100 protein-coding genes, 1 tRNA gene and 2 pseudogenes are annotated in these 112,875 nt (G+C 72.9%); 40 read left to right on the top strand and 63 right to left on the bottom strand.

What is annotated here, in order from left to right:
* The first annotated feature begins 47 nt into the window (after positions 1-47).
* The 4 genes from ACF07N_RS17780 (at position 48) to cseC (ending at position 3,450) form a co-directional block, all read left to right on the top strand.
* The gene (locus tag ACF07N_RS17780) at positions 48-587 is read left to right on the top strand and encodes a SigE family RNA polymerase sigma factor (protein ID WP_311689083.1); all 540 of its coding nucleotides are present in this window, start codon (positions 48-50) and stop codon (positions 585-587) included.
* Complete coding sequence (locus ACF07N_RS17775; RefSeq protein WP_383334376.1) at positions 575-1,231, top strand: hypothetical protein; 657 nt, start codon at positions 575-577, stop codon at positions 1,229-1,231. The genes ACF07N_RS17780 and ACF07N_RS17775 overlap by 13 nt, the downstream gene beginning before the upstream one ends.
* 153 nt (positions 1,232-1,384) lie before the next feature.
* Positions 1,385-2,086 carry a two-component system response regulator CseB gene (cseB, locus tag ACF07N_RS17770; RefSeq protein ID WP_383334378.1) on the top strand — a complete coding sequence of 234 codons (702 nt, stop codon included), beginning with the start codon at positions 1,385-1,387 and terminating at the stop codon, positions 2,084-2,086.
* Positions 2,087-2,094: 8 nt separating this feature from the next.
* Positions 2,095-3,450, top strand: a complete 1,356-nt coding sequence (cseC, locus tag ACF07N_RS17765) for a two-component system sensor histidine kinase CseC (RefSeq protein ID WP_383334380.1) — start codon at positions 2,095-2,097, stop codon at positions 3,448-3,450.
* Between the two features lie 13 nt (positions 3,451-3,463).
* On the opposite strand, the gene ACF07N_RS17760 is transcribed toward cseC, so the two are convergent.
* The 3 genes and pseudogenes from ACF07N_RS17760 to ACF07N_RS17750 form a co-directional block, all read right to left on the bottom strand.
* Complete coding sequence (locus ACF07N_RS17760) at positions 3,464-3,910, bottom strand: VOC family protein (protein WP_383583635.1); 447 nt, start codon at positions 3,908-3,910, stop codon at positions 3,464-3,466.
* Positions 3,911-4,083: 173 nt separating this feature from the next.
* Positions 4,084-4,494: pseudogene (locus ACF07N_RS17755) on the bottom strand (helix-turn-helix transcriptional regulator); the annotation flags it as partial.
* A gap of 175 nt (positions 4,495-4,669) precedes the next feature.
* Positions 4,670-6,262 (bottom strand): MDR family MFS transporter, encoded by a 1,593-nt coding sequence (locus ACF07N_RS17750; RefSeq protein WP_392113564.1) that lies wholly within the window; start codon positions 6,260-6,262, stop codon positions 4,670-4,672.
* A gap of 123 nt (positions 6,263-6,385) precedes the next feature.
* Here ACF07N_RS17750 and ACF07N_RS17745 point away from each other — a divergent pair, with 123 nt between their 5' ends.
* Positions 6,386-6,982: a TetR/AcrR family transcriptional regulator gene (locus ACF07N_RS17745; RefSeq protein ID WP_383340911.1), complete on the top strand. Its 597-nt coding sequence runs from the start codon at positions 6,386-6,388 to the stop codon at positions 6,980-6,982.
* Between the two features lie 16 nt (positions 6,983-6,998).
* Here ACF07N_RS17745 and ACF07N_RS17740 read toward each other — a convergent pair whose 3' ends face one another.
* Positions 6,999-7,715 (bottom strand): M23 family metallopeptidase, encoded by a 717-nt coding sequence (locus ACF07N_RS17740; protein WP_392113561.1) that lies wholly within the window; start codon positions 7,713-7,715, stop codon positions 6,999-7,001.
* A gap of 441 nt (positions 7,716-8,156) precedes the next feature.
* On the opposite strand from ACF07N_RS17740, the gene ACF07N_RS17735 reads away from it, so the two are divergent.
* Together ACF07N_RS17735 and ACF07N_RS17730 are read left to right on the top strand one after the other, a co-directional pair.
* Positions 8,157-8,798 (top strand): HAD family acid phosphatase, encoded by a 642-nt coding sequence (locus tag ACF07N_RS17735; protein WP_383340914.1) that lies wholly within the window; start codon positions 8,157-8,159, stop codon positions 8,796-8,798.
* Positions 8,799-8,858: 60 nt separating this feature from the next.
* Positions 8,859-11,915 carry an NACHT domain-containing protein gene (locus tag ACF07N_RS17730; RefSeq protein WP_392113673.1) on the top strand — a complete coding sequence of 1,019 codons (3,057 nt, stop codon included), beginning with the start codon at positions 8,859-8,861 and terminating at the stop codon, positions 11,913-11,915.
* Positions 11,916-12,011: 96 nt separating this feature from the next.
* Here ACF07N_RS17730 and ACF07N_RS17725 read toward each other — a convergent pair whose 3' ends face one another.
* Positions 12,012-14,537 (bottom strand): ATP-dependent Clp protease ATP-binding subunit, encoded by a 2,526-nt coding sequence (locus tag ACF07N_RS17725; protein WP_114254583.1) that lies wholly within the window; start codon positions 14,535-14,537, stop codon positions 12,012-12,014.
* Between the two features lie 441 nt (positions 14,538-14,978).
* Between ACF07N_RS17725 and ACF07N_RS17720 the strand changes: the two genes are divergently transcribed.
* The gene (locus ACF07N_RS17720) at positions 14,979-15,779 is read left to right on the top strand and encodes an SCO3374 family protein (RefSeq protein WP_392113557.1); all 801 of its coding nucleotides are present in this window, start codon (positions 14,979-14,981) and stop codon (positions 15,777-15,779) included.
* Positions 15,780-15,788: 9 nt separating this feature from the next.
* Here the strand turns inward: ACF07N_RS17720 and ACF07N_RS17715 are convergent, their stop codons facing one another.
* From ACF07N_RS17715 to ACF07N_RS17670, 10 genes are all read right to left on the bottom strand, one after another.
* Entirely contained in the window at positions 15,789-16,124 is a 336-nt protein-coding gene (locus tag ACF07N_RS17715; RefSeq protein ID WP_383334396.1) for an Lsr2 family protein, read from the bottom strand.
* 271 nt (positions 16,125-16,395) lie between these two features.
* Positions 16,396-16,929: an amino-acid N-acetyltransferase gene (locus ACF07N_RS17710; protein ID WP_383334398.1), complete on the bottom strand. Its 534-nt coding sequence runs from the start codon at positions 16,927-16,929 to the stop codon at positions 16,396-16,398.
* Between the two features lie 9 nt (positions 16,930-16,938).
* Entirely contained in the window at positions 16,939-17,439 is a 501-nt protein-coding gene (locus ACF07N_RS17705) for a BlaI/MecI/CopY family transcriptional regulator (RefSeq protein ID WP_383342265.1), read from the bottom strand.
* Between the two features lie 181 nt (positions 17,440-17,620).
* Positions 17,621-17,809 carry a hypothetical protein gene (locus tag ACF07N_RS17700; protein ID WP_383334400.1) on the bottom strand — a complete coding sequence of 63 codons (189 nt, stop codon included), beginning with the start codon at positions 17,807-17,809 and terminating at the stop codon, positions 17,621-17,623.
* Between the two features lie 18 nt (positions 17,810-17,827).
* Positions 17,828-18,487 carry a hypothetical protein gene (locus tag ACF07N_RS17695; RefSeq protein ID WP_392113553.1) on the bottom strand — a complete coding sequence of 220 codons (660 nt, stop codon included), beginning with the start codon at positions 18,485-18,487 and terminating at the stop codon, positions 17,828-17,830.
* 121 nt (positions 18,488-18,608) lie between these two features.
* Positions 18,609-19,406 (bottom strand): type III pantothenate kinase, encoded by a 798-nt coding sequence (locus tag ACF07N_RS17690; RefSeq protein ID WP_094057038.1) that lies wholly within the window; start codon positions 19,404-19,406, stop codon positions 18,609-18,611.
* A gap of 16 nt (positions 19,407-19,422) precedes the next feature.
* Complete coding sequence (gene nadC, locus ACF07N_RS17685) at positions 19,423-20,397, bottom strand: carboxylating nicotinate-nucleotide diphosphorylase (protein ID WP_383334403.1); 975 nt, start codon at positions 20,395-20,397, stop codon at positions 19,423-19,425.
* 5 nt (positions 20,398-20,402) lie between these two features.
* The gene (locus tag ACF07N_RS17680; protein ID WP_392113549.1) at positions 20,403-22,112 is read right to left on the bottom strand and encodes an L-aspartate oxidase; all 1,710 of its coding nucleotides are present in this window, start codon (positions 22,110-22,112) and stop codon (positions 20,403-20,405) included.
* The gene (gene panC / locus ACF07N_RS17675) at positions 22,109-23,110 is read right to left on the bottom strand and encodes a pantoate--beta-alanine ligase (protein WP_383340926.1); all 1,002 of its coding nucleotides are present in this window, start codon (positions 23,108-23,110) and stop codon (positions 22,109-22,111) included. Before panC ends, ACF07N_RS17680 begins: the two co-directional genes overlap by 4 nt.
* Positions 23,107-24,045, bottom strand: a complete 939-nt coding sequence (locus tag ACF07N_RS17670; RefSeq protein ID WP_383340929.1) for a Rossmann-like and DUF2520 domain-containing protein — start codon at positions 24,043-24,045, stop codon at positions 23,107-23,109. The genes panC and ACF07N_RS17670 overlap by 4 nt, the downstream gene beginning before the upstream one ends.
* 198 nt (positions 24,046-24,243) lie before the next feature.
* Between ACF07N_RS17670 and ACF07N_RS17665 the strand changes: the two genes are divergently transcribed.
* Positions 24,244-25,425, top strand: a complete 1,182-nt coding sequence (locus ACF07N_RS17665) for a threonine aldolase family protein (protein ID WP_392113545.1) — start codon at positions 24,244-24,246, stop codon at positions 25,423-25,425.
* Here ACF07N_RS17665 and ACF07N_RS17660 read toward each other — a convergent pair.
* A complete protein-coding gene (locus tag ACF07N_RS17660) occupies positions 25,418-25,621 on the bottom strand; it encodes a hypothetical protein (protein ID WP_392113542.1) in 204 nt (67 codons plus the stop codon). The genes ACF07N_RS17665 and ACF07N_RS17660 overlap by 8 nt on opposite strands.
* 159 nt (positions 25,622-25,780) lie before the next feature.
* On the opposite strand from ACF07N_RS17660, the gene ACF07N_RS17655 reads away from it, so the two are divergent.
* Positions 25,781-26,887 carry a DUF5937 family protein gene (locus ACF07N_RS17655; RefSeq protein ID WP_383334415.1) on the top strand — a complete coding sequence of 369 codons (1,107 nt, stop codon included), beginning with the start codon at positions 25,781-25,783 and terminating at the stop codon, positions 26,885-26,887.
* Here the strand turns inward: ACF07N_RS17655 and ACF07N_RS17650 are convergent.
* On the bottom strand, positions 26,884-27,552 hold the full coding sequence (locus ACF07N_RS17650) for a response regulator (protein WP_383334417.1): 669 nt from the start codon (positions 27,550-27,552) through the stop codon (positions 26,884-26,886). The two genes, ACF07N_RS17655 and ACF07N_RS17650, sit on opposite strands and share 4 nt — an antisense overlap.
* A gap of 59 nt (positions 27,553-27,611) precedes the next feature.
* Entirely contained in the window at positions 27,612-28,802 is a 1,191-nt protein-coding gene (locus ACF07N_RS17645; RefSeq protein WP_392113539.1) for a histidine kinase, read from the bottom strand.
* Positions 28,803-28,919: 117 nt separating this feature from the next.
* On the opposite strand from ACF07N_RS17645, the gene ACF07N_RS17640 reads away from it, so the two are divergent.
* The gene (locus ACF07N_RS17640) at positions 28,920-29,912 is read left to right on the top strand and encodes an SAM-dependent methyltransferase (RefSeq protein ID WP_392113536.1); all 993 of its coding nucleotides are present in this window, start codon (positions 28,920-28,922) and stop codon (positions 29,910-29,912) included.
* Positions 29,913-29,938: 26 nt separating this feature from the next.
* Here ACF07N_RS17640 and ACF07N_RS17635 read toward each other — a convergent pair whose 3' ends face one another.
* Positions 29,939-31,090: an NADH-quinone oxidoreductase subunit D gene (locus ACF07N_RS17635; RefSeq protein WP_383334424.1), complete on the bottom strand. Its 1,152-nt coding sequence runs from the start codon at positions 31,088-31,090 to the stop codon at positions 29,939-29,941.
* 31 nt (positions 31,091-31,121) lie between these two features.
* On the opposite strand from ACF07N_RS17635, the gene ACF07N_RS17630 reads away from it, so the two are divergent.
* Both ACF07N_RS17630 and ACF07N_RS17625 read left to right on the top strand, forming a co-directional pair.
* Positions 31,122-31,655, top strand: a complete 534-nt coding sequence (locus tag ACF07N_RS17630; RefSeq protein ID WP_383340945.1) for a PH domain-containing protein — start codon at positions 31,122-31,124, stop codon at positions 31,653-31,655.
* Between the two features lie 158 nt (positions 31,656-31,813).
* A complete protein-coding gene (locus ACF07N_RS17625) occupies positions 31,814-33,103 on the top strand; it encodes a PH domain-containing protein (protein ID WP_392113671.1) in 1,290 nt (429 codons plus the stop codon).
* A 117-nt stretch (positions 33,104-33,220) separates the two neighbouring features.
* Here the strand turns inward: ACF07N_RS17625 and ACF07N_RS17620 are convergent, their stop codons facing one another.
* Both ACF07N_RS17620 and ACF07N_RS17615 read right to left on the bottom strand, forming a co-directional pair.
* Complete coding sequence (locus ACF07N_RS17620; protein WP_392113533.1) at positions 33,221-34,447, bottom strand: hypothetical protein; 1,227 nt, start codon at positions 34,445-34,447, stop codon at positions 33,221-33,223.
* Between the two features lie 157 nt (positions 34,448-34,604).
* Positions 34,605-35,723, bottom strand: coding sequence for an alpha/beta hydrolase (locus tag ACF07N_RS17615; RefSeq protein WP_392113530.1), 1,119 nt, complete (start codon positions 35,721-35,723; stop codon positions 34,605-34,607).
* Between the two features lie 235 nt (positions 35,724-35,958).
* On the opposite strand from ACF07N_RS17615, the gene ACF07N_RS17610 reads away from it, so the two are divergent.
* The 6 genes from ACF07N_RS17610 (at position 35,959) to ACF07N_RS17585 (ending at position 41,005) form a co-directional block, all read left to right on the top strand.
* Positions 35,959-37,794: a phosphatidylglycerol lysyltransferase domain-containing protein gene (locus ACF07N_RS17610; RefSeq protein ID WP_392113527.1), complete on the top strand. Its 1,836-nt coding sequence runs from the start codon at positions 35,959-35,961 to the stop codon at positions 37,792-37,794.
* A 74-nt stretch (positions 37,795-37,868) separates the two neighbouring features.
* Positions 37,869-38,750 (top strand): dihydropteroate synthase, encoded by an 882-nt coding sequence (gene folP / locus ACF07N_RS17605; RefSeq protein WP_383340957.1) that lies wholly within the window; start codon positions 37,869-37,871, stop codon positions 38,748-38,750.
* Positions 38,747-39,253 carry a nuclear transport factor 2 family protein gene (locus tag ACF07N_RS17600; protein ID WP_383334436.1) on the top strand — a complete coding sequence of 169 codons (507 nt, stop codon included), beginning with the start codon at positions 38,747-38,749 and terminating at the stop codon, positions 39,251-39,253. The genes folP and ACF07N_RS17600 overlap by 4 nt, the downstream gene beginning before the upstream one ends.
* 237 nt (positions 39,254-39,490) lie before the next feature.
* On the top strand, positions 39,491-39,850 hold the full coding sequence (gene folB / locus ACF07N_RS17595) for a dihydroneopterin aldolase (protein WP_383334438.1): 360 nt from the start codon (positions 39,491-39,493) through the stop codon (positions 39,848-39,850).
* Positions 39,847-40,458 carry a 2-amino-4-hydroxy-6-hydroxymethyldihydropteridine diphosphokinase gene (folK, locus tag ACF07N_RS17590; protein ID WP_392113523.1) on the top strand — a complete coding sequence of 204 codons (612 nt, stop codon included), beginning with the start codon at positions 39,847-39,849 and terminating at the stop codon, positions 40,456-40,458. Before folB ends, folK begins: the two co-directional genes overlap by 4 nt.
* A 58-nt stretch (positions 40,459-40,516) precedes the next feature.
* On the top strand, positions 40,517-41,005 hold the full coding sequence (locus tag ACF07N_RS17585; protein WP_383334442.1) for a DUF3180 domain-containing protein: 489 nt from the start codon (positions 40,517-40,519) through the stop codon (positions 41,003-41,005).
* 7 nt (positions 41,006-41,012) lie between these two features.
* On the opposite strand, the gene folE is transcribed toward ACF07N_RS17585, so the two are convergent.
* The 6 genes from folE to dacB all read right to left on the bottom strand — a co-directional run bounded on the left by folE (position 41,013) and on the right by dacB (position 48,722).
* Entirely contained in the window at positions 41,013-41,618 is a 606-nt protein-coding gene (gene folE / locus ACF07N_RS17580) for a GTP cyclohydrolase I FolE (protein WP_383340960.1), read from the bottom strand.
* Between the two features lie 128 nt (positions 41,619-41,746).
* The gene (gene ftsH / locus ACF07N_RS17575) at positions 41,747-43,786 is read right to left on the bottom strand and encodes an ATP-dependent zinc metalloprotease FtsH (protein WP_383334576.1); all 2,040 of its coding nucleotides are present in this window, start codon (positions 43,784-43,786) and stop codon (positions 41,747-41,749) included.
* A 187-nt stretch (positions 43,787-43,973) separates the two neighbouring features.
* A complete protein-coding gene (gene hpt, locus ACF07N_RS17570) occupies positions 43,974-44,534 on the bottom strand; it encodes a hypoxanthine phosphoribosyltransferase (protein ID WP_094057060.1) in 561 nt (186 codons plus the stop codon).
* Between the two features lie 60 nt (positions 44,535-44,594).
* Positions 44,595-45,626 (bottom strand): tRNA lysidine(34) synthetase TilS, encoded by a 1,032-nt coding sequence (gene tilS, locus ACF07N_RS17565; RefSeq protein ID WP_383334447.1) that lies wholly within the window; start codon positions 45,624-45,626, stop codon positions 44,595-44,597.
* A gap of 196 nt (positions 45,627-45,822) precedes the next feature.
* Positions 45,823-46,950 carry a zinc-dependent metalloprotease gene (locus tag ACF07N_RS17560; RefSeq protein WP_392113519.1) on the bottom strand — a complete coding sequence of 376 codons (1,128 nt, stop codon included), beginning with the start codon at positions 46,948-46,950 and terminating at the stop codon, positions 45,823-45,825.
* A 185-nt stretch (positions 46,951-47,135) separates the two neighbouring features.
* Complete coding sequence (dacB, locus tag ACF07N_RS17555; protein WP_392113516.1) at positions 47,136-48,722, bottom strand: D-alanyl-D-alanine carboxypeptidase/D-alanyl-D-alanine-endopeptidase; 1,587 nt, start codon at positions 48,720-48,722, stop codon at positions 47,136-47,138.
* A 79-nt stretch (positions 48,723-48,801) separates the two neighbouring features.
* Between dacB and ACF07N_RS17550 the strand changes: the two genes are divergently transcribed.
* Together ACF07N_RS17550 and ACF07N_RS17545 are read left to right on the top strand one after the other, a co-directional pair.
* On the top strand, positions 48,802-49,293 hold the full coding sequence (locus ACF07N_RS17550; protein WP_003991985.1) for an inorganic diphosphatase: 492 nt from the start codon (positions 48,802-48,804) through the stop codon (positions 49,291-49,293).
* Between the two features lie 100 nt (positions 49,294-49,393).
* Positions 49,394-51,112 (top strand): threonine/serine exporter ThrE family protein, encoded by a 1,719-nt coding sequence (locus ACF07N_RS17545; protein WP_392113513.1) that lies wholly within the window; start codon positions 49,394-49,396, stop codon positions 51,110-51,112.
* A 30-nt stretch (positions 51,113-51,142) separates the two neighbouring features.
* Here the strand turns inward: ACF07N_RS17545 and ACF07N_RS17540 are convergent, their stop codons facing one another.
* On the bottom strand, positions 51,143-52,066 hold the full coding sequence (locus ACF07N_RS17540) for a VTT domain-containing protein (RefSeq protein ID WP_392113511.1): 924 nt from the start codon (positions 52,064-52,066) through the stop codon (positions 51,143-51,145).
* A 134-nt stretch (positions 52,067-52,200) separates the two neighbouring features.
* Between ACF07N_RS17540 and ACF07N_RS17535 the strand changes: the two genes are divergently transcribed.
* Positions 52,201-52,566: a YbjQ family protein gene (locus ACF07N_RS17535; protein ID WP_383334455.1), complete on the top strand. Its 366-nt coding sequence runs from the start codon at positions 52,201-52,203 to the stop codon at positions 52,564-52,566.
* A 16-nt stretch (positions 52,567-52,582) separates the two neighbouring features.
* On the opposite strand, the gene ACF07N_RS17530 is transcribed toward ACF07N_RS17535, so the two are convergent.
* Entirely contained in the window at positions 52,583-53,344 is a 762-nt protein-coding gene (locus ACF07N_RS17530; RefSeq protein ID WP_383334457.1) for a MerR family transcriptional regulator, read from the bottom strand.
* Positions 53,345-53,446: 102 nt separating this feature from the next.
* Here ACF07N_RS17530 and ACF07N_RS17525 point away from each other — a divergent pair, with 102 nt between their 5' ends.
* Together ACF07N_RS17525 and ACF07N_RS17520 are read left to right on the top strand one after the other, a co-directional pair.
* On the top strand, positions 53,447-54,733 hold the full coding sequence (locus ACF07N_RS17525) for an ion channel protein (protein WP_392113508.1): 1,287 nt from the start codon (positions 53,447-53,449) through the stop codon (positions 54,731-54,733).
* Positions 54,734-54,769: 36 nt separating this feature from the next.
* Entirely contained in the window at positions 54,770-56,176 is a 1,407-nt protein-coding gene (locus ACF07N_RS17520; protein WP_392113506.1) for a glutamate decarboxylase, read from the top strand.
* 8 nt (positions 56,177-56,184) lie between these two features.
* On the opposite strand, the gene ACF07N_RS17515 is transcribed toward ACF07N_RS17520, so the two are convergent.
* The 6 genes from ACF07N_RS17515 to ACF07N_RS17490 all read right to left on the bottom strand — a co-directional run bounded on the left by ACF07N_RS17515 (position 56,185) and on the right by ACF07N_RS17490 (position 61,656).
* Positions 56,185-56,946, bottom strand: a complete 762-nt coding sequence (locus ACF07N_RS17515) for an ABC transporter permease (RefSeq protein WP_392113504.1) — start codon at positions 56,944-56,946, stop codon at positions 56,185-56,187.
* Complete coding sequence (locus ACF07N_RS17510) at positions 56,943-57,902, bottom strand: ATP-binding cassette domain-containing protein (protein WP_392113502.1); 960 nt, start codon at positions 57,900-57,902, stop codon at positions 56,943-56,945. The genes ACF07N_RS17515 and ACF07N_RS17510 overlap by 4 nt, the downstream gene beginning before the upstream one ends.
* 72 nt (positions 57,903-57,974) lie before the next feature.
* On the bottom strand, positions 57,975-58,616 hold the full coding sequence (locus tag ACF07N_RS17505) for a PadR family transcriptional regulator (RefSeq protein ID WP_392113500.1): 642 nt from the start codon (positions 58,614-58,616) through the stop codon (positions 57,975-57,977).
* Positions 58,617-58,626: 10 nt separating this feature from the next.
* A complete protein-coding gene (locus ACF07N_RS17500; RefSeq protein WP_392113497.1) occupies positions 58,627-59,178 on the bottom strand; it encodes a DinB family protein in 552 nt (183 codons plus the stop codon).
* Between the two features lie 115 nt (positions 59,179-59,293).
* On the bottom strand, positions 59,294-60,757 hold the full coding sequence (locus ACF07N_RS17495; RefSeq protein WP_392113494.1) for an aldehyde dehydrogenase family protein: 1,464 nt from the start codon (positions 60,755-60,757) through the stop codon (positions 59,294-59,296).
* A gap of 74 nt (positions 60,758-60,831) precedes the next feature.
* Positions 60,832-61,656 carry a helix-turn-helix domain-containing protein gene (locus tag ACF07N_RS17490; RefSeq protein WP_383334581.1) on the bottom strand — a complete coding sequence of 275 codons (825 nt, stop codon included), beginning with the start codon at positions 61,654-61,656 and terminating at the stop codon, positions 60,832-60,834.
* Between the two features lie 343 nt (positions 61,657-61,999).
* On the opposite strand from ACF07N_RS17490, the gene ACF07N_RS17485 reads away from it, so the two are divergent.
* Positions 62,000-62,515 carry an ATP-binding protein gene (locus ACF07N_RS17485; protein WP_392113491.1) on the top strand — a complete coding sequence of 172 codons (516 nt, stop codon included), beginning with the start codon at positions 62,000-62,002 and terminating at the stop codon, positions 62,513-62,515.
* Positions 62,516-62,606: 91 nt separating this feature from the next.
* Here ACF07N_RS17485 and ACF07N_RS17480 read toward each other — a convergent pair whose 3' ends face one another.
* The 5 genes from ACF07N_RS17480 to rpmG all read right to left on the bottom strand — a co-directional run bounded on the left by ACF07N_RS17480 (position 62,607) and on the right by rpmG (position 65,324).
* Positions 62,607-62,825 carry a DUF397 domain-containing protein gene (locus ACF07N_RS17480; protein WP_086847633.1) on the bottom strand — a complete coding sequence of 73 codons (219 nt, stop codon included), beginning with the start codon at positions 62,823-62,825 and terminating at the stop codon, positions 62,607-62,609.
* 634 nt (positions 62,826-63,459) lie between these two features.
* Entirely contained in the window at positions 63,460-63,693 is a 234-nt protein-coding gene (gene rpsR, locus ACF07N_RS17475) for a 30S ribosomal protein S18 (RefSeq protein WP_392113488.1), read from the bottom strand.
* 7 nt (positions 63,694-63,700) lie between these two features.
* Positions 63,701-64,903, bottom strand: coding sequence for a CobW family GTP-binding protein (locus ACF07N_RS17470; protein ID WP_392113486.1), 1,203 nt, complete (start codon positions 64,901-64,903; stop codon positions 63,701-63,703).
* 4 nt (positions 64,904-64,907) lie between these two features.
* Positions 64,908-65,156, bottom strand: a complete 249-nt coding sequence (locus ACF07N_RS17465) for a type B 50S ribosomal protein L31 (RefSeq protein WP_383334480.1) — start codon at positions 65,154-65,156, stop codon at positions 64,908-64,910.
* Positions 65,157-65,159: 3 nt separating this feature from the next.
* Entirely contained in the window at positions 65,160-65,324 is a 165-nt protein-coding gene (gene rpmG, locus ACF07N_RS17460) for a 50S ribosomal protein L33 (protein WP_030235952.1), read from the bottom strand.
* 65 nt (positions 65,325-65,389) lie between these two features.
* Here rpmG and rpmB point away from each other — a divergent pair, with 65 nt between their 5' ends.
* The 4 genes from rpmB to ACF07N_RS17440 all read left to right on the top strand — a co-directional run bounded on the left by rpmB (position 65,390) and on the right by ACF07N_RS17440 (position 67,293).
* Complete coding sequence (gene rpmB, locus ACF07N_RS17455; RefSeq protein WP_311688767.1) at positions 65,390-65,626, top strand: 50S ribosomal protein L28; 237 nt, start codon at positions 65,390-65,392, stop codon at positions 65,624-65,626.
* A complete protein-coding gene (rpsN, locus tag ACF07N_RS17450; RefSeq protein WP_383334483.1) occupies positions 65,626-65,931 on the top strand; it encodes a 30S ribosomal protein S14 in 306 nt (101 codons plus the stop codon). Before rpmB ends, rpsN begins: the two co-directional genes overlap by 1 nt.
* Before the next feature lie 123 nt (positions 65,932-66,054).
* Positions 66,055-66,588, top strand: coding sequence for a hypothetical protein (locus ACF07N_RS17445; protein ID WP_392113481.1), 534 nt, complete (start codon positions 66,055-66,057; stop codon positions 66,586-66,588).
* 156 nt (positions 66,589-66,744) lie between these two features.
* Positions 66,745-67,293 (top strand): DUF4232 domain-containing protein, encoded by a 549-nt coding sequence (locus tag ACF07N_RS17440; RefSeq protein ID WP_392113478.1) that lies wholly within the window; start codon positions 66,745-66,747, stop codon positions 67,291-67,293.
* A 7-nt stretch (positions 67,294-67,300) separates the two neighbouring features.
* Here ACF07N_RS17440 and ACF07N_RS17435 read toward each other — a convergent pair whose 3' ends face one another.
* Positions 67,301-68,401 (bottom strand): DUF2786 domain-containing protein, encoded by a 1,101-nt coding sequence (locus ACF07N_RS17435; RefSeq protein WP_392113475.1) that lies wholly within the window; start codon positions 68,399-68,401, stop codon positions 67,301-67,303.
* 109 nt (positions 68,402-68,510) lie between these two features.
* Here ACF07N_RS17435 and ACF07N_RS17430 point away from each other — a divergent pair, with 109 nt between their 5' ends.
* The 3 genes from ACF07N_RS17430 to ACF07N_RS17420 are packed head-to-tail and all read left to right on the top strand — an operon-like array spanning position 68,511 to position 71,679.
* The gene (locus ACF07N_RS17430; RefSeq protein WP_392113472.1) at positions 68,511-69,143 is read left to right on the top strand and encodes a LysE family translocator; all 633 of its coding nucleotides are present in this window, start codon (positions 68,511-68,513) and stop codon (positions 69,141-69,143) included.
* 57 nt (positions 69,144-69,200) lie between these two features.
* Positions 69,201-69,944: a Clp protease N-terminal domain-containing protein gene (locus ACF07N_RS17425; protein ID WP_392113469.1), complete on the top strand. Its 744-nt coding sequence runs from the start codon at positions 69,201-69,203 to the stop codon at positions 69,942-69,944.
* A 52-nt stretch (positions 69,945-69,996) separates the two neighbouring features.
* Positions 69,997-71,679: a bifunctional 3'-5' exonuclease/DNA polymerase gene (locus tag ACF07N_RS17420; RefSeq protein WP_392113467.1), complete on the top strand. Its 1,683-nt coding sequence runs from the start codon at positions 69,997-69,999 to the stop codon at positions 71,677-71,679.
* Positions 71,680-71,682: 3 nt separating this feature from the next.
* Here the strand turns inward: ACF07N_RS17420 and ACF07N_RS17415 are convergent.
* Together ACF07N_RS17415 and ACF07N_RS17410 are read right to left on the bottom strand one after the other, a co-directional pair.
* A pseudogene (locus tag ACF07N_RS17415) lies at positions 71,683-74,244 on the bottom strand (BTAD domain-containing putative transcriptional regulator); the annotation flags it as partial.
* 383 nt (positions 74,245-74,627) lie between these two features.
* On the bottom strand, positions 74,628-75,521 hold the full coding sequence (locus tag ACF07N_RS17410) for a glycosyltransferase family 2 protein (protein WP_392113464.1): 894 nt from the start codon (positions 75,519-75,521) through the stop codon (positions 74,628-74,630).
* 176 nt (positions 75,522-75,697) lie between these two features.
* On the opposite strand from ACF07N_RS17410, the gene ACF07N_RS17405 reads away from it, so the two are divergent.
* Positions 75,698-75,901 carry a hypothetical protein gene (locus tag ACF07N_RS17405; RefSeq protein ID WP_392113461.1) on the top strand — a complete coding sequence of 68 codons (204 nt, stop codon included), beginning with the start codon at positions 75,698-75,700 and terminating at the stop codon, positions 75,899-75,901.
* Between the two features lie 71 nt (positions 75,902-75,972).
* Here the strand turns inward: ACF07N_RS17405 and ACF07N_RS17400 are convergent.
* The 11 genes from ACF07N_RS17400 to bldG form a co-directional block, all read right to left on the bottom strand.
* Positions 75,973-76,046 (bottom strand) — tRNA-Thr (locus tag ACF07N_RS17400).
* Between the two features lie 108 nt (positions 76,047-76,154).
* Complete coding sequence (locus ACF07N_RS17395) at positions 76,155-77,825, bottom strand: alpha/beta hydrolase (RefSeq protein ID WP_392113458.1); 1,671 nt, start codon at positions 77,823-77,825, stop codon at positions 76,155-76,157.
* A 137-nt stretch (positions 77,826-77,962) separates the two neighbouring features.
* Positions 77,963-79,168, bottom strand: a complete 1,206-nt coding sequence (locus ACF07N_RS17390) for a DNA polymerase III subunit delta' (RefSeq protein ID WP_392113456.1) — start codon at positions 79,166-79,168, stop codon at positions 77,963-77,965.
* A gap of 256 nt (positions 79,169-79,424) precedes the next feature.
* The gene (gene tmk, locus ACF07N_RS17385; protein ID WP_392113453.1) at positions 79,425-82,718 is read right to left on the bottom strand and encodes a dTMP kinase; all 3,294 of its coding nucleotides are present in this window, start codon (positions 82,716-82,718) and stop codon (positions 79,425-79,427) included.
* A gap of 154 nt (positions 82,719-82,872) precedes the next feature.
* Positions 82,873-85,719, bottom strand: a complete 2,847-nt coding sequence (gene topA / locus ACF07N_RS17380; protein WP_383341021.1) for a type I DNA topoisomerase — start codon at positions 85,717-85,719, stop codon at positions 82,873-82,875.
* 246 nt (positions 85,720-85,965) lie between these two features.
* Positions 85,966-86,163, bottom strand: coding sequence for a hypothetical protein (locus ACF07N_RS17375; protein ID WP_383582354.1), 198 nt, complete (start codon positions 86,161-86,163; stop codon positions 85,966-85,968).
* A gap of 310 nt (positions 86,164-86,473) precedes the next feature.
* Positions 86,474-88,003, bottom strand: coding sequence for a methyltransferase (locus ACF07N_RS17370; protein WP_383334513.1), 1,530 nt, complete (start codon positions 88,001-88,003; stop codon positions 86,474-86,476).
* A gap of 476 nt (positions 88,004-88,479) precedes the next feature.
* Entirely contained in the window at positions 88,480-89,052 is a 573-nt protein-coding gene (locus tag ACF07N_RS17365) for a small secreted protein (protein WP_383334515.1), read from the bottom strand.
* A 211-nt stretch (positions 89,053-89,263) separates the two neighbouring features.
* A complete protein-coding gene (locus ACF07N_RS17360) occupies positions 89,264-91,669 on the bottom strand; it encodes a sodium-translocating pyrophosphatase (RefSeq protein WP_392113448.1) in 2,406 nt (801 codons plus the stop codon).
* A 275-nt stretch (positions 91,670-91,944) separates the two neighbouring features.
* Positions 91,945-92,367 (bottom strand): ATP-binding protein, encoded by a 423-nt coding sequence (locus ACF07N_RS17355; protein WP_383334519.1) that lies wholly within the window; start codon positions 92,365-92,367, stop codon positions 91,945-91,947.
* A 131-nt stretch (positions 92,368-92,498) separates the two neighbouring features.
* A complete protein-coding gene (gene bldG, locus ACF07N_RS17350; RefSeq protein ID WP_003991900.1) occupies positions 92,499-92,840 on the bottom strand; it encodes an anti-sigma factor antagonist BldG in 342 nt (113 codons plus the stop codon).
* Between the two features lie 79 nt (positions 92,841-92,919).
* On the opposite strand from bldG, the gene ACF07N_RS17345 reads away from it, so the two are divergent.
* Complete coding sequence (locus ACF07N_RS17345; protein ID WP_392113444.1) at positions 92,920-95,448, top strand: DEAD/DEAH box helicase; 2,529 nt, start codon at positions 92,920-92,922, stop codon at positions 95,446-95,448.
* On the opposite strand, the gene ACF07N_RS17340 is transcribed toward ACF07N_RS17345, so the two are convergent.
* From ACF07N_RS17340 to ssd, 7 genes are all read right to left on the bottom strand, one after another.
* On the bottom strand, positions 95,339-95,713 hold the full coding sequence (locus ACF07N_RS17340; protein ID WP_392113665.1) for an Rv3654c family TadE-like protein: 375 nt from the start codon (positions 95,711-95,713) through the stop codon (positions 95,339-95,341). The two genes, ACF07N_RS17345 and ACF07N_RS17340, sit on opposite strands and share 110 nt — an antisense overlap.
* Before the next feature lie 143 nt (positions 95,714-95,856).
* Complete coding sequence (locus tag ACF07N_RS17335) at positions 95,857-96,216, bottom strand: TadE family type IV pilus minor pilin (RefSeq protein WP_383334524.1); 360 nt, start codon at positions 96,214-96,216, stop codon at positions 95,857-95,859.
* Positions 96,203-96,412: a DUF4244 domain-containing protein gene (locus ACF07N_RS17330; protein WP_392113440.1), complete on the bottom strand. Its 210-nt coding sequence runs from the start codon at positions 96,410-96,412 to the stop codon at positions 96,203-96,205. The genes ACF07N_RS17335 and ACF07N_RS17330 overlap by 14 nt, the downstream gene beginning before the upstream one ends.
* Positions 96,413-96,614: 202 nt before the next feature.
* Complete coding sequence (locus tag ACF07N_RS17325; RefSeq protein ID WP_392113437.1) at positions 96,615-97,421, bottom strand: type II secretion system F family protein; 807 nt, start codon at positions 97,419-97,421, stop codon at positions 96,615-96,617.
* Positions 97,418-98,293, bottom strand: a complete 876-nt coding sequence (locus tag ACF07N_RS17320; protein WP_392113433.1) for a type II secretion system F family protein — start codon at positions 98,291-98,293, stop codon at positions 97,418-97,420. Before ACF07N_RS17320 ends, ACF07N_RS17325 begins: the two co-directional genes overlap by 4 nt.
* Positions 98,277-99,500, bottom strand: coding sequence for a TadA family conjugal transfer-associated ATPase (locus ACF07N_RS17315; RefSeq protein WP_392113430.1), 1,224 nt, complete (start codon positions 99,498-99,500; stop codon positions 98,277-98,279). Before ACF07N_RS17315 ends, ACF07N_RS17320 begins: the two co-directional genes overlap by 17 nt.
* On the bottom strand, positions 99,497-100,609 hold the full coding sequence (ssd, locus tag ACF07N_RS17310) for a septum site-determining protein Ssd (protein ID WP_392113427.1): 1,113 nt from the start codon (positions 100,607-100,609) through the stop codon (positions 99,497-99,499). Before ssd ends, ACF07N_RS17315 begins: the two co-directional genes overlap by 4 nt.
* A gap of 576 nt (positions 100,610-101,185) precedes the next feature.
* Here ssd and ACF07N_RS17305 point away from each other — a divergent pair.
* Complete coding sequence (locus ACF07N_RS17305) at positions 101,186-102,019, top strand: HAD family hydrolase (protein ID WP_383334536.1); 834 nt, start codon at positions 101,186-101,188, stop codon at positions 102,017-102,019.
* A 363-nt stretch (positions 102,020-102,382) separates the two neighbouring features.
* Here ACF07N_RS17305 and ACF07N_RS17300 read toward each other — a convergent pair whose 3' ends face one another.
* The gene (locus tag ACF07N_RS17300; protein ID WP_392113424.1) at positions 102,383-103,207 is read right to left on the bottom strand and encodes an oxidoreductase; all 825 of its coding nucleotides are present in this window, start codon (positions 103,205-103,207) and stop codon (positions 102,383-102,385) included.
* A 91-nt stretch (positions 103,208-103,298) separates the two neighbouring features.
* Positions 103,299-104,564 carry a hypothetical protein gene (locus tag ACF07N_RS17295; protein ID WP_392113422.1) on the bottom strand — a complete coding sequence of 422 codons (1,266 nt, stop codon included), beginning with the start codon at positions 104,562-104,564 and terminating at the stop codon, positions 103,299-103,301.
* Positions 104,565-104,855: 291 nt separating this feature from the next.
* Between ACF07N_RS17295 and ACF07N_RS17290 the strand changes: the two genes are divergently transcribed.
* The 5 genes from ACF07N_RS17290 (at position 104,856) to ACF07N_RS17270 (ending at position 112,823) form a co-directional block, all read left to right on the top strand.
* A complete protein-coding gene (locus ACF07N_RS17290; protein ID WP_392113419.1) occupies positions 104,856-107,222 on the top strand; it encodes a SulP family inorganic anion transporter in 2,367 nt (788 codons plus the stop codon).
* A 465-nt stretch (positions 107,223-107,687) separates the two neighbouring features.
* Positions 107,688-109,643, top strand: a complete 1,956-nt coding sequence (acs, locus tag ACF07N_RS17285) for an acetate--CoA ligase (RefSeq protein WP_392113417.1) — start codon at positions 107,688-107,690, stop codon at positions 109,641-109,643.
* A gap of 199 nt (positions 109,644-109,842) precedes the next feature.
* Entirely contained in the window at positions 109,843-111,279 is a 1,437-nt protein-coding gene (nhaA, locus tag ACF07N_RS17280) for a Na+/H+ antiporter NhaA (RefSeq protein WP_392113414.1), read from the top strand.
* Positions 111,280-111,399: 120 nt separating this feature from the next.
* Positions 111,400-111,888 (top strand): phage holin family protein, encoded by a 489-nt coding sequence (locus tag ACF07N_RS17275; RefSeq protein WP_383334548.1) that lies wholly within the window; start codon positions 111,400-111,402, stop codon positions 111,886-111,888.
* Positions 111,885-112,823: an alpha/beta fold hydrolase gene (locus tag ACF07N_RS17270; protein ID WP_392113411.1), complete on the top strand. Its 939-nt coding sequence runs from the start codon at positions 111,885-111,887 to the stop codon at positions 112,821-112,823. The genes ACF07N_RS17275 and ACF07N_RS17270 overlap by 4 nt, the downstream gene beginning before the upstream one ends.
* The last annotated feature ends 52 nt before the right edge of the window (positions 112,824-112,875 follow it).

Below are 112,875 nucleotides of genomic sequence, written 5' to 3'. Positions count from 1 at the left end.
GGCGGCGGGGAGCCGGCCCGGAACGGGGAAACGGGAGGCGGTTCACCATGGCGCAGGGCGAGGTGCTCGAGTTCGAGGAGTACGTCCGCACCCGGCAGGACGCGTTGCTGCGCAGCGCCCGCCGCCTGGTGCCGGACCCGACGGACGCGCAGGACCTGCTGCAGACGGCACTGGTGCGGACCTACGGCCGCTGGGAGACCATCGAGGACAAGCGGCTGGCCGACGCCTACCTGCGCCGGGTGATGATCAACACGAGGACCGAGTGGTGGCGGGCCCGCAAGCTGGAGGAGGTCCCGACCGAGCAGCTCCCGGACGCCTCGGTCGACGACTCCACGGAGCAGCACGCGGACCGCGCCCTGCTGATGGACATCCTCCGCGTGCTCGCCCCGAAGCAGCGCAGTGTCGTGGTGCTGCGACACTGGGAGCAGATGTCCACGGAGGAGACGGCCGCCGCCCTAGGCATGTCGGCCGGAACGGTCAAGAGCACGCTGCACCGGGCGCTCGCCCGGCTCCGCGAGGAGCTGGAGTCCCGCGATCTGGACGCACGCGCGCTGGAGCGTGAGGAGCGGGAGCGGTGCGCGGCCTGACCGGCGAGGGTTCCCCGGGGAACCGGGGCGGCTTGCAGGCGGTGATCACGGCACTGGCCGTGTTCGCCGCCCTCGCCCTTTTCGCGTCCTCGTGTGCCGCCGGCGGCACCGGCGCCCGGGACGAGGGCCCGGCGCACGCCGACTCGGTGGCGGGTGCCGCCGCGGCCACCCCGACCGCGGTGCCGTCGAAGACCCCCGACGCCGTGAACGCGGTCGCGCTCGTCAAGGCCGACCCGAAGGTCGCGCCGGAGGTCAAGCGGGACCTCAAGCCGTGTGTGGCCGACGAGTACCCCGTCGACGTCTCCTACGGCAAGCTGACCGGGGGCTCGGCCGACGACGTCGTCGTCAACGTGCTGACCTGCGGTGACGCGGTGGGTGTGGGCAGTTACGTGTACCGCGAGCAGGGCGGCTCGTACCAGAATGTCTTCAAGGCCGAGGAGCCGCCGGTCTACGCGGAGATCGACCGCGGCGACCTCGTGGTGACCAAGCAGGTGTACGACAAGGGCGACCCGGTGTCGAGTCCCTCCGGGGAGAACGTGATCACGTACCGGTGGTCGTCCGGCCGGTTCGACGAGGAGTACCGCACGCACAACGACTACGGGAAGGTCGTCGGCGACTCCGTGTCGCCCGCGCCCGCGAGCTGACGCCGCCGCACGGCCCGGTGAACCGTTCGGGCCCCTCACACCGATGTGTCGGTGAACGCGGCGCCCGCTCCACGCGTCCCAGCGAAGAGAACGCCCACGCGCACCACTGAAGAGCACACACCCCACGAGCCACTGAGGACAGAGAGCACCGGGATGGCAGACCAGACCCACGTCCTGTTCGTCGAGGACGACGACGTCATCCGCGAGGCCACGCAGCTCGCCCTGGAACGGGACGGCTTCGTGGTCACCGCCATGCCCGACGGGCTGTCCGGCCTGGAGGCCTTCCGGGCGGACCGGCCCGACATCGCGCTGCTGGACGTGATGGTCCCCGGACTCGACGGGGTCAGCCTGTGCCGCCGCATCCGGGACGAGTCGACCGTGCCGGTGATCATGCTGTCGGCGCGGGCCGACTCGATCGACGTGGTGCTGGGCCTGGAGGCGGGCGCCGACGACTACGTCACCAAGCCGTTCGACGGTGCCGTGCTGGTCGCCCGGATCCGGGCGGTGCTGCGGCGGTTCGGGCACGCGGGCGGGGACCGCGCCGGAGAGCAGGCGGCCCCGGCCGACGGCGGGGTGCTGGCCTTCGGGGACCTGCAGGTCGACACCGAGGGCATGGAGGTCCGCCGGGCCGGGCAGCCGGTGGCGCTGACGCCGACCGAGATGCGGCTGCTGCTGGAGTTCTCCTCCGCGCCGGGCACGGTGCTCTCCCGGGACAAGCTGCTGGAGCGGGTGTGGGACTACGGCTGGGGCGGGGACACACGGGTCGTCGACGTCCATGTGCAGCGGCTGCGGCAGAAGATCGGCCAGGACCGGATCGAGACGGTCCGCGGCTTCGGCTACAAGCTGAAGGCCTGAGCCGGGTCATGAGGGGGCAGTTCCGGCGCCTGGTCGCCACGGGTCTGGAGCGCGCGGGCATCCGCACGGGCCTGAGATGGAAGCTGAGCGCGGCCATCGCGCTGGTCGGGGCACTGGTGGCCATCGCGCTGAGCCTGGTCGTGCACAACGCCGCCCGGGTGTCGATGCTGGACAACGCGCGCGACCTCGCCGACGAGCGGATCATGATCGCCCAGCGCAACTTCGAGCTGTCCGGGCGGCTGAACTTCCCCAACACCAAGATTGACGACCCGGATCTCCCCGAGGAGCTGCGGGATCGGGTCGAGGCGGGGCAGCGGGCCACCTACGTCGCCGACCGGCCCGGCGGCGCGCCGGACATATGGGCCGCGGTGCCGCTGAAGAACGGGCACGTGATGTCGCTGCACTCGGGCTTCACGGACCGCAGCTCGGACATCCTGAAGGACCTCGACCAGGCCCTGGTGATCGGCTCGATCGCGGTGGTCCTCGGTGGCAGCGCGCTCGGGGTGCTCATCGGCGGGCACCTCTCGCGGCGGCTGCGCAAGGCGTCGATCGCGGCCAACCAGCTCGCGGGCGGCGAGACGGACGTGCGCGTGCGGGACGCCATGGGCGGGGTCGTCCGGGACGAGACCGACGACCTGGCCAGCGCGGTGGACGCCATGGCGGACGCCCTGCGGCAGCGGATCGAGGCCGAGCGGCGGGTCACCGCCGACATCGCGCATGAGCTGCGCACCCCGGTGACCGGGCTGCTGACCGCGGCGGAACTGCTGCCGCCGGGCCGCCCGACCGAGCTGGTGCTGGACCGGGCCAAGGCCATGCGCACGCTGGTGGAGGACGTGCTGGAGGTGGCCCGTCTGGACGGCGCCTCGGAGCGGGCGGAGCTGCAGGACATCATGCTGGGTGAGTTCGTCGCCCGGCGGGTGGCGGCCAAGGACCCGGACATCGAGGTGCGGATCGTGCACGAGTCGGAGGTCACGACCGACCCGCGGCGTCTGGAGCGCGTGCTGTTCAACCTGCTGGCCAACGCGGCCCGGCACGGCAAGCCGCCCGTCGAGGTCACCGTCGAGGGCCGGGTGATCCGGGTCCGCGACCACGGCCCGGGCTTCCCGGAGGACCTGCTCGCCGAGGGACCGAGCCGCTTCCGCACCGGCAGCAAGGACCGGGCCGGGCACGGGCACGGCCTGGGCCTGACCATCGCGGCCGGGCAGGCCCGGGTGCTGGGCGCCCGGCTGACCTTCCGCAACGTCCGCACGCCGGGCGCTGCCGAGGGCGTGCCGGCCGAGGGCGCGGTGGCGGTGCTGTGGCTGCCGGAGCACGCGCCGACGAACACCGGCAGCTATCCCATGCTGCCGGCGTCCGGAGCGTAGGACCGGGCGGGCCTCAGCAGGACCAGTCCCGGTCCATGTCGAGGCCGCCCTCGCGGGGCTGGGTGAAGGAGAACCAGTTGCCGGAGTCGTCGCGGAACAGTGCCTCCGTGCCGTAGGGACGCTCCTGCGGCTCCTGGAGGAACTCCACGCCGCGGTCCTTGAGCTTCTTGTAGTCGCCGTGGATGTCGTCGGTGGTCAGCACGCCCGCGCCGAGCGCGCCCTTGCTCACCAGCTTGCGGAGCATCTCGGCGGACTCGGGGTCCATCGCGGGCCCGCCGGGCACCATCAGGGTGAGCTCGACGCCGGGCTGGTGCGGCGAGCCGACCGTGAGCCAGCGCATGCCGCCCTCGCCCATGGTCATGTCCGTACGGACCTCCAGACCGAGCTTCTCCGTGTAGAACTCCTTGGCCCGGTCTTGGTCGAGGACCCAGACGGTCGAGATGGCGAGACCCTTGATCATGGCGTGCTCCTGCTGCGTCGCGGCCGGTCGGTGCGTGTCCTGCCACGGTAGGCAGCGGGGGTGTCAGCGCGCTTCTCCGGAATTGCGCTGCCCGGCGGAGGCGGAGGCGGAGGCGGAGGCGCGGGCGACGGGGCGGCGGCCGGCAGGGAGTCAGACGCGGAAGCCGGAGCGGAGCCGGACGCGGAAGCCGGGGCGGAGCGGAAGCCGCCGGCCCAGAGCATGGCGTAGCAGCCCGGGATGAGGGCGGCTCCCCGGCCGACGTGCCGCGACCGGTACTCGGTGGGGGTCAGCCCCGTCCACGCCTTGAAGCGGGCCGAGAAGGTGCCGACGCTGCTGAAGCCGACCAGGTGGCAGATCTCCGTCACCGACAGGTTCGCCGTGCGCAGCAGGTCCTCGGCCCGCTCGATCCGGCGGTGCGTGAGGTACTGGCCGGGAGTCTCGCCGTACGCCTCCTTGAAGGCGCGGATGAAGTGGTACCGCGAGTACCCCGCGTGCGCGGCGACCGTGTCCAGGTCGAGCCCGGGGTCCGCCCAGTCCCGGTCCATGGCGTCCTTGGCGAGCCGGACCTGGCGCGTCTTGTCCATACGGCCGATGGTGGCACGGGGGTCCGACAGCGGGCCGTGCCGTGGGTGGTGCCCCCGAGCGGCCGGGCACGGCGGAGCCCCCGGGGGACGCGCCCCCCGGGGGCTCGGCACGAGCCGCTTCACCGGCCGGCGTGCGGTCGCCGCCCCGAGGCGGCGGCGACGGACGCGACGCCGGTCACACCGCCTCGGCCACCGCCGTCCGGGACGCCGGTCCGCCGGCCGTGCCGTCCTCGGCCGCCTTCGGGCCCGCTCCCTTCAGCGGCACCTCCTTCACGAACACCGCCGCCGCCAGGGCGAGGACCGCGACCGCCGCTCCCAGCAGGAACGCCGAGTGCGTGCCGGCGGCGACCGCGTGCTGGTAGGCCTCCCGGGCCGCCTCCGGCAGCTTCGCCAGGCTCGCCTGGTTGAGCTGCGCGGACTGCTCGGTCACCCGGGAGCCCAGTGCCCCGGCCCGCTCGGCCATGACGTCCTGGACGCGGTGGTTGAACAGCGCGCCCATGATCGCCACGCCGAAGGAGGAACCGAGCGTGCGGAAGAGGGTCGTGGACGAGGACGCCACGCCCATGTCCTTCATCTCCACGCTGTTCTGCGCCACCAGCATGGTGATCTGCATCAGGCAGCCCATGCCGAGGCCGACCACGGCCATGAAGACGCCCGAGGTGAACCGCGAGGTGCCCGTGTCCATCGTGGACAGCAGGTACAGGCCGACGATCATCAGCGCGCTGCCGAGCACCGGGAAGACCTTGTACCTGCCGGTGTTCGTGGTCACGCGCCCGGCGACCATCGACGTGACGAGCATCGCGCCCAGCATCGGCAGGAGCAGCAGCCCGGAGTTGGTCGCGGAGGCGCCCTGCACGGCCTGCTGGTAGAAGGGCAGGAACAGCGTGGCGCCGAACATCACGAAGCCCGTGATGAAGCCGATGACCGACATCAGCGTGAAGTTGCGGCTGCGGAAGATGTGCAGCGGCAGGACCGGCTCCGCGGCCCGCGTCTGCCAGAACAGGAAGCCGACGAGCGCGGCGACGCCGATGCCGATCAGCTCCATGATCCGCGCGGAGGTCCAGGCGTACTCGGTGCCGCCCCAGGTGGTGACCAGCACGATGGCGGTGATGCCGACGGTGAGCAGCGCGGCGCCCAGCCAGTCGATCCGCGCCTGCGCCCGCTTCTTCGGCAGGTGCAGCACGGCGCTGACGGCGACCAGCGCGACCACGCCGAGCGGCAGGTTGATGTAGAACGCCCAGCGCCAGCCCCAGTTGTCGGTGATCGTGCCGCCGACCAGCGGTCCGCCGATCATCGCCAGCGCCATCACGCCGGCCATCATGCCCTGGTACTTGCCGCGCTCCCGGGGCGGGATCAGGTCACCGATGATCGCCATGACGCCGACCATGAGACCGCCGGCGCCGAGGCCCTGGATCGCGCGGAAGCCGATGAGCTGGCCCATGTCCTGGGCCATGCCGCTGAGCGCGGAGCCGGCCAGGAAGATCACGATCGACCACAGGAACGTGCCCTTGCGGCCGTACATGTCGCCGAGCTTGCCCCACAGCGGGGTGGAGGCCGCGGTGGCGAGGGTGTAGGAGGTGACCACCCACGAGAGGTGCTCGAGCCCGCCCAGCTCACCGACGATGGTCGGCATCGCCGTGCCGATGATCATGTTGTCGAGCATCGCGAGCATCATCGCGATCATCAGCGCGAGGAGGACGACCCGCACGCTCCGGGGCTGTTTCTCCCCGGCGCCGGCCGCCACCGCTCCGTCCGTCGTGTCCGCCATCGCTTCCCACTCCCCCAGCTACCGCTACTTACTTGCCGACCGGCTAGTGATTACACTCGGAAGCTAGCCGCGGAACTAGCCGGGCGTCAAGTAAGTTTTCTGGAAAGCGAGCGGCGTAGGAGGATGGGCGGCACCATGGACGGCACCAGGCAGCGGCGCCGCGGGGACACCCGCCGGCGCATCCAGGACGTGGCCCTCGAACTCTTCGCGGAGCAGGGCTACGAGAAGACGTCCCTGCGCGAGATCGCCGAGCGCCTGGACGTCACGAAGGCGGCGCTCTACTACCACTTCAAGACGAAGGAAGAGATCCTCGTCAGCATCTTCGAGGACCTCACGCAGCCGATCGAGGACCTGATCGACTGGGGCCGGAGCCGGCCGCACACGCTGGAGACCAAGCAGGAGATCATCCGCCGCTACGCCGACGCCCTCGCCCAGGCGGCGCCGCTGTTCCGGTTCATGCACGACAACCAGGCCTCGGTACGGGACCTGCGGATCGGCGAGTCCTTCAAGGCGCGCGTGCACAGCCTGCGCGACATCATCGTCGACCCGGACGCGGACCTGGTCGACCAGGTCCGCTGCGCCAGCGCGATCTTCACGCTGCACGCCGGGATGTTCCTGCTCCAGGACGTCGGAGACGACCCCGAGGAACGGCACAAGGCCGTCCTCGAGGTCGCCACGGACCTGGTGACCCAGGCCCACCGCGGAGCCGGGGGCTCCTGAGGGTCCGCCGTCCGGATCAGACCTTCACGCCCTTGGCGCGCAGGAACTTGACCGGGTCGACCGCCGAACCGTAGTTCGGGGTCGTACGGATCTCGAAGTGCAGGTGCGGACCGCTGGAGTTGCCGGTGTTGCCGGACCGGGCGATCTCCTGGCCGGTCTTCACGACCTGGCCGATGCGCACCTTGACCTTCGACAGGTGGGCGTACTGGGAGAACGTGCCGTTGCCGTGCCTGATCACCACGGCGTTGCCGTACGCGGGGCCGTCACCGGCGCCGTTGGGGCCGGCCTTCACCACGGTGCCGCCGTGGGCGGCGACGACCTGGGTGCCGCTCGGGACGGCGTAGTCCTGGCCGCTGTGGGTGGACTGCCACATGCCGCCGTTCTGGGCGAAGCTCGCGGAGAGCTTGTACTTCTTCACCGGGTCGACCCAGGACGGCTTGGCCTTCTTGGCCGCCTTCTGCACGGCGGCCTTCTTCGCGGCGGCCTTCTTGGCGGCCGCCTTCTTCGCGGCGGCGGCCTTCTCGGCCTTCAGCGCCTCGGCCTTGGCGGCCTTGGCCTGGGCGGCGGCCTGCGCCTGGACGGCACTGGCGGCACCGGACGCGGCCGTGGTGTCGGCGGCGGACGCGACCCCGGCTCCCAGTGCGACCGAGACACCGAGGCCGGCGGCCAGCACGGTCGCACGGGTGCGGAGCTGGGACGTACGGGAGGAAGGGGACGTGACGCGCTGGGACATCGAAACCTCATGGGGAAGGGGACGGAGAAAACCACCCGGCGGGCAGTCGCTCCGCCGCATGGCCATCCCTTGGTAACCCGGGTCCCGACAAACCCCCAAAAGCGTGATCTACGACAGAAGTTAGTAATTTCGTTCAGTGTTCTACGTCTCTTGACACTCCCCCCATTCGGGACGAATACGGCCATCAGCTTGCACTTCCGCCCCTTTTCAGGGGTCCGCACCGCCGCCCCTCCGGCCCGTTATCCACTATTCCGGCTAGTACCGGACATAATGCCTGTGCGGCATGTCACCGGAGCGCCGCTTCGGCCCTTTCGGAAATGTGGCGCACGCCTCTAGGCACCTACCGTCCGGTAACCCTACGGTTCCCCTCGCGCCACCCTCGCCCACGAACATGCACACGACATGTTGGCAGCGTCATTGACGTGAGAGGACCCCCACGACATGCAGACCCGAGGCCCCTGGCTGCGCCGCGCGTCCATCACCGCCGTCTCGGCGGCCGCCCTCGTGGCCATGGCCGCGCCGGCCGACGCGGCGGCCCCCGCCCGCACCTCCACGGCCGTCACCGCCGCCGCGACGTCCGCCGCGGCGGACGTCGACTACGCCACCTGGCAGAAGGACTGCCAGGCGGTGATGGACCAGGCGCTGCCCTACCTCAAGCAGCGGATCGCCGCCCCGAAGCCGGGCGAGAAGCAGGCCGTCGTGCTCGACATCGACAACACCGCGCTGGAGACCGACTTCGGCTTCAGCTACCCGCAGCCGGCCAACAAGCCGGTCCTGGAGGCCGCCAGATACGCCCAGGAGCGCGGCGTCGCCGTGTTCTTCGTGACCGCCCGCCCCGGGATCATCTACTCCTTCACCGAGTACAACCTGAAGCAGAGCGGCTACCAGGTCTCCGGGCTCTACGTCCGCGGCTTCATCGACCTCTTCAAGAACGTCGCCGACTACAAGACCGCCCAGCGCGTCGACATCGAGAAGAAGGGCTACACGATCATCGCGAACATCGGCAACAGCGCCACCGACCTCTCCGGCGGCCACGCCGAGCGGACGTTCAAGCTGCCGGACTACGACGGGCAGCTGTCCTGACCCGTCTGCTCAACCGCGGGTAGTCTCACCCCCGTTCGCATGATCACGGGGGTGAGGCGGTTGGATCCGGCGGTGCTCGGCGGCAGGCTCGCGTCCTCGCTGGTCGCGCCGCTGCTGAAAAGGCTCTTCCGTGCGGAGGGCCCGGGAGCGGGTCTGGTCGACAAGCCGGTGCGCCTGTCCGCGCTGGTCTCCTTCCGGGGCGAGCAGCGCACCCTGACCGAGCCGGACGTGCACAGGCTCGCCGGGCGGATCGTGGCCCAGGCGGTGGACTCCCCCGGTGAGCCGCCCTTCCCGGCCGACGAGCGCATCGCCGTCACCGACACCCTGGCCCGCAGGCTGCTCGCCCTCGGCGACCTCGACATGGACGACGTCCAGACGGTCCGCCTCGGCCACCGCGAGCTGGCGAAGACCCTGCACCGCGCGGCCCCGGCGCCCGACGGGCTGTCCACGGACTCCTGCCACTTCCTCGACCACGCGACCGAGTGGGCGTGCCTGAACATCCTGGAGTTCTTCACCCGCCGCTCCACCTTCGTCGCCCGCACCCTGGTCGAGCAGACCCGGGCACAGGCGGAGCTGATCGCCAAGATCGACGAACTGCTCACCCGCTCACCCCGCCCCGGCGGCCGGGACACCGCCTTCGAGCGCCGCTACCTGCCCTACGTCGCCGAGCGGCACAACCACCTCACCATCTTCGGCCTCGACCTGCGCGACTCCCCGGACCGCTGGCCGCTGGAGGTCGCCTATCTGTCGCTGGAGGCGAGCGCCGACGGGGATCCCGGCCGGGCCGCCGCCTCCGGCGAGGGTCCGCCGGCCCGCACCGGACGGATGCCCGCCGACGAGACGCTGGACAAGGACCCCAGGGTGCTGCTGCGCGGCGACGCGGGCTCCGGGAAGACGACCCTGGTGCAGTGGCTGGCGGTGACCGCGGCGCGCGAGGGCACGCACATCCCGTACGTCCTGCCGCTGCGCACCCTGGTCCGCACCGGCCCGCTGCCCGCACCGGCCGCCTTCCTGAGTGCCGTCGGCTGCCCGCTGACCCCGCCGGACGGCTGGGCGGAGCGCGTGCTGACCGCGGGCCGGGCACTGGTCCTCGTCGACGGCCTCGACGAGATCCCGAAAGCCGGCCGCCACGGCACCCGCGACTGGCTGCGCTCCCTGATCCACGCCTACCCGGGCAACCGCTGGCTGCTGACCACCCGGCCCACGGCCGTGCGCGCCGAGTGGCTCTCCCAGGAGGCATTCCGGGAGCTGTCCCTGGCACCGATGGGCCGGGGTGAGGTCGCCACCTTCGTGCACCGCTGGCACCGGGCGGCGCGCGCCCCGGAGTACGAGCAGCGGCTGCTGGACTCCCTGCGCACCAAGCGGGACCTGGCCCGGCTCGCCACCAATCCGCTGATGTGCGGACTGATCTGCGCCCTCCACCGCGAGCGCCGCGGCTACCTGCCCACCGGTCGCAAGGAGCTGTACGACGCGGCCCTGAGCATGCTGCTCTCCCGCCGTGACCGGGAGCGCGGCATGGGCGCGGCCGAAGGGCCGGAGCTGGGCGAGGCCGCCCAGGTCGAGATCCTCCAGCGGCTCGCCTACGCCCTGGTGCTGAGCGGCCGGACCGAGATGACCCTGCAGACCGCCGGGAGAATCGTGGAGAGCGCGCTGCCCACGCTGGCCCCGGCCGGGAAGTGGGACGCGCCGGACATCCTGCGGGTCCTCCTGCTGCGCAGTGGCGTGCTGCGCCGCCCGGCCGAGGACGTCATGGACTTCGTCCACCGCACCTTCCAGGACTACCTGGGCGCCCGGTACGCCGTCGAGGAGGGCCACCTCGACGTCCTCACCGGCCATGCCGACGACACCCGGTGGGAGGACGTCATCCGCATGGCCGTGGCCCACGCCAGGCCTGCCGAGCGGGTCCGGGTGCTGAGGGACCTGCTCGCCCGGGACACGCCCCGGCTCACGCTGCTGGCGCTGGCCTGCCTGGAGCACGCGACGGCGCTGCACCCCGCGGTGCGCACCGAGGTCGAGGAGCGGGCCGCCGCGCTGATCCCGCCGCGCACGACCGGGGCCGCGAGGGAGCTGGCCGAGGCCGGTCCGCTGGTGCTGGAGCTGCTGCCGGGGCCGGAAGGCCTGACGGACGAGGAGGCGCTGGGCGTCACGGTCACCGCGTCGGTCCTGGCATCGCAGGAACCCGACGGGGCCCTCGCCGTGCTGCGCCGCTTCCGGGACCACCCGGACCACGACGTCCGGCGGCAGCTGGCGGGCACCTGGCACCGGTTCGGCGCCGGCGCCTACGCGGCCGAGGTGCTGGACCACCTCGACCGCTCGGACCTCTTCCTCACCTGCGAGTCACCCGCCCAGCTCGCGGCCTTGGCCCGCATGCGCCCCTGGCCCGACCTGGCCTTCGAGGGCCCGCACAGCGCCGAGGAGATCGTGGCCGCCGTACCGGAGCCCGGGACGGTGACCACGCTCGGCATCCTGCGGAACTCACGCCTGACGGATCTGGGTGCCCTGCGGCGCTGCACCGCGCTGAACCGGCTGGTCATCTACGACTGCCCGGACGCGACGGGCCTGGAGCGGCTGCGGCCGCTGCCGCTCACCGAACTCGTCCTCGACCCCGTCGCCGACCTGACGGGACTGCGCTCCCTGCCGTCGCTGACCCTGCTCGCCGTGGCCCAGGAACTGCCCGGCGCCGACCTGGCCGACGTCCTGCCGGCCGAGGCCCCGCTGGGCGTTCTCTCCCTGGGCCGGCACAGCACCGACACGACCGGGCTGCGAGGGCTGGGTCACTGGAAGACCCTGCACACGCTCCGGCTCGGACCGCTGACGACGGAACTGACGGCGGCCGACTGGCAGGAGGTCGCCGGGCTCCCCGCGCTCACCGGCCTGTCCCTGAACGCCTCGATCATCCGGGAACTGCCCGCCTCCATCGGCTGCATGCCCGAGCTGCCGGGGATCGAGGTGCTGTGGATCCCCTCGATGGACGGCACCGAGCATCTCGCCGCACTGGCGTCCCGGCTGCCCGGGGTGCACACGGTGGTCCTCGGACACCGGCCCGGGCACTTCTTCCCGCTGTCGGAGGTCCAGCCGCTCTTCCCGGACGCCGTCCTGGCCCGGGACCGGGACTGAGGCGAGGCCGGTCCGCAGGGGCGGGCGGCGGAACACGAAGTGGGGCCACCGCCCGAAGGCAGTGGCCCCACTCATGTCAGGAGCAGCCCCGAAGGGTCACGCGTCCTTGCTCAGGTTCGGACCGGTGCCGCCGGCCGCCTGCTCGATCGGCGGGACGTCCGGCAGGGCCGACTTCTCCTCGCCGCGGAAGGTGAAGGTCTTGGCCTCGCCCTCGCCCTCCGTGTCCACGACCACGATGTGGCCGGGGCGGAGCTCGCCGAAGAGGATCTTCTCCGACAGCGAGTCCTCGATCTCGCGCTGGATGGTGCGACGCAGCGGACGCGCGCCCAGCACGGGGTCGTAGCCCTTCTTGGACAGCAGTTCCTTGGCGGACTGGGAGAGCTCGATGCCCATGTCCCGGTCCTTCAGGCGCTCGTCCACCTTGCCGATCATCAGGTCGACGATCTGGAGGATGTCGTCCTGGCTGAGCTGCGGGAAGACGACCACGTCGTCGACGCGGTTGAGGAACTCGGGCCGGAAGTGCTGCTTCAGCTCGTCCTGGACCTTGTTCTTCATACGCTCGTAGTTGGTCTTCGTGTCGCCCGAGGCCGCGAAGCCCAGGTTGAAGCCCTTGGAGATGTCCCGGGTGCCGAGGTTGGTCGTCATGATGATGACCGTGTTCTTGAAGTCCACGACCCGGCCCTGGGAGTCGGTCAGGCGACCGTCCTCCAGGATCTGCAGCAGCGAGTTGAAGATGTCCGGGTGGGCCTTCTCGACCTCGTCGAAGAGGACCACCGAGAACGGCTTGCGCCGCACCTTCTCGGTCAGCTGGCCGCCCTCTTCGTAGCCCACGTAGCCGGGGGGCGAGCCGAAGAGACGCGAGACCGTGTGCTTCTCGCTGAACTCCGACATGTCGAGGGAGATCAGCGCGTCCTCGTCGCCGAAGAGGAACTCGGCGAGCGCCTTGGACAGCTCGGTCTTACCGACACCGGACGGGCCGGCGAAGATGAACGAGCCACCGGGGCGCTTGGGGTCCTTCAGACCGGCACGCGTACGGCGGATCGCCTTCGACAGCGCCTTGACGGCGTCGTTCTGGCCGATGACCCGCTTGTGGAGCTCCTCCTCCATGCGCAGCAGGCGGGAGGACTCCTCCTCGGTGAGCTTGAAGACCGGGATGCCGGTGGCGGTCGCGAGGACCTCGGCGATCAGCTCGCCGTCGACCTCGGCGACGACGTCCATGTCGCCGGCCTTCCACTCCTTCTCCCGCTTGGCCTTGGCGGCGAGGAGCTGCTTCTCCTTGTCGCGCAGGGACGCGGCCTTCTCGAAGTCCTGCGAGTCGATCGCGGACTCCTTGTCCCGGCGGACACCGGCGATCTTCTCGTCGAACTCGCGCAGGTCCGGCGGCGCGGTCATCCGGCGGATGCGCATCCGGGAACCGGCCTCGTCGATCAGGTCGATCGCCTTGTCCGGCAGGAAGCGGTCCGAGATGTACCGGTCGGCCAGCGTGGCGGCCTGGACCAGCGCCTCGTCGGTGATGGAGACGCGGTGGTGGGCCTCGTACCGGTCACGGAGACCCTTGAGGATCTCGATCGTGTGCGGCAGGGACGGCTCCGCGACCTGGATGGGCTGGAAGCGGCGCTCCAGGGCCGCGTCCTTCTCCAGGTGCTTGCGGTACTCGTCCAGCGTGGTCGCACCGATGGTCTGCAGCTCACCGCGGGCCAGCATCGGCTTCAGGATGGAGGCCGCGTCGATGGCGCCCTCGGCGGCACCCGCACCGACCAGCGTGTGCAGCTCGTCGATGAACAGGATGATGTCGCCGCGGGTGCGGATCTCCTTGAGCACCTTCTTCAGGCGCTCCTCGAAGTCACCGCGGTAGCGGGAGCCGGCGACCAGGGCGCCGAGGTCCAGGGTGTAGAGGTGCTTGTCCTTGAGGGTCTCGGGCACCTCGCCCTTGACGATGGCCTGGGCGAGGCCCTCGACGACGGCGGTCTTGCCGACGCCGGGCTCACCGATCAGCACCGGGTTGTTCTTCGTACGGCGGGACAGCACCTGCATGACCCGCTCGATCTCCTTCTCGCGCCCGATGACCGGGTCGAGCTTGGACTCACGAGCGGCCTGGGTGAGGTTCCGGCCGAACTGGTCGAGGACCAGGGACGTGGAGGGCGTGCCCTCGGCAGGACCGCCGGCGGTGGCGGTCTCCTTGCCCTGGTAACCGGAGAGCAGCTGGATCACCTGCTGCCGCACGCGGTTCAGATCTGCGCCCAGCTTGACCAGGACCTGGGCGGCGACGCCCTCGCCCTCGCGGATCAGGCCGAGCAGGATGTGCTCCGTGCCGATGTAGTTGTGGCCCAGCTGAAGGGCCTCGCGGAGCGACAGCTCCAGGACCTTCTTGGCACGGGGGGTGAAGGGGATGTGCCCGGACGGGGCCTGCTGGCCCTGGCCGATGATCTCCTCCACCTGCTGGCGGACCGCCTCGAGCGAAATCCCGAGGCTCTCAAGGGCCTTGGCGGCGACACCTTCACCCTCGTGGATCAGGCCCAGGAGGATGTGTTCAGTGCCGATGTAGTTGTGGTTGAGCATCCGGGCTTCTTCCTGAGCCAGGACGACAACCCGCCGCGCGCGGTCGGTGAACCTCTCGAACATCGTTAATCGCTCCTCAGAGCGGTCAGGCAGTGGGGGGAACTTCCCCTCCCTGTCCTTCCGCAGCTTAGTCCCGCAAGCGGGGACCGCTCATTCCAACTGCCGACACCGTCCTTGGCCTCCTGACCCCGAACGCCGACATCTGCTCCAACCCGATGGTGCGAGACGATGTTCCCGCAGGCCAGGCAGATACCCCACTCGCCAGTACGCCGATGGCGAACGTGAGACGGCCTTTCCTGCGTGTCGCCCCCTCCCACTAGGGATGTCTTACCCGCGGCGACCGACAGTCCATGCCGAGCGCCCCCCTCCCCTCCGCTACGGGCGAACAACCTTGCGCCCTCCCGCACCCCTCGCACGCCCCCGTTCCGCCACTCTGCGCGCTCACACTCCTACGCAGAGTGACTTCAGCGTAACCCGCACGGCTTCGTGGCGGTTGCACTTGGCATGTCCGGCACCTCGCCCTCCGTGCCCGCCTCCGCACCGCACGTGACGCCCCGTCTCCACCGGGACCCGGTCCGGCGGTGGTACGAGGACGGGCTGGGCTGGCCGACGGCGCCCGGGGACCCGCTCCGGCTGGTCCTGGGGGTCCGCTTCGACGTCCTGGAGGTACCGGCCGAGGTGGCCCCGGCCGCGCTGCGGCGCCTCGCACCCGGCTCACCGGTGGCCGTGCGGGACGACCGGGTCCAGTTGCTGGTGGCGGCGGGCAGCACGGAGGAACTGCCCGCGCTGCTGGAGTGGCTGGAGTGGGGAGCGCTGCCACCGGGCCTCGTGGCCCTGGGCCCGGGCGCGTCCATGGAGGCCCCGCTGCCGCCGGAGCCGTCACCCCGCGCGCAGTCGCCGCGCTCGGGCGCCGCGAGCCCGGTGCTCGCCGCCGGCGCGGGCTCGCCCGGGCTCATGGGTGCGCCGTCGGCGGGGTCCGCCGGCCCTGGCCGGACGCGGCCTGGCGTCGTGGGCGTTCCGCCGTCCCCGGGTGCGGTCGTGCCGTCGCCGCGGGTGCCCGGTTCGGGTACCGGTCGGCCGCTTCCCCCGTGCCGGCTCGGTTCCCAGGGGGCCGCCGTGTGGCTGCGGCCCCCCGAGCCGGGGTGCGAGGTCGAGACCTCGCTGCCGACGCTGTCGGCCTTGGGGGGCGGTGCAGGCGCCCCCGATCTCGCGCGGCTGGTGGACACGGTGGCCGCGCAGTGCCACCGGGCCCGGCTGCGGCGCGCGGGCGCCCAGCTGCCGGCCTCGCGTGCGCGGGGCCGGTAGTGCCGCTGTTCAGCCGTTGGCCTTCTCGTAAGCCTCGCGGATGGTCGCGGGAACACGGCCGCGGTCGTTGACCTCGTAACCGTTCTCCTTCGCCCAGGCGCGGATCGCCGCGGTGTCCTGGCTGCCGCTCGAAGTGGCGCGCGTCTTTCCACGCCCCCCCGCAGCACGGCCTCCGGTACGACGACCGCCCTTCACGTAAGGCTCGAGAAGGCCACGGAGCTTGTCCGCATTGGCGGTGGTGAGATCGATCTCGTACGTCTTGCCGTCCAGCGCGAACGTCACGGTCTCGTCCGCCTCGCCGCCGTCGAGGTCGTCGACAAGAAGGACCTGAACCTTCTGTGCCACCGGATTTCCTTTCATCGATATCTTCAGGGCCGGGGTGTGCCGGCGTCCGCCGTATCGCCGTCCCCTGTTATATGCAGTACTGCAGTACCTCGGAAAGCAAACCGCTTTTGCCGGGAAAACACAAACCCCCGGCAGAGACCGGCAGCCCCTCCTCCGTCCGGAAACGTGCGCGTTTCGGACATAGGGCACCGGGGCAGGGGCCGCGCTGCGGAATATGTCTTGCCGAACCGGGCGGGCCCAGTTGTGGCCGGTCTGTTGTCGGCTCCGGCGATCACAGATGCAGAAGCATCCGGCTGTTGCCCAAGGTGTTCGGTTTCACTCGTTCGAGACCGAGGAACTCCGCGACGCCCTCGTCATAGGAACGCAGCAGCTCCGCGTAGACATCCGTGTCGACGGGGGTCTCGCCGATCTCCACGAAGCCGTGCTTCGCGAAGAACTCGACTTCGAAGGTCAGACAGAAAACGCGGCGCACCCCGAGCCAGCGGGCGGTCTGCAGCAGCTTCTCCAGCACCCGGTGCCCGACGCCCGCGCCCTTCAGCCCGGGCTTCACCGCGAGAGTGCGCACTTCCGCGAGGTCTTCCCACATCACGTGCAGGGCGCCGCAGCCGACGACCTCGGCGTTGTCGTCGCGTTCCGCGACCCAGAACTCCTGGATGTCCTCGTAAAGAGTCACCATGGCTTTGTCGAGCAGGATGCCGTCGCGTACGTAGGCGTCGAGGAGGCGGCGGACGGCCGGGACATCGCTGGTGCGGGCCCGTCGGACGGTGATGGCTTTTGTGGGGGTGCCAGGGGTCTTCGCGGACATGAGCGGACGCTATCGCCCGCCGGGCCCCCGGGCGGAGGCGGGGTTCTCCGGGGGCTCTTCCCCGGTCTCTTCCGCGCGCCCTTCGCCGGGGCCTTGCGCGCGGTCTTCGCCGGGGCCTTCCCCGCGGCCTTCCCCGGGTTCCGTCTCTTCCGCGGATTCCGACGCTTCGGTCGGTTCCCGGGTTTCCGGGCCCTGGACGATGCGTACGGCATCGCTGAGAGCCTGGCGCTGTTCCTCGCTCATCATCCCGAAGAAGGCGACGAGAGCGGCGGCGGGGTTGTCACTCTGCGACCAGGCGTCGTTCATCAGGGCGGCGGCGTAGGCGGCGCGGGTGGAGACCGCCTCATATCGATAGGCGCGGCCTTCCGCCTCGCGGCGCACCCAGCCCTTCTGATGGAGATTGTCCAAAACGGTCATCACCGTGGTGTAGGCGATGGACCGCTCCTTCTGAAGATCTTCCAGGACTTCTCGAACGGTCACGGGGCGGTTCCACTTCCAGACCCGCGACATGACCGCGTCTTCGAGTTCTCCCAATGGGCGAGGCACAGCTCAGAACAATAGTGGGAGATCCCGGGAATGGCGTGGCGGACGTGCGCTTCCCGGCGAACGGGAACAAAAAGGGCGTACGACTCGAATGCGCGGGCGCCGTACGGCGGCCCCGCGGAGTCGTACGCCCGGGGAGCGGGTGGGGTCAGGCGTCGGCGCCGGAGGCCGGCGCGGAGGACGCGCGGGGACCGTCCACGCGCGCGAGGGCGGCGTCGACGGCCGCGTCCTCCTTGGCCTTGTTGGCGCCGCCCTGGGTCTTCACGATCACCCGGATCACGGCGCCGAAGAACACGGCCATGACGACCGGGGGCAGGAGCGCGGAGACGTAGTCCATGGATCCAGGGTAGCCACGTCAGCCGGCGGCGAGCTGCTGGGGGCCGCCCGGGGGCGGCGTGGCGGGTTTGCGGCGCGGGAAGACCTCGCCTGGGGTGGGGATGGGCCGGGAGGGCTTCGGGGTGCCGGGGGCCGGGGCCGGGGCGGGCCGGGGAGCGGGCTTCGGGGCCGGCGGCTTGCGGTCGGGCTTCTTCTCGGGCTGTTCGGCGGCGCCGCCGGGAAGGGCCAGCAGTCGGGTGCGCGCGGCGGGGACCGTGGCGGCAGCGGTGGCGCCCGCGGGGACGGCAGGAGGGACGGCGGCCGCGGCGACGAGGGTGACCGAGCAGCGGTCCAGCAGGGCCGCGGCGGCGGGATTGCCGCGCAGGGCGCGCAGGGCGCTGAGGTCGTCGGGGCGGGGCCTGTAACCGGCGGCCAGGGCCTCGTCCAGGAGCGTGAGGTAGCCGGCGGCGGTGCCGGGGAGGGCGGCGCGGTACCGGCCCAGGTCGGCCACGAGGAAGGCGCGCAGCCTGGCCCCCTCCCGCATCGCCTCGTCGAGCGACTCTGCGAGGCGGAGGCAGTCCTGGACGTCGTCGGACGAGGCGGAGGTGGGATGGAGGGCGAGGGCGAGGGCGCGGCGGAGCACACGCAGCTCCTCCACGCCGAACGCCAAGCCGCCGCGGGATCCGTAGGGCGTGGGCATGCCGCGACGATACGCGCTAATCAGACAATTTCGACATAGCGGACGGGTGTGGCGTGGGGGACCACTCGGGTGGGCGGCGCCGCGCCCGGATCCCCTCGGCCCGGCGCGGCTCACGCGCGGCTCACATGCGCGAGACGTTCCGCTCGTACACCAGCCGCAGCCCGATCAGCGTCAGCCACGGCTCGTGCTCGTCGATGACCGAGGACTCGCCCAGGACCATGGGAGCCAGGCCGCCCGTCGCGATGACGGTGACGTCGTCGGGGTCCTCGGCCAGCTCGCGGGCCACCCGGTTGACGACGCCGTCGACCTGCCCGGCGAAGCCGTAGATGATGCCCGACTGCATCGCCTCCACCGTGTTCTTGCCGATCACGCTGCGCGGCCGGGCCACCTCGATCTTGCGGAGCTGGGCGCCGCGGACGCCCAGCGCCTCGACGGAGATCTCGATGCCGGGCGCGATGACGCCGCCGACGTACTCGCCGCGCGCGCTGACCGCGTCGAACGTCGTCGCCGTGCCGAAGTCGACGACGATCGCCGGGCCGCCGTAGAGCTCGACGGCCGCGACCGCGTTGATGATGCGGTCCGCGCCGACCTCCTTGGGGTTGTCCATGAGGATCGGCACACCGGTCTTGACGCCCGGCTCGACCAGGATGGCGGGGACGTCGCCGTAGTAGCGGCGCGTCACCTCGCGCAGCTCGTGCAGGACCGAGGGCACGGTGGCGCAGATGGCGATGCCGTCGATGCCGTCGCCCAGTTCGTCGCCGAGCAGCGGGTGCATGCCCATCAGGCCCTGGAGCAGGACCGCCAGTTCGTCGGCGGTGCGGCGCGCGTCGGTGGAGATGCGCCAGTGTTCGACGATCTCCTCGCCGTCGAACAGGCCCAGGACCGTGTGGGTGTTTCCTACGTCGATCGTCAGCAGCATGACCCGACCCGCTCCCCTACTCCGCCGGCCGCAGGTCCAGGCCGATGTCCAGGATCGGCGAGGAGTGGGTGAGGGCCCCGACGGCCAGGTAGTCGACGCCGGTGTCGGCGTACGCCTTGGCGTTGTCGAGGGTGAGGCGGCCCGAGGCCTCCAGGGCGGCCCGGCCCTCGACGATCGCGACGGCCTCCGCGCACTCGGCCGGCGTGAAGTTGTCCAGCAGGATCAGGTCGGCGCCGGCGTCCAGGACCTCGCGGAGCTGGTGCAGGGTGTCGACCTCGACCTCGATGGGGACCTCGGGGAAGCGCGCGCGGACCGCCTGGAAGGCCTGGGCGACGCCGCCCGCCGCGACCACGTGGTTGTCCTTGACCAGGGCCGCGTCCGAGAGGGACATGCGGTGGTTGACGCCGCCGCCGCAGCGGACCGCGTACTTCTCCAGGCTGCGCAGGCCGGGGGTGGTCTTGCGGGTGTCGCGGACCTTGGCGCCGGTGCCCTCCAGGACGTCCGCCCACGCGCGCGTGGCCGTCGCGATGCCCGACAGGCGGCACAGGATGTTCAGCGCGCTGCGCTCGGCGGTGAGGAGGTCGCGGGTGCGGGTGGTGACCGAGAGCAGCTTCTGGCCCGCCTCGACGCGGTCGCCGTCCTCCGCGTGGCGCTCGATCTCCAGTTCCTCCTCGCAGACGACCGAGAGGACGGCCTCGGCGACGCGCAGGCCGGCCACGACGCCCGCCTCGCGTGCGGTGAAGTCGGCCGTGGCGACCGCGTCCTCGGGGATCGTGGCGACCGTGGTCACGTCCACGCCGTGGGCCAGGTCCTCCTGGACGGCCACGTTGGCGATGTCCTCGACCTCGACGGGGTCGAGACCGGCGTCGGCGAGGAGCTGGGCGAGCGCGGGGTCGAGGCCGCACTCCAGGTACGCCTCGTCGTCCGCGCCGCAGGCGCAGCCGTCGCCGCAGCCTCCGGAGGAGGCGAGGGGAAGGTCGGGGGTGCTCACGTCGGTCACTGCTCCTGGAGGGCGGGGGGCGGGAGGGTCGCGGGGAAGTCTGTCGTGTCCGTGGTGTGCACGGCCAGGCTCCGGTCGGGGTTCAGGCGTACGACGATGTGGCGGCGCCAGGCCGTGTCGTCGCGCTCGGGGTGGTCCTCGCGCCAGTGGCAGCCCCGGGTCTCCTCGCGCAGCCGGGCGGCGGTGACCAGGACGCGGGCCACGCACAGCAGGTTGGTCGCCTCCCAGGTGTCGACGCCGGGCTCGGCCGTCTTGCCGTGCTCGGCCAGGGCCTCCCGGGCGTCGGTGTGCAGGCGCTGGAGCTGGTCGGCGGCCTTGCCGAGGGACTCCGCCGAGCGCAGGACGCCCGCCCCGCTCGTCATGATCCGCTGGATGGTGAAGCGGGCCTCGGCGGTCTGCAGCGGGTGCTCGGGGATCTCCGGGTGCGGCAGCGGCTGCGGCACGCGCGCGCTCAGGCCGGCCGCCGCGATGTCGGCCGCGATGCGCTCGGCGTAGACGAGCCCTTCGAGCAGGGAGTTGGAGGCCAGGCGGTTGGCGCCGTGCACGCCGGTGCAGGCGACCTCGCCGCACGCGTACAGGCCGGGGACGGTCGTCCGGCCGTGCGCGTCGGTGCGGACGCCGCCGGAGGCGTAGTGGGCGGCCGGGGCGACCGGGACGGGCTCGGTGACCGGGTCGATGCCGTGGGCGCGGCAGGCGGCCAGGATCGTCGGGAAGCGGTGCTCCCACATCTCGGCGCCGAAGTGCCGGGCGTCGAGGTACATGTGCTCGGCGTCCCGCTCCTGCATGCGGCGCATGATGCCCTTGGCCACGATGTCCCGGGGGGCGAGCTCGGCGAGTTCGTGCTGCCCGACCATGAAGCGCACGCCGTCGGCGTCGACGAGGTGGGCGCCCTCGCCGCGTACCGCCTCGGAGACCAGGGGCTGCTGGCCCTCGGCGTCCGGGCCGAGGAACAGCACGGTCGGGTGGAACTGGACGAACTCCAGGTCGCTGACCTCGGCGCCCGCGCGCAGGGCCAGGGCCACGCCGTCGCCGGTGGAGACCGAGGGGTTGGTGGTGGCGGAGAAGACCTGGCCCATGCCGCCGGTCGCCAGGACCACCGCCGGGGCGTGGACGGCGCCGACGCCGTCGTGCTGGCCCTCGCCCATGACGTGCAGGGTGACGCCGGCCGTGCGGCCCTCGGCGTCCGTGAGGAGGTCCAGCACGAGCGCGTTCTCGACGGTGCGCATGCCGCGCGCGCGGACCGCCTCGACCAGGGCGCGGGAGATCTCGGCGCCGGTGGCGTCGCCGCCGGCGTGGGCGATGCGACGGCGGTGGTGGCCGCCCTCGCGGGTGAGTTCGAGGCCGCCCTCGGTGGACTCGTCGAACCGGGCGCCGGTCTCGATGAGGCGGCGCACCGCCCCGGGACCCTCGGTGACGAGAAGGCGGACCGCCTCCTCGTCGCACAGGCCCGCGCCGGCGACCAGGGTGTCGTCCAGGTGCTGCTCGGGCGTGTCGCCCTCGCCGAGGGCCGCGGCGATGCCGCCCTGGGCCCAGCGGGTGGAGCCGTCGTCGAGCCGGGCCTTGGTGACGACCACGGTGCTCAGCCCCGCGGCCTCGCAGCGCAGGGCGGCCGTCAGCCCGGCGACGCCGGAGCCGACGACGACCACGTCCGCGGCGATGGACCACCCGGGGGCGGGCGCGTGCAGTCGTATGCCTGTGGAGGTCACGAGGCGGCTCCGAGGGTTCCGAAGGTGAGGGGGACGTTGTCGATCAGCCGGGTGGTCCCGACCCGGGCGGCGACGGCCAGGACCGCCTCGCCGGTGAAGTCGTCGCCGATCTCGGTGAAGTCGGACGGGTCGACCAGGGCGAGGTAGTCCAGCCTGAGCGGCGGCCGGAGGCGGGCCGCCTCGTCGAGGACCTGGCGGGCGGCGGCCCGGACGGCGGCGGGGCCGCCCGGCACGGCCGTGGCCACGGCGTGCGCGTCGGCCGCCGCGCGGGACTCGCCGAGGGCGCTGAGGGCCTCGGCACGCGCGCGTGTGGCGGGCACCTCGCGGGCCCGGGCGCGCAGCGCCTCCTGCGCGGCGTGCCGGTCCTGGCCCGCGAACAGTGCCCGGGACAGGGCGAGGGCGGTGCGTCGCTCGGCCGCCGAGAGGTAGCGGTTGCGGCTGGACAGGGCCAGGCCGTCCTCCTCGCGGACGGTGGGGACGCCGACGATCTCCACGCCGAAGTTCAGGTCCCGCACCATGCGGCGGATCAGCGCGAGCTGCTGGGCGTCCTTCTGGCCGTACAGGGCGACGTCGGGGCGGGTGAGGTGCAGCAGCTTGGCGACGACGGTGAGCATGCCGTCGAAGTGCCCCGGGCGGGAGGCGCCCTCCAGGCGCTCGCCCATGGGGCCCGCGGTGATACGGACCTGGGGCTCGCCGCCCGGGTAGACCTCGTCCACGGACGGGGCGAAGACGACGTCGGCGCCCGACCGGCCGGCCAGCTCGACGTCGGCGTCCAGGGTGCGCGGGTAGCGGTCCAGGTCCTCGCCCGCGCCGAACTGCAGCGGGTTGACGAAGACGGTGACGACGACCTCGCCCTCGGGTCCTGCGATGCCGCGGGCGGTGCGGATGAGCGTGGCGTGGCCCTCGTGCAGGGCGCCCATGGTCATCACCACGGCGCGGCGGCCCGTACGCGCGCGGGCGTGCAGGTCGGCGGCGGTGCGCAGCAGGGTGGTGGTCATCGGGCGTCCCCCTCGGTGCCTCGGGTGCCGTCGGTCCCGTCGGCGAGTACCCCGAGGAGGTCCTCGGCGAGCTCCGGCTTCAGCAGGCCGGTCGCCAGGGCCCGGTCGGCGGTGGCCCGGGCCATGGCCAGGTATCCGGCGACGGTCTGCGGGGCGTGCCGGCGCAGCTCCGTCACGTGCGCGGCGACCGTGCCCGCGTCCCCGCGCGCGACGGGCCCGGTCAGGGCCGCGTCACCGGAGCGCAGGGCGTTGTCCAGGGCCGCGCCGAGCAGCGGGCCGAGCATCCGGTCGGGGGCGGCGACCCCGGCCGCGCCCAGCAGTTCCATCGACTGGGCGACGAGCGTGACCAGGTGGTTGGCGCCCAGGGCGAGGGCGGCGTGGTAGAGCGGCCGGTTCTCCTCGGCGATCCACTCCGGCTCGCCGCCCATCTCGATGACCAGGGCCTCCGCGGCCAGCCGCAGCTCCTCGGGCGCGGTGACGCCGAAGGAGCAGCCGGCCAGCCGCTGGACGTCCACGGGCGTGCCGGTGAAGGTCATCGCCGGGTGCAGGGCCAGCGGCAGCGCGCCCGCGCGCAGGGCGGGGCCGAGCACGCCCACGCCGTACCGGCCGGAGGTGTGCACCAGCAGCTGCCCCGGCCGTACGGAACCGGTGTCGGCGAGGCCCGCGACCAGCTCCGGCAGGGCGTCGTCCGGGACGGTCAGCAGCACCAGGTCGGCCCGCTTCAGGACGTCCTCGGGCGGCATCACGGGCACGTCGGGCAGCAGCTGCGCGGCGCGGCGCCGGGAGGCGTCGGAGACCGCGGAGACGGCGACCGGGCGGTGCCCGGCGAGCTGGAGGGACGCGGCCAGTGCGGGTCCCACGCGGCCGGCGCCGACGACGCCGACGGTGAGCCGCGCGGGGCGGTCCCTGGGGTCTGGCTGTGGGGTTGTGTTCACTCGACGGCGGCCTTCCCGTTCCAGTCCGCTCCGGGTACCGGACGATTTCTCGTCATGTTAACGCGATCGGTTCCGGGGGCGTTCGGCCGTCCACAGGCCGTGCGTTCCGGTGGACGCGGCGGCGACGCACGTGCGTGGGGCCCCGGCGTACGGAAATGCGGGTGCCGGGCCGCACGCGCGCGAGGGAGGATCCGGGGCATGACTGACACGGCGGAACAGGACGAGCGGGTGCCGGACGAGGACCCGGGGGCACGACTGCGGGCACGGCGGCTGGCCGCCCATCGCGGTGCGCGGCGGGTGCTGGCGCGCTTCGGCTTCCACCAGACCCTCCGCGAGCGCCTGGCCGCGCTGGACGGGGCGCGGGACGTGTACGACCTGGACGAGCTGTCCGACGTGTACGGCGACGGTGTCGTCGAGGCCCTGGAGTCGAAGGTCGCCGCCCTGCTCGGCACCGAGGCCGCCGCCTTCTTCCCGACCGGCACGATGGCCCAGCAGGTGGCGCTGCGCTGCTGGGCGGGCCGCACCGGCGACCCGACCGTCGCCCTGCACGCGCTCGGCCACCCCGAGGTGCACGAGCGGAACGCGTTCACCGAGGTCGGCGGCCTGCGCCCGGTGCGGGTGACGAGCGAGCCGCGGCCGCCGACCGCCGCGGAGGTCCGTGACTTCGAGGAGCCGTTCGGCGCGCTGATGCTGGAACTCCCCCTGCGGGACGCTGGTTTCGTGCTGCCCACCTGGGAGGAGCTCACCGAGGTCGTCGCGGCCGCCCGGGAGCGGGACGCGGTGGTGCACTTCGACGGGGCCCGGCTGTGGGAGTCCACCGTCCACCTCGGCCGGCCCCTGGAGGAGATCGCGGGACTGGCCGACAGCGTCTACGTGTCGTTCTACAAGTCCCTGGAGGCGTTCGGCGGCGCGGCCCTGGCCGGTCCGCGGGAACTCGTCACCCAGGCCAGGGCCTGGCGGCACCGGTACGGCGGTCTGGTCTTCCAGCAGTTCCCCACCGCCCTGTCGGCGCTGCTCGGCCTGGAGCGGGAGCTGCCCCGGCTGCCGGAGTACGTCGCCCACGCGCGCGTGGTGGCCGCCGCCCTGCGCGAGGGGTTCGCGGCGGCCGGGACGCCGTGGGCGCGCGTGCACCCGGAGGTGCCGCACACCCACGACTTCCAGGTCTGGCTGCCGTACGAGCCCGGCGTGCTCGCCGAGGCGGCGGTCCTGGCCGCCGAGGAGACGGGCGTCGTCCTGTTCGGCAACGCCTGGGACCGGCGCGGCCCGGGCCTGGCGGTCACCGAGGTGCACGTGCGGTCGGCCGGCCTCGAATGGACCGCCGGGGACGTGCGGGCCGCGGTCGCGGACTTCGTGGCCCGGCTGCCGGAGCAGGTCAGGTAGGGCGCCGCCCCCGGCGGCCCGGGGCCGTCCGGGAGCCGTCGCGGAGCGGGCGGCCCGCCAGGACGGCCCGGAAGCGCCGCGCCTCCCGCCAGGCCCGCAGGAACCGCCACTCGTGGGTGCCCGGCGCGGGCGGGGCGGGCTCGCCCAGCGAGCGGGCGCGGTGGGTGTCGAGGAGGTACTGCTGCGTGATGCTCATGGTGGATCGCCTCTGCGGGACGGGGTGAGGGAGGTCCGAAGGCTCCGCGGCTGCCCCGGTGCCTCCACCCTGCGCCCGTGCCGCGGGCCGCGTCGCGTCGATTGACGGCCCCCGTCAATCGGCGGCGGCGTTGTCGGTGGCGCGGTGCACCATGAGGGCATGAGCGTGCGCATCGACATCGCCGGGCTGCGGCAGGACAGGGTCGCCGTCGTCCCGTCCCCCCTGGCCGAGCTGGGCATGGCGCTGCACGCGCTGTCCGAGCCGGCGCACCACCCGGGCCTCCAGGGCTGGGTGACGGGCGTGACGGCCCGGCTCGACCCGCATCTGGCCGACCGGATGTGCGAGGCGGACTTCCTGTGGCGGACGACGTTCTCCGACCTGTTCCTGCCGTGCGCGGGCCTGCCGGACCGCACCGCGCTGCCGGGCGGCACGCTCGCCGAGGAGCTCGACCTGCTCGACAAGCTGTCCGACGAGCAGTTCGTGGACGCGGCGCTGGAGTTCACCTGCGCCACCGGATACGGCGAGTACGGGCCCACGGCACTGACCGACCCGGAGGTGCGCCGCCGCGCCCTGGACCTGGCCGCCGCGCGCGGACCGCGGCAACTGCGGTTCAGCGAGCGGCTGCTGGCCGATCCGCCCCGGATCCGGTCCTGGCTGCGGCAGTTCCTCCGGGACTGCGACGAGGCGTTCTTCGCGGAGGCCTGGTCGCGGCTGCGCCACCAGCTCGCGGCGGACAGCCGGCACAAGACGGAGCTGCTGCGCCACAAGGGCCTGGCGGGGGCGCTGGCCGCGGTGTCCCCGGCGGTGACGCTCGACGAACCGGCCGCCCTGATCACGGTCGACAAGCTGGGCGAGGGCCGTACCACCACCGGTGACGGTGGCCTGCTGCTCGTCCCGACGAGCCTGGGCTGGCCGCACCTGATGGTCCTGCACCGGTACGGCTGGCAGCCGGTGCTGCACTACCCGGTCGGCTCCCCCGAGCTCGCCGCCCCGCCCACGCTGGAGCAGCTGGCCCTGCGCATGACCGCCCTGTCGCACCCGGTGCGCATGCGCATGTGCCGGTATCTGGCCCGCAGCGCGTACACCACCAGCGAGCTGGCGCAGGTGCACGGCATGACCGCTCCGGAGATATCCCGGCACCTGGCCGTGCTGAAGAAGGCGGGCCTGGTCACCACCCGCCGGCGGGGGCGCTACGTGCTGCACCAGCTGGACGTGACGGTGGTGGCCCGGCTGGGCAGTGACTTCCTGGAGGGCATCCTCCGCTAGCCGTGCCCGCCGGCCCGCACCAGACCGGTCTCGTACGCCAGCACCACCACCTGCACCCGGTCCCTGAGCCCCAGCTTGGTCAGGATGCGGCCCACGTGGGTCTTCACGGTCGCCTCCGACAGCACGAGCCGGGCCGCGATCTCACCGTTGGACAGGCCCTGCGCGACCAGCACCATGACCTCGCGCTCGCGGTCGGTGAGCCGCTCCAGCTCCTTGTGCTCGGGCTGCTTGGTGCCGGGCAGCATCGGCGCGAAGCGGTCGAGGAGCCGCCGGGTGGTGGAGGGCGCGACGACCGCGTCCCCGCTGTGCACGGCCCGGATGGCGGCGAGCAGCTCACCGGGCGGCACGTCCTTGAGCATGAAGCCGGAGGCACCCGCCTTCAGGCCGGAGAAGGCGTACTCGTCGAGGTCGAACGTGGTCAGGATGAGCACCTTCGGCGGGTCGGTGTCGGCGCAGATCCGGCGGGTGGTCTCCACCCCGTCGAGCTTGGGCATGCGGACGTCCATGAGCACGACGTCCACCTCGGTGGTCCGCAGCGCCTGGAGGGCCTCGACGCCGTCGCCGGCCTCCGCCACGACCTCCATGTCCGGCTGGGCGGCGAGCACCATCCGGAATCCGGTGCGCAGCAGCACCTGGTCGTCGACGAGCATCACGCGGATCGTCATCGGGGCCTCTTCCGTGGGGCGGGGGTGTGACAGGTGTCAACAGGGGGCGCGCGCCGGCGTCAGTGCGCGGGTTTGAGCGGCAGCAGGGCGCTGATGCGGAATCCTCCGCCCGGGCGCGGTCCGGCGTCCAGCGTGCCGCCGACCATACCGACCCGCTCCCGCATGCCGATCAGGCCGTGGCCCTGGCCGTCGAATCCGCCCTCCTCGTACAGCTCGTGCGGGGCGCCCTTGCCGTCGTCCTCGACGAGCAGGCCGAGGCCGTCGTCGAAGTAGACCAGCCGCACGCTGGCGCCCGCGTTGGGCCCGCCGTGCTTGCGCGTGTTGGTGAGCGCCTCCTGCACGATCCGGTAGGCGGTGAGCTCGACGCCGCTGGGCAGCGGGCGCGGGGTGCCCTCGACCTTGAAGTCGACGGGCAGCCCGGAGCCCCGGCACTGCTCGACCAGGTCCTCGATCTGCCGCACGTCGGGCTGCGGCACGTACTCGCCGGCCTCCTGGTGCTCCCCGGTGCGCAGCACGCCGAGCAGGCGGCGCATCTCGGCGAGGGCCTGGCGGCCGGTGGAGGAGATGGTCTCCAGGGCTTTCTTCGCCTGGTCGGGCGCGGCGTCCAGGACGTAGGCGGCGCCGTCGGCCTGCACCACCATCACCGAGACGTTGTGGGCGACGACGTCGTGCAGCTCGCGCGCGATGCGGGCGCGTTCGGCGGCGACGGCCACCTTGGACTGCGCCTCGCGCTCCCGTTCCAGCCGGGCGGCCCGCTCCTCCAGCTGCGCGAAGTAGGCGCGCCGGGTGCGGATGGAGTCGCCGAGCACCCAGGCCAGGGCGAACGGCACGGTCATGAACACCGTCAGGGCGATGTTGCCCGCGAGGTTCGTCTGGTCGCTCGGCCAGCGCATGTGGGCCACGGGGGCGGCGCACAGGCCGGCGCCCAGGGCGAAGCGGGAGGCCCAGCGGGCGCCTTCCGCCGCGACCGTGTAGACGATCACCAGCATGGCGAAGTCGGCCGGTCCGATCCGCACGTCGGTGATCAGCTGGGCCACACCGGCGACCGCCGTGAGCAGCAGCATCTTCTCCGGCATCCGGCGGCGCAGCGCGACGGCCAGGCACAGCATCAGGGAGATCGGCACGGCGGCGGCCGGGGAGCCGTAGCCGCCCGCCACTCCGCCCACCAGCGAGATCCCGAGGAGGACGACGGCCCAGGTGCCGTCGACCCACATCGGGTGCCTGCGGAGGAAGTCATAGAGGCGCTGCACGTAACCCAGCGTAGGGAAGCGGATAGGTGCAGGGGTCAACCGGAGGGCCGATCCCCGCCCGGCGCGCGTACTCCGCAAGGTGGAGTTGCGTGCGTTGTGTCCGCATAGCCTGGCCCGGTGACTGCGGGTGCGAGGGACGAGTGGCGTGGGTGGCGGGCCGCGACCGAGGAGGCGCTGTACGGGCCGCGCGGCTTCTACCGCCGCGCCGAGGGGCCGGGCGCCCACTTCCGTACGTCCGTGCACGCGTCGGCCCTGTTCGCGGGGGCGGTGGCCCGGCTGCTGTGCCGGGTCGACGAGGCGCTGGGCCGGCCCGCGGAGCTGGACTTCGTCGACATGGCCGCCGGGCGGGGCGAGCTGGCCGCCGGGGTGCTCGCCGCGCTGCCCGCCGAGGTGGCGGCCCGCACGCGCGTGTACGCCGTCGAGATCGCCGGGCGGCCCCCCGGGCTCGATCACCGGATCGAGTGGCGGTCCGCGCCCCCATCGGGGACGACGGGGCTGCTGTTCGCCAACGAGTGGCTGGACAACGTGCCGGTGGAGGTCGCGGAGGTGGACTCCGCGGGCCTGGCCCGGCACGTCCTGGTGCGCGCGGACGGCACCGAGCGGCTCGGGGAACCGGTGGCCGGGGCGCAGGCCCGGTGGCTGGAGCGGTGGTGGCCGCTGCCCGGCGAGGCGGGGCTGCGGGCCGAGATCGGGCTGCCCCGGGACGAGGCCTGGGCCGCGGCGGTCGCGACCGTCGGCCGCGGGCTCGCCGTCGCCGTGGACTACGCGCACACGGCGGACGCGCGACCGCCGTTCGGGACGCTCACCGGCTTCCGGGACGGCCGTGAGACCACGCCCGTGCCGGACGGCTCCCGCGACCTCACGGCTCACGTCGCCCTGGACGCGTGCGCGCTGCCCGGCGGGCACCTGCTCTCCCAGCGCGAGGCGCTGCACGCCCTCGGCGTGACCGGCGCGCGCCCCCCGATCGCCCTGGCGTCCACCGACCCGGCCGCCTATGTGCGCGCTCTCGCGGGCGCCGGGGAGGCCGCCGAGCTGACCGCTGCGGGCGGGCTCGGCGACTTCGGGTGGCTGGTGCAGCCGGTCGGGATCGAGGACCCCTTCCGGGGGTGAGCCGCTGCTTGTCCCGGGGTGAGCCGCTACTTGTCGATGTCCCCGACCACGAAGAACATCGACCCCAGGATCGCCACCATGTCCGCGACCAGCGTCCCCGGCAGCAGCTCCGTCAGCGCCTGGATGTTGTTGTACGAGGCGGAGCGCAGCTTCAGCCGGTACGGGGTCTTCTCACCCTTGCTGACCAGGTAGTAGCCGTTGATCCCGAGGGGGTTCTCGGTCCAGGCGTACGTGTGCCCCTCCGGTGCCTTGAGGACCTTCGGGAGCCTCTGGTTGACCGGCCCGGGCGGCAGCTCCGCGAGGCGGTCGAGGCAGGCGTCGGCCAGGTCGAGCGCGTTGTGCGTCTGCTCCAGGAGGCATTCGAAGCGGGCGAGGCAGTCGCCCTCCTGCCGGGTCACCACCTTCAGGGTGTCCTGGAGTTCGCCGTAGGCGAGGTAGGGCTCGTCGCGGCGCAGGTCGAAGTCGACGCCCGAGGCGCGGCCGATCGGCCCGCTGACGCCGTAGGCGTGCACGGCCCGCGGGCTGAGGACGCCGACGCCCCGGGTGCGGCCGCGGAAGATCTCGTTGCCCAGCACCAGTTCGTCGAAGCGGTCCATGCGGGAGCGCACGTCGGCGACGGCGGTGCGCGCGCGTGTGGTCCAGCCGGCCGGCAGGTCCTCCTTGAGGCCGCCGACGCGGTTGAACATGTAGTGGATCCGCCCGCCGGAGACCTCCTCCATGACGTGCTGGAGCTCCTCGCGCTCGCGGAAGGCGTAAAAGATCGGCGTGATCCCGCCGAGCTCCAGCGGGTACGAGCCGAGGAACATCAGGTGGTTGAGCACCCGGTTCAGCTCGGCGAGCAGCGTGCGCAGCCACACCGCGCGCTCGGGCACCTCCATGCCGAGCATGCGCTCCACGGCGAGGACCACGCCCAGTTCGTTGGAGAACGCCGACAGCCAGTCGTGGCGGTTGGCGAGCATGATGATCTGGCGGTAGTCGCGAGCCTCGAACAGCTTCTCCGCGCCGCGGTGCATGTATCCGATCACCGGCTCCGCGTGCGTGATGCGCTCGCCGTCCAGGACGAGCTTCAGCCGCAGCACGCCGTGCGTGGAAGGGTGCTGCGGCCCGATGTTGAGCACCATGTCGGTGCTCTCCGCGGCGCCGCCGATTCCGACCATGGTCTCCGTCGTAGGAGTCATGCACACAGTCTCCCCTACGTACCCTGACCTCATGGAGACGGGGAGCACGCACGAGGCGGGGGCGGCGGGGGCAGGCGCGGCGACCGGACCGGAGGGGGCGGCCGAACCCGCCTGGATCGCGCTGCCGCCCGGTCTGCTGAAGATGCGGCGGCTGCTGCTCGTCTTCTGGGCCGGGCTGGTCACCCTGGCCGCCGGGCTCGTGCCGGGACTGCTCGCCGGGCCCGTCTGGTCGCTGTGCGCGCTGCCACCGCTGGCGCTCGCGGTCTGGGGCTGGGTGATGATCGCACGCAACTGGCGTTCCTGGCGGTACGCCGAGCGGGCCGACGACCTGCTGATCAGCCGGGGCGTGCTGTGGCGCGAGGAGACCGTCGTGCCGTACGGGCGGATGCAGCTCGTGGAGGTCACCTCCGGGCCCGTCGAGCGGCACTTCGGGCTGGCCAGCGTGCAGTTGCACACCGCCGCCGCGGCGACCGACGCGACCATCCCCGGCCTGGATCCGGCCGAGGCGGAACGCCTGCGCGACCGGCTCACCGAGCTGGGCGAGGCCCGATCGGCGGGCCTGTGACTCCCGCCCGGGCCGCCGAGCCGGCCGAGCCCACCGGACCGGCCCACGCCGCCGGTTCCGCGGGACCGGCCCAGCCCTCCGGCCTCGCCGGACCGGCCCACGCCGGCGAATCCGCCGGGCCGGCCCGGCCCTCCGAGCACCCCGGCTCCTCCGGTGACGTGGTCGAGCGGCGGCTGCACCCCGTCACGCCGTTGCGGCGGGCCTGGGCCCCGGTCGCCGTCGTCATCGGCTGGGCCGTGCACGACCCCGACGGGGCGCAGCGCCACCTGACCCGGCTGACCACCACGACCCTGCTCATCGGTCTCGCGGTGATCGTCCCGGCAGCCGCCCTCTACGGCTTCTGCTCCTGGTGGTTCACCCACTTCGCCGTGACCGGCACCGAACTGCGCATCCGCACCGGCCTGGTCTTCCGCCGCACCGCCCACATCCGCCTGGAGCGGATCCAGGCCGTCGACGTCACCCAGCCGCTGCTCGCCCGGGTCGCGGGCGTCGCCAAGCTCCGGCTCGACGTCATAGGCGCCGACAAGAAGGACGAGCTGGCCTTCCTCGGCGCCGGCGAGGCCCGGGCCCTGCGGGCCGAACTGCTCGCCCGGGCCGCCGGTTTCGCCCCCGAGACCGCGCACGAGGTCGGCGAGGCACCCTCCCGGCGACTGCTCCGGGTGCCGCCGGGCGTGCTCGCGATGTCGCTGGTGCTGACCGGCGCGACCTGGGGCTCCCTGGCCGCGGCGCTGGTCGTGCCGCCGGTGCTGTGGCTGGCCACCCACAGCCTGTGGACGGTCCTCGCGGTCGCCCTGCCGCTGCTGGGCGCGGCCGGCGCGAGCAGCGTGGGCCGGTTCGTCACCGAGTACGACTGGACCGTCGCCGAGTCGCCCGACGGGCTGCGCATCGACCACGGCCTGCTGGACCGGGCCCACGAGACGGTGCCGCCGGGGCGCGTGCAGACCGTCCGGATCGTGGAGCCGCTGCTGTGGCGGCGGCGCGGCTGGGTGCGCGTGGAACTGGACGTGGCGGGCTCGGCCAACTCCGTGCTGCTGCCCGTCGCCCCGCGCGAGATCGCCGAGGACGTCGTCGCGCGCGTGCTGCCCGGGGTGACCGTGCCGGGCCGCGCGGCCCTGGCGCCGTCGCCGCGCCGGGCCCGCTGGTGCGTGCCGGTGTGGTGGCGGGGTTACGGACTCGCCGTCACGGACGCGGTGTTCGCGGCCCGCACGGGTCTGCTGCGGCGCCGCCTCGCGCTGGTGCCGCACGCGAAGGTGCAGAGCGTGCGGATGACGCAGGGGCCGTGGCAGCGGGCCCGGGGCCTGGCCGACGTGTCGGTGGACACCGGTGCCGGCAAGACGGTGACGGCGAGGCTGCGGGACGCCGCCGAGGCGCGTGCGCTGCTGGCGTCCCAGGCGGAACGGTCCCGCACCGGACGCCGGGACGCCCGCCCGGACCGCTGGATGGCGTAGTCCGCCCGCCGGCCGGGGGCCCGAGCCCGGACGCACGAAGGCCCCCGGTGGTCACCGGGGGCCCTTCCCCTGCGGGGCCGGGTCCTGAGACGTGGTCAGGAGGTGTCCGGCACCCCCTCACGACACCGCACTGCGCAGCCCCTGCACGTCGATCTGTTCCGTCTCGTCGTGCGCCGTCAGGTCGATGACCTGGCCGATGCCGCGCGAGTCCTCGCCGGCCGGCTTGTAGCGGGCCTCGGCCTCGGCCTTGTGCAGGGCGAGCGCCTCCTGGCCGACGACATCGGCGAGATCCTCGTTCTGCACGGCCTCCAGGGCGGCCCGCGAGGTGCCCTGCTTGGTGCCGAAGAAGTCGAACCCGCCCTCGGTCAGCGGACGTCGCACCGGCTGCTGCGGCGCGACGGCCACCGCGGTCGGCACGGTGTAGTGACCGGTCGCGCCCTGTCCGGTCCGGGCGGGCTCGGGCAGCCGCCCGGCGCCGGTCCGCGCGGCGGTGGCGTGCTCCTGCCCGCCGGCCGCCTCGGACCGCCCCCGCGCCGCGTCCTCCCGGGACGGCTCACCCCGCTGCGCGGGCTCCGGCCCGGGCTTGTTCCCGGACTCCGCGGCGTCCTCGTCCCTCGGCACGCCGTCGCCGTCGCCGCCGCCGTCGCCGTCGCCGTCACCGCCGCCGTCCGGGTCCGGGACCCGCTCCCCCTCGAACCGGGCCAGCGCGGCGGCGGCCCGCAGGAACAGCCGGGAGCCCTCGGGCGAGAACACCGCCGGGACCTCGGACCGCGCCTCGCCGGCGTCCGCACCGGCCGGCTGCTGCGGCTGCGGCTGCCGCTGCGGTTGCGCCGGGACGGTGTCCGCCGGGCCCGCGGCACCGGCCGGCAGGGCCGCCCGCACCGGAGCCGTCGCCTCGATCTCCAGGACCCGGCGCTCCTCCAGGACGCTCGCCCGCTCGGTCTCCGACGTGGCGTACCGGCGCAGCAGCGCGGCGTGTTCGTTGCGCAGCCCGGCCAGTTCGGTGCGCTTGGCGCGCAGCCGCTGTTCCAGCTTGGCGCGCAGTTCGCGGGACTCCTCGAGGTCGGCCTCCAGTTCGGCGACACGTTCCTCGAAGCGCCACTCGTCGCTCGCCCGCGCGCGCGTCAGATCGGCGACGCGTTTGCCCGCCTGGGTGTCCCAGCGGCGCAGCACGACCGCGCCGGCGACCGCCGTCGCCGCGGCGGCCGCGGCGAGAGTGCGGAGCACCGTCGGCTCCGTGAACACCCAGGGCCCCAGGGCGCAGACGAGGGAGACGCCTGCGATCGCCGACGGGGGCAGCAGCCTGTGAAGGGGCGGGGAATGGCGATGACGTCCACGTGGCATGGCCAGAAACTTACCGCGCGTAGGCGAATCATGGTGAGCCACCCCGCAAAAACAAAGCCATACCGGAAGAGTCACGGCGCATCAGAACTCGGGAAGAAGCGGAATCGCCTGTTCATCCAATTCCCAAGATCATTTCCGACGGGCCGGACCCCCGTGTTCAGCCGCGTGCGAGCCGTTCGCTCATCCACTCCAGCGTCGCCGGAATCTCGCGCCGCCAGGTGTTGAAGTTGTGCCCGCCGCTTTCCAGGACGATCGAGGAGATCCGGGTCCGCCCGGTGTCCTTCACGCGCTCTATGAACTCCAGGGTGTCCTTGTAGTTCGACTCTCCCCGCCTGCTGCTGGTGACGAGCAGGGACGTGCCGGGCGCGGGCATGTGCGCGAGGTACCACCGCAGATCGGCACGGTCGCGCAGGCCCTTGTCGCCCTGGAAGAGATCGCCCGTCGTGGCGTCGACCGGCGCCTTGTAGTACGCGGACAGACCGGCCCCGGCGGCGAACACCCCCGGATGGTGCATCGCGAGCTTCAACGCGCAGTATCCGCCCGTGGAGTTGCCGATGACGCCGAGCCGGCCGGGCTTTTCGCCGACCCGGTAGTGCGCGCGCAACGCCTCGGGCAGATCCCGCGCGAAGAACGACTCCGTCCGCGGACCTCCGGGAACGTCCACGCACTCCGTGTCCCGGGGCGGTGCCACCGTCGGCCGCAGCATGACGAGGATCATCGGCCGCATCCGGCCGGCCCGGGCCAGTTCCAGTGCCGTGCGCGGATAGTGGAGCTTTTCCACCAGCGCCGACGCCGTGCCCGGATAGCCGGTCAGCACGACCGCGGCGGGGAACCGGTGGGTGCGGTACCGCGGCTGGAAATACTCCGGCGGCAGATAGACGTACGCGGGGGTGGCGATGCGGGTCGTCCGGCCCACGATCTCCACCTCCTGGATCCGGCCGCCGGAGGCCGGCCGCACCCCGCCCGCCCCCGGCACCCGCCGCGAGCCGACCACCTCCAGCGGACCCCGGCCCGGCGTGTGGTCGACCACCACGCCCTGGCCCTTCTCCTGCCCGAACAGGTCGGCCCAGCTCGCGTAGAACCCGAAGGCCTGGTTGGCGGCCAGGCCCACCGCGGTGAACAACGCCAGCTGCGTGCCCAGCAGCAGGCCGACGCGCCCGCACACCGCCCGCCACCCCGGCCGGGCCAGCCGCGGCCACAGCCGGACCGTGCCGACGAACAGCAGCACGGCGGACGCCACCGCCGCCACCAGCACCTTGTCGCTCGTGAGACCCATGGATCGGTTACCTGCCCGCGCTCTCCACCCGGTCCCGCCCCCGCGACCACGACCTTCGCGCGGGCTTGTCCCGGACTTTCCTCCGCCTTTGAAGCGGCTTTGACGCGGGGAGTGAACCTCTCCCCGCGAGACACCGTCCTAGAGGGCGCAATGTCGCCGGATGCCCGAATCGGCACCGGATCCAAGGTCTCTCGCAGAACTACGGGATGCGATGTCTGTCAGGACAGATGAGGAAATGTCGGGCTGGGTTCCGCACCGCCGCGGCACCACGGCGCGCACGGGCCGGGTGGGCCGGCTGCTGCGCGGGCCACGGCCCGAGGCCGTGCCGCTCCTCGTCGGCAGAGCCTGCGCGCTGGTGGGCGCGCTGGACGTCGCCGCCGGTGTCTTCCCCCGCTTCCGGCACAGCCGGATGCACGCCCTCGCCGAGGTGCTGCCCGGTGCCCTCGGTCCCTTCGCGGCCGCCCTGTCGCTGAGCACCGGCGTGCTGTTGCTGCTGCTCGCGCACGGCCTCAAGCGCGGCAAGCGCCGGGCCTGGCGGGCCGCCGTCGCCCTGCTCCCGGCCGGTGCCGTCGCGCAGTTCACCTACCGCCACTCGGTCGCCGGCGTCCTCGTCTCCCTGGCTCTGCTGGCGCCCCTGCTGCGCCACCGTGACCAGTTCGACGCCCTGCCCGACCCGCGCAGCCGCTGGCGGGCGCTGGCCAACTTCGTGCTGATGAGCGCCGGTTCGCTGCTGCTGGGCCTGCTCGTCGTCAGCGTCCACGGCGACCGCATGCTCGGCGACCCGAGCCTGGCCGACCGCCTCACCCACGTCGTCTACGGTCTCTTCGGCTTCGAGGGCCCGGTCGACTACCGGGGCACCACCTCCTGGACCGTCGCCTTCTCGCTCGGCGCCCTCGGCCTGCTCACCGCCGTCACCACGATCTACCTGGCCTTCCGCCCCGAGCACCCGGCCGCCCGGCTCACCGAGGAGGACGAGGCCCGGCTGCGCGCCCTGCTGGACAAGCACGGCGGCCGCGACTCCCTCGGCCACTTCGCGCTGCGCCGCGACAAGGCCGTCGTCTTCTCCCCCAGCGGCAAGGCGGCCGTCACCTACCGTGTGGTCTCCGGCGTGATGCTCGCCAGCGGCGACCCCATCGGCGACGTCGAGGCCTGGCCCGGCGCCATCGAACGGTTCATGGACGAGGCCAGAGCCCACTCCTGGACCCCCGCCGTCATGGGCTGCTCGGAGACCGGCGGCGAGGTGTGGACCCGCGAGACCGGGCTCGACGCCCTCGAACTGGGCGACGAGGCGGTGGTGGACGTCAGGGATTTCTCGCTCGCCGGCCGCGCGATGCGCAACGTGCGCCAGATGGTCAAGCGCATCGAGCGCGCCGGTTACGAGACCCGGGTCCGACGCGTCCGTGACCTCGGCGAGGCGGAGCTGGAGCGCGTCCGGCGCGCCGCGGACGACTGGCGCGGCACGGACACCGAGCGCGGCTTCTCCATGGCCCTCGGCCGGATCGGCGACCCCTCCGACGGCGACTGCCTCATCGCCACCGCCCACAAGCAGGACGACCATCCCGGCCCCCACGGCGACCTCAAGGCCGTCCTGCACTTCGTGCCCTGGGGCACCGACGGCGTCTCCCTCGACCTGATGCGCCGCGACCGCTCCGCCGACCCCGGCATGAACGAACTGCTGATCGTGGCCGCCCTCCAGGCCGCCCCGAGGCTCGGCGTCGCGCGCGTCTCCCTCAACTTCGCGATGTTCCGCGCGGCCCTGGCACGCGGCGAGAAGATCGGCGCCGGCCCGGTGCTGCGCGCCTGGCGCGGCCTGCTGGTCTTCCTCTCCCGCTGGTTCCAGATCGAGTCCCTGTACAAGTTCAACGCCAAGTTCCAGCCGCGCTGGGAGCCCCGCTTCGTCGTCTACCGCACCTCCGCCGACCTGCCCCGCATCGGCCTCGCCGCGATGCAGGCGGAAGGTTTCCTCACCCTCGCCCCGCCCCTGCCCCGCTTCCTGCGCCGCCGCGGCGCGACGGGCCGCCGCCCCTGCGCGCACCACACGGCGGCCGAACGCCATGTCCGGGCGGCCTGACCCGCACGCCCGCCGGGGGTCCGGCGCCCGGGCCGCGGCGCCGGACGGCCCCCGCCGGGGCCTACGCTGAACATATGAGCAACCAGAGCGGACGCGGGCGCGTGGCGGGCCTACCGGAATGGGACCGCTGCGCGGTCATGGGAGTCGTGAACGTCACCCCCGACTCCTTCTCCGACGGCGGCCGCTTCTTCGACACCACGGCCGCCGTCAAGCACGGCCTCGACCTGGTCGGCCAGGGCGCGGACCTGGTCGACGTCGGCGGCGAGTCGACCCGCCCCGGCGCCACCCGCGTGGACGAGGCCGAGGAACTGCGCCGCGTCGTCCCCGTCGTCCGCGGCCTGGCCTCCGAAGGCGTCACCGTCTCCGTCGACACCATGCGCGCCTCCGTCGCCGAGCGGGCTCTCGCGGCCGGCGCCGCCCTGGTCAACGACGTCAGCGGCGGCCTGGCCGACCCGCGCATGATCCCCGCCGTCGCCGACGCCGGCGCCCCCTTCGTCGTGATGCACTGGCGCGGCTTCCTCCAGGGCGGCAACGTCAGGGGCGTCTACGCCGACGTCGTCACCGAGGTCGTGGACGAGCTGCACGCGCGCGTGGAGGCCGTCCTCGCCGGCGGGATCGCCCCCGACCGTGTCGTCGTCGACCCCGGCCTCGGCTTCTCCAAGGACGCCGAGCACGACCTGGCCCTGCTGGCGGGCCTCGACCGCGTCCTGCGCCTCGGCCACCCGGTCCTCGTCGCGGCCTCCCGCAAGCGCTTCCTCGGCCGGGTCCTCGCCGGGCCCGACGCCCCGCCCCCGCCCGCCCGCGAACGGGACGCGGCCACCGCCGCCGTCTCCGCGCTCGCGGCGCACGCCGGCGCGTGGGCCGTCCGCGTGCACGAGGTGCGCGCCACGGCGGACGCCGTACGCGTCGCCCGCGCCCTCGAAGGGGCACGCCCCGGCACGGAAGGCACCCGGTGAGCGCCCCGCACACCGACGTCGAGCAGGTCGAGGCCGCCAACACCGCCTTCTACGAGGCACTGGAGCAGGGCGACTTCGAGGAACTCGCGTCGCTCTGGCTCACCCCCGCCGACCTGGGCGTCGACGAGACGTACCACGATCCGGCCGACACCGGCGTGGTCTCCTGCGTGCACCCCGGCTGGCCCGTGCTCACCGGCCGCGGCGAGGTCCTGCGCTCCTACGCCCTGATCATGGCGAACACCGACTACATCCAGTTCTTCCTCACCGACGTGCACGTCTCCGTCACCGGCGACACGGCCCTGGTGACCTGCACCGAGAACATCCTCAGCGGCGGCCCCGCGCCGGAGGGAGAGGGCGAGGAGCTCGGCCCGCTCGTCGGACAGCTCGTGGTCGCGACGAACGTGTTCCGGCGCACGCCCCAGGGGTGGAAGATCTGGTCGCACCACGCTTCCCCCGTCCTCGCCGAAACCGACGACGAGGAGCAGGACGACACGCCCGCCTGAGTGGGTAGTCGCCGGGTAGTGGTGGGAATCACCGGGCCGCGCCGATGGGCGGCTGCCGGCCCGTGAGCCGCCGGATTCCCCAGGCCGGACGCCGGAGGGGTCCCGCCCGGGCCCGGCCGGGACCCACCCCCCGTGGCCCGGGCCCGCCCGCGCTCGCAGGTAGATTCGACCGAGGCCGGTGTGCCGCCCGCACACGGCACGGACCGGCCGTGACCGACGATTGCAGGAGTGATTCGCGTGGATCGTGTCGCGCTGCGCGGCCTGAGGGCCCGCGGGTACCACGGTGTGTTCCCGAGGGAACGCGAGGAGGGCCAGACCTTCATCGTGGACCTCGTCCTCGGCCTGGACACCCGGCCGGCCGCCGCCGACGACGACCTGGCGAAGACCGTGCACTACGGCATCGTGGCGGAGGAGGTCGTGGCCGTCGTGCAGGGTGAGCCCGTCGACCTCGTCGAGACGCTCGCCGAGCGCATCGCCCAGGTGGTCCTGAAGCACGAGGTGGTCCAGCAGGTGGAGGTCTGCGTCCACAAGCCGGACGCCCCGATCACCGTGCCCTTCGACGACGTGACCGTCACCATCACCCGGAGCCGAGTATGACCGCGCCCTTCCTCAAGGGTCCCAGCGACCCGACCGTCCAGCCGGTGCCCGCCTCCGTCGTCGACAAGGTCGACGCCGCCGACACGACGCTGTCCAACCCGAAACGGGCCGTGGTCGCCCTCGGCTCCAACCTGGGCAACCGCCTGGAGACCCTCCAGGGGGCCGTCGACGCCCTGGAGGACACGCCCGGCGTCCGCGTCAAGGCCGTCTCCCCCGTCTACGAGACCGAGCCCTGGGGCGTGGACCCCGGCAGCCAGCCGTCCTACTTCAACGCGGTCGTGGTCCTGAAGACCACCCTCCCGCCCTCCTCGCTCCTGGAGCGCGCCCACGCGGTCGAGGAGGCCTTCCACCGCGTCCGCGACGAGCGCTGGGGACCCCGCACCCTCGACGTCGACATCGTGTCCTACGCGGACGTCGTCTCCGACGACCCGCGGCTCACCCTCCCCCACCCCCGCGCCCACGAGCGCGCCTTCGTCCTGGCCCCCTGGCACGACCTGGACCCCGGGGCGCAGCTGCCCGGCCGCGGCCCGGTCGCGGGCCTGCTGGACGCCGTCACCCGGGAGGGCGTCGCGCCCCGCCCCGACCTGGAACTCCGGCTGCCCGAGTAGCCGTTAAGGTCAAGACGGCCGCGTACGGGGCCGGAGCCGGGGGAACCGAAGGGACACCGTGAAAGAGCTGCGCATCAGGTTGCTGGCCGGCGTCTTCGTCGTGGCCGCGATCCTGTCCTGGGCGGGCGCCCGCCTGTGGAACTCGGTCGGCACGCTCCCCAGCGTCCCCCTGGCCGCCCCCGTCGTGCTGGCCCTGATCGCCGTGGTCCTGCTGGCCACGGCGATCTCCCTGCGCTCGCGGCTGAAGGCGCAGCGCGAGCGGCAGCCCGACGCCAAGGGCGTCGACCCCATGATGGCGGCCCGCGCGGTCGTCTTCGGCCAGGCCAGCGCCCTGGTCTCCGCCCTGGTCTCCGGCATGTACGGAGGCACCGGTGTCTTCCTCCTGGAGTCGCTGGAGATCCCCGCCCGCCGCGACCAGGCCGTCTACGCCGGCTTCTCCGTCCTCGCGGGCATCGGCGTCATAGCGGCGGCGAAGTTCCTGGAGCGGGTCTGCAAGCTCCCGGAGGACGACGAGCACGACGGCACGGGGGCGGCGCCCTCCGTCTGACGGGGCGTCAGCGCGCCATGATGAGGCTCATCGCCTCGTTGCGGGTCGCCGGGTCGCGCAGCTGCCCCCGGACCGCCGAGGTGATCGTCTTCGCGCCCACCTTGCGCACCCCGCGCATCGACATGCACATGTGCTCGCACTCGACGACGACGATCACACCGCGCGGCTCCAGGATTTCCATCAGGGAGTCGGCGATCTGCGTGGTGAGTCGTTCCTGCACCTGCGGGCGCCGGGCGTAGACGTCCACCAGCCGGGCGAGCTTCGACAGGCCGGTGATCTTGCCTTCCAGGGACGGGATGTACCCGACGTGCGCGACACCGACGAACGGCACGAGATGGTGTTCGCAGGAGCTCAGCACCTCGATGTCCTTCACCAGGACCATCTCGTCGTGCCCGAGATCGAACGTCGTCGTCAGCACGTCCTCGGGCTTCTGCCACAGCCCCGCGAATATCTCCCGGTACGCCCGCGCCACCCGCGCCGGCGTCTCCCTCAGGCCTTCGCGGTCCGGGTCCTCGCCGACCGCGATCAGCAGTTCGCGTACGGCGTTCTCGGCGCGCTTCTCGTCGAACTCGCCGATCTGGCCGTCGCCGTCCAGCGTCACGGGGTCGGTCATCTGGTGCCTCGTTCCTGTGTCCATCAGAGGGCGGCCTGCGTAAATGGCGGAAAGCCGCGCCCCCCAGGCTAAAACCTGGGGGGCGCGGCATCCATTCCGGGCCCGGTGGCGGCACCGGGAGAGCGCGGTCAGCTCTCGGGGCGGTCCTCCGTGGTCCGCTCCGGCGCCGGGGCGGGCTCCGCCGCGGTGCTCTTGGCGGTGCTGATGGCCGGCGTCGCGCCGTTCGCCCCGTTCGTCAGCGCCAGCTCCTTGGGGGAGAGGACCGGCGGACGGGTGGACGGCGTGCGGCGGGAGGAGCCGGTCCAGGCGGGCCTGGGCGGGCGCTTGACGATGGGAGCGAAGATCTCGGCGATCTCCTCCTTGCCCAGCGTCTCCTTCTCCAGCAGCTGCAGGACGAGGTTGTCGAGGACGTCGCGGTTCTCGACCAGGATCTCCCAGGCCTCGTTGTGCGCCGTCTCGATGAGCTTCTTGACCTCCTCGTCGACCAGCGCGGCGACCTCTTCCGAGTAGTCCCGCTGGTGAGACATCTCACGTCCGAGGAACGGCTCGGTGTTGTCCCCGCCGAACTTGATCGCGCCCAGACGCTCGGTCATGCCGTACTGCGTGACCATCGCGCGGGCCAGACCGGTGGCCTTTTCGATGTCGTTGGCGGCACCGGTGGTCGGGTCGTGGAAGACGAGCTCCTCGGCCGCGCGGCCGCCCAGCATGTAGGCGAGCTGGTCGAGCATCTCGTTGCGCGTGGTCGAGTACTTGTCCTCGTCCGGCAGGACCATCGTGTAGCCGAGGGCACGGCCGCGCGAGAGGATCGTGATCTTGTGGACCGGGTCGGAGTTCGGCGAGGCCGCCGCGACCAGGGCGTGTCCGCCCTCGTGGTACGCGGTGATCTTCTTCTCCTTGTCCGACATGATCCGGGTCCGCTTCTGCGGGCCCGCGACCACACGGTCGATCGCCTCGTCCAGCATGTGGTTGTCGATCAGCTTCTGGTCGCTGCGGGCCGTCAGCAGGGCGGCCTCGTTCAGCACGTTGGCGAGATCGGCACCGGTCATGCCGGGCGTACGGCGGGCGACGGCCGACAGGTCGACGTCCGGGGCGACCGGCTTGCCCTTCTGGTGGACCTTGAGGATCTCCAGACGGCCCTGCATGTCCGGTCGGTCGACGGCGATCTGCCGGTCGAAGCGGCCGGGGCGCAGGAGGGCCGGGTCGAGGATGTCGGGCCGGTTCGTCGCGGCGATGAGGATCACGCCGCCCTTGACGTCGAAGCCGTCCATCTCGACGAGCAGCTGGTTCAGCGTCTGCTCGCGCTCGTCGTGACCACCGCCGAGGCCGGCGCCGCGGTGACGGCCGACCGCGTCGATCTCGTCGACGAAGACGATCGCCGGGGCGTTCGCCTTGGCCTGCTCGAACAGGTCACGGACCCGGGAGGCACCGACACCGACGAACATCTCGACGAAGTCGGAACCGGAGATCGAGTAGAACGGCACGCCCGCCTCGCCCGCCACGGCACGCGCGAGCAGGGTCTTGCCGGTTCCGGGCGGGCCGTAGAGCAGCACGCCCTTGGGGATCTTGGCGCCGACGGCCTGGAACTTGGCCGGTTCCTGCAGGAACTCCTTGATCTCGTGGAGCTCCTCGACGGCCTCGTCGGACCCGGCGACGTCGGCGAACGTCGTCTTGGGGGTGTCCTTGGTGATCAGCTTGGCCTTGGACTTCCCGAAGTTCATGACGCGGGAGCCGCCGCCCTGCATCTGATTCATCAGGAACAGGAAGACGACCACGATCAGAACGAAGGGCAGCAGCGAGAGCAGGATCCCGACGAACGGGTTCTGCTTGGACGGCGAGACCGTGTAGCCGTCCGGGATCTGCTTGTCCTGGTACTTGTTCTGCAGCGTGTTGGCGAGGGCGACGCCCTGGTCGCCGATGTAGCTCGCCTGGATCTTCGAGCTGCCCTCGACCTTTTCGTCGCCCTTGAGCGTGACCTTGATGATCTGCTCGTCACCGGTGGTGAGCTTGGCCGACTCCACCTTGTTCTGGTTGATCGCCTGGACGACCTGGCCGGTGTCCACCGTCTTGTAGCCGCCGGACGAGCCGACGACCTGCATCAACACGACCACGGCAAGGACGGCCAGCACGATCCACATGACCGGCCCACGGAAGTATCGCTTCACGTCCATCCACACGGAGCGGTGCCGCCCCGTCCCTCCTGCCATAGTGAGTTTGATAAAAGACTGTTCTTCGGACGGTACCCCAGCATTGTCACCTGAAGCTGCGCGGTGCGGCTGGCGATCCGTCCACGCCTGCTCCAACGGCGGGAAGCCCGCCGGGGTTCCCGATCACCGCCACGACACCCCCGGACGGGGTTCAGCCGCCGTAGACGTGGGGCGCGAGCGTACCGACGAACGGGAGGTTGCGGTACTTCTCGGCGTAGTCGAGGCCGTAGCCGACGACGAACTCGTTGGGGATGTCGAAGCCGACCCATTCCACGTCGATGGCGACCTTCGCCGCCTCGGGCTTGCGCAGCAGCGTGCACACCTTCAGGGAGGCGGGCTCGCGCGAGCCGAGGTTGGAGAGCAGCCACGACAGGGTCAGGCCGGAGTCGATGATGTCCTCGACGATGAGGACGTGCTTGCCCTTGATGTCGGTGTCGAGGTCCTTGAGGATCCGCACCACACCGGAGGACTGGGTGCCCGCCCCGTACGAGGATACGGCCATCCAGTCCATGGTGACGGGGGTGGACAGGGCCCGCGCGAGGTCGGCCATGACCATCACCGCGCCCTTGAGGACTCCGACGATCAGCAGGTCCTTGCCCGCGTACTCCGCGTCGATCTTGGCTGCCAGCTCGGCCAGCTTGGCGTCGATCTCTTCCTTGGTGATGAGTACCTGCTGAAGGTCGGCACCCATGTCTTTCGCGTCCACCCGCATCACTTTCGGTCGTCCCACCGGCCGGCCGGCCCCTCCGGCGACAGCCGGGAGGGGTCGGATTCAGCCTTGCCGAATCACCAGTCTGCCACCCTGCCGCCGGGCCACGACCTTGCCGGGGAGGTTGATGGCCCCCTGACCGCGCCAGCCGGTGATCAGCCGGTCGACTTCCTCGATGTGACGGGCGAACAGCGATCCGGCGGGGGCACCGGCCGCGACGACGGCGCGGCGCAGGACACGGCGGCGCACGGCGGGGGGCAGGGCGTACAGCTTGGCGCACTCCAGCAGTCCGGCGGCGTCCCGGACGGTGGTCTCGGCCTGGGCGGCCCAGGAGTCGAGGGCGTCGGCGTCGTCGCGGGAGAGCCGGGCCGTCCGGGCGAGGGCCTCGACGACGCCCTTGCCGAGGGCCTTCTCCAGGGCGGGCAGGCCCTCGTGGCGCAGCCGGGAACGGGTGTAGGCCGGGTCGGCGTTGTGCGGGTCGTCCCAGACGGGCAGGGACTGGACCATGCAGGCCTTGCGGGCGGTCTGCCGGTCGAGCCCGAGGAAGGGGCGGCGGTAACGGCCGTCGGCCCCCGAGACCGCGGCCATTCCGGACAGGGAGCGGATGCCCGAGCCGCGGGCGAGGCCGAGCAGGACGGTCTCGGCCTGGTCGTCGCGGGTGTGGCCGAGCAGGACGGCGGCGGCGCCGTGGCGTTCGGCCACGGCGTCGAGCGCGGCGTAGCGGGCGTCACGGGCGGCGGCTTCGGGCCCGCCGGCGCGGCCGACGGTCACGGCGACGGAGTCGACGGGGTCGAGCCCGAGTTCGCGCAGGCGCTGGACGACTTCCGCCGCGCGCAGGTCGGAGCCGGGCTGGAGGCCGTGATCGACGGTCACGCCACCGGCTCTGACGCCGAGCTTGGGTGCTTCGAAGGCGAGCGCGGAGGCGAGGGCCATGGAGTCGGCGCCGCCGGAGCACGCCACGAGCACGAGCGGCGGGGGCTCGTGGGAGAGGGCGTGCGGGACCGCGGCGGGGGCGCGGTGGTGTTCGGTGAGCAGGTCGTGGAGGACGCGGCGTACTGCCAGGCGTATCGCCGCGACCGCAGGATGGGGACCCATGTCCGGTTCCCTTCATGAAGTTTTCGGGGGGTGGGCCCGCGTGTCGGTCACGCAGAGTGTGTAGATGGTGACAGAACCGGGCCGTTCCCCGAGCATTGCACGCCTACCCCTGGCTCACGGTCCCTCGGACGGGTGATTGGAGGGGCGTTCGCCTGCCGTCGACCGGATTCCTTTCACGACCTCCCCGCGATGTTCACTACTCGGCCCTGCGATGCACCCGCGTGACCCAGTCCGCCGGTTTGGCGATCTCCGCCTTGGTGGGCAGGGTGTTGGGCGAGGTCCATACCCGGTTGAAGCCGTCCATGCCGACCTCGCCGACGACCGCCCGTACGAACCGCTCCCCGTCGCGGTACTGGCGCAGCTTGGCGTCCAGGCCGAGGAGCTTGCGCAGGGCCAGGTCCAGGCGGGAGGCGCCTTTGGCGCGGCGCTGCTGGAACTTCTCGCGGATCTCGCCGACGGACGGGACGACGGCCGGGCCGACCCCGTCCATGACGAAGTCCGCGTGTCCCTCCAGCAGGGACATCACGGCCGTGAGGCGGCCGAGGATCTCGCGCTGGGCGGGGGTCTGGACGATCTCCACGAGGGAGCGGCCGCCGTCGTCCTCCTCGCCCTCGGGCCGGCCGCCGGCCAGGCTCTGGGCGGCTTCGCGGACGCGCTCCAGGACGGTCATGGGGTCGACGTCGGTCTCCCCCAGGAACGACTGGATCTCGCCCTCCAGGTGGTCGCGCAGCCAGGGGACGGCGGTGAACTGCGTGCGGTGCGTCTCCTCGTGCAGGCACACCCAGAGGCGGAAGTCGTGCGGGTCGACGTCGAGTTCGCGCTCGACGTGGACGATGTTGGGCGCGACGAGGAGGAGCCGGCCGCCGCCGTTCTCCCCGGCGGGCAGTTCGCGGGTGGCGGGGGCGAAGGTCTCGTACTGGCCGAGGACGCGGGAGGCCAGGAAGGACAGCAGCATGCCGAGTTCGACGCCGGTGACCTTGCCGCCGACCGCGCTCATGACCGCGCCCGGGGCACTGCCGCCGCGCCGTTCCTGCATCTTGTCGAGCAGGGGCTTGAGGAGTTCCCGGAAGCCGGCGACGTTCGCGCGGATCCAGCCCGGGCGGTCGACGACGAGGACGGGGGTGTCGTGCCCCTCCTCGGTGCCGAGCCGCGTGAAGCCGCGGACGTGTTCCTCCGAGGCCTTGGCGTGCCGGCGCAGTTCCGCGACGACGGCCCTGGCCTCCTCGCGGCTGACCTCCGGGCCGGGACGTACGAACCGGGTCGCGGTCGCCACCGCGAGATTCCAGTCGACCATGCCGGTTGAAGCACCACCGATGCTCGTCATGCGTCAACCGTACGTGAGCGCTCGCCGCTGGGGCAGGGCGGCGAGCGCCGGGACGGGCGGCGGTGCCTCCCCGGGCCCCGGGTGACGGCGGGGCGGGTGAGGGCCGGAACGCCCCGCCGGTGCCCGGCCTCGCGGGCCGGGCCCGGGCGCTCCGTCCCGGCGCTGCGCCCGGTCACGGCGGGCGGTCAGCCGCACCCGCACGCCGCCAGCGCCGTGGCCGCCTCGTCCAGGGCCTTCTGGGTGGCCGCCGCGGCGAGGGGGTCCGTGCCCGTGGCCATGAAGGCGAAGGCCAGCAGGCGGCCGTCGCGGTCGACGAGGGTGCCCGCGAGGGTGTGGACGCCCGAGAGGGTGCCGGTCTTGGCGCGGATCACGCCGGACGCGCCGTCCGTGTAGCGGGAGCTCAGCGTGCCGGTGAAGCCAGCCACCGGCAGGCCGGTGAGGGCCGGGCGCAGTTCCGGGTGGGAGGGGTCGGCCGCCTTCGCCAGCAGCGCGGTGAGGAGGCCGGGCGTCAGGCGGCCGGCCCGGTCGAGGCCGCTGCCGTCCTTGACGGCGGCGCCCTTCAGCGGCAGCCCGAGGGCGCGGAGCCGGGCGGTGACGGCCCGGCCCGCGCCCGCGAAGTCGGCCCGTTCGCCGGTGGCGGTGGCGGTCTGGCGGGCGAGGGCTTCGGCGATGTCGTTGTCGCTGTTGGTCAGCATGCGTTCGACGAGGGCCGACAGCGGGGGCGAGGAGACCGCGGCGAGGGTCTCGGCGCGGGTCGTGGCCTTGGACGGGCCGGGGGCCGTGCTCTTGATGCCCTGGGCGGCCAGGAAGTCCTTGAACTGGCGGGCCGCGTCCTCGGCGGGGTCCTTCACGCGGGTGACCGGGCCGCTGGCCGAGTCGTCCGTGCGGCCCTCGTCGGCCATCAGGGGGACGACCAGGGCGAGGTTCGGGTTGTCCCCGATCGGGTGTCTCGGGGAGCCCGCGTAGCGGGTGGTGTCGTAGGACAGGGTGACCTCGCGCACGCCCCGGTCGGCGAGGGCGGCGGCCGTCTCGGCGGCCAGGGTGCGCAGGCTCGCCGCGTCCCCGGCCTTCTCGCGGGCCGTGAGGGTGGGGTCGCCGCCGCCGACGAGGACTACTTCCTTCGTGTCGGGTTCCAGCGCGGCGCGCGTGGTGAGCCGGTGGTCGGGACCCATGGCCGACAGCGCCGCCACCGCGGTGGCGATCTTCGTGGTCGAGGCGGGGGTCAGCGCGGCGTCCGGGTGCGCGCCGTACAGGCGCCGGCCGGTGGTGACGTCGACGACCGAGGCCGCGGGCCTGGGGCCGAGCGCCGGGTCCTTCAGCAGGGGCGCGAGGATCTTCGCGAGGGCCTTGCCGTCCGGGGCGGACTTCACGGTGCTGACGCCGCCGAGGCCGGTCAGGACGGGCCCGGCGCTGGGGGCGGGCCGGGGCCGGGCGGGTGTGCCGGGGGCGCCGCCGTGATCTGCGCCACCCGTGCGGCCGAGGGCGGCGGCGCGGTCGCGCTCCGCCGTACGCTGACCCGAGGAGTCCCAGGGACCGGCCGCGGTCACCACCCCGGCGGCCAGAGCCAGGCCGGCGGTGGCGGCGCCCGCGGTGAACTGCCAGGTCTTCGGCCGCGTGACCCGCGCGACCTGCGGTGTCCCGGCTCCCGCGAGCCGCGTGACCCGCGGTTTCGCGGCCGCTGCGGCCCGGGCCAGGCGCGGTCGTACGGCAGCCGCGATCCGCACCACGTGCGGTCTCGCGGCCCGCCAAGGCCTCAGCTCTGGCACGACCACCAGCCCCTTTCGCGATCACACACCTGCGTGAGGGACACTTAACCACCAGAACTGTGTGTTGATCATGGAGGAGCCACCGGTGGAGTTCGACGTCACGATCGAGATTCCGAAGGGTTCGCGCAACAAGTACGAGGTGGACCACGAGACCGGTCGGATCCGCCTGGACCGTCGCCTCTTCACCTCGACCAGCTACCCGGCCGACTACGGCTTCGTCGAGAACACGCTCGGCGAGGACGGCGACCCGCTGGACGCGCTGGTCATCCTGGACGAGCCGACCTTCCCGGGCTGCCTCATCCAGTGCCGGGCGATCGGCATGTTCCGGATGACGGACGAGGCCGGTGGCGACGACAAGCTGCTGTGCGTGCCCGCGCACGACCCGCGCGTGGAGCACCTGCGGGACATCCACCACGTGTCGGAGTTCGACCGTCTGGAGATCCAGCACTTCTTCGAGGTCTACAAGGACCTGGAGCCCGGCAAGTCCGTCGAGGGCGCCAACTGGGTGGGCCGCACGGACGCCGAGGCCGAGATCGAGCGTTCCTACAAGCGCTTCAAGGAGCAGGGCGGTCACTGACCACCCCCGCCCCGGTGCCCACGGGCCGCACGCCTGCGTCGCGTGCGGCCCGTTCGCGCGCCTGTGCGCATACTGAGGCTGTGAGGGGTACGAGGCTCACGTGTCGTACAGGGAGCGCCAGGCAGTGACGGAGGACCGCAAGCCCGGGTCGGACGAGGCGCGCAGCGTCTTCGCACCGCCGTCCGGCGCCGCTGTCGACGGGGACATGTCGACGACGTCGGAGTTCGCGATCCCGGAGGGGCTGGCCGTCCCCAGAGCGACCGGCCCGGAGTCCGAGACCACGTCCGAGTTCGCCCTGCCGCCGGGCCTGGACGTCCCGCACGCGCCGGGGACCGAGCCGGAGGGGTCGGCGTTCACGCCGCCCAGCACGTACAGCGCGCGGCAGGCCCCGACGGCCTTCACTCCGCCGAACGGCATCCCGAAGGTCAGTCTGGCCAAGGACGTGCCCTGGCAGGACCGGATGCGCACGATGCTGCGCATGCCGGTGACGGAGCGGCCGGCGCCGGAGACCACGCACCGCGGCGGCGACGACGACAGCGGTCCCGCGGTGCCGCGCGTGCTCGACCTGACGCTGCGCATCGGCGAGCTGCTGCTGGCGGGCGGCGAGGGCGCCGAGGACGTGGAGGCGGCGATGTTCGCCGTCTGCCGGTCGTACGGACTCGACCGCTGCGAGCCGAACGTCACCTTCACGCTGCTGGCGATCTCGTACCAGCCGTCCCTCGTCGACGACCCGGTGACGGCGTCGCGGACCGTGCGGCGCCGGGGCACCGACTACACGCGGCTGGCGGCCGTGTACCAGCTGGTGGACGACCTCAGCGACGACGAGACGGCGGTCTCCCTGGAGGAGGCCTACCGGCGGCTGGCGGAGATCCGCCGCAACCGGCACCCGTACCCCGGCTGGGCGCTGACCGGCGCGAGCGGGCTGCTCGCGGGTGCGGCCTCGGTGCTGGTCGGCGGCGATCTGATCGTGTTCGTGGCGGCGGCGCTGGGCGCGATGCTCGGCGACCGGCTGGCGTGGCTGTGCGCGGGGCGGGGGCTGCCGGAGTTCTACCAGTTCACGGTGGCCGCGATGCCGCCGGCCGCGATCGGGGTCGCGCTGACGCTCGGCCATGTCGACGTGAAGGCCTCCGCGGTCATCACCGGTGGCCTGTTCGCGCTGCTGCCCGGGCGGGCGCTGGTGGCGGGCGTGCAGGACGGGCTGACCGGCTTCTACATCACCGCCTCCGCGCGTCTGCTGGAGGTCCTGTACTTCTTCGTGGGCATCGTCGCGGGCGTGCTGACGGTGCTGTACTTCGGCGTGCAGCTGGGGGCGCGGCTGAACCCGGACGCGAAGCTCGGGGTGTCCGACCAGCCGGTGCTGCTGATCGGCGCGTCGATGCTGCTGTCGCTGGCGTTCGCGGTGCTGCTCCAGCAGGAACGATCCACCGTGGTGTGGGTGACCCTCAACGGGGGCGTCGCGTGGGTCGTGTACGGCGCGATGCACTACGCGGGCGGCATCTCGCCGGTGGCGTCCACGGCGGCGGCCGCGGGGCTGGTGGGGCTGTTCGGGCAGTTGCTGTCCCGGTACCGGTTCGCCTCGGCGCTGCCCTACACGACCGCGGCGATCGGGCCCCTGCTGCCGGGTTCGGCGACGTACTTCGGACTGCTGGCCATCGCGCAGAACGAGATCGACGAGGGGCTGGTGTCGCTGTCGAAGGCGGTGGCGCTCGCCATGGCCATCGCCATCGGGGTGAACCTCGGGTCCGAGATCTCCCGGCTGTTCCTGCGGATCGGGTCCGCGGAGAAGCGGCGGGCCGCGAAGCGCACGCGCGGGTTCTAGCGCTGTGCTCCGCGGCCCGGGGGCTCCTGCTCAGTAGCCGTTGTTGTACGGCCCCTGCTGCGTGTTGTGGGGCTGCTGCCGGCCGTAGCCGGGCGACTGGGGGTACTGGCCGTAGTACTGCTGGTCGCTGTACTGCTGATCGCTGTACTGCTGCTCGTCGTACCGCTGGCCGCCGTACTGCTGCCCGTCGTAGCCGCCGTTCTGGTTGCCCTGCGGCTGCTGCTGGTAGGGGGGCCGGTCGTCGGGGGTGATGCGGCGCAGCTGGGTCGTCGCGTCGTCCATGACCGGGGCCGCGGCGTGGGGCCGGCCGGCCGCGGGGGCCTGCGCCGCCTCGCGCTTCTTCTTCGACCGGTCCCGCAGGTACTCGATGATGATCGGGACGACGGAGAGCAGGACGATCAGGATGAGGATCGACTCGACGTTCTTCTTGATGAAGTCGATCTGGCCCAGCCAGTACCCCGCGAGCGTGACGCCGGTGCCCCAGGCGATGCCGCCGATGACGTTGTACGTGAGGAACGTGCGGTACTTCATGCGGCCGGCGCCGGCGACGATGGGCGCGAAGGTGCGCACGATCGGGACGAAGCGGGCCAGGACGATCGCCTTCGGGCCGTACTTCTCCATGAACTCGTGGGCCTTGTCCAGGTTCTCCTGCTTGAACAGCTTGGAGTTGGGACGGTTGAAGAGCTTCGGGCCCAGGAACTTGCCGATCATGTAGCCGACTTGGTCGCCGATGACGGCGGCGAGCACGATCAGCGTGCAGACCAGCCACAGCGGCTGGGTGATGTACGTGCCCTCGGCGACGAAGAGACCCGCCGTGAACAGCAGGGAGTCGCCGGGCAGGAACGCGAAGAGTCCCGACTCGGCGAAGACGATGAGCAGGATGCCGGGCAGGCTGAACGTCGAGATCAGGTAGTCCGGGCTGAGCCACTCGGGGCCGAGCGCAAGCGTGGTCACGGGGATGTGGCTCCTGCTGCAGTGGGGTACGGGCTGGGGCTGACTGCCTCAAAGTATCAACGCGGCCGCCATGGCCCAGGTTCCATGGGGGTAATCAGGATGCACTGCGGCCCGCCCCGGGCAAAGCTGTGGACATGGGCATCGACGAATACGGCGGCGGACAGGGCCCCCAGCCCGACGTCCTCGTCGTCACCACGAACGACGTACCCGGCTACCGCGTGCAGGAGGTGCTCGGCGAGGTCTTCGGCCTGACCGTGCGCTCCCGGCATCTGGGGAGCCAGATCGGCGCCGGGCTGAAGTCGGTGGTCGGCGGCGAGCTGCGCGGGCTCACCAAGACGCTGGTGCAGACCCGCAACCAGGCCATGGAACGCCTGGTGGAGCAGGCACGCGCGCGGGGGGCCAACGGCGTGCTCGCGTTCCGCTTCGACGTCACGGCGGCGGCGGACGTGGGCACCGAGGTGTGCGCGTACGGCACGGCGGTGGTCCTGGCCCGGGAGTAGCCCCCCGGGCCGGGAATCAGGAGGTGTGGCGGGCCGCGTTCGCGGCGATCGCCTCCTTGAGGTGCTCGGCGAGCCCCGGGCGCATCGCCTCGTAGAACGCCCTGAAGCGCTCGTCGGCGACGTACATCTCGCCCAGGCAGCGGTGCAGCTCGTACGGGCACTCGTAGTACCAGGTGCAGATGTGCTGCCGGTGCTCCTCCGCCAGGGCCATCGCCGCCTCACCGGTGGGCGGTTCCCCGGCGGCCATCAGGGCGTCGTAGCGGCGCCCCCAGTCGGCCGTCCGGTCCTGGATCCGCTGCCAGTCCTCCTTGGTGTAGCGGGCGACGCGGCGCTGCGACTCGGCGTACTCGGCCGTGCCGCCCCAGCGCGCCTCGGCCTCTTCGGCGTACTGCTCCGGGTCCTTGTCCCCGAAGACCTCGAACCTCTCCTCGGGCGTGAGGTTGATGCCCATCGTGCGTGCCTCCATGGCGTGCTCCACGGCCGCCGCCATCTTGCGCAGCTTCTCGATCCGGGCGGTCAGCAGGTCGTGCTGCCGGCGCAGGTGTGCGCGCGGGTCCGCGTCCGGGTCGTCGAGCAGGGCGGCGACCTCGTCGAGCGGGAAGCCGAGCTCCCGGTAGAACAGGATCTGCTGCAGCCGGTCCAGGTCGCCGTCGCTGTAGCGCCGGTGGCCCGCGTGGCTGCGTTCGCTCGGGACCAGGAGGCCGATGTCGTCGTAGTGGTGCAGCGTGCGCACCGTGACGCCGGCGAAGCCCGCGACCTGTCCCACGGAGTAGCTCACTTCCGCTCCCTTCTTCTTCCGCGCTCCACGGTCGGGCCTCACGCCACGTGAGGTGCAAGCGTGTTTCCCGTTTGTGCCGTTTGATCCCTTTATCGTGTGCCCGTGGTCCAGGACACCGAGCAGCGGGCGCCCTCCGTCACCCCGGCGACCCCCGCGCGCGTGCTGCTGCCGTCGATCGTGCCCGCGGCCGCCGTCGGGGTGCTCTGTGCCCTCGTGCTGGTCGGCGTGAGCGCCGCCGCCGAGGAGCTGCAGAAGGTGCTGTGGGGGCCGCTGCCGGACGCGCTCGGGGTCGGCCGGTACTCCGCTCTGTGGATGGTCGTGATGCTCACCGCGACCGGGGTGGCGGTCGGTCTCGTGGTGTGGCGGGCGCCGGGTCACGCGGGACCGGATCCGGCCACCGTCGGCCTGGACGCCCCCGTCCTGCCGCCGGCCGTGCTGCCCGGACTGCTGCTGGCGACCGCGCTGATGCTGGCCGGCGGGCCGAGCCTCGGCCCGGAGAACCCGATCATCACGGTGAACGTCGCCCTGGCGGCCTGGCTGGGGGCGCGGGCCCTGCCCCGCGCGCCGGGCCGGATCTGGCCCGCGCTGGCGGAGGCGGCGACCATCGGCGCCCTGTTCGGCACCCCGGTGGCGGCGGCGCTGGTCATCTCCGAGGCGCTGGCCCGGCAGGAGACGCGCGGACTGCTGTGGGACAACGTCTTCGCGCCGCTGACGGCCGGCGCTGCCGGGGCGCTGACCGCCACCCTGATCGACCACCCGAGCTTCGATCTGGACCTGCCGCCCTTCGGCCGGCCCGGCTGGAGCGACCTGCTGGCGGCGGTCGTGATCGCCTCGGCGGGCGCGCTGCTCGGCATGGCCGCCGTGCGGGCCTTCCCGTCCGTGCACGGCGCCTTCCGGGCGCTGCGGCACCCGATGCTGATGCTCCCGGCGGGCGGTCTCGTGCTGGGCGGTCTCGCGGCTCTGGGCGGCCATCTGACCCTGTTCAAGGGCCTCGACGAGATCGCCGAGCTGGCGCACGACCCGGACGGCAGGACGGCCGGGGAGTACGCCCTGCTGGCGCTGGTGAAGCTGGCCGCGCTGCTGGTCGCCGCGTCCTGCGGCTTCCGGGGCGGGCGCATCTTCCCGGCCGTGTTCGTCGGCACCGCCCTCGGGCTGTGCGCCCACGCCCTGGTGTCCGGGGTGCACCCGGCGGTCGGGGTGTCGGCGGCGGTGCTCGGGATCCTGCTGGCGATCACCCGGCAGGCCTGGGTGAGCCTGTTCGTCGCCGCGGTCCTGGTCGCCTCACCGCAGATCATCGCCCTGCTCTGCGTCGCCTCGCTGCCCGCCTGGCTGCTGGTGACGGGCCGTCCCCAGATGCAGCTGCGCGAGGACGGCACGGCGGTCCGCTGACCCCCACCCCCTGTCGACCCCCTCCTGGAGGCTCCCATGCCGCTCGACGAAGGCACCCGCCGCTCCGGTGACCGCCGGCTGTCCGTCAACCCCTTCTACGGCCCCGCCAACCCGGTCGGCGACATGGCCGAGGCCCCGCCCACGCACCGGCTGCCCGACGGGCCCATGGCCCCGGCGACCGCCCACCAGCTGGTCCGCGACGAGCTGATGCTCGACGGCAACGCGCGGCTGAACCTCGCCACCTTCGTCACCACCTGGATGGAGCCGGAGGCCGGGGTGCTGATGGCGGAGTGCCGCGACAAGAACATGATCGACAAGGACGAGTACCCGCGCACGGCCGAGCTGGAGCGGCGCTGTGTGGCGATGCTCGCCGACCTGTGGCACGCGCCCGACCCGGCGGCCGCCGTGGGCTGCTCGACGACCGGGTCGAGCGAGGCGTGCATGCTGGCCGGAATGGCCCTGAAGCGGCGCTGGGCGCGGCGCAACGCCGACCGCTACCCGAGCGCCCGGCCCAATCTGGTGATGGGCGTCAACGTGCAGGTCTGCTGGGAGAAGTTCTGCACCTTCTGGGAGGTGGAGGCGCGGCTGGTGCCCATGGAGGGCGAGCGGTTCCACCTCGACCCGCGGGCCGCCGCCGAGCTGTGCGACGAGAACACCATCGGCGTCGTCGGCATCCTGGGCTCCACCTTCGACGGCTCCTACGAGCCCATCGCCGAGCTGTGCGCCGAGCTGGACGCGCTGCGGGAGCGCACCGGACTCGACATCCCCGTGCACGTCGACGGGGCGTCCGGTGCGATGGTCGCGCCGTTCCTCGACGAGGACCTGGTGTGGGACTTCCGGCTGCCGAGGGTGGCGTCCATCAACACCTCGGGGCACAAGTACGGCCTCGTCTACCCGGGCGTCGGCTGGGCGCTGTGGCGGGACGCGGACGCGCTGCCCGAGGAGCTGGTGTTCCGGGTGAACTACCTGGGCGGCGACATGCCGACGTTCGCGCTGAACTTCTCCCGGCCCGGCGCCCAGGTCGTGGCGCAGTACTACACGTTCCTGCGGCTGGGCCGGGACGGCTACCGGGCGGTGCAGCAGGCCGCCCGGGACGTGGCCACGGGGCTGGCCGGGCGGATCGAGGCGCTGGGCGACTTCCGGCTGCTGACCCGGGGCGACCAGCTGCCGGTGTTCGCCTTCACCACCGCGCCGGACGTCACGGCCTTCGACGTGTTCGACGTCTCGCGGCGGCTGCGGGAGCACGGCTGGCTGGTGCCCGCCTACACGTTCCCGGCGCACCGCGAGGACCTGTCCGTGCTGCGGGTGGTGTGCCGCAACGGCTTCTCCGCCGACCTCGCCGACCTGCTCGCGCAGGACCTGGAACGGCTGCTGCCCGAGCTGCGCCGGCAGCCGCGCCCGCTCACCCGGGACAGGGACGCGGCGACCGGCTTCCACCACTAGGGCCGCCCCTACCGGCTCAGCCGCGCGAACCTCCTGACCGCCAGCGGGAAGAACACCGCGAGCAGGACCAGGGGCCAGACGACCGCCCACCCCACGTGCCCGGACTCCGTGCCGGGCACGCCGAACAGGTCGCGCACGGCCGTGGCGGTGTGGGACAGGGGGTTCCACTCCACGGCCGTGCCCAGCCAGCCGGGCATCGAGCCGGGGGTGGCGAAGGCGTTGGACAGGAAGCCGACCGGCCAGACGAGGATCTGCACCGCCTGGACCAGCTCCGGCTTCCCGGCCACCAGGGCCAGGTGGATGCCGGCCCACAGCATCGCGAAGCGGAACAGCAGCAGCAGGCCCAGGGCGGCGAGCAGGGCCGCCGGGCCGCCGCCGGGCCGCCAGCCGAGGGCGGCGCCCACGCCGACGAGCACCAGCAGGGTCAGCGCCGACTGGAGCATGTCGGCGGCGGCACGGCCCACCAGCACCGCCCCGTCGGCCATGGGCATCGAGCGGAAGCGGTCGATGACGCCCTTGCCGAGGTCCTGGGTGACGGCGATCATCGTGCTCTCCAGGCCGAAGGCCATGGTCAGCGCGAGCATGCCGGGGATCAGGTAGTCGCGGTAGTCCCCGCTCACCCCCCGGCCGCCGCCGACCAGGTAGCCGAACATCAGCAGCAGCATCACCGGGAAGGCGAGGCCGACGGCCAGCTGGACCGGCTGCCGTCCCCAGCGGGCGAACTCCCGGCGGGTCATGGTCCAGGAGTCGGTCAGGGCGTGGGCGGTCACGCGGCCTCCTTCACTCGGCGGTCGCCGCTGTCGTCTCCGGTGAGGTGCAGGAACACCTCGTCCAGCGTCGGGCGGCGCAGGGCCACGTCCTCCGCCTCGATCCCGGCCCCCTCCAGGGTCCGTACGACCCCGGACAGCGCCTCCATCCGGTCGGTCACCGGGGCGCTCAGCAGCCGGCGGTCCGGGTCCACGGTGACCCCGGCGAGCGGCAGCAGGGCGGCGGCCTCGGCCAGGCGGCCCGCGTCGCGCAGGACCACGTCGATCCGGTCGCCGCCGGTCGCGGCCTTCAGCTCGTCCGGCGTTCCGTCGGCGATCACCCGGCCCGCGTCGACGACCGAGACGCGGTCGGCGAGCTGGTCGGCCTCCTCCAGATACTGGGTGGTGAGCAGGACGGTCGTGCCGCCGCCGACCAGGGAGCGCACGGAGTTCCACACCTCGGCGCGGCCGCGCGGGTCGAGCCCGGTGGTCGGCTCGTCGAGGAAGAGCACCTCGGGCTCGGTGATCAGGGACGCCGCGAGGTCCAGGCGGCGCCGCATGCCGCCGCTGTACTGCCGGACCGCCTTGCGGCCGGTTCCGGCCAGGCCGAAGCGCTCCAGCAGTTCGTCCGCACGCGCGCGTGCCCGCCGCGCGCCCAGGTGGTGCAGCCGGCCGAACAGCTCCAGGTTCTGCAGGCCGCCGAGCTCCTCGTCGAGCGCCGCGTGCTGGCCGAGCAGGCCGATGCGCAGCCGTACGGCGTAGGCCTCGCGCACCACGTCGTGGCCGGCGACCTCGACCCGGCCCGCGTCCGGCCGCAGCAACGTGGACAGGATCCTGACCAGGGTGGTCTTGCCCGCGCCGTTCGGGCCGAGCACCCCGTGCACCGTGCCGCGCGCGACCGTGAGGCCGAGCCCGTCCAGCGCCCTCTTCGCGCCGTACCTCTTCTCCGCGCCTTCGACGGTGATCGCCGCTTCGGCCACTGAGCCTCCTCGCTAGTCAAACTTGACTACATGCTCGAAGGTAACGCGGGGCGGGGCATTCGTCAAACTTGATTAGAGGGCGTCCCCGGGATGCGGCTCCCCCGTCGCGTACGGGTTCTCCTCGCCCTCGGCCAGGACTCCCACGAACGGGTCGCCCTCGTCGGCGAAGGTGTAGGCGCCGGCCTCGATGCGCTCGATCAGGCCGCGGGTCCACTCGGCCTCCGAGTCGGCCGTGTGGACCCACATGTTCATGATCTCCCCGATGTGGCCGAGCTGTCCGGGCCCCTCCTCGGGCACGTAGTGCTCCAGGACGGAGGCCCGCCACTGCTCGATCCGCAGGGTGCGTTCCTTGAGCAGGGCGACCGCCTCCGCCCGGGGCAGGTCGACCACGAAACCGACCGCGGCCGTCTTCACGTCCCCGCGCTGGTCGTAGGTGACCAGCGCCTCGCGCAGCAGCCGGAAGTACTCCTCGGTGCCCGGCTCCGTGATCTCGTACTCCGTGCGCGGCGGGCCGCCGGCCGTGGACGGGGCGGTCTCGTGCGCGTGCAGCAGTCCCTGCTTCGCCATCTGCTTCAGGGCGTGGTAGATCGAGCCGGGCTTGGCGTTGGACCACTCGTGCGCGCCCCAGTACTCCAGGTCGTTGCGCACCTGGTAGCCGTGGGCGCGGCCGTGCATACGGACCGCGCCGAGCACGAGGAGACGGATCGCTGACATGCGGTCCAGGTTAGGACCCGGCCGCCACCTGCTGTTCCGCGGCCACCAGCTCGAAGGCCGTCCGGCCGTCCAGCGACTCGCGGATGATGTCGGCGTGACCGGCGTGCCGGGCCGTCTCGCGGATCAGGTGCAGGCACAGCCAGCGCATGGACAGCCGCTGGTCGTTCGGGTTCCAGGAGGTCGCGGGCAGCTCGAAGGTGTCGTCGAGGCTGGGCACGGCGCGGATGAAGGCCTCCGTCTCGGCGGCCACCTTCTCGTAGTACGCGAGCTGCGACTCCACGGTCTCGTCGCCCACCAGCACGAAGCATTCGTGCCAGGTCGACTCGTCGCGCCGGACGGCCGGCGGCTCGCCCTTGGCCCGGGCGATCCAGCCCTGCTCGACCTCCGCGACGTGCTTCAGCAGCCCGGCCAGGGACAGATCGCTGGCGCTGGGCCGCGACGACGCCTGCTCCGCCGTCAGGCCGAGCAGCGCCCTGCGGATGCCGCCGCGCTGCTCGGCGATGAAGGACAGAAGCGCTCCGCGCTCGTCTCCGGGTGCCTCGGGTCCCACGTGCGTCACCATGACCGGTCGCCTTTCGTCTGGGTGGCTGCTGCCTGACAACGACGAAGTTACGGGCCCTTGCGGTCAGCTTCTGTCCGCAAGGGCCCGGACCGTCACGCGGGTTCCACGGCGCGGCCTAGAACGGGAAACCGCTCCGGCCGTGCTGCACCGAGATCCACTTGGTCGTGGTGAAGGCGTCCAGCATCGTGTCGCCGTTCAGCCGGCCGAGGCCCGAGTGCTTCTCGCCGCCGAAGGGGACGATCGGCTCGTCGTGGACCGTGCCGTCGTTCACGTGGAACATGCCCGTGTCGATCCGCTTGGCGAAGTCCACGCCGCGCTCGATGTTCCCGGTGTGCACGGCACCGCTCAGTCCGTACGGGGAGTCGTTGACGATGCGCACGGCCTCCTCCTCGCCGTCGAACGGCACCAGGAAGACGACCGGACCGAAGACCTCCTGGCGCAGCAGCGCCGAGTCGGCGGGCACGTCGGTCAGTACGGACGGCTCGACGAGGTTGTCGGTGCGGCCGCCGCGCACCAGGGCCGTGGCGCCCTCGGCGAGGGCCTGCTCGACCACGCCCGTGACCGCGTCGGCCTGCTGGGAGTTGATCACCGGGCCGATGACGGTCTCCGGGTCGCGCGGGTCGCCCGCCTTGAGGGACTTCACCTTGGCCACGAACTTCTCGGTGAACTCCTCGGCCACCGACCGGTCGACCAGGACGCGGTTGGCGGCCATGCAGACCTGTCCCTGGTGGACGTACCGGCTGAAGACGGCCGCGTCGACCGCGTAGTCGACGTCGGCGTCGTCGAGCACCACCAGCGCGCTGTTGCCGCCCAGTTCGAGGACGGCGCGCTTGAACTCCCGGGCGCAGACCGTGGCCACGTGCCGGCCGACCTGGTCGGAGCCGGTGAAGGAGATGACCTTGGGAACCGGGTGCTCCAGGAAGGCGTCGCCGATCTCGGCGATGTCGGTGATGACGACGTTCAGCAGGCCGCCCGGCAGCCCCGCGTCCTCGAAGATCTTCGCCACCAGGGAGCCGCCGACGATCGGGGTGTTCTGGTGCGGCTTGAGCACCACGGCGTTGCCGAGGGCGAGCGCCGGGGCGACCGACTTGACGGACAGCAGGAAGGGGAAGTTGAAGGGGCTGATCACGCCCACGACGCCGACCGGCACCCGGTAGACACGGTTCTCCTTGCCGTCCACCGGGGAGGGGATGATCCGGCCCTCGGGCGCCAGCGCCAGATGGACCGCCTCGCGCAGGAACTCCTTGACGAGGTGCAGCTCGAAGGCGGCCTTCAGGCGCGTACCGCCGAGCTCGGCGATGATGGCCTCGGAGATCTCCGCCTCGCGCTCCTCGACGAGGCGCAGGGCCTTCTCGAAGACGGCGCGGCGCGCGTACGGGTTGGTCGCGGCCCACTGCTTCTGGGCGCGGGCCGCCGCCCGGTACGCCTGATCGACCTCGTCGGCCGTGGCTATGGTGATCGACGCCAGCTTCTCGTCGTCGTACGGGTTGAAGTCGATGATGTCCCAGGAACCGGTGCCCGGGCGCCACTCACCGTCGATGTACTGCTGTGCGAGGTCGGTGAAGTAGGACGACGACATGTGTGATCCCTCGATCCCTGGCAGACCCTCGATCGCGTCTTCACGATCTGATCACACGTCATCGTACTGGCGTGTCAACTGAGTTGGAGCAGACCCCGGAGAAGATCCCGGCTTTCCGAGGGGCCCGGGCTGTCGCTCTGCAGCTCCTTGAGCGCCTTCTCGTACTGGGCGACGTCCTCGGGCTTGTCCAGGTACAGCGCGCTGGTGAGCTGCTCCAGGTAGACGACGTCGGAGAGGTCGGACTCCGGGAAGCTGAGGATCGTGAACGCGCCACTCTCGCCGGAGTGCCCGCCGAGGCTGAACGGCACCACCTGCAGGCGCACGTTGGGCCGCTCGGAGATGTCGATGAGGTGCTGGAGCTGGCCGCGCATGACCTCGCGGCCGCCGTACGGGCGGCGCAGCGCGGCCTCGTCCAGGACGATGTGGAAGTCCGGCGCGCGCTCGTCGACCAGGTGCTTCTGCCGCTCCAGGCGCAGCGCCACCCGCCGTTCGACGTCGGCCTCGCTGGCGCCCTGCATGCCGCGGCGGACCACCGCGTGCGCGTACGCCTCGGTCTGCAGCAGGCCGTGCACGAACTGCACCTCGTAGGCGCGGATGAGCGAGGCGGCGCCCTCCAGGCCGACGTAGGTCGGGAACCAGCTGGGCAGCACGTCCGAGTAACTGTGCCACCAGCCCGCGACGTTGGCCTCCCTGGCCAGCGAGAGCAGGGAGGCGCGCTCCTGCTCGTCCGTGATGCCGTACAGCGTCAGCAGGTCCTCGACGTCTCTGGTCTTGAAGCTCACCCGGCCCAGCTCCATCCGGCTGATCTTCGACTCGGAGGCGCGGATCGAATAGCCCGCGGCCTCACGCGTGATCCCCCGCGCCTCACGCAGACGCCTGAGTTGTGATCCGAGCAGCATGCGCCGCACCACCGATCCCGGCTCTCCCGCGCTCACGTTCGCCAGCCTCCCCAACGTGTTCAGGGGCCGAAGTCTGCCACTAAAACACTCCGAGCAGTACTCGCCCGGTTACGGAAACGGAATCGAGACAGTCGGCGCACGCGCACGTGCTGAAGGAAGAGGCAAGTGAACGGCCGGAAGGAGACGCGAAGATGACGGAAAAATTGACCAAGAAGCGGTACGGGACGTCCTAATCCGGTCACCTGCACGTGCATCTGCCCTTGCATCTGCTGTACGCATCCGAAACCATGGTCCCGCACCACCGCCGCATCGCACCGACCGCGAATTCCCGGGAGTGCCTCGCATGGGGACGAATGGATCGACCATGCTCGAGCCGTTACGGCAGGGCCTTCCGCCGCTCGACCCCGCGGCCGTGTCCGACGCCGCCTCCTGTGCGCTTCCCGCCCGCTTCGAAGCGGTGCGCGAGGCACGGAAGTTCACCCGCAGAACCCTCGGCCAGTGGGACCTGGACGAGCGTTTCGACGATGTCTGCCTCGTCGTCTCGGAACTCGTCACCAACGCCCTGCGGCACGGTCTGACGACGGCCGGCCCGTGCGGGAGCGGCCAGGAGCCGCCCGTGCGGCTGCACTTGATGCGGTGGTCCGAGCGGCTGGTGTGCGCGGTGCGCGATCCCAGCCACGAGAGCCCGGTCGCCCGGGAGAGCGACGACTTCTCGGCCGAGTCGGGCCGCGGGCTGTTCCTGGTCGACTCCTTCAGCGACAGCTGGGGCTGGCACCCGATGGCCGGCGCGCTCAGCGGCAAGGTGGTCTGGGCCCTGTTCCGGCTGCCCCGGGCCGGAGCGCGGCCGCACGCGGAATGAGAGACCGCGGCGCATCCCCGCGCCGCGGTTCTACGCGCGTCACAGCGGGTGAGGCGACGGTCGCCCGGAGTTCCCGGGGCCCGGGCCGTCGTCAGCCGCCCACCAGGTGGTCGAACTCGCCGTCCTTCACGCCCAGCAGCATCGCCTCGATCTCCGCACGGGTGTAGACCAGCGCGGGACCGTCCGGGAAGCGGGAGTTGCGCACGGCCACGTCACCGCCCGGCAGCCGGGCGAACTCCACGCACGAGCCCTGCGAGTTGCTGTGCCGGCTCTTCTGCCAGGCCACACCGCGCAGCCTGGTGGCCGCCATACCGTTGTACACGTCGTGGTCCACAGGTCGCTCCCCGGTGGTGCACTGGCTGGTGTGGCCATTGATGCATCGGTCAACTGACCCGGATCATAGCCCTGTTCAAGTGCAGATGCATGGGCAGATGCACGTGCACGGGGGGTGGTCCTCCGGTTACAGCTGTGACGGCCGCTCCCCCGGAGCTCCTGCCTGGTTGGACGGCCCGGCCCCGCTGCGCGTTCCCGCCGTTCGGCGGTGAAGCAGGGGGGTCCGGCGGAGGTCCGGTGGAGGCGGAGCATCCGCTCGGCGGCGGGCGCGGGCGGCTGTGCGGCGGCGGGAGGGGCCGGCCGGCCGTCATGCGGAAGCGGTGGGCACCGGCCGGGAGCAGGGGGAAACGGGCCGTGCGCGGGAGCGGGAGGTCGTCCGGACGGCCGGTGCCGGGCTCGGACCGCCGGCGGACGCCCGGGGGGCGTGACGAACCCCGCGGTGCGCGCCGGCTGTCCGGACGGCGGTCCACCGGAAGGGCGAGGCGGGGCGGGCGACCGGGCACGAAGGCGGCCCCGGGCCGGCCCGGCGGCGCGGGCGCGGGCCGGCCGTGCCGCGGGTACGCGGCCCCCACGCGTCAAGCGTGGGGAACCTCACCCGGACCGGGGCGCGTTCAGCGGGCGGCGTACGGCAGCAGGGCCATCTCGCGCGCGTTCTTGATCGCCCGGGCCAGCTGCCGCTGCTGCTGGGCCGACACCCGGGTGACGCGGCGGCTGCGGATCTTGCCGCGGTCGGAGATGAACTTCCGCAGCAGGTCGGTGTCCTTGTAGTCGATGTACGTGATCCCGGCCTGGTCCAGGGGGTTGGGCCGGTTCTTCGAGGGCTTGCGCTCGGGCTTGCGGGGCATGGCGGGGTCAGACCTCCAGGAGGGTGTCGAAGGCGTGCGGCAGCCGCTGCCAGGCGTCGCGCCCGGCGGCGTACTCGGCGTCGGTCAGCAGGCAGGACTCCAGCAGCCGCTGCAGTCCGTCCCGGTCGAGGCCGGGCGAGGTGAAGACCAGGCGCTGGCAGCGGTCGCCGTGCTCGGGGTGCCAGTCCAGCGCGGCGGCGGCGCGGCGCACCGGCGGGACCATCTCCCAGGCCGCGTCGGGCAGGGACGCCAGCCACGGGCCCGCGCTCTCCACGCACAGGGCGCCGCCCGCCGCGTCCCAGTGGAACAGCGTGTCGGGCTTGTCGGCGAGCCAGAAGCGGCCCCGGCTGCGGGCCGCCGCGCAGGTCAGGTCCTCCAGGGCGGCGTAGAGCCGCTCCGGGTGGAAGGGGCGGCGGCTGCCGAAGACCAGGGTGGAGACGCCGTGCGCGTCGGCCTCGGCGGGCAGCAGTGCGCAGGCCGGGTGCTGGGCGGCGGCGGCCGCCTCGACGTCGAAGCCGGCGAAGGCCGCCCGGGCCAGGGGCGTCAGCGGGCGCGAGCGCGGGGTCGGCACGGTCAGGGCGTCGCCGTCCAAGACGGGCGGGGCCTGCGGGCCGATGGGCACCCGCAGGGCCGTCGGGTGCAGCTGGGCGAGCAGCTCCCGGTCCTCGTCGTCGGCCTCGGGGGACTCGGCGACCGCCAGGACGGGGGCGTACTCCAGCTGGCGGGCGAAGGTGTCGGCGACCGTGCGCTGGTCGGTCGCCGCCGCGGCGAGGCCGCCGTCGGCCAGGTCGTCGCCGTTGGCCAGGTACGGCAGGACCAGGGCCGGGTCGACGGCGGTGATCACACCGGTGACGGTGAGCCCGCCGGCCGCGACGACCTCGGCCATGGCCTTGGGCTCGACGGAGTCCCACAGCTCGACGATCGCGAGCCGGGTGGCACCGGCGTCCCGGAGCCGCTCCAGCTCCGGGACCAGGTCCTCGCGCAGGGCGCAGCAGGCGCAGTCGTTGACGAGCGGCGCCTCCCCCGCGTCCAGGACGCCCCCGGCGTCCCGGACGGTCCGCACGACCGTCCCGGCGGCCGCCGTCGCGAGGTCGTGGTGGAGGACGACACTGCCGGGCACCTCGGCGAGCAGCCGGTCCACGGCCGCCCGGCGGGCGTCGGCGTGCAGCCCGCCGACGATCACGACGGGGAGCGCAGAGGGGACAGCCACGGGATCAGCCCTTCTTTCCGTACCGGCGCTCGAAGCGCTCGACGCGGCCGGCGGTGTCCAGGACGCGGGCCGTGCCCGTGTAGAAGGGGTGGCTGACGTCGGAGATCTCGACGTCGACGACCGGGTAGGTGTTGCCGTCCTCCCACTCGATCGTCTTCTCGCTCGTCATGGTCGAGCGGGTGAGGAAGGCGTAGTCCGCGGCACGGTCACGGAAGACGACGGGCCGGTACTCGGGATGGATTCCCTTGCGCATGACTCAGCGCTCCTCTCGGAAGTCGACGTGGCGGCCGACGACCGGGTCGAACTTGCGCAGGGTCAGTCGGTCCGGGTCGTTGCGGCGGTTCTTGCGGGTCACGTAGGTGAAGCCGGTCCCGGCGGTGGACCGGAGCTTGATGACCGGCCGGAGTTCGTTGCGTGCCATGCCGCTATGATACTGAAAACGACTTCCATTTGCATCAACGGAGACAGAGAGGTACGTCACCACCCATGTCCGCGCACTGCATGCTGACCGGCGCACAGCCGGGCTTCGGCAACCGCATCTCGCACTCCCACCGGCGCACGTCCCGCCGCTTCGACCCGAACATCCAGTCCAAGCGGTACTGGCTGCCGAGCGAGAGCCGGTACGTACGGCTCCGGCTGAGCGCCCGCGGGATCAAGACCGTCGACACGATCGGGATCGAGGCCGCCGTGGCCCGGATCCGCGCCCGGGGAGGCAAGGTCTGATGGCGAAGAAGAGCAAGATCGCGAAGAACGACCGGCGGCAGGAGATCGTCGCGCGGTACGCCGCCCGGCGGGCCGAGCTGAAGGAGATCATCCGGCGGCCCTCCTCGACGGACGCCGAACGCCTGGCCGCACAGGCGGAACTGCGCCGCCAGCCGCGGGACGCGAGCGCCACGCGGGTGCGCAACCGGGACCAGGTGGACGGGCGCCCGCGCGGCTACTTCCGGGCCTTCGGGCTGTCCCGGGTGGGTCTGCGCGAGCAGGCGCACGCCGGGTATCTGCCGGGTGTGCGGAAATCGTCCTGGTAGGACACCGCCCCGGGGCTCTTGACGGGCCCTGGTAGCTTGCTGCGATCGTTCCGGCCATGGGGCCGGCCGGTGCTGTTCCGGACCGGCCGGCCGGCGACAGCTTGGGGGCTTGCAGTGACTTCGGTGACCTTCTGGCGCCGCCGCGGCGCGGTGCGCGTCGCGGCGGCCGCCGCGGGACTGGCGGGCGCGCTCGCGCTGACGGGGTGCAGCGGCGACGGTGACTCCGGGGACGACGCGGGCTCCGGCTCCTCCCCCTCGGCCACGGCGCCCTCCGCGACCGGCGGCCCGGACTCGGGCACGGACACCGGCGCGGACCCCGGTTCCACGGGCGAGGGCGCCGGTGAGCTGGCGGGCAGCTGGCTGGCGACGACCGACGGCAAGGCCGTGGCCCTGGTGATCACCGGGAAGCAGGCCGCGCTGTTCGCCACCGGCGGGAGCATCTGCAGCGGTACGGCGGGCGAGGAGTCCGGGACACGGACGATCCGCCTGAAGTGCACGGACGGCAGCACGAGCCGGGCGACCGGGACGGTCGGCACCGTGGCCGGCGGCACCATGAAGGTCACCTGGGAGGGCGGCCTCGGCGAGGAGACCTACACCAAGGCGGAGGGCGGCAAGCTGCCGACGGGCCTGCCCACGGCGAGCCTCGGGACGCAGTAGCGGGTCACGCTCCGGCAGTCCCGGGCACCACGCGTTGCCGTGCGCCCCCGTCCGGCGTTCGGGGGATTCGCAGGGGGTGCGTGCCCGCCCCGCCGCCCGGTGCGTGATGATCCTGGAGCCCGAAGCCGCTGCTGTTCATCACGCCCAGAGGACCACATGCGCACCTTTCCCCTGACCATGGCCGCCACCCTCGCCGCGGCGCTCCTGCTGACCGGCTGCGGCGGCGGTGACACCGGCGGCGGCACCGGCGGCGACGACGCCAAGAACGCGGACCCCGCGAACGGTTCGGCCTGCGCGCTCGCCGACCTGGGCGTCGAGGTCGGAGCCGGCGCCGCCCCGGCCGCCGGCGACACCGGCACCGTCACCGTCACCCTGACCAACCAGGGAGCGCGGTGCACCCTCGACGGCTTCCCCGCCGTGGACCTCCTGGCCGACGGCGGCACGACGTCCGTGTCCCCTGAGGAGCCCGCGCAGGCCCGGCCGCTCACCCTCGGCGAGGGCGCCTCGACGTCCTTCACGATCACCTACGTGCGCGGCGAGGCGGGCTCCGCGCAGAGCCTGCCCGTGCGGAAGGCGTCCTTCACCCTGCCCGGCTCCGGCAAGGACGCGCACGAACTGGCGTGGTCGTACGGCGACGTCGCCCGCGAGGACGGGGGCGGTGCGGCACAGGCCTCGGTGAGCGGCTTCGAGTCCTCCGGGGACTGACCGAAGATCAGCGCAGCGGCGGCCGGTGCTCGACCCGGGCCCGGTCCGCCGCCCGCGCGCCCTCCGTCCAGCCCGCCGCGTCGCTCGCCCCGCGCAGCCGCGTGGTGGTCGTCTCCGGGAACATGCGGTCCAGCCGGCCGGTGACGGCGACGTCCCGGGAGGCCAGGACCGGGAGCAGGTCGTCGGACACCTGCGTCTCGGCGGCCGCCGCCAGGCGGGTGCCGACGCGATGGGCGTAGGCGGCGAGGAACGACTGGCGGAACGTCCTGGTGCGCTTGCGGCCGCCGGCGCGCTGGGCCGCCTCCGCCGTGGTCATCGCGGTCGTGGCCTGCACCAGGAGCGAGGTGTAGAGGAGTTCGACCGCCTCCAGGTCGGTCTCGAAGCCGACGACGGTGGAGAAGCCGAGTGGCTCGTTCCACACAGCCCGGCAGTGGTTGGCCGTGGCGACGGCGTCCAGCAGCACCGCCTTGGCCTGCTCGTACGGCGGCTCGACCCCGATCCGGCAGGCACCGGGCGTGTCGGGCGAGGGCGCCCGGGCCGCGAGGAGCGCCTCGTCGACGCTGTGCCGGGCCATCAGCTCCTGGGCCTTCGCGCTGAGCGCCTCCGCCTCCTCCGGGAAGCCGGTCGCCTCCGCCTTGGCGAGCAGGGCGCGGATGCGGGTGAGCATGCGGGGCTCGGTCCGCGTCGTGCCCGGCGTCTCGTCCAGGGACTCCAGGGCCGGCAGACGCAGCAGCAGGCGGTACAGCTCCAGCACGGCCGTGGCGTGCGAGAAGCGGTCGGTGCGGGGCGGGGTGCCGGCGGGCAGCTCGGCGAGCTGGGCGTTCCAGCGGCGGCCGCGGGCGACGTCGCCGGGTGCCTGTGCGCGGATCAGAGCGGCGGCGAGGAGGACGTGCGCCTCGTCCAGTTCCCGCCGGACGATCCGTACGACGTCGGCCGGCTGCCAGCCGCGCCGCCAGGCGGCGGCCAGGAACTCCTCCCCGCGCCGGGCCAGTTCGGCGTCGGCCGCCGGGTCGGAGGCGAGCAGGGACGCGCCCGTGTCGAGGGCGGTCTCGCCGGTGGCGTACAGGGCCGCCGCGAAGGCGCGGTCGACGGTGGTGGACGTGCTCACGGGCCGATGGTGCCACGCCCGCCCCGCCCGCCCGGGGCCGCGGCCCGGGTACGTCTCACTCCCCGGAATCCCGTCGCCCCGGGGCGGCAGGGGTTCGAGCATGGCGCGCATGGTGGACATGACTCTCTACACGGCCTTCCTGGTGGCCGCCTTCGCGCTCTGCGTCACCCCCGGTCCCGACATGATGTTCATCGTGGCGATGGGCGGCCGGGGCGGGCCGGCCGCCGGTGTGATGGCCGCGGCCGGGGTGGCGTGCGCGATGCTCGTGCACGCGGTCGCGGCGGCCCTCGGCCTGTCGGCCCTGTTCACGGCGCTGCCGACGCTCTACCACGTGCTGCGCTGGGCGGGCGCGGCCTATCTGCTGTATCTCGCGGTGAAGGCCTTCCGGGACCGGTCAGCGCCGGGCGACGGGACGGCCGGTACCGCCGGGCCGGGCCTGCGGCGGGCGTTCTGGCAGGGCGCGATCACCAATCTGCTCAATCCCAAGGTGATCCTGTTCAACGTGGCGTTCCTGCCGCAGTTCGTGGACCCCTCGCTCGGCCACGTCCAGGGCCAGCTGCTGGTGCTCGGCGTCACGCTCGTCGTGATGGGCCTGCTGTGGGACGGCGGTGTCGGGCTGGCCTCGGGGCGGCTGTCCCTGCTCCTGCGGCGCAGCGCGCGGGTGAACCGCTGGCTGAACATCGTCTCCGGGACGGTGTTCACGGGCCTCGCGGTGCGGCTGGTGGCGACCTCGCCCAAGTAGCGACCGCATGTCAACTCGCGGTTGACACCCCGCAGGGCGCAACCTACGGTTGACAGCATGACGACCAACCCCGGCATCACGTCATCCGTACGTCTCGACGACCTGATCGCGGCGATCAAGAAGGTGCACCAGGAACCTCTGGAGCAGCTCCAGGACGCGGTGATCGCCGCCGATCACCTCGGTGAGGTGGCCGACCACCTCATCGGCCACTTCGTGGACCAGGCCCGGCGCTCCGGCGCGTCCTGGACCGACATCGGCAAGAGCATGGGCGTCACCCGTCAGGCCGCGCAGAAGCGCTTCGTGCCGAAGGAGTCGGCCGACCTCGACCCCGGCCAGGGCTTCAACCGGTACACGCCCCGCGCCCGCAACACGGTCATGGCCGCGCACCACGCCTCCAAGGCCGCGCACAACGCCGAGGGCCTGCCCGAGCACCTGATCCTCGGTCTGCTGGCCGAACCCGACGGGCTCGCCGCGAAGGCCATCGTCGAGCAGGGCGTCTCCCTCGACGCGGTCCGCGCGGCGGCCACGGCCGCCCTCCCGCCGGCCGTGGACGACGCCCCCGAGCTGGTGCCGTACGGGCAGGCCGCCAAGAAGGTCCTGGAGCTCACCTTCCGTGAGGCCCTGCGCCTCGGCCACAACTACATCGGCACCGAGCACATCCTGCTCGCCCTGCTGGAGCACGAGAACGGCGAGGGCGTCCTCAGCGGTCTCGGCATCGGCAAGGAGCGGACCGAGCAGTACGTCGCCACGGCGCTGGAGAAGATCGCGCGGGCGCAGGAGAACCTGCTGGACGAGTCCTGACCACCGGCGACGGCGAGGGGGCGTTGTCAGACCCCCCTGTCACACTCGCGGCATGGCCGACCGCTGGGCGCTCGCTCCGGCCGAGGACGGTGGCGTGGACGTCGCCCCCCTCGGCCCGGACGGGCTGCCCGCCGGGCCGGTGCGGCGCGAGGCGGACGCCGCCGCGGCCGTCCGGAGCCGTCCCGGTGTGACGCGGTGGGTGTGGCGCTCCACCTCCGAGGTCTACCCGCGCCTGCTCGCCACGGGGGTGCGAGTCGAGCGGTGCTACGACGTCGAGGCCGCCGAGACGCTCCTCCTCGGCCACGAGGGGCGGTACGGGGAACCCCGCTCGGCCGCGGCCGCCCTGGCCCGGCTGCGCGGGGGCCCGGTACCGCCCGATCCGCCGCTGCGCTCCGCCGAGCCGGGCTCCCAGTCCTCCCTGTTCGAGCCCGAGGGCGTCCGGCTGCCCCTGCCCGGCCTCCTCGCCGTCTACGCCGAGCAGCAGCGCCGGCACGAGCGCGCCGAGCACCCCGACCGCATGCGGCTGCTGACCGCCGCCGAGTCGGCGGGCATGCTGGTGGCCGCCGAGATGAACCGGGCGGGGCTGCCCTGGAGCGCCGAGGTGCACCGCGCGGTGCTGCACGACCTGCTCGGCGAGCGGTACGCGGGCGGCGGCGAGCCCCGCCGCCTGGCCGAGCTGGCCGACGAGGTGTCCGCCGCGTTCGGCCGCCGGGTCCGCCCGGATCTGCCGGCCGACGTGATCAAGGCCTTCGCGCAGGTCGGCGTCAAGATCTCCTCGACCCGGCGCTGGGAGATCGAGTCGGTCGACCACCCGGCCGTGAAGCCGCTGCTGGAGTACAAGAAGCTGTACCGCATCTGGGTCGCCCACGGCTGGTCCTGGCTCCAGGACTGGGTGCGCGAGGGCCGGTTCCGGCCCGAGTTCCTCGCCGGCGGGACGGTGACCGGCCGCTGGGTGACCAACGGCGGCGGCGGGCTGCAGATCCCCAAGGTGATCCGGCGCGCCGTGGTCGCCGACCCCGGCTGGCGGCTCGTCGTCGCCGACGCCGACCAGATGGAGCCGCGCGTGCTCGCCGCGATCTCCCGCGACCCCGGCCTGATGGAGGTGGCCGGCCGGGAGACCGACCTCTACCAGGCCGTCTCCGACCGCGCCTTCTCCGGCGACCGCGCCCAGGCCAAACTCGCCGTGCTCGGCGCGGTCTACGGCCAGACCTCCGGCGACGGCCTGAAGAACCTCGCCGCGCTGCGCCGCCGCTTCCCCAGGGCGGTCGCCTACGTCGACGAGGCGGCGCGGGCCGGGGAGGAGGGCCGGCTGGTCCGCACCTGGCTGGGCCGCACCTGCCCCCCGGCGTCCCGGGCGGCGGACGAGGGCACGGAGGAGGCGGGCATCCCCCTCTCCGAGGACGACCCGCGGCAGCAGTGGGTGCCCGGCTACGCCTCCACCAACGCCCGGGCCCGCGGGCGCTTCGCCCGGAACTTCGTCGTCCAGGGCAGCGCCGCCGACTGGGCCCTGCTGATGCTCGCCGCGCTGCGCAAAACCTGCGCGGACCTCGCTGCCGAACTGGTGTTCTTCCAGCATGACGAGGTGATCGTGCACTGCCCCGAGGAGGAGACGGACACGGTCGTGGCGGCGATCCGCGAGGCGGCGGACCTGGCCGGGCGGCTGACCTTCGGCCGGACACCGGTGCGGTTCCCGTTCACGACGGCGGTGGTGGAGTGCTACGCGGACGCCAAGTGATCAGCGCGCCGGGCGGCAGCGGGCCCGGTCGAGCAGCGCCGCCTCGGTGAACCGCCCGCGGCTACGCGCGTAGGGCAGCAGCAGCCGGGCGAGGGCGCGGACGAGGTCCGCCCGGTCACCGCGCGGGTCGCCCGTGTGCCGCCGCACCAGGACGACGACGTTCGCCAGTTCCCGGTCCAGCCAGGCCGACGCTTCCTCGGGGGTGGTGAAGGAGGTGGCGGGGCCGGTGCGCGCCGGGCGCCCGTCCGGCTGACGCGCGGCGGGACGACAGCGGTGGGCCGGTCCGGCGGCGGGAGCGGGAGTGGGGGCGCTGGCGGCAGCGGCAGCGGGGCTGGGGGCTGGGACGGCGGCGGCAGCGCGTTCGGTCTCGGCGGCGTACCAGCGCAGGGCGATGTCGGTGAGGCGGGAGGCGTCGGGGGTGCCGGGGTCGCGCACGGCGGCGGACTGGCCCGCCGCCAGGTCCCGGGCGACGTCGCGGACCAGCTCGTGGGGCGCGTAACGGCCGTACGCGGGCTCCTCCAGCAGGGCCACGTCGACGAGCCGGTCCAGCGCGGCCTCGGCGCGCGGGACGCCGGTGCCGGTGAGGTGGGCGAGGAGCGGAGCGCCATAGGCGGGCAGGTCCAGCGCGCCGATACGGCGGAGGACCAGGGCCGCGTCCCGGTCGGTCTCATGCGCGGAGGTGGCCAGGGCGTCGTGCGCGCCGGCCAGGGAGCGGCGGACGCTGAGGTCGTCGTACTCCAGGTGACGCAACCTGCCCTCGGCCGAGCCGAGTTGAGCGGCGAGGGCATCCGGGGTCAGTGCCGGCCGGGCGGCGAGTCGCGCGGCGGCGACGCGCAGGGCCAGGGGCAGGCGGCCGGTGCGGCCGGCCAGGAGGCGTGCGGCCTCCGTGCCCTCCAGGCCGTCGCGCCCCGAGGCCGCGCGCAGCAGGCGGACGCTGTCCTCGTCCGGCAGCGGCGACAACGGGAACCGGGCCGCCCCGTCCAGGGCCGTGAGCGGGGAACGGCTGGTGACGATCACCGCACAGCCGGCACCGCCCGGCAGGAGCGGCCGCACCTGCGCGGCGCTCACGGCACCGTCCAGCACGAGCAGGGTGCGGGTCCGGGCGAGCAGGGACCGCAGCAACGCCGACGCCGCGTCCGGCAGGCCCGGGACACGGCAGGGCTCGACGCCGAGGTCACGCAGCAGGGCGGTGAGTGCCTGCCCCGGGGTGAGGGGCGTCGCGCCGGGCGTGGCACCGCGCAGGTCGAGGTGGAGCTGCCCCTGGGGGAAACGTTCCGCCAGATCGTGCGCGACCCGCAGCGCGAGGGCGCTCTTGCCGACACCGGGCATGCCGCTGATCACCGCGGCGGGGCGGGGGCCCGTGGCGGTCAGGGCGGTCAGGGCGCGGTGCAGGGCGTGGCGTTCGGCGGTGCGGCCTGTGAAGTGGGCGGGGGGTGGGGGCAGTTGGGCCGGGGATGGAGGTAGTTGGGCTGAGGACGGAGGTAGTTGGGCCCGGGATGGAGGTAGTTGGGCCGGGGACGGAGGTAGTTGAGCTGTGGACGGAGGTAGTTGGGCTGGGGACGGGAGTGTTCGGGCCCGGGTCTGAGCCCGGGCTGGGGTGGGCAGGGCGTGGGGGGATGGAGATTCCGGCGCAGGTGCGCCATGCCCTCTCGCCCCCGGCGCGTCCGAGCCGTCCCGGCTCCCCCCGGCCTCCCGCAGCACCTCCACGTGTGCCGCCCGCACCCCCGGCCCCGGCTCGACGCCGAGCTCGTCGACAAGGCGGGTGCGCAGGTCGCGGTGGACGGCGAGGGCCTCCGCCTGGCGGCCGGTGCGGTGCAGCGCGAGCATCAGCTGGCGGTGGTACACCTCGCGCAGCGGATACTCCCCGGTCAACGCCACCAGCTCCGGCACGAGCCCCTGCAGCCGCGGTCCGCCCAGCGCCAGCGCGGCGTCATGACGCCACTCCAGGAGCAGCAGGCGGGCCTCGCGCAGCCGCTCGGTGAAGCCGTAGCCGCCCACCTCGGGCGGCAGCCCCGCGAGCGGCGCGCCCCGCCACAGCCCGAGCGCGGCCGCGCTCACCCGGATGACGCCCTCCCAGTCCCGGCGGGCGTGCGCGGCACGGGCCACGGCGACCCGGGCGTCGAACAGGTGCACGTCCAACTCGCCCTCGTCGACCCGCAGCAGGTAACCGGAGGATGTGGTCCGCAGCCGCCCGGGGTCGTCGAGCAGCCGCCGCACGCGGGCCACGTGGTTGTGCAGCGAGGCCTGGGCGGAGGCGGGCGGCGCCTCCCCCCACAGCGCGTCCTTGAGCGACTCGGCGGAGACGACCCGCCCCGCGTCGAGCAGCAGCGCGGCCAGCAGCGCGCGGGACTTGGGGCTCCTGATCCCCACCGCCCGGGCCGGGCCGGGCGGCACGCCGCGTCCGGTGCCGCCCGGAACGTCGTAGCCCTGGTCGTGGCCGCGGCCACAACCGTGGTCATGCTCGTGGTCCTGGTCCCGGTAGAGCACGGGCGGTCCCAGCAGCCCGAACCTCAGCGCGTGTCGTGCCCGGTCCTTGCCCGGCGCGTCGGCGTCCTCGCCGCCCACGCCGGAAGATGCAGATGCCCCCATCCCGCCCCCGTCGTCGCCCCACCCCCGGCGGGATCGCCCCCATGACGAGTTTCCGCTTCCCGGCGGTGGTTTTCCGCCACCTCGGTCCGTACGTCCTCCACCGGAACCAGCCGCCGCTGCGGCCGTCCTCGATCCTGGTTCGGCGACTTCCCGCCAATCGACGGACGACGCAACCACGAACCGTTGGCCACATGTTAGCGATCCGTTGGCAAAGCCTGATGTGATCACTACATCGGATCTGGCCCGGCGGCGCGCGCGTCTGGACGCGCAACTCGGGGGAGTGTCGCCGCCGCGGCCGGATCCGGGTCCCGGTCGGCGAGGTGAACGGCCGGGGCCCCTCGACTTCCCCGCCGGCCGGCTCAGATGACGGGTGGCCGCCCCAGCCGCGTCAGCCGCCACACCGTGCGCCAGCGCATCGGCCGCCGCTCCCCCGCCGGCTCCCGTACGCCTTCCACGAATCCGCCGAACCACGCCCGCAGCCCGGCACTCGACCGGTTCCGGGCGAGGGTGAGCAGCATCCAGACGCCCAGATGCACCGGGACGAGCGGGAGCGGCAGCCGGCGGCGGACCAGCCAGACCCGGTTGCGGGCGTTGACGCGGTAGTAGATGGCGTGCCGGGCGGGCGAGGTTCTCGGGTGCCGGAGCAGCAGTTCGGGCGCGTAGAGGATGCGCCAGCCCGCGTCGGCCGCGCGCCAGGCCAGGTCGGTCTCCTCGTGCGCGAAGAAGAACTCGGCGGGCCAGTCGCCGATCTCGTCGAGCATCGCCATGCGCAGCGCGTGCCCGCCGCCGAGGAAGCCGGTGACGTAGCCGCCCCGCCGGGGGTCCGACCTGCCGATCCGGGGGACGTGCCGCTGCTGGGTCTCGCCGTGCTCGTCGGCGATGCGGAAGCCGACGATGCCGAGCCGGTCGTCGGCGGCGTAGAGGTCCCTGACGCGGCGCAGCACATCGGGGTCGACGAGCAGGCCGTCGTCGTCCAGGTCCACCACGACGTCGATGTCGCCGAACTCCCGCAGCCGCTCCAGGGCCGCGTTCCGCCCGCCGGGGCAGCCGGTGTTCTCGTCGAGCTCGATCGGCGTGACCTGGCCGGGCAGTGACAGCCGCCGGGCGAACTCGGGCAGGGGGCAGCCGTTGCCGACGATCACGATCCGCTCGGGCGGCACGTCCTGCTTGGCCACGGACTCCAGCAGGGCGTCGACCTCGGCGGGCCGGTTGCCCATGGTCACCACGGCGACGGCGATCCTGGGCGCCCCCATGTCCTCACCTCGTCCCGGTCGGCAACTGACGGTCGACCGGCGATGCTAGCCGTTCACGGCGAGGCCCCCCTCCGTACGCCTGCCGGACGGCGATTCGCCCGGGACACAGCGTCGTGCGGCGACCGCCTGAGAGGATGCCGTGGATCAGCACTGCGACAACACACGGGGGATCGAGCATGCTCGTACTCATACTCATACTGTCGGCCGTCGTCCTGCTCGTCGTCGGCGGCTGCGTCTGCGTCTTCTGGACGGCCCGGGGCGACGCCCCGCGCTGGGCCCGCGGCGTGGCGAAGGTGACACTGCTCGGCAGCGAACTGGCCGGCGCCGCGAGCCGCGGCTCCGGCGGGCGGCGCGGCGGCGGCGACAGCGACAGCGACTAGCCGGAAGCCCGGCCGCATCCACGAACGACGAAACCCCAGGCCGGAATGGATCCGACCTGGGGTTTCAGGTGAGCCGCCTTCGGGATTCGAACCCGAGACCTACGCATTACGAGTGCGTTGCTCTGGCCATCTGAGCTAAGGCGGCGCGCTGTCCGCACTATGGTGCGATCAGCAACGACGGTAAGTCTACACAGTTTCCGGGGGTGCTCCGTACCGGCCCCGGAGGCGGTCCCTCCGGGGCCCGGTGCAGCCGCTACGAGCAGCGCTTTCCGTCCTTCGGCGGGGTGCCGCGGAGCAGGTAGGCGTTGATCGTGCGGTCGACGCAGGAGCTGCCGCGGCCGTACGCCGTGTGGCCGTCGCCCTCGTACGTGAGCAGGCGGCCCGAGGAGAGCTGGCCGGCGAGGGCCCGGGCCCAGCGGTAGGGGGTGGCCGGGTCGCGGGTGGTGCCGACCACGACGATCGGGGCCGCGCCCCTGGCCTCGATGCGGTGCGGCTCGCCCGTGGCGCCCACGGGCCAGTACGCGCAGTTCAGCGCGGCCCACGCCAGCCCCTCGCCGAAGACCGGGGAGGCCTTCTCGAACTGGGGCAGCGCCCGGCGCACCTCGTCGGGTGTGTCGAAGGAGGGCGGCAGGTCCAGGCAGTTCACGGCCGCGTTGGCGAACATCAGGTTGCTGTAGCGGCCGTCGGTGTCGCGCTCGTAGTACCCGTCGGACAGCGTCAGCAGTCCCGAGCCGTCGTTCTCCTTCATCGCGGACGTCAGCGCCTCGCGCAGCTGCTCCCAGGAGCCCTCGTCGTACATGGCCGCGATCACGCCCGTCGTGGCGAGCGACTCGGTGAGCCCCCGGCCGGCGGCGTCGCCGGTGGGCACGGGCCGGGCGTCCAGCTTCTCGAAGAACGCCTTCAGGTTCTCGCCGACCTGCTCGGGGGAGGCGCCCTTGGTGCCCAGCGGGCAGTCGGCCTGCCGTACGCAGTCCCGCGCGAACGACCGGAACGCCGTCTCGAAGCCCGCCGTCTGTTCCAGGTTGAGCCGCCGTGCGGGCAGCGACGGGTCCATGGCGCCGTCCAGCACCAGCCGGCCCGTCCGCTCCGGGAACAGCCCCGCGTACGTCGCCCCGAGGAACGTCCCGTAGGAGGCCCCGACGAAGTTCAGCTTCTCGTCGCCGAGCGCCGCCCGCACGATGTCCATGTCCCGGGCCGCCTCCACCGTGGACACGTGGCGCAGCAACCGGGGGGCGTCCGCGCCGCAGCCCTCGGCGAACGTCCGGTACGCCGCGACCAGCCCGTCCGTCTCCCGCGCGTCGTCGGGCGTGGTGTCCGTCCGGGTGTACGTGTCCATGGCCGGGCCGTCCAGGCACTCGACGGGCTCGCTGCGCGCCACGCCGCGCGGGTCGACCGCGACCATGTCGTAGCGGGCGCGGACCTCGGCCGGGTAGCCGATGCCCGCGTACGCCTGGACGTAGCCGATCGCCGAGCCGCCCGGTCCGCCGGGGTTCACCAGCAGCGAGCCCAGCCGCTCGCCGGGTCCCGTGGCCTTCTTGCGGGTGACGGCGAGCCGGACGTCACCGGCGGAGGGCTTGGCGTAGTCGAGCGGCGCCTTGATCGTGGCGCACTGGAAGCCGGGCACGCCGCAGCCTCTCCAGGCGGGCTTCTGCGCGTAGTACGGCGAGAGCGCCGCGGGCGTGGAGCGGGGCAGCGCGACGAGGGCCGCCTCCTGCGCCGCCGAGGCGGTGGACGTCGACGAGCTCCCGGAGGAACAGGCGGAGACGAGCAGCGCGGCCGTGGCCAGCAGACCGGCGGCCGTCCTGGCGGCGCCACGGGGCCTGCGGTGCGCGCCACGCGCACGGGGCACGGCGCCCGGGGCCGGGGCCGCGGCGGAACCCGGGGCCGGGGATGAGGCGGTGCGGGGGGTACGCCTTGTGTGCATCCAGCGAGCGTAACTCTGCGCGACGGGATGAGTGCCGTCCGTGCGCGCCATGCCCCGTACGAGTTACGGCGTCAAGGTCGCGCCCGCCCGCCCCGACCCGGCCACGCTCCGGACGCCGGCGGACGCGGGCCCGGTCCTCAGCCCGCTCTGAGCGCCATCGTCATCGCCTCCACCGCCAGCAGCGGCGCCACGTTGCGGTCGAGGGCGTCGCGGCAGGCGGCGATCGCCTCGATGCGGCGGAGCGTGGCCTCGGGGGAGCTGCTGCGGGCGAGCCGGTCCAGCGCCTCCTCCGCGTCCGCGTTCGCGATGGCCACGCGGGAGCCGAGCTGGAGGGCGAGGACGTCACGGTAGAAGGCCGTCAGGTCGGTCAGGGCGAGATCGAGGCTGTCGCGCTGCGTGCGCGTCCGGCGGCGCTTCTGCTTGTCCTCCAGGTCCTTCATCACGCCGGCCGTGCCGCGCGGCATGCGGCCGCCCTGGGCCGCGCCGAGGGCGGCCTTCAGCTCCTCGGTCTCCTTGCCGTCGACCTCCTCCGCCAGCTGCTTGGCGTCCTCGGCGGCCGCGTCGACCAGCTCCTGGGCGGCCCGGAGCGCACCGCCCACCTCCTCGACGCGCAGCGGCAGGCGCAGCACGGCGGCGCGGCGCTCCCGCGCGGCCGGGTCGGTGGCGAGGCGGCGCGCCCGGTCGACATGGCCCTGGGTCGCGCGGGCCGCCGCGGCGGCGACGGCCGGCTCGACGCCCTCCCGGCGCACCAGCATGTCGGCGACGGCGTCGACCGACGGCGTGCTCAGGTTGAGGTGCCGGCAGCGGGAGCGGATGGTCGGCAGGACGTCCTCGACGGAGGGCGCGCACAGCATCCAGACCGTCCGCGGGGCGGGTTCCTCCACGGCCTTCAGGACGGCGTTGGCGGACTTCTCGTTCAGCCGCTCGGCGTCCTCGACGAGGATGATCTGCCAGCGGCCGTTCGCCGGGGAAGTGAACGACTTGCGGACCGTGTCGCGCATGTCGTCGGCGAGGATCTGCGTGCCGACGGCTGCGACGGTCGTGACGTCGGCGTGCGTGCCCACCAGGGCCGTGTGGCAGCCGTCGCAGAAGCCGCAGCCCGGGGCCCCGCCGAGCGCGCGGTCGGGGCTGACGCACTGGAGGGCCGCGGCGAACGCCCGCGCCGCCTGGTTGCGCCCGGCACCGGGCGGGCCCGTGAACAGCCACGCGTGCGTCATCTTCGACGCCTCGGGCGGCGGGGCGTCGGCGGCGGCCGCGGTGACCAGTGCGTCGGCGTCCCGGGCGGCGGCCGCCAGCTGCTCGCTCACCCTCTGCTGCCCGACGAGGTCGTCCCACACGGTCATGGGTCACGCCGCCTTCCGTCACGTATGCCTTGCGGGATCCATTGTGGGGGTGGGCACTGACATTCCCGGACGGGGTGGGGCCCACGGGGCGGCCGGCCGGGGGCGCGTGCCGGACGGAGGCGCGTGCGAAGGGGGCCCGGACCGGGTCGGTCCGCGCCCCCTTCTCCGCCCTCGTCTTTCCGCCCTCGTCCGGCTCCGGACCGCCATGCCTCGGCGACTCCGGCCGACGGACACTGGCGGCCCCGGCCGTCAGACCTCAGCGGCCCCGGCCGCCCCTCCCCTTTCGCCCCCGCCCCTCGTCGGGCTCGTCGTGCGGCCCGAGCAGCTCGTCCGCCAGCGACGGCAGGTCGTCCAGCGGGGTCTCCTCGGCCCAGTCGGACCGGCGGCGCGGCGTTCCCTCGGCGTCGACCTGGGGCAGCTCCCGCGTACGGTCTTCCCTCCCGTCTGGCCGGGCGGCCGGGGCGTCGTCCCGGAAGTAGCCGGGCGGCACGCGGTCGGCCGGTCCGTCCCCGCGTACGGGGGGCAGTACGGCCGTCTCCTCGGCGTCACCGGGCCGGACGGGCGGCAGCACCGCCGTCTCCTCCGCGTCCGCCGGCCGGACCGGCGGCAGCACCGCCGTCTCGTCCGACGCGCCGGAGGACACCCGGGGCTCGTCCCCGGTCCGCGCGGGAACCGGCGGCAGCACCTCCGTCTCCTCACCGGCCGCCGGCGGGGCCGGCGGCAGCGGCAGCTCGGCGGTCACCTCGGCGTCGGTCTCACCGGAGGCACGGCCCGAACGCCGCTCCTCGTCCCGCACGGGACGCAGCACGGTCGTGTCGTCCGACGAGCCGCCCGGCGTCACCACCGGCGTCGGCACGGTCGCCGCGTCCTGTCCCGCCGACGGGCCGGTGGGCCGCTCCGGGGCCGGGCTCTTGGACATGGAGATCTTCGGCCCGGCCTCGGCCGCGGCCGCCGCGGCCTCCGCGAGCCGGCGCGCCTCCTCGGCCCGCAGCAGCGCCTCCTCGGCCTTGCGCTGCTTCTCCAGGCGCAGCGCCTCGGCCTCGGCCCGCAGCCGGGCCTCCTCCTCGGCCTGCCTGCGGCGCCGCTCCTCCTCGGCCCTGCGGCGGGCCTCCTCCTCGGCGCGGGCCTTCTCCTCCGCGAGCAGACGGGCCCGCTCCTCCTCGGCCTTCCTGCGCGCTTCCTCGGCCCGGCGCCGGGCCTCCTCCGCCTGCCGTTCGGCCTCGCGGCGCTGCGCCTCCTCCAGCTCGCGGCGCTTGCGCTCCTCCTCCTCGGCGCGCAGCTTGGCCAGCTGCTCCTGGCGCTCACGCTCCAGGCGCTCCTCCTCGGCCTTGCGGGCGGCCTCCTCCTCGGCCTTGCGGCGGGCCTCCTCCTCGGCCTTCCTGCGGGCCTCCTCCCGGGCCCGGATCTCGGCCTCGGACAGCGGCAGCACCTGGTCGAGCCGGTGGCGGATGACGGTCGTGACGGCCTCGGGCTCCTGCCCCGCGTCCACCACCAGGTACCGCCCGGCGTCGGCCGCGGCCAGGGTGAGGAAACCGGCCCGCACGCGCGCGTGGAACTCGGCGGGCTCCGACTCCAGCCGGTCGGGCGCCTCGGTGAACCGCTCCCGCGCCGTCTCCGGCGCGACGTCCAGCAGCACGGTCAGATGCGGCACGAGTCCGTCCGTCGCCCATCGGTTGATGCGGGCGATCTCGGTCGGTGACAGGTCGCGGCCCGCCCCCTGGTAGGCCACGGAGGAGTCGATGTACCGGTCGGAGATGACGACCGCTCCGCGCTCCAGGGCGGGCCGTACGACGGTGTCGATGTGCTCGGCCCGGTCGGCCGCGTACAGCAGGGCCTCCGCGCGGTGCGACAGACCCGCGCTGGACACGTCGAGCAGGATCGACCGCAGCCGCTTGCCCACCGGCGTCGCCCCCGGCTCGCGCGTGAGCACGACCTCGTGGCCCTTGGCGCGGATCCACTCGGCGAGCGCCTCGGCCTGCGTGGACTTGCCGGCGCCGTCGCCGCCCTCCAGGGCGATGAAGAAGCCGGTCCCGCCGGGCGTCTGCTCCGGGTCGTCGCCGCCGAGGAGGGCGTCCTTCAGGTCCTGGCGCAGCGGCACGCCGGAACGGTCGTCGACCTTGGCCAGCACCAGCACCGCGACGGGCAGCAGCAGCGCTCCGGCCAGCATCAGCGTGAACGCCGCGCCGCCGTGCGCGAAGACGAACTTGCCGCTCTCCAGCCGGTGCGGCCCGATGCCCGCCGCCACCAGCGGGGCGATCACCGCGGCGAGCGCGACGCAGACGCGGACGACCGCGTGCAGGTGCTCCGTCGTCCGGGGCCGCCGGTACTCCTCGGTCTCCTGGTCGAGCAGGGTGTGCCCGATGTTGGCGGCCATGCCCGCGCCGACGCCGGACAGGGCGAGGATCAGCAGCACCGTGGTGACGTCCGGGACCAGCCCGCCGGCCAGCAGCGCGAGGCCGGTGAAGGCGATGGCCAGGGCGAGCATCCGGCGGCGGGACAGGGCGGGCAGCAGCGCGGGCGCCGTGCGGATGCCGACGACGACACCGCCGGTCAGCGCGCCCACGAACAGCCCGTACAGCACCGGGCCGCCGCCGAGGTCCTTCGCGTGCAGCACGGCCACGGCGACGGCGGCGGACACCGCGGCGGCGACGGCCGCGCAGGCCAGGACCAGCAGCGGAGTCGCGCCCGTGCGGCCCTTGTCGGTGCCGGTGCCGGTCCTGGGGCGGCGCAGGCCTTCGAGCGGGGACCGCGCGCGGGGGGTGCGCGTGGCGGGCAGCTCCAGGAAGGTCAGCACGGACAGGGACGCGGCGAACAGGCCGGCCGCGACGTAGGAGGCGAGGGCCGCCTGGTGCTGGGCGAACCACGCGATGCCGGCGCCCAGCAGGTTGTTGAACAGGGCCGCGACGACGAGCACCACGGCCGCGAGCGGAATCGCCACGAAGCCGGTGCGCAGCGAGAGCCGGCGCAGGGCGTCCATGTGGTCGGGCAGCGGCCGGACCGTCGCGCCCTCGGGGGGCGGGGCGGGCAGCAGCGCGGGGGCCGCGCTCTCCCGGCACACCGTCCAGAACCGCTCGGCGACACCGGTGACGAAGGCCGTCACCAGGAGAACGGCCGACGCGTCCTCCGGCGTCCAGTCGATCCACAAGGGCGCGACGATGAGCAGGGCGGCGCGCAGACCGTCCGCGCCGACCATGGTCCAGCGGCGGTCGAGCGGGCCGTCCTGCGCGGTGAGCGCCGTGAGCGGGCCGAGGAGGACCGCGCCGAAGAGCAGCGTCGCGAGGACGCGCACGCCGAAAACGGTCGCCACTGCGAACGCCACGCCCCGGTAGCCGCCGCCGAAGGAGCCCTCGGCGACAGCCGCCTGCAGGGCGAGGAGCACCAGCACGAGAAGGGCGAGGGTGTCCCCCACGCCGCTCACGAGCTGTGCGCTCCACAACCGCTTCAGCTGCGGGCGGCGCAGCAGGGCACGGACGGCACGCTCGCGGGAGTCCGCGACCAGGGCGTCGTCAGGGGCCGGCTGAGGGGCCGTTGGATGCTCGGCTCGCGTCATGCGTTCAGCCTATCGGCAGCCACCGACACCCTGGAGCGCCCGGTCTGGCATGCGCACGCCCTGACACCGAAGTGTTGTCAGGGCGTTCGCGTTCCGAACCCCGGGCGAAGACCGGGACCCGCCCCGCCAGGGCCGGTCCCGGTTTCGAACGGCCTCAGTCCTCCACAGACTTCACGGCGGTCGCCGTCTTGGCGGCCGTCGTCTTGGCGGTCGTCTTCTTCGCCGTCGTGGCCTTCTTCGCGGTCGTGGTCTTCTTCGCCGCGGTCTTCTTGGCCGTCGTCTTCTTCGCCGTCGTCGTCTTCTTCGCCGGGGCCTTCTTGGCCGCCTTCTTGGCGGTCTTCTTCGCCGGGCTCTTGGCGCGCTTCTCGGCGAGCAGCTCGTAGCCGCGCTCAGGGGTGATCGTCTCGACGCTGTCGCCGGAGCGCAGGGTCGCGTTGGTCTCCCCGTCGGTGACGTACGGACCGAAGCGGCCGTCCTTGACGACGACAGGCTTCTCGCTGACCGGGTCGGTGCCCAGCTCCTTCAGCGGCGGCTTGGCCGCGGCCCGGCCACGCTGCTTGGGCTGGGCGTAGATCGCCAGCGCCTCCTCCAGCGTGATCGTGAAGAGCTGATCCTCCGACTGCAGCGAGCGCGAGTCCGTCCCCTTCTTCAGGTACGGGCCATAACGGCCGTTCTGCGCGGTGATCTCCTGGCCCTCGGCGTCCGTGCCGACGACGCGCGGCAGCGACATCAGCTTCAGGGCGTCGTCGAGGGTGACGGTGTCCAGGGACATCGACTTGAACAGGGACGCCGTGCGCGGCTTGACCGCGTTCTTGCCGGTCTTCGGGGTGCCCTCGGGGAGGATCTCCGTCACGTACGGGCCGTAGCGGCCGTCCTTGGCGACGATCGTGTGGCCGGTGGCCGGGTCCGTGCCCAGCTCGAAGTCGCCGCTGGGCTTGGCCAGCAGTTCCTCGGCCAGCTCCACGGACAGCTCGTCCGGGGCGAGGTCGTCCGGGATGTCGGCGCGCTGGTGCTGCTCGGTGTCCTTCTCGCCGCGCTCGATGTAGGGGCCGTAGCGCCCGACGCGCAGCACGATGTCGTTGCCCACGGGGAACGAGGACACCTCGCGGGCGTCGATCGCGCCGAGGTCGGTGACCAGTTCCTTGAGGCCGCCGAGGTGGTCCCCGTCGCCGTTGCCCGCGTCGGCGGCGGCGCCGGCGACCGTGCCCTCGCCGAAGTAGAACCGCTTCAGCCACGGCACGGACTGGGCCTCGCCGCGGGCGATGCGGTCGAGGTCGTCCTCCATCTTGGCGGTGAAGTCGTAGTCGACGAGCCGCCCGAAGTGCTTCTCCAGGAGGTTGACCACGGCGAAGGACAGGAAGGACGGCACGAGGGCCGTGCCCTTCTTGAACACGTACCCGCGGTCCAGGATCGTGCCGATGATCGACGCGTACGTCGACGGGCGGCCGATCTCGCGCTCTTCCAGCTCCTTGACCAGGGAGGCCTCGGTGTAGCGGGCCGGGGGCTTGGTGGCGTGCCCGTCGACCGTGATCTCCTCGGCGCTCAGCGGGTCGCCCTCGGAGACCTGGGGCAGCCGGCGCTCACGGTCGTCCAGCTCGGCGTTCGGGTCGTCGGCGCCTTCGACGTAGGCCTTGAGGAAGCCGTGGAAGGTGATCGTCTTGCCGGACGCGCTGAACTCGACGTCCCGGCCGTCGGAGGCGGTGCCGCCGATCTTCACCGTGACGCTGTTGCCGGTGGCGTCCTTCATCTGGGAGGCGACGGTCCGCTTCCAGATCAGCTCGTAGAGCTTGAACTGGTCGCCGGTCAGTCCGGTCTCGGCGGGAGTGCGGAAACGATCACCCGAGGGGCGGATCGCCTCGTGGGCCTCCTGCGCGTTCTTGACCTTCCCGGCGTACGTCCTCGGCTGCGGCGGCAGGTAGTCGGCGCCGTACAGCTGCGTGACCTGGGCGCGGGCGGCGGCGACCGCCGTGTCGCTCAGGGTCGTGGAGTCCGTACGCATGTACGTGATGTAGCCGTTCTCGTACAGCTTCTGCGCGACCTGCATGGTGGCCTTCGCGCCGAAGCCGAGCTTGCGGCTGGCCTCCTGCTGCAGCGTCGTCGTACGGAACGGGGCGTACGGCGAGCGGCGGTAGGGCTTGGACTCGACCGAGCGGACGGCGAACCGCGTCTGCTCCAGGGCGGCGGCGAGGGCGCGGGCGTTCGCCTCGTCGAGGTGGAGGGTGTTCGCGCTCTTCAGTTGTCCCAGGGAGTCGAAGTCACGGCCCTGCGCGACCCGCCTGCCGTCGACGGTCTGCAGGCGCGCGACCAGCGACGACGGGTCCGACGGGTCTCCGGCGCGGCCGGTCGCGAAGGTGCCCGTCAGGTCCCAGTACTCAGCCGAACGAAAGGCGATGCGCTCGCGTTCCCGCTCGACGACGAGACGGGTGGCGACGGACTGGACACGGCCCGCGGACAGCCGCGGCATGACCTTCTTCCACAGGACCGGCGAGACCTCGTAGCCGTAGAGGCGGTCGAGGATGCGGCGGGTCTCCTGGGCGTCGACGAGCTTCTGGTTGAGCTGGCGCGGGTTGGCCACGGCGGCCTGGATCGCGGCCTTGGTGATCTCGTGGAAGACCATCCGCTTGACCGGGACCTTGGGCTTGAGCACCTCCTGGAGGTGCCAGGCGATGGCCTCGCCCTCGCGGTCCTCATCGGTGGCGAGGAAGAGCTCGTCGGACTCCTTCAGCAGGTCCTTGAGCTTCTTGACCTGGGCCTTCTTGTCGGCGTTGACCACATAGATCGGCTGGAAGTCGTGTTCGACGTCCACACCGAGGCGGCGCACCTCGCCGGTGTACTTCTCGGGCACCTCGGCGGCGCCGTTGGGAAGGTCGCGGATGTGCCCGACGCTCGCCTCGACGGTGTATCCGGGGCCGAGATAGCCCTTGATCGTCTTCGCCTTGGCAGGCGACTCGACGATGACGAGTCGGCGGCCGCCCTTCGCGGTCTCGCTGGTCGGGGACAACTTCGCTCTTCTCTCCGGTCGACGCTGGGGCCTCCCCGGAGTCGCTCACCGGGGCTGGGTACGTGCTGACGCTGCGGAGTGTGACGGTACAGCCCGCCCCCGTGTCAAACGGGAAAAGCCCGCAACGGCCACTCGAACGGTAACCCGACTACCACCGTTCCTGCCGCCCGGACCGCCCTCCCCCGGCCCGGCCCTGTGCGGAGTGCGACCTCCCGGTCACCCGCGGGCACCGTGGCCGGACGGGGCTCACAGCCGGGTGAAGCACCACGCCCCGGCCGCCACCGCGAGCATCGCGACGACGCTCGCGACGGTCGCCGAGGCGGCCGGACTCACTCCCTGGGCGACGGGCAGCCGCCGGTGCACGCGCGTCACGGTCCAGGCCAGCAATCCCCCTCCGAACAGGGAGAACACCGTTCCCGCGAAGATCGCCGGTTCGCTCTCCATGGCTCGCCGTGGCCCTTCTCTCCCGTCCGACCGGTCCCAGCCACGGGAGGCTGACACGCGCGGGCGGCGGGGAGACGAACCGGAGGTGAACGCCGGGACGACACGGCTGCGGAGCGGGGGCGTCCGGCCCTTCCCGGCCTGTTCCGGGCGAGGTGTCCAAATCGACTCGAAATTATTGGCCGGCCCCGGCGGCCGGGCGGAGGGGAACCGGTTCTCCGAGGCGGACGGATCCCGTCCGCACCTCTCGCGCCCCTCACACCCCTCCCGCCAGCTCATGCACCCCTTATGGCTGGCCACCTCCTGCACCTCTTTATCGCACCGGCACCAGGAACCCCTGCTCCACCAGCATCCGGATCTGCGCCGGGGTGCGGTCGCGCAGCAGCACCGGGTCCTCGCCGATCAGCTGCGCGATGGCGTCGAGGATGCGGCCCGCGCTCATGCTGCCGTCGCACACGCCCGCGAAGCCCGCGCCGACCGTGTCGACCCGGGTGGCCCGGCGCATGCCGCGGTTCTGGCGCAGCACGACGTGCTCGGGGTCCTCCGCCCCGGGCAGCCCGACCTGTTCCTGCACGACCTCGGCGGCCAGCCGGAAGTGCGCCTCCAGCAGCGCGGCGTCGTCGTGCTCGCGCAGGTGGTCGAGCCGGTCGAAGTGGTCGCGGATCGTCTCACCGAGCGGCTGCTCGACCGGATGCGGCCATTCCTCCACCGTGACCGAGGGCACGGCGGCGCCGGTCCTGCGCAGGGTGATCCAGCCGAAGCCGACGGCCTTCACCTTGCGCGCCTCGAACTCGTCGAGCCACGCGTCGTACCGCGCCTGGTACTCCGCCACGTCCTCGCGGTGGTCGCCCGCGTCCCGCAGCCACAGCTCGGCGTACTGGTTCACGTCCTGCACCTCGCGCTGCACGATCCACGCGTCGCAGCCGCGGGGCACCCACGACCTGAGCCTGTCCTGCCAGTCCTCCCCTTCCACGTGCTGCCAGTTGGCGAGGAACTGCGCGAACCCGCCCTCGTTCAGCCGCTCCCCCGCCTCCTGAACGAGCGTGCGGCACAGATCGTCCCCGCCCATCCCGCCGTCGCGGTAGGTGAGCCGGGCACCGGGCGAGATCACGAACGGCGGGTTGGAGACGATCAGGTCGTACCGCTCGTCGTCCCGGACCGGTGCGAAGAGGGAGCCCTCGCGCAGATCGGCGGCCGGGGCGCCGGACAGCGCCAGCGTGAGGGCGGTGATGTCCAGGGCGCGCGGGTTGAGGTCGGTCGCGGTCACGCGCGTGGCGTGCCGGGCGGCGTGCAGGGCCTGGATGCCCGAGCCGGTGCCGAGGTCGAGCGCGGCGGCGACGGGCGTGCGGACGGTGATCCCGGCGAGGGTCGTGGAGGCGCCGCCGACTCCCAGGACGACTCCCTCGTCCCGCCGGCCGATCCCACCGGCGCCGCCGACCGCGCAGCCGAGGTCCGACACGATGAACCAGTCCTCGCCGTCGGGCCCTCCGTAGGGCCGGACGTCCACCGTGGCGGCGAGTTCGTCCCCGCCGGAACGGGCGAGCCAGCCGCTCTCCAGGCACGCCTCGACGGGCAGGACGTCCGCCACGCGCGCGTGCGGCACGGGCTGCTGCAGCAGGAACAGCCGGACGAGCAGTTCCAGCGGCGTGTCCCCGCGGGTGGCCCGGAGGGCGGGCACGGTCTCGCTCCGGGCGAGTGCCGCGTACGCGGGGGCGCCGAGCAGTTCGAGCAGGCCGTCGGCGGTGAAGGAGGCCGCGAGCAGGGCGTCCCGCAGCCGGGCGGCGACGTCGGGGCGGTCGGAGGCGGGCAGCGGGGGCAGGGGTGACTGGCTGGCGTTACTCACGCCCCCATTGTGGCGGCCGGGGGCGGCATCGCACCTGCCCAAGCGGGGCCCCTGCCGGGGCGGGTCGCGGCGAAGCGGGGCGAGGCGAGGTGGAGCGGGGGGCGCTTGTACGGCCGGACTCGGGATCGGCCCGGCTCCACGCACGGCCGGACTCGGGCTGCGGCCGGGCTCGGGCTGCGGCCTGGCTCCACGCACGCCCGGGCTCGGGCTGCGGCCCGGCTCCACGCACGCCCGGGCTCGGGCTGCGGCCGGGCCCCGCACCCAGCCCGGCTCCACGCACGGCCCGGCTCGGGACACGGGCCGGCTCCAGACACGGCCCGGCTTGGGCTGCGGCCGGGGGCCGGGCCCCGCTAAGCGCCCGGCTCCGGAAACCGGTCCGGCCCGGTGCCCCCTCGCTCCGTGCGCGGCCGCAACCTCGTTCGCCGACCCGGCGCCAACGGGGCACAGCGAGTGCGACGCGGGACCCGCCCCGCGGATCAGCTCTGCGTCGCGCCCGCCGAGGCGGTGGCGGCCTTGCAGCTCGACTGCCGGGCCATCGCCTGGCCGACCTCACCCTCCTCCAGGTTCCGCAGGGCGTCGTTGCCGCTCTTGCTCAGCTTGTCGAGCTCGGTGGCGATGTCCTTGAGGCCGTCGGCGAACTTGCCCTGGTCCTTCGTGTCGAGCCCGTCGACCTGCTTCTTCAGGGAGGCGTACGACGCGGAGATCGAGTTGAGCTCCTTGACCGCGTCCTGCTGCTTCTTCTCGCCGTTCTCGACGTCCGGCGCCCCGGCCTTGTTCACCGCGGACCCGATCGCCTTGTAGGCGTCCGACATGTCCTGGAAGGCCTGCGCGTCCGTCTTCTGGACCTCCTCGGGCGTGCTGTTGTCCGAGGTCTCCTTCTGGATCGCGGCATTGGCGGACTCGATCTTCTTCGCCTGCGGCTGCACCGCGTCGCAGACCTGCTTGGCCCAGGAGTCCAGCTTCTCGTTGCCGTCGTCGCCGCCGCAGCCCGACAGCGCCAGTACCAGTACCGCACCGCCGGACAGTGCGGCCGCGAGCTTCTTGTTCACCGGTTTGGTCCCTTCCGTGGCTCTCGGCCCCGGAACTTACACGCCGGATGCACGGCAACCGCACGCCGAGGGTCCATTAAGACCGTTTTGTAACCTTTTGCACCAAGAGAGAGAAGGCTCACGCATGATCGTCCTCCCAGACGGTGCGGGCGGGCGACGCGCCAACGCGCACCGCCCGCCCGCACCTTGAGCTGGGGCTCCTCAAACCTCCCTACGAAACCACCGCCGGATCGGCCGACTTGGGCTCCGGCTCGGCGTTGCCTTCGTCACCCACGGCGATTCCGCGCCGCTTTGACACATACACCGCCCCGACGATCACGAGGAACGCGAGCACCGCGATGAGGATCCGCACGCCCACGCTCTTGTCCGGGCCGTAGGAGAACTTGATCACCGCGGGCGCGATGAGCAGCGAGACCAGGTTCATGACCTTCAGCAGCGGGTTGATCGCGGGGCCGGCGGTGTCCTTGAACGGGTCGCCGACGGTGTCGCCGATCACGGTCGCCGCGTGCGCCTCGCTGCCCTTGCCGCCGTGGTGGCCGTCCTCGACGAGTTTCTTGGCGTTGTCCCAGGCGCCACCGGAGTTGGCGAGGAACACCGCCATCAGCGTGCCCGCGCCGATCGCGCCCGCCAGGAACGCGCCCAGCGGACCCACACCGAGCGTGAACCCGATGAAGATGGGCGCCATCACGGCCAGCAGGCCCGGGGTGGCGAGCTCGCGCAGCGCGTCCTTGGTGCAGATGTCGACGACCTTGCCGTACTCCGGTTTCTCGCTGTAGTCCATGATCCCGGGCTTCTCGCGGAACTGCCGCCGCACCTCGAAGACCACGGAACCCGCCGAACGCGACACGGCGTTGATCGCCAGCCCGGAGAAGAGGAAGACGACCGCCGCGCCCGCGATGAGACCCACCAGGTTGTTGGGCTGCGAGATGTCCATCATCAGACTCATCGGCGCGCCCTCGCCGCTGAGCTTCTCGCCCACGTCCCGCGCCCCGGTGATGATCGCGTCGCGGTACGACCCGAACAGCGCCGCCGCCGCGAGCACGGCCGTGGCGATCGCGATGCCCTTGGTGATCGCCTTGGTGGTGTTGCCGACCGCGTCGAGGTTGGTGAGCACCTGCGCGCCCGCGCCCTCGACGTCGCCGGACATCTCAGCGATGCCCTGCGCGTTGTCGGAGACCGGCCCGAAGGTGTCCATCGCGACGATCACACCGACCGTGGTGAGCAGGCCGGTGCCGGCCAGGGCCACCGCGAACAGCGCCAGCATGATCGACGTGCCGCCCAGCAGGAACGCCCCGTAGACGCCGAGGCCGATCAACAGGGCCGTGTAGACAGCCGATTCGAGCCCCACGGAGATACCGGCGAGGACGACGGTGGCCGGACCGGTGAGCGAGGTCTTGCCGATGTCCCGCACGGGCCGGCGGGTCGTCTCCGTGAAGTAGCCCGTCAGCTGCTGGATCAGGGCGGCCAGCACGATGCCGATGGCCACCGCGACCAGCGCGAGGATCCGCGGGTCGCCGTCCTTGCCCTGGATCGCGGCGTCGGTGACGCCGTCCAGCTCCGAGTACTTCCCCGGCAGGTAGACGAAGACGGCCACCGCCACCAGCACCAGCGAGATCACCGCGGAGATGAAGAACCCGCGGTTGATGGCGCTCATCCCGCTGCGGTCGGCGCGCCGGGGCGCCACCGCGAAGATGCCGATCATCGCCGTGATCACACCGATGGCGGGCACCAGCAGCGGGAAGCCGAGCCCCGCGTCGCCGAAGGCCGCCGAACCCAGGATCAGTGCGGCCACCAGCGTCACGGCGTACGACTCGAAGAGGTCGGCCGCCATGCCCGCACAGTCGCCGACGTTGTCGCCCACGTTGTCGGCGATGGTCGCGGCATTGCGCGGATCGTCCTCCGGAATGCCCTGCTCGACCTTGCCGACCAGGTCGGCGCCGACGTCGGCGGCCTTGGTGAAGATGCCGCCGCCGACCCTCATGAACATGGCGATCAGGGCGGCACCGAGGCCGAAGCCCTCCAGCACCTTCGGCGCGTCGGCCGCGTAGACCAGCACCACGCAGGCCGCGCCCAGCAGGCCCAGGCCCACCGTGAACATGCCGACCACGCCGCCCGTGCGAAATGCGATCTTCATCGCTTTGTGCGAGACGGCGGTCAGGTCTTTTTCCGGTTCTCCTTGCGCGGGAGTGGCCTCGCGCGCCGCGGCGGCGACCCGCACATTGCTGCGCACGGCGAGCCACATGCCGATATAGCCGGTGGCCGCCGAGAACGCCGCTCCGATCAGGAAGAACACCGATCGTCCGGCCCGCTGATTCCAGTCGTCCGCGGGCAGCAGCATCAGCAGGAAGAACACGACCACAGCGAATACGCCGAGCGTGCGCAGCTGGCGTGCCAGATAGGCGTTCGCGCCTTCCTGGACCGCTGCCGCGATCTTCTTCATGCTGTCCGTGCCCTCGCCGGCCGCGAGTACCTGGCGTACCAGGACCCCCGCGACCGCCAGCGCCGCCAGCGCCACGACGGCGACGACCACGACGAGGACGCGGTTGCCATCGGTCAGTACGGCGGCTGCGAGGTCGGTGGGACGGCCCGATTGTGGTGAGAGAGAAAGCCCCGCCATTCGTCCTCCTTGACGCTTGGGCTGAGCTCAAGATGTGGACGGGATTGTAGGTACCGGAACCTGATCAAAACAGAGCGCGATAAACGGAATTAGCCTGCTGAAGTAATGCCCTGAAAGCATTCCTGCGCGACCGTGGAGCATGCGAATGATCGTGAACGAATTCACGCGATGAACGGCACAGGAACCACTGTAAAGGCGAGCACTGACAGCCGCACATGCCGAAGGGCCCCACGAGTGGGGCCCTTCGGGTCGGAACGGGGTGCGCGGTGGCCGGTTCAGGCCAGGATGGTCGGCGGGGGTGTGGTCGGCCAGGTCATCTTGATCGACCCGCCGTGCTCCCCCGCGCTGACCTCGACGTCGTCGACGAGGCCGCTGATGACGGCGAGGCCCATCTCGTCCTCCTCCGCCTCCGCGTCGGCGTCGCCGGCACGCTCACCGGGCACCGCGTGCGGGGCCTCGTCGCCGACCTCGATGGAGAACTGCTTCTCCTCCTCGATCAGCAGCACCTTCACCGGCGCGGAGATCCCGCCCGTCTGGTGCAGTCCGACGGCCCGGGTGCAGGCCTCGCCGACCGCGAGCCTGACCTCGTCGAGGACGGCCTCGTCCACTCCGGCCCTGCGCGCCACCGCCGCCGCCACCAGCCGGGCGGTCCTGACATGCTCGGGCAGCGCGCTGAAGCGGAGCTCAACGGTGGCCATGCATCCCCCTCGCAACTACGGGCGTGCTGTCGAGGGGCTCCGGGCCGCCGAAAGCCCGGGCCCCCTCGGTCTTCTTCTGCCGAACTCGTGCCGCACTGCGGCCGGCCCGGGCGCGGGGCCCGGGTCCGGTCTCAGTCGGTGGCCGCCACCGCTTCCTCCACCGAGGTGTGGATCGGGAACACCTTGGTGAGGCCGGTGATGCGGAAGATCTTCAGAATGCGCTCCTGGTTGCAGACCAGGCGCAGGGAGCCCTCATGGGCTCGCACACGCTTCAGGCCGCCGACCAGCACGCCGAGCCCGGTGGAGTCGAGGAAGTCCACGCCCTCCATGTCGACGACAAGGTGGAAACTGCCGTCGTTCACCAGCTCGACCAACTGCTCGCGCAGCTTGGGCGCGGTATATACGTCGATTTCGCCACCGACCCTGACGATCGTGCGATCGCCCATGGTCTCGGTCGACAGGGACAGGTCCACGGATCCTCCAGCACCTTGCTATCGAGCGGTCGCCCTTCGGGCATCTCGGCTTCAGCCCTTGGACGCTTCGCCAGCCGCGATGGCATTCAATCACTTACCGGCAGGCGTGCACGACGCCTTGGCCCCATTGTCCGTCACGCCAGTGACACACTCGGTGCCGATGGCCAAGAATCACCGATCCGATCGAACCCCGACGGGCCCCGCTCCCCGGCCCGCACCGGGCGCGGTCCTGGACCGGCTCGCGTCCGGTCCCGGCAGGGCTTCGCGCATTACTCATACGGAGCACTTGCCCCCGCGCGCGGGTCGCCATGCCGTCTGGCCGGACCGGATCCGCGCCGAGGTCGTCGCCGCCGTGCAGGCCGCGGGGATCGAGCATCCCTGGGCCCACCAGGCGAGCGCGGCCGAGCACGCCCTGGACGGGGACTCGGTCGTCGTCGCCACCGGCACGGCCTCCGGCAAGTCCCTGGCCTACCTCGTGCCCGTCCTGTCGACCCTCCTGGACGGCGCCGAGGCCCCGAACGGCCGCGGCGCGACCACCCTGTACCTGGCCCCGACCAAGGCCCTCGCGGCGGACCAGTGCCGCTCGGTGAAGGAACTTTCACATCCTTTGGGCCATTCGGTGCGCGCCGCCGTGTACGACGGCGACACTCCGTTCGAGGAACGTGAGTGGATCCGCCAGTACGCCAACTACGTGCTGACCAATCCGGACATGCTGCACCGCGGCATCCTGCCGTCCCACCCCCGCTGGTCCTCCTTCCTGAAGTCGCTGAGGTACGTCGTCATCGACGAGTGCCACACCTATCGCGGCGTCTTCGGCTCCCACGTCGCCCAGGTGCTGCGCCGGCTGCGCCGCCTGTGTGCCCGCTACGGCGCATCGCCCGTGTTCCTGCTGGCCTCGGCGACCGCCGCCGAGCCCGCGGTGGCCGCCCGCCGCCTCACCGGCCTGCCGGTCGTGGAGGTGGCCGACGACGCCTCACCGCGCGGTGAACTGGTGTTCGCCCTCTGGGAACCGCCGCTGACGGAGCTGCACGGCGAGAAGGGCGCCCCCGTCCGCCGCACCGCCACCGCCGAAGCCGCCGACCTGCTGACCGACCTCACCGTGCAGTGCGTGCGTTCGGTCGCGTTCGTCCGCTCCCGGCGTGGCGCCGAGCTGATCTCGGTCATCTCCCAGGAACGGCTGGCCGAGGTCGACCGGTCCCTGGCCCGGCGTGTCGCGGCGTACCGGGGCGGCTATCTCCCCGAAGAGCGCCGCGCGCTCGAACGCGCCCTCCATTCGGGTGAACTCCTGGGCCTCGCCGCGACGAACGCCCTCGAACTCGGCATCGACATCTCCGGCCTCGACGCGGTCGTCATCGCCGGCTATCCGGGCACGCGTGCCTCCATGTGGCAGCAGGCCGGCCGTGCCGGGCGGGCCGGGCAGGGCGCCCTGGCCGTCCTGGTCGCCCGGGACGACCCGCTGGACACCTTCCTCGTCCACCATCCCGAGGCCCTGTTCGACCAGCCCGTCGAGTCCACCGTCCTGGACCCGGACAACCCCTACGTGCTGGCCCCGCACCTGTGCGCCGCCGCCGCCGAGCTGCCGCTCACGGACGAGGATCTCGACCTGTTCGGCCCCGCCAGCGAGAACCTGCTGCCCCAGCTGGAGGCGGCGAAGCTGCTGCGCCGCCGTACCAAGGCCTGGCACTGGACCCGCCGCGAGCGCGCCGCCGACCTGACCGACATCCGCGGTGAGGGCGGGCGCCCGGTCCAGGTCGTCGAGTCCGGCACGGGCCGGCTGCTCGGCACGGTCGACGCGGGCGCCGCGCACTCGACGGTGCACGAGGGGGCCGTCCACCTCCACCAGGGCCGCACCTATCTGGTGCGCTCCCTGGATCTGGAGGACTCCGTGGCCCTCGTCGAGGAGGCCTCCCCGCCGTACTCCACGGTGGCCCGCGACACGACGTCCATCTCCGTCCTGGAGACCGACACCGAGATCCCCTGGGGCGACGGCCGTCTGTGCTTCGGTTCCGTCGAAGTCACCAACCAGGTCGTCTCCTTCCTCCGTCGCCGGCTCATCACCGGAGAGGTCCTCGGCGAGACGAAGCTCGACCTGCCTCCCCGGACGCTGCGCACCCGCGCGGTGTGGTGGACCGTCACCGAGGACCAGCTGGACCGGGCCCGGATCGGTCCGGAGATCCTCGGCGGCTCCCTGCACGCCGCCGAGCACGCGTCCATCGGCCTGCTGCCCCTCTTCGCGACCTGCGACCGCTGGGACATCGGCGGTGTGTCGATCCCGCTCCACCCCGACACGCTCCTGCCCACCGTCTTCGTCTACGACGGCCATCCCGGGGGCGCGGGCTTCGCGGAGCGCGCCTTCCACACCGCCCGCGCCTGGCTGACCGCGACCCGCCAGGCCATCGCCTCCTGCGAGTGCGACGCCGGCTGCCCGTCCTGCATCCAGTCTCCCAAGTGCGGCAACGGCAACGACCCGCTGCACAAGAGGGGCGCGGTGCGTCTCCTCACGGTGTTGCTGGAGGGAGCCCCGGAGGAGAAGGAGCCGGCCGGGGACGCGGCGGGGCAGCCGACGGGAGGCCCAGGGGCGACGCCGGAGGACCCGCCCTCGCCCTGACCTCCGCCGTGAAGGGGCCCCGCCCCGAGGCCGCCGTCACGTCCGAGATCTGCCCGGCGACCTCGCACCGCACCAGCCGCACGCCCTGTGCCCGGGCCACCCGGCCGGCCCGGGCACAGGCCGCCGTACCGCCCTCGGCCCAGTGGTCGGCCGCCGCCAGCGCCGCGAGGTCCGCCCCGCCCGCCGCACGGTGCCGCACCACGACGGCCTGTCCCAGCGCCAGTACGACACCGAACACCACGCACAGGACGGCGATCGCCCCCACACTCCAGACGGTGGCCGACCCCCGGTCGGTGACCGACCCCCGATCCGGGGAGCCCTGGCCCGGGCGGCCCGGGCCGGAGGAGACCCGGCCGGAGGAGCCCCGGCCGGAGGAGGCCGGGCCCGGAGAGACCCGCCAGGGGTGTCTCATGTGCCCACCGCCTCCTCCACCGACGCCACGGCCTCCTCGCGCACGGCGAACGACAGCCCGCGCAGCACCGGCGGCTCGGCCACCACAACCACCCGCACGTGCTCCGCGTCCCGGCTCACGGTCACCCGCGCGCCGGGCGGCGCCGCCTCACGGGCCAGTCGCACCACCGCGCCGGGCGGATCCTGCCGGGCCGCCGCACGCGCGCCCGTCCGCGCCGCGTCCACGCACTGGATCTGCGCGGCCACGACCAGCAGCCCCCACACCAGGGCCATCGCGAACATCACCAGCACAGGCAGCACCACGGCCGACTCGGCCGTCACGAACCCCCGGTCCCCGTGCCGCTCACATCCGCGCATTGAGGGCTTCCTTCACGATGCTCTGCAGCTCGGAGCTGACCGCCCCGCTCGTGACGACCTTGTAGAGCACCACCGCGAACGCCACCGCCGCCACGATGCCCGTGGCGTACTCCGAGGTGACCATCCCCGCGTCGCGCCGGGCCGTACGCATCCCGTGCACCAGGGCACGCAGTCGTGCCCGCACCATCTGAACCATCACAACCCCCGTGAGAGAAGGAGCCCGAACTTCGGTCGGGCGCCGATTACTTGCTTCCGTCGCTCGTCGTTTCGTCATGTGCCTGGCCGCGCAGTGCTCGCCTGCGCCATGTCCTCGGCTGAGTCATGTCCTTGCCTGAGCCATGTCCTCGCCTGAGCCATGTGCTCGCCTGCGTCGCTCGCCCGCTCCGATCCGTGCGCGTCTAGCCACCACCCCCTCCGAGCACCCCGCCCGCCAGCCCGATCACCACGGGCAGCACCCCGACCGCGATGAACGCGGGCAGGAAGCACAGCCCGACCGGCGCGCTCACCATCACCCCGGCCTTGCGGGCCCTGGTCGTCGCGGCCCGGCCCCAGTCGGCACGGGCCTCGGCGGCGAGCCGTGCGACCGGAGCGGCAGCGGGCAGCCCCGACACGTCGGCCCGCTCGAGCAGCCGCGCCAGCCCGCCGGCTCCCGGGATGGCGGCCAACCTCCGCCAGGCCGAACCCGGTTCACCACCCAGCCGCACCTCCGCCGCGCCACGGGCCAGGGCGTCGCCGACCGGCCCGCCCAGGGCCTCACCGACCGCCTGGGCCGCGACCACAGGGCCGGCACCCGCCGCGATGCAGGCGGCCAGCAGGTCGGCGGCGAGGGGCAACTGCCGTGCCGCCTCGGCGAGGTCGGGAGCGCCCGTGCCCGCCCCGGCCGCCGCCTCCTGCCGCAGCCGCCACCGCCAGATCCCCAACGCCCCGGCCACTCCCACGGCGACACCGGCGAGGCCACCGACCAGTGCCCATCCGGCGCAGGCCACACCCATGGGAGGCAGCCAGGTGCGCGCCGTCCGGCTCAGGGCGAGGCGCGGGGAAGGAGCGGCGGTCTCCGGGGCGGACAGTCCCGCCAGGCGCCGCCGCAGTCTTCGCCGGCGCCGCGCCTGTGCCAGCCACCGCACGCCCCACCCGACGCCGAGCACGATCCCCACCGCCGCAAACCCCACGGTCACCCCCAGCCTGTGGACGACGTCCGCGCTCATACCGCCTCCTCCGCCCCTCGTACGATCCGCAGCACCCACCACACGCCCAGGGCCTCCAGCGCACCCCCGGCGAGCAGGCAGCCCAGGCCCGCCGGGGTGTGGAGCAGGACGTGGAGGGGATCGGCGCCCAGAGTGGTGCCGATGAGGAGGCCGAGGACGGGCAGCCCGGCGAGCAGCACCGCCGTGGCCCTGGCACCCGCCAACTGGGCCCGCAGGTCGGAGCGTTGGTCCCGTTCCGCGCGCAACGCGGCGGCCAGCCGGTCGAGTCCCGCCGCGAGCCCGGCGCCCTGGTCCACGGCGACCCGCCAGCACGCCGCGAGTCCCCGCAGCCCTTCGGCACCCGGTTGCCGTGCCGCCGTGGCTAGCGCCTCGGGCACGTCGCCCCCGAACCGCGCCGCCGCCAGGACCGTCGCCCGCGCGTCCGCGAGGCCCTCGCCGTCCCGCGCGGCCCTGAGCAGTGCCTCACCCGGCTGGCGCCCCGCCCGTACCTCCCCGGCCAGCGCCCCGCACAGGGTGATCACCGCGTCGGCCCGGACCTCCCGGTCCCGCCGCGCCCGGCCGGCCAGCCGGGCCCTGCGCAGGACCGGCACCCCGGCCGCCGCCAGGACGAGCGGCAGCACCGACGAGCCGAGCATCGCCAGCACGAGCCCGGCCACCGGCGCCCACCACTCGGCCCGCAACCGTCCGCGGGCCGTCCGCAGCCATGCGGCCGGCCACCGTCGGCCGAGCGGGGGCCCGCTCCCGGCGGTTCCGCCTCCGGCGAGGAGCAGCCGCGCCCGCCGCGCCGTCGAGTCCCGCTCCCCCAGCAGCCACACGGCCGCTCCCATGCACGCCACCGTCGCGCCCAGGGACATCTCAGCGGTCCCCGTCATGACCCATCCCCTCCGTCTCCACCGCGGCGCACGGCCCGCTTCCCCCACCTCGGAGCAGCCCCCGCAGCCGCTCCCAGCCCCGTTCCCTGACGAAGGCCGCCTCTCCCCAGCGCAGCGCCGGCACCGTCCGCACCAGGCCCGAGGGATCCCGCTCCAGCACGTGCACCTCGGCGATGCGCCGCCGCCCAACCCGGTCGCGCACAAGGTGCAGGACCACGGAGAGGGCCGCCGCCACCTGGCTGTGCAGTGCGGCCCGGTCGAGCCCGGCGGCCGTGCCGAGCGCCTCGAGCCGGGCGGGCACCTGCGCGGCGGCATTGGCGTGCACCGTCCCGCAGCCGCCCTCGTGGCCGGTGTTCAACGCGGCCAGCAGATGCACCACTTCGGGGCCGCGCACCTCACCCACGACCAGCCGGTCGGGCCGCATCCGCAGCGCCTGCCGCACCAGGTCCTCCAGGGTGACCAGGCCCGCGCCCTCCTGGTTGGCGGGTCTGGTCTCCAGCCGCACGACATGGGGGTGGTCCGGCCGCAGCTCCGCCGAGTCCTCGGCGAGGACGATCCGCTCCTGCGGCCCGGCGAGCCCCAGCAACGCGCTCAGCAGCGTCGTCTTGCCGCTGCCGGTGCCCCCGCTGACGAGGAACGACAGCCGGGCGTCGAGCAGGGCGCGCAGCACGCGGTCACCACCCGGAGGCACGGTGCCGGCGGCGACCAGTTCCGCCAGCGTGAAGGCGCGCGGCCGTACGACCCGCAGGGCCAGGCAGGCGCAGTCCACCGCCACCGGCGGCAGTACCGCGTGCAGCCGGGTCCCGTCGGGCAGCCGGGCGTCGACCCAGGGGCGGGCGTCGTCCAGCCGGCGTCCGGCGACGGCGGCGAGACGCTGGGCGAGCCGGCGCACGGCCGCCGCGTCGGCGAACCGCACGGGCGTCAGCTCCAGGCCGCCGCCCCGGTCAACCCAGACCCGGTCCGGTGCCGACACCAGCACGTCGGTCACCGACGGATCGGCCAGCAGTGGCTCCAGCGGCCCGCTGCCGACGAGTTCGGACCGCAGTCGCGTCGCGGCTCCCAGCACCTCGGCGTCCCCGAGCACCCGGCCCTGCTCCCGCAGGGCCTGCGCCACGCGCGCGGGGGTCGGTTCGGCGCCGCTCTCGGCCAGCCACCGCCGCACCCCGTCGAGCAGTTCCGCGCCGTCCGGCCCGGCCAGCGTGCTCATGCCGCACCCGCCTCGACGAGCGCCCGCTCCCAGAACTCCGTGCAGAAGCGGGCCAGCGGACCGCGCGGGCGGGCGCCCGGCGGTGCCGGATCACGGTCGGGCCGCAGCAGGCCCGGCTCGACCGGTACCTCACCGGCCAGGGGCAGTCCGAGCAGCCGGGCCACCTCCCGGTCGTCGAGCCCCGGCGGATAAGGCCCGCGCACCGCGACGCGCAGATCCCGCAGGACCATGCCGACGGCGGACGCCACCCGCCCCGCCGCCGCGACGGCCCGCAGCTCGGCGGGCACCACCAGCACACCGATGTCGAGCTGGCCGAGCACCTCGGCGACCCCGTCGTCGACGCGGCGCGGCAGGTCCACCACGACCGTGCCGCCGCGGCGCCGGGCCGCGGCCAGAACCGCCCGCACGGCCTGCGGCGGCACGGCGATCCGGTCACCGCGGTCCCAGCTGAGCACCCGCAGCGAGTGCAGCTCCGGCAGCGACTCCTCCAGGGCGCCCCCGCCGACGCGGCCGCGCGAGGAGGCGAAGGCGGGCCAGCGCAGCCCCTCGGCCGCCTCACCGCCGAGCAGTACGTCAAGTCCGCCACCCAGCGGATCGGCGTCCACGAGGAGGGTGCGCAGCCCCTCCCGCGCGGAGGTGACGGCGAGGGCGCAGGCGAGCGTGGACGCTCCGGCCCCGCCGCGCCCGCCGATCACGCCCACCGTGAGAGCGGGCCGGCCGACGCCTTCGGCCACGTCGGCGATGCGGTCGACCAGCCACTGCTCGCCGTCCGGCAGCATCAGGACGTGCTCGGCGCCGATCTCGACGGCCCGTCGCCACACTCCCGAGTCGTCCTGATCCCGTCCGACCAGGACGACGCCCCTGCGGCGCGCGGCCCCGCGGACCCTGCGCGCGGCGTCGTCGCCCACCAGGACCAGCGGCGCGGCCTCCCAGCGTCCTCTGCGCTCGGGCACCCCGTGGTGCACCTCCGGTGTGGCGCCCGCCGCCGCGCACAGGCGCAGCAGGTCGTCGAGGAGTTCGCTGTCCTCGGTGACGATCAGCGGTCCGCCCTGCCGCCCTCCGGCGGCCGGCGGCGGATCGTGTGTGACGGCTCCGGCCACGGTGTCCATCCCCCTTCACTGCTCGACTCGCGTGACCGCTGCGGCCCCGCGATTCCCACGCACGGGAAGAACCGGCAAGGCGGCCTCCCTTTGCACGGCCGACAGAAACCGGCCAAACGCCCCCGGCAATCGGAACCGGCCCTGAACCGGCCACGAGCGGGATGCGCTTGGAATCACGGTGCAGCGCCCCCGGAAATCGTGTGGATCTTGGTGGAAAACTGTGGACGCCTCGATGGTTGTGAATATCGCCGTCACCCATACCGGTGAGGCCCGCAGGCCCTCCGCGCGACATCCACAGAGCAGCCCGGCAGTTACGCAAAGTGACGGATCATGGGCATACGGAAGGGGCGGCCGAAGCCGCCCGCAGAGCGGCACTCAGGCCGCGAGAAGAGGGAGAAAACCCATCCGGACATGCGACGACCCCCGCCGGGGGGGAGAGCGGGGGTCGTCCCCACGGCCGACTCGGGGGGGGAGGAGTCGGGCCGGGTTAGCACGGTCGCGAACGATCCGTGACTTCCATGGTGTACCCGAGAGGCCTCTCAGGCAAACCCACGCGCCCCACCTTACGCCGAATGGGCTGCCCCTATGCTCAAGGGCGTGGAAAACCACTCCTTGCCCCGCACAGCGGCCTTCTTTGACCTGGACAAGACGGTCATTGCGAAGTCGAGCACGCTCACCTTCAGCAAGTCGTTCTACCAAGGCGGTCTGATCAACCGCAGGGCCGTGTTGCGTACCGCATATGCCCAGTTCGTCTTCCTGGCCGGCGGCGCCGACCACGACCAGATGGAACGCATGCGCGCCTACCTGTCGGCGCTGTGCCGCGGCTGGAACGTGCAGCAGGTCAAGGAGATCGTCGCGGAGACGCTGCACGACCTGATCGACCCGATCATCTATGACGAGGCCGCCTCCCTCATCGAGGAGCACCACACCGCCGGCCGCGACGTCGTGATCGTGTCCACGTCCGGCGCGGAAGTCGTCGAGCCGATCGGTGAGCTGCTCGGCGCGGACCGGGTGGTGGCGACCCGCATGGTCGTCGGCGACGACGGCTGCTTCACCGGCGAGGTGGAGTACTACGCGTACGGCCCCACGAAGGCCGAGGCCGTCAGGGAGCTGGCCGCGTCCGAGGGGTACGACCTCAGCCGCTGCTACGCCTACAGCGACTCGGTGACCGACGTGCCGATGCTGGAGTCCGTCGGCCATCCCCACGCCGTGAACCCGGACCGCGCGCTGCGCCGCGAGGCCCTCGCGCGCGGCTGGCCGATCCTCGACTTCCACCGCCCGGTCCGGCTCAAGCAGCGCATCCCCGCGTTCTCCGTGCCGCCGCGGCCGGCCCTCGTCGCCGTGGCCGCCATAGGCGCCGCGGCGGCCACCGCGGGCCTGGTCTGGTACGCCAGCCGGCGCCGCGCCACGGTCGCCTGAGGGGCACGCCCCCAGCAGGGAACCCCGTCAGCGAGGGGGCCCGAAAAGTGAAGTTGAGCCTGCAAGTAAAGAAGTGCGGCCCCGGCTTCCGCTTACCGGCAGGCAGGAGTACAAAGGAGTCAACGGCCCGCGAGACCAAGGACATCCGAGAGGATCACCTACACCACGCATCTGGCCCCACGGACCGAGCATGAACACCGGGCACCCACGCGACGTCGACCCGTCGATTACGGGCCAGCCGCACCAGGTGACGGGCGAAGTTCCCGACCTGATGGGCATATCTCGAGGACGCTTGGTATCCCGGTGCTCATGCCAGCGGCGGTACGAGTCCTCGTACCGCCGCATTTCTGTCCGGAGGGGTTCTCAGGCGGCGCCGCGCTGAAGCGCCTCGCACACCGCCGTCGACTCGCGCGCTCCCAGTTCGACCGCCCTGCCGCAGTGGGCGATCCAGGCGGCCATGCCTTCCGGGGTGCCCGAGACGTACCCGTCGAGCGCTTCCAGATAGGCCTCGCCGCCCAGCTCGGCGTAGCCCACCTCGGCCGGGCAGACCGACTTCGGGTCCAGACCGCTGCCGACCAGGACGATGCGCTCGGCGGTGCGCGCGATCAGGCCGTTGTGGGAGGTGAAGGGGCGCAGCGCGAGGAGCTCCCCGTGCACGACGGCTGCCGTGACCAGCGCCGGCGCGGAGCCGCCCGCGATGATCAGCTCCGCCAGCCCGTCCAGCCGGCCGTGCGCCTCGGCCGCGCTCGGCAGCGGCAGGGACACCAGCGGCTCGTCGACCGGCTCACCGTCCTGCCGGGGCCGTCCCACCTGGTCGGCCTGGTCGGCGGCCGCCACCAGGTGCAGCCTCGCCAGCACCCGCAGGGGCGACTGCCGCCAGATCGACAGCAGCTGACCCGCCTCCGCGGTGAGCCGCAGCGCGGCGCCGACGGTGCGCGCCTCGTCGTCTCCGCTGAAGTCCGTGCGCCGTCGCACCTCCTCCAGGGCCCAGTCCGCGCCGGACAGGGCGGCCGAGCCGCGGGCGCCGCGCAGGGCGGCCTCGGAGGTGATCGCGTTGCTGCGCCGCCGCATGATGCGGTGCCCGTAGACCCGGTCCACGGCCTTGCGCACGGACTCCACGGAATCGGCCACTCCGGGCAGCGCACCCAGGGCCGCGAGGGGATCGGCGGTCGCGCCTGCTGTACTCATGAGTACGACCCTACGCACCCCGGGGCCCCGCCCCACGGCGGAGTGGCCTTCTTCACGCGCGCGTGCCCGGTACGGCGCTCCTCCCCGGGGACTACCCCTTCGCCGCCGGGGCGCCGGGTACGCCCTTCGGGGCGGGGGCGGGCCGGCCCGCCAGGAAGGACGCCCAGCCCTGCTTGGGCGCCTCGCCGACCTTCAGGGTGCGCAGCTTCTCCAGCGTGCCCGGGTCCTGGGCGTCGAGCCAGTCCACGAGCTGCCGGAAGGAGACGCAGCGCACCTCCTCCTTGGTGCACACCGCCTCGATGACCTCCTCGACGGCCCGCATGTAGGTGCCGCCGTTCCAGGACTCGAAGTGGTTGCCGATGATCAGGGGCGCGCGGTTGCCCTCGTACGCCCGCCGGAAGCCCTTGAGCAGGCCGTCGCGCATCTGGTCGCCCCAGTAGTCGTGCAGGGCGGGGTCGCCCTGGGTGGTGGTGCCCGACTGGTTGACCATGAAGTTGTAGTCCATGGTGAGCTGCTCGAAGGAGTGGCCGGGGAACGGCACGAGCTGCATGGACAGGTCCCACAGGCCCTGCTTGCGCTTGGGCCAGACCTGGTCGGTGACGCCGCTCGTGTCGTAGCGGAAGCCCAGGTCGCGGGCGGCCTTCATGAAGTTGCGCTGGCCTTCGAGGCAGGGGGTGCGGGCGCCGATGAGCTCCCTGTCGTAGTCGAAGGGCAGCGGTGAGGCGTTCTTCATGCCGGTGTTGGTCTTCCAGGTCTTCACGAACTGCTTGGCCTGGGCGATCTCGTCCTTCCAGTCCTTCACCGACCACTCGCCGACCCCGCCGCCGCTGCCGCAGAAGTGGCCGTTGAAGTGGGTGCCGATCTCATTCCCCTCCAGCCACGCCAGGCGCAGCTGCTTCACGGTGGCGGCGATGCCCCGGCGGTCGTTGAAGCCGATGTCGGAGCGGCCCGGGGAGTGCTGCGGGGGCCGGTACAGGTCCCGCTTCTCCTCCGGCAGCAGGTAGACGCCGCTCAGGAAGTACGTCATGGTCGCGTTGTTCTGCCGGGCGACCTTGCGGAAGTGGGAGAACAGCCTCTGGCTGTCCTCACCGGCGCCGTCCCAGGAGAAGACGACGAACTGCGGGGGCTTCTGGCCGGGCCGCAGCCGCTCGGGACGGGGCAGGTGGGGCTGGGCGCCGGTGTAGGCGGTGGAACCGTCCCCGATCAGCCGGACCATGCTCTTGGGGGCCTGGGCGGGCTTCGCCCTGGACGGCTCGGGGGCGGCTGGGCGCGAGGTGCCGATCGCGCAACCGGCGAGCGACACGGCGCAAACCGCGGCGATCACCGAGCCCGCGGCGATCCTGTGGGTGGCGGCCATGTTCCGTCCACCTTCTTCCTTCTCTCGGGTGCCGACAGCGCCGCCAAAGTCGCACGGGCCGGAGAAGGAATTAGTACGACAAGCCGATCAAATGGCCACTTCACCCTTCGGGGTGATTTATTCGCCCATTTGCCCGCAAAGTTCTTGCTCGTCCTTTACTCTGCATTACGATCCGTTTACCGAGCGTTGATTCATCCCGCCGTATGACGCCGTGACCCACGGCCGCGACCGATCCCCGCCCCGAGCGGGACCCCAGTCACGACCGCGCAGCCCCGGAGGAGACGGGAAACCATGTCAGCCTGCGTCCCTACCCGTGCAGCCGACCCGAACCGGACCGAGCGCACGCATCCGCCCCACAGCCCGCCGACCGAGCCCCGCCGCTTCCGCATCGCGGGGGCCGACGTGTCGGCCTCGATCGCGGTCTTCCTGATCGCCCTGCCTCTGTCCCTGGGCATCGCCCTCGCCACCGGCGCCCCGCTCCAGGCCGGCCTCGTCGCCGCCGCCGTCGGCGGACTCGTCGCCGGGCGGCTCGGCGGCTCCCCGCTCCAGGTGAGCGGCCCCGCCGCAGGACTCACCGTCGTCACCGCCGACCTCATCCAGCGCTACGGCTGGCGGACGACCTGCGCCATCACCGTCCTCGCCGGCCTGGCCCAACTCGGGCTCGGCTGCCTGCGCGTGGCCCGCGGCGCCCTCGCCGTCAGTCCGGCCATCGTGCACGGCATGCTCGCCGGCATCGGTGTCACCATCGCCGTCGCCCAGTTGCACATCGTGCTGGGCGGCACCCCGCAGAGCTCCGTGCCGGACAACCTGCGCGCACTGCCCGCCCAGTTGGCACAGATGCGCCCCGCGTCGGTGTCGGTCAGCGCGCTGACGCTGGTGCTGCTGCTGCTCTGGCCCAGACTGCCCGGCCGGGCCGGGCGCCTGCTGCGCAAGGTCCCGGCCGCGCTCATCGCCGTCGCCGGAGCCACCGCGGCCGCCGCCCTCGCCGGTCTGCGCCTGCCCAAGGTGGACCTGCCGTCGTGGAGCAACCACGCCCTGGCCGGCCTGCCCGAAGGCCCCGTGCTCGGCCTCGTCGCGGCCGTCCTGACCACCACCCTGGTGTGCAGCGTGCAGTCGCTGCTCGGAGCGGTCGCCGTGGACAAGCTGGTGGCGGGCCGTCCGGGCCTGCCCCCCGGGGTCGGACGCTCCGACCTCGACCGGGAGCTGCTCGGGCAGGGTGCCGCCAACATCGTCTCCGGCTCGCTCGGCGGCCTGCCCATCGCGGGTGTGGCCGTGCGGACCACGGCGAATGTGAACGCGGGAGCGGTGAGCCGGAACTCCACGATGCTGCACGGCGTTCTCGTAGTGATCGCCACGCTGCTGATGGTTCCCCTCCTGGAGCTCATCCCGCTCGCCTCGCTCGCCGCCCTGGTGATGTCCGTCGGCATCCAGATGGTCTCCCTGAACCACATCCGCACGGTCACGCGCCACCGAGAGGTGTGGGTCTACGCCGTCACGACCCTGAGCGTGGTGTCCCTCGGCGTCCTCCAGGGCGTCGCCCTGGGCATCGCCATGGCCGTGGCCGTCGCCCTGCACCGCCTCACCCGCACCCGCATCACCCACGACGAGCAGGAAGGAGTCCACCACGTCCACGTCCGAGGGCAGTTGACGTTCCTCGCGGTGCCACGGCTCAGCCGGGCCCTGCACCTCGTCCCGCACGGCGCGGACACCGTCGTCGAACTCGACGGGTCGTTCATGGACCACGCGGCGTACGAGACGCTGCAGGACTGGCAGAAGACCCACACCGCGCAGGGCGGCACCGTGGAGATCACCGGCCGGCACCCCGGCACGCGCATCTCCGAACCCTCCGCCGTCGCCGACTGCCGCTGCCGGCCCTGGACGGCCTGGCGCAACCACCAGTGCGAAGGCCCGCAGTCCACACCCCCGCCCGAGAAGAACGCGGACGGGTCGGACGGTCCCGAGCCGGACCCGGCGGGCATCGGTGCCGGCCGCGGGGACGAACTGGCGCGCGGCATCAGCGCCTTCCAGCGCAACACCGCGCCCCTGGTGCGCAGCGAGCTGGCCCGGCTGGCGCGCGAGGGACAGCGGCCCTCGCAGCTCTTCCTGACCTGCGCCGACTCACGACTGGTCACATCGATGATCACCTCCAGTGGTCCGGGCGACCTGTTCGTCGTGCGCAACGTGGGCAACCTCGTGCCGCGTCCGGGCGAGGAGAGCGGGGACGACTCGGTGGCCGCCGCGATCGAGTACGCCGTGGACGTGCTCGGGGTACGGTCCATCACGGTCTGCGGGCACTCGGGCTGCGGGGCCATGCAGGCCCTGCTCACCTCCGAACCCGGAGGCACCCGGACCCCGCTGGAGCGGTGGCTGCGGCACGGCCGGCCGAGCGTGGAGCGCATGGCCGACGGCAGCCGGCAGTGGGGCAGCCTGGCCGGCCGGGCGCCCGAGGACCCGGTCGAGCAGCTCTGCCTCCTCAACGTGGTCCAGCAGCTGGAGCACCTGCGCGCCCACGAGTCGGTGGCCCGGGCCATCGAGAAGGGCACGCTGGAGCTGCACGGCATGTACTTCCACGTGGGAGAAGCCGAGTCGTACCTGCTCACCGACGCGGAGGGCGGCGGTGCCTTCGACCGGGTCCGGGAGGCCGACCTCACGGCGTGATCCGGAGGCCCGGTCGGTCGGCCGGCCGCCGGCGTCGGCACCGGCTCGCCCCGGTCGTCCGCACACGGCGTCCGCCCCATGCGCCCCTGCACCCCGTGCGCCCCGCAGCGATCGCCGCGGGGCGCACCCGCTCCCTCGTGCACCCGCCCCTTCCCGCACCCGACCCTCGGTGCACCCACCCCTTCGCGCACCCGACCCTCGGTGCACCCGCCCCTTCGTGCACCGCCCCTGGCTGCACCCGTCCTCGTGCCCCGCCGGGCGCCCGCCCGCCCGGCACCGGACCACGTGACGGCCGTACATCAACTGAACTTTCCCTGGTCGGCGTCCGTGGGTACGGATGACCCGGCCGCCGACAGCACCACCGGACAGGTCTAAACCAATCGGCGGTCGGCCCTTGTCATCGCAACCCGGGTCTGATGAGCTGTGGCCTGGGACACAACGGACACCCTGGGAAAGGCAGATGCCGTGAGCAACGAAAGCCTGGCCAACCTGCTCAAGGAAGAGCGCAGGTTCGCACCCCCCGCCGACCTGGCCGCAGACGCCAACGTCACCGCGGAGGCGTATGAGCAGGCCAAGGCTGACAGGCTCGGCTTCTGGGCCGAGCAGGCCCGCCGGCTGACCTGGGCCAAGGAGCCCACCGAGACGCTGGACTGGTCGAACCCGCCGTTCGCCAAGTGGTTCAAGGACGGCGAGCTCAACGTCGCCTACAACTGCGTCGACCGGCACGTCGAGGCCGGCCACGGCGACCGGGTCGCCATCCACTTCGAGGGTGAGCCCGGCGACAGCCGCGCGATCACCTACGCCGAGCTCAAGGACGAGGTCTCCAAGGCGGCCAACGCGCTGCTGGAGCTGGGAGTTCAGGCCGGCGACCGGGTCGCCGTCTACATGCCGATGATCCCCGAGACGGCGATCGCGATGCTGGCCTGCGCCCGGATCGGCGCCGCCCACTCGGTCGTCTTCGGCGGTTTCTCCTCGGACGCGCTCGCCACCCGTATCCAGGACGCCGACGCGCGCGTGGTCATCACCGCCGACGGGGGCTACCGGCGCGGCAAGCCGTCCGCGCTCAAGCCGGCCGTGGACGAGGCCGTGCAGAAGGCGGGCAACGTCGAGCACGTCCTGGTCGTGCGCCGCACGGGCCAGGAGGTCGCCTTCACCGAGGGCCGCGACGTGTGGTGGCACGACCTGGTGGGCCGCCAGAGCGCGGAGCACACCCCCCAGGCCTTCGGCGCCGAGCACCCGCTGTTCATCCTCTACACCTCGGGCACCACGGGTAAGCCGAAGGGCATCCTGCACACCTCCGGCGGCTACCTCACCCAGACGTCCTACACCCACCACGCCGTCTTCGACCTCAAGCCGGAGACCGACGTCTACTGGTGCACCGCCGACGTCGGCTGGGTCACCGGCCACTCGTACATCGTCTACGGCCCGCTCGCCAACGGCGCGACGCAGGTCATGTACGAGGGCACGCCCGACACCCCGCACCAGGGCCGCTTCTGGGAGATCGTGCAGAAGTACGGCGTGACGATCCTCTACACGGCGCCGACCGCGATCCGCACGTTCATGAAGTGGGGCGACGACATCCCCGCCAAGTTCGACCTGTCCAGCCTGCGCGTGCTGGGCTCGGTGGGCGAGCCGATCAACCCCGAGGCGTGGATCTGGTACCGCAAGAACATCGGCGGCGACCGCACCCCGATCGTCGACACCTGGTGGCAGACAGAGACCGGCGCGATGATGATCACGCCGCTGCCCGGCGTGACCGCCACCAAGCCCGGCTCGGCGCAGACGCCGCTGCCCGGCATCTCCGCGACCGTCGTCGACGACGAGGCCAACGAGGTGCCCAACGGCGGGGGCGGCTACCTGGTGCTGACCGAGCCGTGGCCGTCGATGCTGCGCACCATCTGGGGCGACGACCAGCGGTTCATCGACACCTACTGGTCGCGCTTCGAGGGCAAGTACTTCGCCGGTGACGGCGCCAAGAAGGACGACGACGGCGACATCTGGCTGCTCGGCCGGGTCGACGACGTCATGCTCGTCTCCGGGCACAACATCTCCACCACCGAGGTCGAGTCCGCGCTGGTCTCGCACCCGTCGGTCGCCGAGGCGGCCGTGGTCGGCGCGGCGGACGAGACGACCGGGCAGGCCATCGTCGCCTTCGTGATCCTGCGCGGCTCGGCCGCCGAGACCGAGACGCTGGTCGACGAGCTGCGCGCCCACGTCGGCAGCACCCTCGGCCCGATCGCGAAGCCGAAGCGGATCCTGCCGGTGGCCGAGCTGCCGAAGACCCGCTCCGGCAAGATCATGCGCCGTCTGCTCCGGGACGTCGCCGAGAACCGCCAGCTCGGTGACGTCACCACGCTGACGGACTCCACGGTCATGGACCTCATCCAGGCGAAGCTGCCGGCCGCGCCCAGCGAGGACTGATCGCGTACCCGCATGACGGAAACCGCGCGGGGCACCCGGTGATCGGCGCCGGGTGCCCCGCGCGCGTGCTCCTGCCGCAGATCAGGGGATGCGGGCGACCACACCCTTAGCTAAACTAAGAAAAACAAGTGCTCCATGGTGCGCCGGGAAGTCTGGTCGGCATGTGCTCAGCCCTGCCCACCGACCGGAGGTCCTTCCCGTGACCGAGCCCCGCTCCAGCACTCCCCGCAAGGTCCTCGGACGGCTCTCGCTCCCCGAGCGGACCTTCGTGGCGGACGCGCTGCGCACCGAGACGGTCGGCGGGGTGCTGCTGCTCGCCGCCGCGGTGGCCGCGCTGCTCTGGGCGAACATCCCGCCGCTGCACGACAGCTACGAGAGCGTCTCCCACTTCCACTTCGGCCCCGCCGCGCTCGGCCTCGATCTGTCGGTGGCGCACTGGGCGGCCGACGGCCTGCTGGCGATCTTCTTCTTCGTCGCCGGCATCGAGCTCAAGCGCGAACTCGTGGCCGGGGACCTGCGCGACCCGCGGGCCGCCGCGCTCCCGGTCATCGCCGCCCTGTGCGGCATGGCCGTACCGGCGCTCGTGTACACCCTCACCAATGTCACCGGCGGCGGTTCCCTGGCCGGCTGGGCCGTGCCCACCGCCACCGACATCGCCTTCGCGCTCGCCGTGCTCGCGGTCATCGGCACGTCCCTGCCGAGCGCGCTGCGGGCCTTCCTGCTCACGCTGGCCGTCGTCGACGACCTCTTCGCGATCCTGATCATCGCGGTGTTCTTCACCGCCGACCTGAACTTCGCCGCCCTCGGCGGTGCCGTGGCGGGCCTGGTCGTCTTCTGGCTGCTGCTGCGCCGGGGCGTGCGCGGCTGGTACGTGTACGTCCCGCTCGCCCTGGTCGTCTGGGCGCTGATGTACAACAGCGGGGTCCACGCCACCGTCGCCGGCGTCGCCATGGGCCTGATGCTGCGCTGCCACCGCAGGGAGGGCGAGGACCACTCCCCCGGCGAGCACATCGAGCACCTCGTCCGGCCCCTGTCGGCGGGGCTGGCCGTCCCCCTGTTCGCGCTGTTCAGTGCCGGCGTGTCGATCTCCGGCGGCGCGCTCGCCGACGTGTTCACCGAGCCGGAGACCCTCGGGGTGGTCCTGGGGCTGGTCGTCGGCAAGGTGCTCGGCATCTTCGGCGGAACCTGGCTGGCGGCCCGCTTCACCCGGGCGTCGCTCAGCGACGATCTCGCCTGGCCCGACGTGTTCGCGGTGGCGAGTCTCGCCGGTATCGGCTTCACGGTGTCGCTGCTCATCGGCGAACTCGCCTTCGAGGGCGACCAGGCCATGACGGAGGAGGTCAAGGCCGCCGTCCTGATCGGTTCCCTCATCGCCGCGACACTCGCGACCGTCCTGCTGAAGATACGGAACGCCAAGTACCGCCGCCTGTGGGAGACCGAGGAGCGCGACGAGGACCTCAGCGGCGTGCCGGACGTCTACGAGGAGGACGACCCCGACTACCACCTGCGCCTTGCCGCCCTCTACGAGCGCAAGGCCGCGGAGCACCGCCGGATCGCCCAGGAGAAGGCAGCCGCGCGCCACGGGCTTGCCGAAGTGCCGGGCGGGGCAGGCGATGACCGCGACGGTCCGGCATGATCTGACGAGACGGTACAAAAGACGGGACCGTACGCAGTCAGGCCCAGCGCAGTCGGACGACCGCGGCGGGCCGGGCACAGGACGCGGAAATCGGACCGTACGCAGAAGAGGGAGACCGCGATGAGCGCACCCGACGGCAGCCCGGTCGGCGCCGAACGAAGCATCGGCCAGCTGTTCGCCTCGGCGACGGCGGAAATGTCGGCGCTGGTGCACGACGAGATCGCGCTGGCGAAGGCCCAGCTCAAGCAGGACGTCAAGCGCGGCGCGACCAGCGGCGGCGCCTTCTCGCTGGCCGGCGCGGTGCTGATCTTCTCCCTGCCGATGCTGAACTTCGCGCTGGCGTACGGCATCCGCACCTGGAGCGAATGGAACCTCGCGGTCTGCTTCCTGCTGTCCTTCGCGGCGAACGTGCTCGTCGCGCTCGTCCTCGCCCTGGTCGGCGTCGTCTTCGCGAAGAAGGCCAAGAAGAGCAAGGGCCCGCAGAAGGTCGCCGCCTCGATGAAGGAATCCGCGGTGGTCCTGCAGAAGGCGAAGCCGCACCCGCGTCCGGAGCTGACGCAGGACCGGGTCCCCGAGGCCATCGAGGCTGTGGCACGCTCGTCGTCATGACCGACCCCGCTCCGCCCCCGGCACAACCGGCCTCGGCCGTACTGATCGACGGCCCCTGGAGCCACCGCGACGTCGCCGCCAACGGCGCCCGCTTCCACATCGCCGAGCTGGGCGACGGACCGCTGGTGCTGCTGCTGCACGGCTTCCCGCAGTTCTGGTGGACGTGGCGGCACCAGCTGGTGGCGCTCGCCGACGCGGGCTTCAGGGCCGTCGCGATGGACCTGCGGGGCGTCGGGGGCAGCGACCGCACACCGCGCGGCTACGACCCCGCCAACCTCGCCCTCGACGTCACCGGGGTCATCCGCTCGCTCGGCGAGCCGGACGCCGCGCTCGTCGGTCACGACCTGGGCGGATACCTGGCCTGGACGGCGGCCGCGATGCGCCCCAAGCTGGTGCGCCGGCTGGCCGTCACGTCCATGCCGCACCCGCGGCGCTGGCGCGCCGCCATGCTGCGGGACGTCAAGCAGACCCGCGCCGGTTCACACATCTGGGGGTTCCAGCGGCCCTGGATCCCGGAGCGTCAGCTCACCGCCGACGACGGGGCGCTCGTCGCGCGGCTGATCCAGGAGTGGTCCGGGCCGCGCCCGCCGGAGGACGAGGCGCTGGACAACTACCGCCGCGCCATGTGCATCCCGTCGGCGGCGCACTGCGCGGTCGAGCCGTACCGCTGGATGGTGCGCTCCCTGGCCCGCCCCGACGGCATCCAGTTCAACCGGCGGATGAAGCGGCCCGTACGCGTGCCGACGCTCCATCTGCACGGCTCGCTCGACCCCGTGATGCGCACCCGCAGCGCGGCCGGCTCCGGCGAGTACGTCGAAGCCCCCTACCGCTGGCGCCTGTTCGACGGCCTCGGCCACTTCCCGCACGAGGAGGACCCGGTCGCGTTCTCCTCCGAACTCATCAACTGGCTGAGGGATCCCGAACCCGACCGGTGACCGGGTGACCACCCGGCGGTGGCGCACCTGAACACCTGTTCCACGAACGGCC

The sequence above is a fragment of the Streptomyces sp. NPDC015242 genome, from assembly GCF_043079125.1.
Lineage (GTDB): Bacteria > Actinomycetota > Actinomycetes > Streptomycetales > Streptomycetaceae > Streptomyces.
The sequence above is the reverse complement of the archived record's forward strand: the minus strand, read 5'-3'. Positions and strand labels throughout refer to the sequence as shown.

What these genes read in the sequence shown, in the direction of transcription:
- ACF07N_RS17780 (WP_311689083.1), top strand. Translation starts at nt 48, where the DNA reads ATGGCGCAGGGCGAGGTGCTCGAGTTCGAGGAGTACGTCCGCACCCGG.
- cseB (WP_383334378.1), top strand. Translation starts at nt 1,385, where the DNA reads ATGGCAGACCAGACCCACGTCCTGTTCGTCGAGGACGACGACGTCATC.
- cseC (WP_383334380.1), top strand. Translation starts at nt 2,095, where the DNA reads ATGAGGGGGCAGTTCCGGCGCCTGGTCGCCACGGGTCTGGAGCGCGCG.
- ACF07N_RS17760 (WP_383583635.1), bottom strand. Translation starts at nt 3,910, where the DNA reads ATGATCAAGGGTCTCGCCATCTCGACCGTCTGGGTCCTCGACCAAGAC.
- ACF07N_RS17750 (WP_392113564.1), bottom strand. Translation starts at nt 6,262, where the DNA reads ATGGCGGACACGACGGACGGAGCGGTGGCGGCCGGCGCCGGGGAGAAA.
- ACF07N_RS17745 (WP_383340911.1), top strand. Translation starts at nt 6,386, where the DNA reads ATGGGCGGCACCATGGACGGCACCAGGCAGCGGCGCCGCGGGGACACC.
- ACF07N_RS17740 (WP_392113561.1), bottom strand. Translation starts at nt 7,715, where the DNA reads ATGTCCCAGCGCGTCACGTCCCCTTCCTCCCGTACGTCCCAGCTCCGC.
- ACF07N_RS17735 (WP_383340914.1), top strand. Translation starts at nt 8,157, where the DNA reads ATGCAGACCCGAGGCCCCTGGCTGCGCCGCGCGTCCATCACCGCCGTC.
- ACF07N_RS17725 (WP_114254583.1), bottom strand. Translation starts at nt 14,537, where the DNA reads ATGTTCGAGAGGTTCACCGACCGCGCGCGGCGGGTTGTCGTCCTGGCT.
- ACF07N_RS17720 (WP_392113557.1), top strand. Translation starts at nt 14,979, where the DNA reads ATGTCCGGCACCTCGCCCTCCGTGCCCGCCTCCGCACCGCACGTGACG.
- ACF07N_RS17710 (WP_383334398.1), bottom strand. Translation starts at nt 16,929, where the DNA reads ATGTCCGCGAAGACCCCTGGCACCCCCACAAAAGCCATCACCGTCCGA.
- ACF07N_RS17705 (WP_383342265.1), bottom strand. Translation starts at nt 17,439, where the DNA reads ATGTCGCGGGTCTGGAAGTGGAACCGCCCCGTGACCGTTCGAGAAGTC.
- ACF07N_RS17700 (WP_383334400.1), bottom strand. Translation starts at nt 17,809, where the DNA reads ATGGACTACGTCTCCGCGCTCCTGCCCCCGGTCGTCATGGCCGTGTTC.
- ACF07N_RS17695 (WP_392113553.1), bottom strand. Translation starts at nt 18,487, where the DNA reads ATGCCCACGCCCTACGGATCCCGCGGCGGCTTGGCGTTCGGCGTGGAG.
- ACF07N_RS17690 (WP_094057038.1), bottom strand. Translation starts at nt 19,406, where the DNA reads ATGCTGCTGACGATCGACGTAGGAAACACCCACACGGTCCTGGGCCTG.
- panC (WP_383340926.1), bottom strand. Translation starts at nt 23,110, where the DNA reads ATGACCACCACCCTGCTGCGCACCGCCGCCGACCTGCACGCCCGCGCG.
- ACF07N_RS17665 (WP_392113545.1), top strand. Translation starts at nt 24,244, where the DNA reads ATGACTGACACGGCGGAACAGGACGAGCGGGTGCCGGACGAGGACCCG.
- ACF07N_RS17660 (WP_392113542.1), bottom strand. Translation starts at nt 25,621, where the DNA reads ATGAGCATCACGCAGCAGTACCTCCTCGACACCCACCGCGCCCGCTCG.
- ACF07N_RS17655 (WP_383334415.1), top strand. Translation starts at nt 25,781, where the DNA reads ATGAGCGTGCGCATCGACATCGCCGGGCTGCGGCAGGACAGGGTCGCC.
- ACF07N_RS17650 (WP_383334417.1), bottom strand. Translation starts at nt 27,552, where the DNA reads ATGACGATCCGCGTGATGCTCGTCGACGACCAGGTGCTGCTGCGCACC.
- ACF07N_RS17635 (WP_383334424.1), bottom strand. Translation starts at nt 31,090, where the DNA reads ATGACTCCTACGACGGAGACCATGGTCGGAATCGGCGGCGCCGCGGAG.
- ACF07N_RS17630 (WP_383340945.1), top strand. Translation starts at nt 31,122, where the DNA reads ATGGAGACGGGGAGCACGCACGAGGCGGGGGCGGCGGGGGCAGGCGCG.
- ACF07N_RS17620 (WP_392113533.1), bottom strand. Translation starts at nt 34,447, where the DNA reads ATGCCACGTGGACGTCATCGCCATTCCCCGCCCCTTCACAGGCTGCTG.
- ACF07N_RS17615 (WP_392113530.1), bottom strand. Translation starts at nt 35,723, where the DNA reads ATGGGTCTCACGAGCGACAAGGTGCTGGTGGCGGCGGTGGCGTCCGCC.
- ACF07N_RS17610 (WP_392113527.1), top strand. Translation starts at nt 35,959, where the DNA reads ATGTCGGGCTGGGTTCCGCACCGCCGCGGCACCACGGCGCGCACGGGC.
- folP (WP_383340957.1), top strand. Translation starts at nt 37,869, where the DNA reads ATGAGCAACCAGAGCGGACGCGGGCGCGTGGCGGGCCTACCGGAATGG.
- folK (WP_392113523.1), top strand. Translation starts at nt 39,847, where the DNA reads ATGACCGCGCCCTTCCTCAAGGGTCCCAGCGACCCGACCGTCCAGCCG.
- folE (WP_383340960.1), bottom strand. Translation starts at nt 41,618, where the DNA reads ATGACCGACCCCGTGACGCTGGACGGCGACGGCCAGATCGGCGAGTTC.
- ftsH (WP_383334576.1), bottom strand. Translation starts at nt 43,786, where the DNA reads ATGGACGTGAAGCGATACTTCCGTGGGCCGGTCATGTGGATCGTGCTG.
- hpt (WP_094057060.1), bottom strand. Translation starts at nt 44,534, where the DNA reads ATGCGGGTGGACGCGAAAGACATGGGTGCCGACCTTCAGCAGGTACTC.
- tilS (WP_383334447.1), bottom strand. Translation starts at nt 45,626, where the DNA reads ATGGGTCCCCATCCTGCGGTCGCGGCGATACGCCTGGCAGTACGCCGC.
- ACF07N_RS17560 (WP_392113519.1), bottom strand. Translation starts at nt 46,950, where the DNA reads ATGACGAGCATCGGTGGTGCTTCAACCGGCATGGTCGACTGGAATCTC.
- ACF07N_RS17535 (WP_383334455.1), top strand. Translation starts at nt 52,201, where the DNA reads ATGGGCATCGACGAATACGGCGGCGGACAGGGCCCCCAGCCCGACGTC.
- ACF07N_RS17520 (WP_392113506.1), top strand. Translation starts at nt 54,770, where the DNA reads ATGCCGCTCGACGAAGGCACCCGCCGCTCCGGTGACCGCCGGCTGTCC.
- ACF07N_RS17505 (WP_392113500.1), bottom strand. Translation starts at nt 58,616, where the DNA reads ATGTCAGCGATCCGTCTCCTCGTGCTCGGCGCGGTCCGTATGCACGGC.
- ACF07N_RS17500 (WP_392113497.1), bottom strand. Translation starts at nt 59,178, where the DNA reads ATGGTGACGCACGTGGGACCCGAGGCACCCGGAGACGAGCGCGGAGCG.
- ACF07N_RS17495 (WP_392113494.1), bottom strand. Translation starts at nt 60,757, where the DNA reads ATGTCGTCGTCCTACTTCACCGACCTCGCACAGCAGTACATCGACGGT.
- ACF07N_RS17490 (WP_383334581.1), bottom strand. Translation starts at nt 61,656, where the DNA reads ATGCTGCTCGGATCACAACTCAGGCGTCTGCGTGAGGCGCGGGGGATC.
- ACF07N_RS17485 (WP_392113491.1), top strand. Translation starts at nt 62,000, where the DNA reads ATGGGGACGAATGGATCGACCATGCTCGAGCCGTTACGGCAGGGCCTT.
- ACF07N_RS17480 (WP_086847633.1), bottom strand. Translation starts at nt 62,825, where the DNA reads ATGGCGGCCACCAGGCTGCGCGGTGTGGCCTGGCAGAAGAGCCGGCAC.
- rpsR (WP_392113488.1), bottom strand. Translation starts at nt 63,693, where the DNA reads ATGCCCCGCAAGCCCGAGCGCAAGCCCTCGAAGAACCGGCCCAACCCC.
- ACF07N_RS17465 (WP_383334480.1), bottom strand. Translation starts at nt 65,156, where the DNA reads ATGCGCAAGGGAATCCATCCCGAGTACCGGCCCGTCGTCTTCCGTGAC.
- rpmG (WP_030235952.1), bottom strand. Translation starts at nt 65,324, where the DNA reads ATGGCACGCAACGAACTCCGGCCGGTCATCAAGCTCCGGTCCACCGCC.
- rpmB (WP_311688767.1), top strand. Translation starts at nt 65,390, where the DNA reads ATGTCCGCGCACTGCATGCTGACCGGCGCACAGCCGGGCTTCGGCAAC.
- rpsN (WP_383334483.1), top strand. Translation starts at nt 65,626, where the DNA reads ATGGCGAAGAAGAGCAAGATCGCGAAGAACGACCGGCGGCAGGAGATC.
- ACF07N_RS17440 (WP_392113478.1), top strand. Translation starts at nt 66,745, where the DNA reads ATGCGCACCTTTCCCCTGACCATGGCCGCCACCCTCGCCGCGGCGCTC.
- ACF07N_RS17430 (WP_392113472.1), top strand. Translation starts at nt 68,511, where the DNA reads ATGGTGGACATGACTCTCTACACGGCCTTCCTGGTGGCCGCCTTCGCG.
- ACF07N_RS17425 (WP_392113469.1), top strand. Translation starts at nt 69,201, where the DNA reads ATGACGACCAACCCCGGCATCACGTCATCCGTACGTCTCGACGACCTG.
- ACF07N_RS17420 (WP_392113467.1), top strand. Translation starts at nt 69,997, where the DNA reads ATGGCCGACCGCTGGGCGCTCGCTCCGGCCGAGGACGGTGGCGTGGAC.
- ACF07N_RS17410 (WP_392113464.1), bottom strand. Translation starts at nt 75,521, where the DNA reads ATGGGGGCGCCCAGGATCGCCGTCGCCGTGGTGACCATGGGCAACCGG.
- ACF07N_RS17405 (WP_392113461.1), top strand. Translation starts at nt 75,698, where the DNA reads ATGCTCGTACTCATACTCATACTGTCGGCCGTCGTCCTGCTCGTCGTC.
- ACF07N_RS17395 (WP_392113458.1), bottom strand. Translation starts at nt 77,825, where the DNA reads ATGCACACAAGGCGTACCCCCCGCACCGCCTCATCCCCGGCCCCGGGT.
- ACF07N_RS17390 (WP_392113456.1), bottom strand. Translation starts at nt 79,168, where the DNA reads ATGACCGTGTGGGACGACCTCGTCGGGCAGCAGAGGGTGAGCGAGCAG.
- tmk (WP_392113453.1), bottom strand. Translation starts at nt 82,718, where the DNA reads ATGACGCGAGCCGAGCATCCAACGGCCCCTCAGCCGGCCCCTGACGAC.
- ACF07N_RS17375 (WP_383582354.1), bottom strand. Translation starts at nt 86,163, where the DNA reads ATGGAGAGCGAACCGGCGATCTTCGCGGGAACGGTGTTCTCCCTGTTC.
- ACF07N_RS17360 (WP_392113448.1), bottom strand. Translation starts at nt 91,669, where the DNA reads ATGGCGGGGCTTTCTCTCTCACCACAATCGGGCCGTCCCACCGACCTC.
- ACF07N_RS17355 (WP_383334519.1), bottom strand. Translation starts at nt 92,367, where the DNA reads ATGGCCACCGTTGAGCTCCGCTTCAGCGCGCTGCCCGAGCATGTCAGG.
- ACF07N_RS17345 (WP_392113444.1), top strand. Translation starts at nt 92,920, where the DNA reads ATGGCATTCAATCACTTACCGGCAGGCGTGCACGACGCCTTGGCCCCA.
- ACF07N_RS17335 (WP_383334524.1), bottom strand. Translation starts at nt 96,216, where the DNA reads ATGCGCGGATGTGAGCGGCACGGGGACCGGGGGTTCGTGACGGCCGAG.
- ACF07N_RS17330 (WP_392113440.1), bottom strand. Translation starts at nt 96,412, where the DNA reads ATGGTTCAGATGGTGCGGGCACGACTGCGTGCCCTGGTGCACGGGATG.
- ACF07N_RS17325 (WP_392113437.1), bottom strand. Translation starts at nt 97,421, where the DNA reads ATGAGCGCGGACGTCGTCCACAGGCTGGGGGTGACCGTGGGGTTTGCG.
- ACF07N_RS17320 (WP_392113433.1), bottom strand. Translation starts at nt 98,293, where the DNA reads ATGACGGGGACCGCTGAGATGTCCCTGGGCGCGACGGTGGCGTGCATG.
- ACF07N_RS17315 (WP_392113430.1), bottom strand. Translation starts at nt 99,500, where the DNA reads ATGAGCACGCTGGCCGGGCCGGACGGCGCGGAACTGCTCGACGGGGTG.
- ssd (WP_392113427.1), bottom strand. Translation starts at nt 100,609, where the DNA reads ATGGACACCGTGGCCGGAGCCGTCACACACGATCCGCCGCCGGCCGCC.
- ACF07N_RS17305 (WP_383334536.1), top strand. Translation starts at nt 101,186, where the DNA reads ATGCTCAAGGGCGTGGAAAACCACTCCTTGCCCCGCACAGCGGCCTTC.
- ACF07N_RS17300 (WP_392113424.1), bottom strand. Translation starts at nt 103,207, where the DNA reads ATGAGTACAGCAGGCGCGACCGCCGATCCCCTCGCGGCCCTGGGTGCG.
- ACF07N_RS17295 (WP_392113422.1), bottom strand. Translation starts at nt 104,564, where the DNA reads ATGGCCGCCACCCACAGGATCGCCGCGGGCTCGGTGATCGCCGCGGTT.
- ACF07N_RS17290 (WP_392113419.1), top strand. Translation starts at nt 104,856, where the DNA reads ATGTCAGCCTGCGTCCCTACCCGTGCAGCCGACCCGAACCGGACCGAG.
- ACF07N_RS17275 (WP_383334548.1), top strand. Translation starts at nt 111,400, where the DNA reads ATGAGCGCACCCGACGGCAGCCCGGTCGGCGCCGAACGAAGCATCGGC.
- ACF07N_RS17270 (WP_392113411.1), top strand. Translation starts at nt 111,885, where the DNA reads ATGACCGACCCCGCTCCGCCCCCGGCACAACCGGCCTCGGCCGTACTG.